The sequence below is a fragment of the Chryseobacterium oranimense genome (assembly GCF_900129755.1).
Taxonomy (GTDB): Bacteria; Bacteroidota; Bacteroidia; order Flavobacteriales; family Weeksellaceae; genus Chryseobacterium; species Chryseobacterium oranimense.
Genome location: NZ_FQWT01000001.1, coordinates 288,357 through 403,699 on the forward strand (window position 1 = coordinate 288,357; position 115,343 = coordinate 403,699).

Annotated in this window: 93 protein-coding genes and 1 tRNA gene (1 of these 94 only partly in view); 25 read left to right on the forward strand and 69 right to left on the reverse strand. The window is 39.0% G+C overall.

Features of this window, described 5'->3' with window-relative positions; all coding sequences use genetic code 11:
- Position 1 precedes the first annotated feature (1 nt).
- From BUB03_RS01385 to BUB03_RS01535, 31 genes are all read right to left on the reverse strand, one after another.
- Positions 2-1,729 (reverse strand): sodium:solute symporter family transporter, encoded by a 1,728-nt coding sequence (locus BUB03_RS01385; protein ID WP_073059721.1) that lies wholly within the window; start codon positions 1,727-1,729, stop codon positions 2-4.
- Positions 1,730-1,732: 3 nt separating this feature from the next.
- On the reverse strand, positions 1,733-2,890 hold the full coding sequence (locus BUB03_RS01390; protein WP_073059723.1) for an aldose epimerase family protein: 1,158 nt from the start codon (positions 2,888-2,890) through the stop codon (positions 1,733-1,735).
- Between the two features lie 27 nt (positions 2,891-2,917).
- On the reverse strand, positions 2,918-4,414 hold the full coding sequence (gene araA, locus BUB03_RS01395; RefSeq protein ID WP_073059724.1) for an L-arabinose isomerase: 1,497 nt from the start codon (positions 4,412-4,414) through the stop codon (positions 2,918-2,920).
- Between the two features lie 39 nt (positions 4,415-4,453).
- Complete coding sequence (locus tag BUB03_RS01400) at positions 4,454-5,164, reverse strand: L-ribulose-5-phosphate 4-epimerase (protein ID WP_073059726.1); 711 nt, start codon at positions 5,162-5,164, stop codon at positions 4,454-4,456.
- A gap of 33 nt (positions 5,165-5,197) precedes the next feature.
- The gene (locus tag BUB03_RS01405; RefSeq protein ID WP_073059728.1) at positions 5,198-6,898 is read right to left on the reverse strand and encodes a ribulokinase; all 1,701 of its coding nucleotides are present in this window, start codon (positions 6,896-6,898) and stop codon (positions 5,198-5,200) included.
- A gap of 128 nt (positions 6,899-7,026) precedes the next feature.
- On the reverse strand, positions 7,027-9,015 hold the full coding sequence (locus tag BUB03_RS01410; RefSeq protein ID WP_073059730.1) for an alpha-L-arabinofuranosidase C-terminal domain-containing protein: 1,989 nt from the start codon (positions 9,013-9,015) through the stop codon (positions 7,027-7,029).
- Positions 9,016-9,067: 52 nt separating this feature from the next.
- Entirely contained in the window at positions 9,068-11,701 is a 2,634-nt protein-coding gene (locus BUB03_RS01415; RefSeq protein ID WP_139258737.1) for a glycoside hydrolase family 3 C-terminal domain-containing protein, read from the reverse strand.
- 295 nt (positions 11,702-11,996) lie between these two features.
- On the reverse strand, positions 11,997-14,735 hold the full coding sequence (locus tag BUB03_RS01420) for a T9SS type A sorting domain-containing protein (protein ID WP_073059733.1): 2,739 nt from the start codon (positions 14,733-14,735) through the stop codon (positions 11,997-11,999).
- 268 nt (positions 14,736-15,003) lie between these two features.
- Positions 15,004-17,526 carry a glycosyl hydrolase 115 family protein gene (locus BUB03_RS01425; protein WP_073059735.1) on the reverse strand — a complete coding sequence of 841 codons (2,523 nt, stop codon included), beginning with the start codon at positions 17,524-17,526 and terminating at the stop codon, positions 15,004-15,006.
- Positions 17,527-17,543: 17 nt separating this feature from the next.
- Positions 17,544-18,764 carry an SGNH/GDSL hydrolase family protein gene (locus BUB03_RS01430; protein WP_073059737.1) on the reverse strand — a complete coding sequence of 407 codons (1,221 nt, stop codon included), beginning with the start codon at positions 18,762-18,764 and terminating at the stop codon, positions 17,544-17,546.
- Positions 18,765-18,792: 28 nt separating this feature from the next.
- Positions 18,793-20,730 (reverse strand): glycoside hydrolase family 97 protein, encoded by a 1,938-nt coding sequence (locus BUB03_RS01435; RefSeq protein ID WP_073059739.1) that lies wholly within the window; start codon positions 20,728-20,730, stop codon positions 18,793-18,795.
- The gene (locus BUB03_RS01440) at positions 20,727-22,109 is read right to left on the reverse strand and encodes a glycoside hydrolase family 43 protein (RefSeq protein WP_073059741.1); all 1,383 of its coding nucleotides are present in this window, start codon (positions 22,107-22,109) and stop codon (positions 20,727-20,729) included. Before BUB03_RS01440 ends, BUB03_RS01435 begins: the two co-directional genes overlap by 4 nt.
- Positions 22,110-22,267: 158 nt before the next feature.
- A complete protein-coding gene (locus BUB03_RS01445; protein WP_073059743.1) occupies positions 22,268-23,674 on the reverse strand; it encodes a glycoside hydrolase family 43 protein in 1,407 nt (468 codons plus the stop codon).
- A gap of 13 nt (positions 23,675-23,687) precedes the next feature.
- Entirely contained in the window at positions 23,688-25,712 is a 2,025-nt protein-coding gene (locus tag BUB03_RS01450) for an NPCBM/NEW2 domain-containing protein (protein ID WP_073059745.1), read from the reverse strand.
- 17 nt (positions 25,713-25,729) lie between these two features.
- Positions 25,730-27,097, reverse strand: a complete 1,368-nt coding sequence (locus BUB03_RS01455) for a glycoside hydrolase family 43 protein (RefSeq protein ID WP_073059747.1) — start codon at positions 27,095-27,097, stop codon at positions 25,730-25,732.
- A gap of 16 nt (positions 27,098-27,113) precedes the next feature.
- On the reverse strand, positions 27,114-29,561 hold the full coding sequence (locus tag BUB03_RS01460) for a glycoside hydrolase family 31 protein (protein WP_228417731.1): 2,448 nt from the start codon (positions 29,559-29,561) through the stop codon (positions 27,114-27,116).
- Between the two features lie 48 nt (positions 29,562-29,609).
- Positions 29,610-31,535, reverse strand: coding sequence for an alpha/beta hydrolase-fold protein (locus BUB03_RS01465; protein ID WP_073059751.1), 1,926 nt, complete (start codon positions 31,533-31,535; stop codon positions 29,610-29,612).
- 102 nt (positions 31,536-31,637) lie between these two features.
- Positions 31,638-33,245 (reverse strand): glycoside hydrolase family 43 protein, encoded by a 1,608-nt coding sequence (locus BUB03_RS01470; protein WP_083538850.1) that lies wholly within the window; start codon positions 33,243-33,245, stop codon positions 31,638-31,640.
- Positions 33,246-33,399: 154 nt separating this feature from the next.
- On the reverse strand, positions 33,400-35,118 hold the full coding sequence (locus BUB03_RS01475; RefSeq protein ID WP_073059753.1) for a glycoside hydrolase family 43 protein: 1,719 nt from the start codon (positions 35,116-35,118) through the stop codon (positions 33,400-33,402).
- 37 nt (positions 35,119-35,155) lie between these two features.
- Entirely contained in the window at positions 35,156-37,639 is a 2,484-nt protein-coding gene (locus BUB03_RS01480) for a glycoside hydrolase family 95 protein (protein ID WP_073059755.1), read from the reverse strand.
- Positions 37,640-37,675: 36 nt separating this feature from the next.
- The gene (locus BUB03_RS01485; RefSeq protein WP_073059757.1) at positions 37,676-38,950 is read right to left on the reverse strand and encodes an MFS transporter; all 1,275 of its coding nucleotides are present in this window, start codon (positions 38,948-38,950) and stop codon (positions 37,676-37,678) included.
- A complete protein-coding gene (locus tag BUB03_RS01490; RefSeq protein WP_073059759.1) occupies positions 38,951-39,586 on the reverse strand; it encodes a bifunctional 4-hydroxy-2-oxoglutarate aldolase/2-dehydro-3-deoxy-phosphogluconate aldolase in 636 nt (211 codons plus the stop codon).
- Positions 39,583-40,596, reverse strand: a complete 1,014-nt coding sequence (locus BUB03_RS01495) for a sugar kinase (RefSeq protein ID WP_228417733.1) — start codon at positions 40,594-40,596, stop codon at positions 39,583-39,585. The genes BUB03_RS01490 and BUB03_RS01495 overlap by 4 nt, the downstream gene beginning before the upstream one ends.
- Entirely contained in the window at positions 40,586-42,004 is a 1,419-nt protein-coding gene (uxaC, locus tag BUB03_RS01500) for a glucuronate isomerase (protein ID WP_073059763.1), read from the reverse strand. Before uxaC ends, BUB03_RS01495 begins: the two co-directional genes overlap by 11 nt.
- A 123-nt stretch (positions 42,005-42,127) precedes the next feature.
- Complete coding sequence (locus BUB03_RS01505; protein ID WP_073059765.1) at positions 42,128-42,943, reverse strand: SDR family oxidoreductase; 816 nt, start codon at positions 42,941-42,943, stop codon at positions 42,128-42,130.
- A 31-nt stretch (positions 42,944-42,974) separates the two neighbouring features.
- On the reverse strand, positions 42,975-44,150 hold the full coding sequence (gene uxuA / locus BUB03_RS01510) for a mannonate dehydratase (RefSeq protein WP_073059767.1): 1,176 nt from the start codon (positions 44,148-44,150) through the stop codon (positions 42,975-42,977).
- Positions 44,151-44,235: 85 nt separating this feature from the next.
- A complete protein-coding gene (locus BUB03_RS01515; protein WP_040994515.1) occupies positions 44,236-46,197 on the reverse strand; it encodes a RagB/SusD family nutrient uptake outer membrane protein in 1,962 nt (653 codons plus the stop codon).
- A gap of 12 nt (positions 46,198-46,209) precedes the next feature.
- A complete protein-coding gene (locus tag BUB03_RS01520) occupies positions 46,210-49,077 on the reverse strand; it encodes a SusC/RagA family TonB-linked outer membrane protein (RefSeq protein ID WP_073059769.1) in 2,868 nt (955 codons plus the stop codon).
- Positions 49,078-49,171: 94 nt separating this feature from the next.
- Positions 49,172-50,500 (reverse strand): xylose isomerase, encoded by a 1,329-nt coding sequence (xylA, locus tag BUB03_RS01525; RefSeq protein WP_073059770.1) that lies wholly within the window; start codon positions 50,498-50,500, stop codon positions 49,172-49,174.
- A 106-nt stretch (positions 50,501-50,606) separates the two neighbouring features.
- Complete coding sequence (locus tag BUB03_RS01530; RefSeq protein ID WP_073059772.1) at positions 50,607-52,091, reverse strand: xylulokinase; 1,485 nt, start codon at positions 52,089-52,091, stop codon at positions 50,607-50,609.
- A gap of 16 nt (positions 52,092-52,107) precedes the next feature.
- Positions 52,108-52,833 carry an NUDIX hydrolase gene (locus BUB03_RS01535; protein ID WP_040994509.1) on the reverse strand — a complete coding sequence of 242 codons (726 nt, stop codon included), beginning with the start codon at positions 52,831-52,833 and terminating at the stop codon, positions 52,108-52,110.
- A 533-nt stretch (positions 52,834-53,366) separates the two neighbouring features.
- Here BUB03_RS01535 and BUB03_RS01540 point away from each other — a divergent pair.
- From BUB03_RS01540 to BUB03_RS01555, 4 genes are all read left to right on the forward strand, one after another.
- Complete coding sequence (locus BUB03_RS01540) at positions 53,367-56,342, forward strand: sensor histidine kinase (RefSeq protein WP_139258739.1); 2,976 nt, start codon at positions 53,367-53,369, stop codon at positions 56,340-56,342.
- A 3-nt stretch (positions 56,343-56,345) separates the two neighbouring features.
- The gene (locus tag BUB03_RS01545) at positions 56,346-56,960 is read left to right on the forward strand and encodes a response regulator transcription factor (RefSeq protein ID WP_073059775.1); all 615 of its coding nucleotides are present in this window, start codon (positions 56,346-56,348) and stop codon (positions 56,958-56,960) included.
- 593 nt (positions 56,961-57,553) lie between these two features.
- Positions 57,554-58,576, forward strand: a complete 1,023-nt coding sequence (locus tag BUB03_RS01550) for a hypothetical protein (protein ID WP_073059776.1) — start codon at positions 57,554-57,556, stop codon at positions 58,574-58,576.
- Between the two features lie 46 nt (positions 58,577-58,622).
- Positions 58,623-59,654, forward strand: coding sequence for a hypothetical protein (locus tag BUB03_RS01555; RefSeq protein ID WP_073059778.1), 1,032 nt, complete (start codon positions 58,623-58,625; stop codon positions 59,652-59,654).
- Between the two features lie 163 nt (positions 59,655-59,817).
- Here the strand turns inward: BUB03_RS01555 and BUB03_RS01560 are convergent.
- From BUB03_RS01560 to BUB03_RS01570, 3 genes are all read right to left on the reverse strand, one after another.
- Positions 59,818-59,889 (reverse strand) — tRNA-Arg (locus BUB03_RS01560).
- A gap of 253 nt (positions 59,890-60,142) precedes the next feature.
- Entirely contained in the window at positions 60,143-61,912 is a 1,770-nt protein-coding gene (locus tag BUB03_RS01565; protein ID WP_073059780.1) for a TonB-dependent receptor, read from the reverse strand.
- 82 nt (positions 61,913-61,994) lie between these two features.
- A complete protein-coding gene (locus BUB03_RS01570; RefSeq protein WP_073059782.1) occupies positions 61,995-64,958 on the reverse strand; it encodes a tetratricopeptide repeat protein in 2,964 nt (987 codons plus the stop codon).
- Positions 64,959-65,197: 239 nt separating this feature from the next.
- Between BUB03_RS01570 and BUB03_RS01575 the strand changes: the two genes are divergently transcribed.
- The 4 genes from BUB03_RS01575 (at position 65,198) to BUB03_RS01590 (ending at position 70,610) form a co-directional block, all read left to right on the forward strand.
- Positions 65,198-67,438 (forward strand): CocE/NonD family hydrolase, encoded by a 2,241-nt coding sequence (locus BUB03_RS01575; protein WP_083538851.1) that lies wholly within the window; start codon positions 65,198-65,200, stop codon positions 67,436-67,438.
- 111 nt (positions 67,439-67,549) lie between these two features.
- Positions 67,550-69,226, forward strand: coding sequence for an APC family permease (locus BUB03_RS01580; protein ID WP_073059784.1), 1,677 nt, complete (start codon positions 67,550-67,552; stop codon positions 69,224-69,226).
- 125 nt (positions 69,227-69,351) lie between these two features.
- Positions 69,352-69,708: an Mpo1-like protein gene (locus tag BUB03_RS01585; RefSeq protein WP_073059786.1), complete on the forward strand. Its 357-nt coding sequence runs from the start codon at positions 69,352-69,354 to the stop codon at positions 69,706-69,708.
- Positions 69,709-70,262: 554 nt separating this feature from the next.
- Positions 70,263-70,610 carry a DUF4377 domain-containing protein gene (locus tag BUB03_RS01590; protein WP_073059788.1) on the forward strand — a complete coding sequence of 116 codons (348 nt, stop codon included), beginning with the start codon at positions 70,263-70,265 and terminating at the stop codon, positions 70,608-70,610.
- Between the two features lie 83 nt (positions 70,611-70,693).
- Here the strand turns inward: BUB03_RS01590 and BUB03_RS01595 are convergent, their stop codons facing one another.
- Positions 70,694-72,049: a deoxyguanosinetriphosphate triphosphohydrolase gene (locus tag BUB03_RS01595; RefSeq protein WP_073059790.1), complete on the reverse strand. Its 1,356-nt coding sequence runs from the start codon at positions 72,047-72,049 to the stop codon at positions 70,694-70,696.
- A gap of 70 nt (positions 72,050-72,119) precedes the next feature.
- Between BUB03_RS01595 and BUB03_RS01600 the strand changes: the two genes are divergently transcribed.
- The gene (locus BUB03_RS01600; protein WP_073061247.1) at positions 72,120-72,854 is read left to right on the forward strand and encodes a DNA-formamidopyrimidine glycosylase family protein; all 735 of its coding nucleotides are present in this window, start codon (positions 72,120-72,122) and stop codon (positions 72,852-72,854) included.
- 154 nt (positions 72,855-73,008) lie between these two features.
- Positions 73,009-73,635 carry a class I SAM-dependent methyltransferase gene (locus tag BUB03_RS01605; RefSeq protein WP_073061249.1) on the forward strand — a complete coding sequence of 209 codons (627 nt, stop codon included), beginning with the start codon at positions 73,009-73,011 and terminating at the stop codon, positions 73,633-73,635.
- Between the two features lies 1 nt (position 73,636).
- Here BUB03_RS01605 and BUB03_RS01610 read toward each other — a convergent pair whose 3' ends face one another.
- The gene (locus BUB03_RS01610; RefSeq protein WP_073059792.1) at positions 73,637-74,362 is read right to left on the reverse strand and encodes a LytR/AlgR family response regulator transcription factor; all 726 of its coding nucleotides are present in this window, start codon (positions 74,360-74,362) and stop codon (positions 73,637-73,639) included.
- The gene (locus BUB03_RS01615) at positions 74,359-75,435 is read right to left on the reverse strand and encodes a sensor histidine kinase (RefSeq protein ID WP_073059794.1); all 1,077 of its coding nucleotides are present in this window, start codon (positions 75,433-75,435) and stop codon (positions 74,359-74,361) included. The genes BUB03_RS01610 and BUB03_RS01615 overlap by 4 nt, the downstream gene beginning before the upstream one ends.
- Before the next feature lie 192 nt (positions 75,436-75,627).
- On the opposite strand from BUB03_RS01615, the gene BUB03_RS01620 reads away from it, so the two are divergent.
- Positions 75,628-76,056: a hypothetical protein gene (locus BUB03_RS01620; protein WP_040995378.1), complete on the forward strand. Its 429-nt coding sequence runs from the start codon at positions 75,628-75,630 to the stop codon at positions 76,054-76,056.
- Between the two features lie 49 nt (positions 76,057-76,105).
- Here the strand turns inward: BUB03_RS01620 and BUB03_RS01625 are convergent, their stop codons facing one another.
- Positions 76,106-76,441 (reverse strand): DMT family transporter, encoded by a 336-nt coding sequence (locus BUB03_RS01625; protein WP_040994484.1) that lies wholly within the window; start codon positions 76,439-76,441, stop codon positions 76,106-76,108.
- A gap of 1,183 nt (positions 76,442-77,624) precedes the next feature.
- Between BUB03_RS01625 and BUB03_RS01630 the strand changes: the two genes are divergently transcribed.
- A complete protein-coding gene (locus BUB03_RS01630; protein ID WP_073059795.1) occupies positions 77,625-78,344 on the forward strand; it encodes an AAA family ATPase in 720 nt (239 codons plus the stop codon).
- Positions 78,341-79,072: a YggS family pyridoxal phosphate-dependent enzyme gene (locus BUB03_RS01635; RefSeq protein ID WP_073059797.1), complete on the forward strand. Its 732-nt coding sequence runs from the start codon at positions 78,341-78,343 to the stop codon at positions 79,070-79,072. The genes BUB03_RS01630 and BUB03_RS01635 overlap by 4 nt, the downstream gene beginning before the upstream one ends.
- Positions 79,073-79,298: 226 nt before the next feature.
- Here BUB03_RS01635 and BUB03_RS01640 read toward each other — a convergent pair whose 3' ends face one another.
- Positions 79,299-79,487, reverse strand: coding sequence for a hypothetical protein (locus BUB03_RS01640; RefSeq protein WP_073059799.1), 189 nt, complete (start codon positions 79,485-79,487; stop codon positions 79,299-79,301).
- Between the two features lie 188 nt (positions 79,488-79,675).
- On the opposite strand from BUB03_RS01640, the gene BUB03_RS01645 reads away from it, so the two are divergent.
- Positions 79,676-79,855 carry a hypothetical protein gene (locus tag BUB03_RS01645; RefSeq protein ID WP_073059801.1) on the forward strand — a complete coding sequence of 60 codons (180 nt, stop codon included), beginning with the start codon at positions 79,676-79,678 and terminating at the stop codon, positions 79,853-79,855.
- 68 nt (positions 79,856-79,923) lie between these two features.
- Here the strand turns inward: BUB03_RS01645 and gcvP are convergent, their stop codons facing one another.
- From gcvP to tpx, 24 genes are all read right to left on the reverse strand, one after another.
- Positions 79,924-82,782, reverse strand: a complete 2,859-nt coding sequence (gcvP, locus tag BUB03_RS01650) for an aminomethyl-transferring glycine dehydrogenase (protein WP_040994475.1) — start codon at positions 82,780-82,782, stop codon at positions 79,924-79,926.
- A 576-nt stretch (positions 82,783-83,358) separates the two neighbouring features.
- Positions 83,359-84,006: a J domain-containing protein gene (locus BUB03_RS01655; protein WP_073059803.1), complete on the reverse strand. Its 648-nt coding sequence runs from the start codon at positions 84,004-84,006 to the stop codon at positions 83,359-83,361.
- A 314-nt stretch (positions 84,007-84,320) separates the two neighbouring features.
- Positions 84,321-84,584 carry a hypothetical protein gene (locus BUB03_RS01660; protein WP_073059805.1) on the reverse strand — a complete coding sequence of 88 codons (264 nt, stop codon included), beginning with the start codon at positions 84,582-84,584 and terminating at the stop codon, positions 84,321-84,323.
- A gap of 91 nt (positions 84,585-84,675) precedes the next feature.
- Positions 84,676-85,020, reverse strand: coding sequence for a hypothetical protein (locus tag BUB03_RS01665; RefSeq protein WP_040994469.1), 345 nt, complete (start codon positions 85,018-85,020; stop codon positions 84,676-84,678).
- A gap of 13 nt (positions 85,021-85,033) precedes the next feature.
- Positions 85,034-85,612: an RNA polymerase sigma factor gene (locus BUB03_RS01670; protein ID WP_040994467.1), complete on the reverse strand. Its 579-nt coding sequence runs from the start codon at positions 85,610-85,612 to the stop codon at positions 85,034-85,036.
- Positions 85,613-85,872: 260 nt separating this feature from the next.
- Positions 85,873-87,879, reverse strand: a complete 2,007-nt coding sequence (locus tag BUB03_RS01675) for a S9 family peptidase (RefSeq protein ID WP_073059807.1) — start codon at positions 87,877-87,879, stop codon at positions 85,873-85,875.
- A 139-nt stretch (positions 87,880-88,018) separates the two neighbouring features.
- Positions 88,019-88,477: a DoxX family protein gene (locus tag BUB03_RS01680; RefSeq protein WP_073059809.1), complete on the reverse strand. Its 459-nt coding sequence runs from the start codon at positions 88,475-88,477 to the stop codon at positions 88,019-88,021.
- Positions 88,478-88,596: 119 nt separating this feature from the next.
- A complete protein-coding gene (locus BUB03_RS01685; protein ID WP_073059811.1) occupies positions 88,597-89,040 on the reverse strand; it encodes an SRPBCC family protein in 444 nt (147 codons plus the stop codon).
- A 25-nt stretch (positions 89,041-89,065) separates the two neighbouring features.
- Positions 89,066-89,494: an SRPBCC family protein gene (locus BUB03_RS01690; protein ID WP_040994459.1), complete on the reverse strand. Its 429-nt coding sequence runs from the start codon at positions 89,492-89,494 to the stop codon at positions 89,066-89,068.
- Positions 89,495-89,599: 105 nt separating this feature from the next.
- Entirely contained in the window at positions 89,600-90,433 is an 834-nt protein-coding gene (locus BUB03_RS01695; protein WP_073059813.1) for an SDR family oxidoreductase, read from the reverse strand.
- Positions 90,434-90,529: 96 nt separating this feature from the next.
- Entirely contained in the window at positions 90,530-91,384 is an 855-nt protein-coding gene (locus BUB03_RS01700) for a VOC family protein (protein WP_073059814.1), read from the reverse strand.
- 89 nt (positions 91,385-91,473) lie between these two features.
- A complete protein-coding gene (locus tag BUB03_RS01705; RefSeq protein WP_073061252.1) occupies positions 91,474-92,340 on the reverse strand; it encodes a VOC family protein in 867 nt (288 codons plus the stop codon).
- 82 nt (positions 92,341-92,422) lie between these two features.
- A complete protein-coding gene (locus BUB03_RS01710) occupies positions 92,423-92,659 on the reverse strand; it encodes a DNA-directed RNA polymerase subunit alpha C-terminal domain-containing protein (protein WP_228417735.1) in 237 nt (78 codons plus the stop codon).
- Between the two features lie 35 nt (positions 92,660-92,694).
- Positions 92,695-93,108 carry an SRPBCC family protein gene (locus tag BUB03_RS01715; RefSeq protein WP_073059816.1) on the reverse strand — a complete coding sequence of 138 codons (414 nt, stop codon included), beginning with the start codon at positions 93,106-93,108 and terminating at the stop codon, positions 92,695-92,697.
- A 74-nt stretch (positions 93,109-93,182) separates the two neighbouring features.
- Positions 93,183-93,614, reverse strand: a complete 432-nt coding sequence (locus BUB03_RS01720; RefSeq protein ID WP_040994451.1) for a VOC family protein — start codon at positions 93,612-93,614, stop codon at positions 93,183-93,185.
- Between the two features lie 70 nt (positions 93,615-93,684).
- A complete protein-coding gene (locus BUB03_RS01725) occupies positions 93,685-94,464 on the reverse strand; it encodes an alpha/beta fold hydrolase (protein ID WP_073059818.1) in 780 nt (259 codons plus the stop codon).
- Between the two features lie 3 nt (positions 94,465-94,467).
- Positions 94,468-94,992: a hypothetical protein gene (locus BUB03_RS01730; protein ID WP_073059820.1), complete on the reverse strand. Its 525-nt coding sequence runs from the start codon at positions 94,990-94,992 to the stop codon at positions 94,468-94,470.
- A gap of 69 nt (positions 94,993-95,061) precedes the next feature.
- Positions 95,062-95,523, reverse strand: coding sequence for a hypothetical protein (locus BUB03_RS01735; RefSeq protein WP_073061257.1), 462 nt, complete (start codon positions 95,521-95,523; stop codon positions 95,062-95,064).
- 87 nt (positions 95,524-95,610) lie between these two features.
- Complete coding sequence (locus BUB03_RS01740; protein ID WP_040994448.1) at positions 95,611-96,024, reverse strand: VOC family protein; 414 nt, start codon at positions 96,022-96,024, stop codon at positions 95,611-95,613.
- A gap of 76 nt (positions 96,025-96,100) precedes the next feature.
- Positions 96,101-96,691, reverse strand: a complete 591-nt coding sequence (locus BUB03_RS01745; protein WP_073059822.1) for a Crp/Fnr family transcriptional regulator — start codon at positions 96,689-96,691, stop codon at positions 96,101-96,103.
- Between the two features lie 232 nt (positions 96,692-96,923).
- Positions 96,924-98,135: a DUF763 domain-containing protein gene (locus BUB03_RS01750; protein ID WP_073059824.1), complete on the reverse strand. Its 1,212-nt coding sequence runs from the start codon at positions 98,133-98,135 to the stop codon at positions 96,924-96,926.
- A gap of 131 nt (positions 98,136-98,266) precedes the next feature.
- Positions 98,267-98,671, reverse strand: a complete 405-nt coding sequence (locus BUB03_RS01755) for a glyoxalase superfamily protein (RefSeq protein WP_073059826.1) — start codon at positions 98,669-98,671, stop codon at positions 98,267-98,269.
- Positions 98,672-98,715: 44 nt separating this feature from the next.
- A complete protein-coding gene (locus BUB03_RS01760; protein ID WP_073059828.1) occupies positions 98,716-99,063 on the reverse strand; it encodes a glyoxalase superfamily protein in 348 nt (115 codons plus the stop codon).
- An 85-nt stretch (positions 99,064-99,148) separates the two neighbouring features.
- On the reverse strand, positions 99,149-99,649 hold the full coding sequence (gene tpx / locus BUB03_RS01765; RefSeq protein ID WP_040994440.1) for a thiol peroxidase: 501 nt from the start codon (positions 99,647-99,649) through the stop codon (positions 99,149-99,151).
- A 162-nt stretch (positions 99,650-99,811) separates the two neighbouring features.
- On the opposite strand from tpx, the gene BUB03_RS01770 reads away from it, so the two are divergent.
- The 3 genes from BUB03_RS01770 (at position 99,812) to BUB03_RS01780 (ending at position 103,716) form a co-directional block, all read left to right on the forward strand.
- Positions 99,812-100,264, forward strand: coding sequence for a T9SS type A sorting domain-containing protein (locus tag BUB03_RS01770; protein ID WP_073059830.1), 453 nt, complete (start codon positions 99,812-99,814; stop codon positions 100,262-100,264).
- 13 nt (positions 100,265-100,277) lie between these two features.
- Positions 100,278-101,390, forward strand: a complete 1,113-nt coding sequence (locus tag BUB03_RS01775; protein ID WP_073059831.1) for a cadherin repeat domain-containing protein — start codon at positions 100,278-100,280, stop codon at positions 101,388-101,390.
- A gap of 106 nt (positions 101,391-101,496) precedes the next feature.
- Positions 101,497-103,716, forward strand: a complete 2,220-nt coding sequence (locus BUB03_RS01780; RefSeq protein ID WP_073059833.1) for an NADP-dependent isocitrate dehydrogenase — start codon at positions 101,497-101,499, stop codon at positions 103,714-103,716.
- Between the two features lie 108 nt (positions 103,717-103,824).
- On the opposite strand, the gene BUB03_RS01785 is transcribed toward BUB03_RS01780, so the two are convergent.
- Positions 103,825-104,163 (reverse strand): winged helix-turn-helix transcriptional regulator, encoded by a 339-nt coding sequence (locus BUB03_RS01785; RefSeq protein ID WP_040994435.1) that lies wholly within the window; start codon positions 104,161-104,163, stop codon positions 103,825-103,827.
- Positions 104,164-104,266: 103 nt separating this feature from the next.
- On the opposite strand from BUB03_RS01785, the gene BUB03_RS01790 reads away from it, so the two are divergent.
- The 7 genes from BUB03_RS01790 to BUB03_RS01820 all read left to right on the forward strand — a co-directional run bounded on the left by BUB03_RS01790 (position 104,267) and on the right by BUB03_RS01820 (position 109,994).
- Positions 104,267-105,013: an SDR family oxidoreductase gene (locus tag BUB03_RS01790; protein ID WP_073059835.1), complete on the forward strand. Its 747-nt coding sequence runs from the start codon at positions 104,267-104,269 to the stop codon at positions 105,011-105,013.
- A 166-nt stretch (positions 105,014-105,179) separates the two neighbouring features.
- Positions 105,180-106,160, forward strand: a complete 981-nt coding sequence (locus BUB03_RS01795; protein WP_073059837.1) for a heme-binding domain-containing protein — start codon at positions 105,180-105,182, stop codon at positions 106,158-106,160.
- Complete coding sequence (locus BUB03_RS01800; RefSeq protein WP_073059839.1) at positions 106,160-106,600, forward strand: hypothetical protein; 441 nt, start codon at positions 106,160-106,162, stop codon at positions 106,598-106,600. The genes BUB03_RS01795 and BUB03_RS01800 overlap by 1 nt, the downstream gene beginning before the upstream one ends.
- A 190-nt stretch (positions 106,601-106,790) precedes the next feature.
- Positions 106,791-107,807, forward strand: a complete 1,017-nt coding sequence (locus BUB03_RS01805) for a sensor histidine kinase (RefSeq protein ID WP_040994427.1) — start codon at positions 106,791-106,793, stop codon at positions 107,805-107,807.
- A complete protein-coding gene (locus BUB03_RS01810) occupies positions 107,788-108,549 on the forward strand; it encodes a LytR/AlgR family response regulator transcription factor (RefSeq protein ID WP_073059840.1) in 762 nt (253 codons plus the stop codon). Before BUB03_RS01805 ends, BUB03_RS01810 begins: the two co-directional genes overlap by 20 nt.
- A 119-nt stretch (positions 108,550-108,668) precedes the next feature.
- Complete coding sequence (locus BUB03_RS01815) at positions 108,669-109,445, forward strand: DUF1223 domain-containing protein (RefSeq protein ID WP_073059842.1); 777 nt, start codon at positions 108,669-108,671, stop codon at positions 109,443-109,445.
- Between the two features lie 156 nt (positions 109,446-109,601).
- Positions 109,602-109,994: a DoxX family protein gene (locus tag BUB03_RS01820; RefSeq protein ID WP_073059844.1), complete on the forward strand. Its 393-nt coding sequence runs from the start codon at positions 109,602-109,604 to the stop codon at positions 109,992-109,994.
- A gap of 303 nt (positions 109,995-110,297) precedes the next feature.
- On the opposite strand, the gene BUB03_RS01825 is transcribed toward BUB03_RS01820, so the two are convergent.
- The 4 genes from BUB03_RS01825 to BUB03_RS01840 all read right to left on the reverse strand — a co-directional run bounded on the left by BUB03_RS01825 (position 110,298) and on the right by BUB03_RS01840 (position 113,903).
- A complete protein-coding gene (locus tag BUB03_RS01825) occupies positions 110,298-111,290 on the reverse strand; it encodes an MBL fold metallo-hydrolase (protein WP_073059846.1) in 993 nt (330 codons plus the stop codon).
- Positions 111,291-111,354: 64 nt separating this feature from the next.
- The gene (locus tag BUB03_RS01830; RefSeq protein ID WP_073059847.1) at positions 111,355-112,356 is read right to left on the reverse strand and encodes an aldo/keto reductase; all 1,002 of its coding nucleotides are present in this window, start codon (positions 112,354-112,356) and stop codon (positions 111,355-111,357) included.
- Positions 112,357-112,445: 89 nt separating this feature from the next.
- A complete protein-coding gene (locus tag BUB03_RS01835; protein WP_040994415.1) occupies positions 112,446-113,351 on the reverse strand; it encodes a helix-turn-helix domain-containing protein in 906 nt (301 codons plus the stop codon).
- A gap of 114 nt (positions 113,352-113,465) precedes the next feature.
- The gene (locus tag BUB03_RS01840; protein ID WP_040994413.1) at positions 113,466-113,903 is read right to left on the reverse strand and encodes a hypothetical protein; all 438 of its coding nucleotides are present in this window, start codon (positions 113,901-113,903) and stop codon (positions 113,466-113,468) included.
- Between the two features lie 429 nt (positions 113,904-114,332).
- On the opposite strand from BUB03_RS01840, the gene BUB03_RS01845 reads away from it, so the two are divergent.
- On the forward strand, positions 114,333-114,620 hold the full coding sequence (locus BUB03_RS01845; protein WP_073059849.1) for a GNAT family N-acetyltransferase: 288 nt from the start codon (positions 114,333-114,335) through the stop codon (positions 114,618-114,620).
- 1 nt (position 114,621) lies between these two features.
- Here BUB03_RS01845 and BUB03_RS01850 read toward each other — a convergent pair whose 3' ends face one another.
- Positions 114,622-115,343 carry the 3' portion of an MBL fold metallo-hydrolase gene (locus tag BUB03_RS01850; protein WP_073059851.1) on the reverse strand. 370 nt of this gene lie beyond the right edge of the window, so only the last 722 of its 1,092 coding nucleotides appear in the window; its start codon lies off the right edge, out of view; the stop codon is at positions 114,622-114,624.

Sequence of the window (115,343 nt, forward strand, 5' to 3'; positions counted from 1 at the left end):
TCTACCAAAACCTCACATACAAGGCAGTCAGTAAAAGCAGTGTCATCACAATCAAAACTAAAGTTCTGTTGTCCACTTTAAACATGGTCACATCAATGGCAAAGGCTTTAGGGTTTACTTTAGGACCTGCAAGACTGATCAGGATCATTACAACTATCGTGATAAAAAATGACCATCCCATATTGATCAGGAAAGGAATTTCGGTAATGGTATGCACTACTCCGTTCTCAAGCTTTTCATAAGTGAATGCGGTATACAACCACGTCTCTTTTCCGAAAATTTCTACAGCAAAACTGTTAAAGAAGATCGCCAGGACAAAACCTAAAATAACTCCTACCAAAGCTGCTGTACCTGTTGTCCTTTTCCAGAACATTCCCAGAAGGAACATCGCAAAAACTCCAGGACTGATAAAGCCTGTATATTTCTGGATGAATGTGAAACCTCCTTCACCACCAATTCCTAAAACGTCTGTCCAGGTAAAAGCCAATGCAACCATCATCGCAATAATAATGACCCAACGGCCTGTTCTCACCATCTGGATTTCGGTGGCATCTGTTTTAAGGTATTTTTTATAGATATCCAGCGTAAAAATAGTTGAAATACTGTTCACTTTTCCTGCCAGTGAAGCCACAATCGCTGCCGTCAAAGCGGCAATTGCCAATCCTTTAAGTCCTACGGGTAAGAATCCTAATATCGCAGAGTAGGCACCGTCTTTCACCCCGTTGAATCCTGGAAGGTGTCCTTTCGAGTACAATACATAAGCAGCGATTCCCGGAAGCATTACGATCACAGGCATGAATAGCTTCAGAAATCCTGCAAATAAAATTCCTGTTCTTGCCGTCTTCAGATCTGCCCCTAAAGCTCTCTGGGTGATGTACTGATTACAGCCCCAATAATTCAGGTTAACAATCCATTGACCTGCAAAATACATGGCCAGACCTGGTAACACGACATACTTCTGTACATCAAGGTTTTGAGGCATTGCCAAAGTAGTGGTAGTAGTTGTTGGTTTTTGTAGAATCAGCTTAAAGTGCTGGGGAGCCTCATTGATCAGGGTATTAAATCCTGCTAAAGCATTTCCTACAGCCGCTCCGTTGATTCTCTGGTCCACAATCTGCAAAGCCATATACACCGTTGCAAAACCGCCGATAATAAGCACTGCTACCTGTATAACGTCTGTATATCCTATCACTTTCATCCCTCCAAGACCGATCAGAAGAGCCATAAGCAAAAGACCGATCATAATGCCGTGAAGATGTTCTCCTCCCAATAAAGTATCGATGGCAAGAGCACCCAGATAAAGAATGGAGGTAAGATTCACAATAACATACAGAAACAGCCAGAATACGGCCATGATGAGTGAAACAGATTTGTTATACCTTCTTTCCAGAAACTGGGGCATGGTATAGATCTTATTTTTAAGATAGATTGGAATAAACCAGACCGCAATAATGATCAGCGCAAGAGCAGCGATCCATTCGTAAGCGGCAACAGCGATTCCTACAAAGAAACCTTCGCCACTCATTCCGATAAACTGTTCAGCGGAAATATTGGAAGCGATTAAGCTGGCTCCGATAGCCCACCAGGTCAAAGACCCTTCGGCAAGGAAATAATCCTTACTTCCTGTGGATTCAGATTTTTTCTTTTTATAGATCCATAATCCGTAGGAAGCTACCACTACAAAATAGATCAGGAATATGATAATATCAATAGTTGCTAATTTTCCCATAGTTTACTTTTTTACGGAGAATTTATAGATGGTTTTCGAGTGGTATTTCTGTCCGGGCTTCAATTCTGTAGAAGGAAAAGAAGGCTGGTTCGGTGAATCAGGGAAATGCTGGGTCTCTAAGCAGAATCCTGTTCTGAATTCATTTTTACCGCCAGTTTTGGTATCAAATTTTCCGTCAAGAAAATTTCCGGAATAAAACTGCACACCAGGCTCATCAGTGAAAACTTCCATCAGTCTTCCTGTTCCCTGATGATAAACTTTGGCGATGCTTCTTAATCCTTTTCCATTCAGAATCCAGTTATGGTCATATCCTTTTCCTTTTTTCAACTGATCGTCGTCTGCACCGATATCTTTACCGATGGGTTTTGACACCGTGAAATCAAAGGGAGTTCCTTTTACTGCTTTCTGCTTACCAGTAGGAATCAATGTTTCATTTACCGGAAGAAAATGATCTGCATTAATTTGTAGTTCATGATCGGTAATCGTTTTAGTGAAATTTCCTGACAGGTTAAAATAAGAATGTTGGGTAAGATTTACCACTGTTGGTTTATCGGATTCTGCTTCATAGGAGATTTCCAAAGCATTGTCGTCTGTAAGGGTATAGAAAACGGTTGTTGTCAGTTTTCCCGGATATCCTTCTTCACCGTCTGCGCTGGTATAGGATAACTTCAATGTCGGAAATTTTGCATTTTGTACTGCCTCAATATTCCAGAATCTGGTATGAAATCCTTCTTTTCCTCCGTGAAGGCTGTTGGGACCGTCATTTTTATCAATTTCGTATGCTTTTCCCTCCAGTGTGAATTTGGCATTAGCAATCCTATTGCCGTATCTTCCGATCAAAGCACCGAAATAATAAGGGTTGCCATCGAAATATCCTTCAGGTTTTGTAAAGCCGAGTACTACATCTTTGTATTTCCCGTTTCTGTCCGGAGCAGTTAAAGAAGTGATAATTCCTCCGAAGTTGATGACCTCAACTTTCATCCCGTTTTTATTGGTCAGCGTGTATTTTTTAATAGAATCGCCTTTTGGCGTAACTCCATAGTCTGAAGTGTGAACATTCTCCATTTTTCCTGAAATATCCTGTTTATTATTTTCTTTTTTACAGCCGAAAATAATTAAAAATAATAAAATAAAAATGCCGTTATATGTTGTTTTTTTCATAATTATTTACATATTTTTTAAAATTAATTAACGATAATACATTTCATTCCAACGAAGTGTATTTTTAAAGTCACGCATTCTGGTATCTTCATCAATGACTAATGATTCAATTCCTGCTATCTCAGCAAAATCTTCCAGCTGTTCTGCTGAAATATTTTCACTGTAACATGTATGGTGTGCCCCTCCTGCCAGTATCCAGGCTTCTGCGGCCGTATATAAATCAGGAAGAGGTTTCCATAAAACCCTTGCTACCGGGAGTTTTGGCAACTCTTCTGTAATTTCCAATGCTCTGGTTTTATTGATCAGCAGTCTGAAATGGTTTCCAAAATCCATCAGGGCAGCATTCAGAGAATCAATATTTCCTCTGGAGTTAAAAACAAGACGAACCGGATCTGCTTTTCCTCCGATTCCCAGCGGATGTATCTCACATGAAGGTTTTCCGGCAGCCAGCACAGGATCTACTTCCAGCATATGGGAGCCTAAAATAGAAGGATTGGAAGGGTCTAAATGATAGGTATAATCTTCCATAAAGGCATTTCCACCTTCAAGGCCCTGCCCCATTGTTTTCATGGCACGTACGAGCGCTGCTGTTTTCCAGTCTCCTTCGCCTGCAAATCCATATCCTTTCTGCATCAGTCGCTGTACAGCAATTCCCGGCAGCTGCTCCAGCCCGTGAAGGTCTTCAAAGGTATCTGAAAATCCTTTAAATCCTCCGTCTTTTAAAAATTTTTCAAGTCCTAATTCAATTTTTGCGGCGGTGTGAAGTGAGCTTCTGTTGGCTCCTCCTTCCAAAAGGGAAGCTGCCATATGATAAGAAGATTCATATTCTTCCATAAGGCTTTTTATTTCTCCCTCACTTACAGAATTGATAACGCCTACAAGATCACCGATTCCCCAGGTATTAACTGAAAAGCCGAATTGAGTTTCAGCTTCCACTTTATCTCCATCTGTAACGGCTACAAACCGCATATTATCTCCGAAACGTGCAAATTTAGCGCCCTGCCAGTCGTCCCATCCTGCTGCAACACGGCTCCAGTCACCGATCTGCTTCTGAACCCTTTCTTCCGACCAGTGCCCAACCACTACTTTTCTGTTCTTTCGGAGCCTGCTTACCATAAAACCAAATTCACGGTCCCCGTGAGCCGCCTGGTTAAGATTCATAAAATCCATATCCATCGTGGACCATGGAATATCTCTGTTGAACTGGGTATGCAGATGCAGAAGAGGCTTCTGTAAAATTTTTAATCCTCTGATCCACATTTTAGCGGGTGAAAAGGTATGCATCCAGGTGATAACTCCTATACAGTTTTCTGCATGATTGGCTGCTGCAATGGTTTCAAATATCTCTTCGGTAGTTTTTACCGTTGGCTTTACAATGACTTTTACCGGAATGAAAGAAGATTTTTCAAGTTCTGCCACCATTTTCTGAGAGTGTTCTGCCACCTGGGCAAGTGTTTCAGGTCCGTATAAATGCTGACTTCCTGTGATGAACCAGACTTCTTTGGTATTGAGAGGTGTTAACATAATTTTGTTGATCGTTAATAGTTGTTTATGTTGAAGTGTTTAGTGTTTAAACTCCTGTCCGTAGTAAGCGTTCTTGCCATGCTTACGTTCATAATGTTTTTTGATGAGTGATTCTTTCAGACGTTCTGCATCAGGATTGATCTGTCTGGTGAGATACGCCATTTCGGCAATGGTTTCCAGCACTTTGCTGTTGTAAACAGCCTTCTCTGCATTTTTACCCCAGGTAAACGGACCGTGATTACCGATCAGAACCATTTCTACTTCTTCCGGAGAGAGCTGTTTTTCTTTAAAGCATTCCAGAATCTGTATTCCTGTATTGTATTCGTAGTTTCCTTCAATCAGCTCATCCCGCATAGGTGGAGCGCAGGGAATATCTGTTGTTAAATGGTCTGCATGGGTGGTCCCGAAAACAGGAATATCCATTTGTGCCTGTGCCCAAGCCACGGAATAGATCGCATGAGTGTGGGAAATTCCACCGATGTTTTCCCAGTTTTTATACAGATAAGCATGGGTTTTGGTATCGGAAGAAGGTCTGAGACTGCCTTCAATGACATTGGCATCAAAATCCAGAATCACCATATCTTCAGGCTTTAAAATTTCATAAGGGACACCGCTTGGTTTAATGGCAAAAATGCCTTTATCACGGTCTACAGCGCTTACATTCCCGAAAGTATAGACCACCAGCTTCAGGGCATCCAGCTGCATATTCGCTTCATAACATTCTCTTTGGAGTTCTTTATAGGTATTCATTTTGAGTATCATTCAAAAGGTTAAAATGGAAAATCAGGAGTTCTGAAGTTCTTTCCTGTTGTTTTTCAGTTTGGTATTGTATTCTACAAAATCAGCGAGCTTCTGGTATTGCTGCATTAATTCTCTGTAGTGCTGTACTTCTTCCGCTTTCGGCTGATATTCCGCTTCAAATGCGGAGCCCATTTTCATGCTTGCTTCCTGTACGGTCGGATAAATTCCTGCTGATACAGCTGCATAAACAGCAGCCCCTAACGCGGGAGTCTGGTCCGAAGCGGCAACAACAATCGGCATATCCAGAACATTAGCGAGTGTCTGCATGATAAACGGCGATTTCCTTGCTACTCCTCCGATTCCGATCACTTTATTGATTTTCACACCTTCCTCTTCAAAACGGTCAACAATCTTCTTAGCTCCGAAACAAATAGCATTGACTAAAGCTTTGAAAATATGGGGTGCTTTTGTTCCCAGAGAAAGCTGGCTGATCGCTGCCTTAAGTTCCTGATCTGCGTCCGGCGTTCTTCTTCCGTTTACCCAGTCCAATGCAATCGGAACGGCATCCGAGAGAGGAATTTTTTCTGCTTCAAGGGTTAATTTTCTGATAAGCCCTGCCTCCATTTCATCTGCGAGTTTTATCTTCTGCTCGTCTGAAATATTTTCGGAATGCATCATCACCTGATGAACCGGCCACATCAGTATATCTTTATACCATGCCAGAACATCTCCAAAGGCAGACTGTCCTGCTTCAAGCCCTATCAATCCGGGAATTACGGAACCGTCAACCTGTCCGCAGATTCCTTTAACGGTTGTATTCCCGATAGCTTCCTGTGAGGCCACCATAATATCGCAGGTAGAAGTTCCCATAATCCTGATCAGGGTATTTTCTTCCACCTTTGCTCCCACAGCGCCTGAATGGGCATCAAAAGTTCCTACAGTAATAATAGTTTGGGTGGTAAGACCGGTTTTTGCGGCCCATTCTTCATTCAGATAGCCTGCAATTTCATCTGAAGTATAGGTTTCACGGTATAATCTTGCTCTGAGCGCTCCCAGAGAAGGGTCAAGCCTGTTGAGAAATTCTTCGGAAGGCAGGCCGTCCCATAATTCATGCCACATAGCTTTGTGGCCGGCAGCACAACGGCTTCTTTTAAAGGTGGCCAGGTCTTTATGATCTGATAAAAGGAAAGTCAGATAATCACAGTGCTCCATCCAGGTGTACGCAGCATTTTTTACCTCTGCGTCTGCTCTGCTGATATGCAGTATTTTGGCCCAAAACCATTCTGAAGAGTAAATACCGCCTTCATATTTTGTATAATCTTCACCACCCCAGGTTCTTGCAAGGGTATTGATTTCTTCAGCTTCCCGGATAGCGGTGTGGTCTTTCCATAAAACCATCATGGCATTGGGATTTTCTTCAAATCCCGGAACCAGTGCCAGGGCTATTCCATCATTGGTTACAGGAAGCGGTGAAGAACCTGTAGTATCAATACAAATACTAACGATCTGCTCTGCCGGTATCCCGCTTTCTCTTACAACTTCTGAAATAGTTTTCTCCAGACCTTCAATATGATCTGAAGGATGCTGTCTGAAACTATTAGCTGAGGGATTACAGAATTTACCTTCTTTCCATCTTTGATAATAGCTGACTGAAGAAGTTATTTCAGAACCGTTTTCAGTGTCAATAAGAACGGCCCGTACGGAATCTGTACCGTAGTCCAGTCCGATAACATATTTTTTCATGGTGGTGAAACGTTTTTGATTATTGAGATTTTAAATTCTCCTGATGAGATAAAAACAAATATAAGATTCTATTTTAAATAAATGTAAAAAACACACTTATTTTTCACAAAATACTGTATATCAAATAATTAATTTATTTTTACCTTTAAAACAACTAAAGAATTGGCAGGAATTTCCGTTGAAATTTCCCCATTTTTGGCTTCAGAAATCTCTTCTTTAGGTTTTATGGGTTCAGCATCGAAACTATTTTCAGTAGAAAGCTGTGGTGCGGATAGAAGGATTTTAGTTATTTTCTTACCTGTTTTCAAAGTTCCTGATTTGATATTTACCGTTTTAGCCTGAGTATCAGTATTGACCATTTTTATAATGATCTCATGAGTTTTTGCATCTTTTACTGCTGTAGCGTATAATTTTTCCTGGCCGGATACCGCTTTTCCGTTATGTTCTATTTTTAATACATCCGTTCCTTTATTGTTGGAAAATAATTTCTGAACATAATAATTCGGGGTCGCATAGGATTTCAGATTATTGAACCAGATGAGATCGGGTGTCCATTGCCAGCCGTCAGCATGGGCAAAAAGCGGTGCGTAGGAAGTCATATAAACCACATCTGCATTTCTTTCAAGACCGGTCATGAAAGCTGCTTCTGAAAGAGCTGTTAACCAGTTATTTTTGTTATCAGGTTTTACCACACCTACAGACTGGGCTGCATATTCTCCGGCAAAGACTTTTGGTCCGGAGCGGTCATACTTATCGTATCTGCCTGCATTTTGCATGAACCATTCGGGAGAATTGTAATAATGTTCATCTACAATCTGCGCATTAAGCTGCTTCAGTTCTTTCCAGCCATACTCGAAGAATTCGCCGTCAGGTGATGGTCCGCTTCCGGAGATGATCTTTATGTCAGGATATTTTGCATGAATGGCTTTTTCAAATACTTTATAGCGTTCAATATAATCTGCTCCCCACTGTTCATTTCCCACTCCGATAAATTTTAAATTAAAAGGCTTTGGGTGCCCCATTTCAGTACGGATTCTCCCCCATTTTGTTCCGGAATCTCCGTTGGCAAATTCAATCAGATCCAAGGCATCCTGAACGTAGGGATCAAGGTCTTCCATTTTCACCAGTTCTGCGGTATTGAACTGGCAAGCCATTCCGCAGCTCAGAATAGGAACAGGTTCTGCGCCCAGATCTTCGGACAGCTGGAAATATTCATAAAATCCCAGGCCGAAAGACTGTCCGTAATCCGGTGTAAGACGATGTGGAAATCCTGTACTCCATTTATTGATGAGATATTCACGGTCTGCTACATTTCCAATTGTTTTTTTCCACTGATACCGCTCAGCCAAAGTTCTTCCTTCTACAATACAGCCTCCCGGAAACCTCAAAAAACCGGGTTGTAAATCATATAATTTCTGAACGAGGTCTTTTCGCAAGCCTCCTTTTCTGTCTTTCCAGGTATCCTGCGGGAATAGTGAAATCATATCCATGTTCACGATGCCGTTTCCGGTAAATGTAATCCGCAGTTTTGCTTTTTCTACAGTTTGAGGTGCTTTGAAAACTGCTGTATACTTCTGCCATCCCTTTCCTTTTATGAGTGCGGAAACTGAAGAAATTTCCTTTCCATTTTCATCAACAAGACTTGCATTTACTGCAGCAATATTTCCTGAAACATTCTCCAGATCAAAACTGAAATCATATTGTTCTCCCTGATGAAGCCCTATTCCCCTGAATCCTTCATTCTCAAGAATATAATTTTTATCATTCAGAACAGTAATTCTCGCATAATTTTTATTGGTTTTGGCAGGGTCAGAATAAATGGTCAGAAATCCGGAATCAAGATTAGGAGAAAGTGTTTTTGTGTTAGGCTGTTTCCAGCCTGTAAATGGTTCGTCAAATTCAAAGCTGCGGTTTTTAATCAGTTCCGCATACAATCCGCCATCAGCTGCAAAATTGATGTCTTCAAAGAAAATCCCGTACATGGTGGGTTGTATTTTAACAGGTGCAGAGGTTTCTTTCAGATCCAGGTTATAGGTACGGACCGTATTATTCTGAGCTGAAAAAAAAGCAGCACTTAGGGAAATCGCGATGGAGAATATTTTATTTTTTGTTGTCATAGATCGTATATTTTGAAGCTAAAGCATGTCTCAATTTGTCCTGAATCAATTTTTATTTTACTTTTAGCGGAATACTTTTTAACCCTACATCATCGGAGGTTCCGCCATAAAAAATGGTATAGTCGCCGGGTTTTGAAACCAGATCATCTGCTTTTTCATCGTAGAATGCAAATGAGTCTTTAGAGAGAGTCAGCTGAATATTTTTTGTTTCTTTAGATTTGATTAAATCTCTTTCAAAAGCCCTTAACGTTTTTAGCGGTGCCTGTGCATCGTTATTTCTTTTGATATAGACCTGAACGACTTCTTCACCATCCCTTTCTGAAACATTGGTTACAGGAATTGTAATGGTCACATTTTCGTTGGTACTGATCGTATTTTTGCTCAGTTTTGAATCTCCGTAAACAAATTTGGAATAGCTCAGACCGTGCCCGAACGGATAAAGAGGCTTTTCTGTCATATAACGGTAAGTTCTCCCCTGCATATCATAATTTTCAAATCCTTCGTGCTTGCTTGTCTTTGAAAGAGCGTTATCCAGCTGTTCAATATTTTTATAAAAGGTAATGGGTAATTTTCCGGAAGGGTTATAATCTCCTGCCAAAACGTCTGCTACAGCCGTTCCTCCGGCCTGTCCGCCATACCAGGCGTTCAACAGGGCATCATAATTTTTCTCATCCTGCTCCAATCCCAGAGCGCTTCCGGTACAAAGAACAAAAACAACAGGTTTGCCGGTTTTTCTAAGCTCCGCCAACAGGTCCCTCTGGACTTTAGGAAGGGCAATAGAAGTTTTGTCACCGCCTTTGAAGCCTTCTGCATTCACCATCATCTCTTCGCCTTCCAGACTTGGAGAAAGTCCGCCTGCAAAGACAATGACGTCTGCATTTTTCACCTTTTCTCTCACCGAAGCAAAATTAACAGGGTCTTTTCTGTACGCTTCAAAAGTGATACTCACATATTTTCCTTTTTGTGTATGACGCAGTTCTATCTGGTATTCTTTTCCTTTTTCCATTTTTACAGGAAACTCCGAAGGATGTCTTGCATCAGGTCCTTTCCTTGTTGCGATTTCTTTTCCGTCCACGAAAAGTGTATAGATATCGGAAGTGGAAGCAGAAAACACGACCTCTCCTGTATAGGTACTTTTGAAAATCCCTGAAATGATCGCTGAGGTATTTTCTCTTCCTACATTGGGTGCAAGCTGGGTTCCTCCAAAACTGTTGTAACTGATAGCGGTTGAATTTACGGAAACATTGGCCGGCTGCCCTTTGAATTCATTGTTATTAAAAAACGTTACTTTCATTCCTTTCGAGCCGTTTTTCTGACTGATGAAATTCTGATAGAGTGACGTTCTGGACGAAGGATCTGTTACTTCGCTTCCTTTTTCATAGATAATTTCAGTATTTGGAAATTTGGTTTTGATTCCGTCTAAAATCGTTACAATGGAAGAAGGCGTTCCATTATAATTTCCCAGCTGCATCAATCCGTCATCAGCATTCGGTCCCACTACGGCAATTTTTTTAATACTTCTACTGAGAGGCAGAATATTCTTTTCGTTTTTCATCAACACAATTGATTTTTGTGCCATTTTCAATGCCTGCTTTTTATGTTCTTCAGAATCGACTACAGAATACGGAATGGTATTCCAGTGAACAGAAGATTTCGAATCGAGCATTCCCAGCTCAAACCAGCCTTTAAGGATTCTGCGCATCGACGTATCAATATCTTTTTCGGTAATCAGCCCGCTGGCCAGAGATTTGTTCAGATTGTTATAGGTATCTCCGCATTCCAGATCCGTGGAATGTTTCAGAGCATCTGCTGCGGTTGTTTTTTCGTCAGGATGGGTGCCATGGTATTTTTTCTGAAAAAAATCGGCCAGTGCCCAGCAATCTGAGACCACCATTCCGTCATACTTCCATTTTCCACGGAGAATTTCAGTAAGCAAAGTATTGTTTGCACAACATGGCTGCCCGTCAAAAGCATTGTAGGCACACATTACTTCTCTTACATTTCCTTCCTGAACCAATGCTTTGAAAGCGGGAAGATACGTCTCATACAGATCTCTTTTTGAGATTTCTGCGTTATAAGAGTGGCGGTTCCATTCCGGTCCGCTGTGTACCGCAAAATGTTTGGCGCAGGCGTGGGTTTTAAAATATTTCGGGTCGTTTCCCTGCAGGCCTTTTACTGCAGCAACCCCCAGAACAGAGGTAAGATAAGGGTCTTCACCATAGGTTTCCTGGCCTCTTCCCCATCTTGGATCACGAAAAATATTGATATTGGGTGTCCAGAAGGTCAGCCCTTCGTACCGCCCTGTTTTTTGAGCCTCATCAAAAGATCTGTTGTATTTTGCCCGTGCTTCATCAGAAATCATTTCAAAAGTTTTAAAATGCTCCGGAACATCCCATGTGGCCGCCATCCCGATTGCCTGAGGAAAAACAGTGGCTGTACCTGCTCTTGCCACTCCGTGAAGTGCTTCATTCCACCATCCGTAGGCAGGAATTTCCAGACGGGGAACTGCCTGGGAATTATCCATCATCATTCCTATCTTTTCTTCTGTTGTGAGTAAGCTGATAAGATTTTCTATTCTTTCATTAACCGGAAGCTCCGGGTTTCTGAATGGGTATTTATAATGTTTCTGAGCAAAAAATAACGGTGCTGCCAGTGTTGCACATAGGATTAATACAATTCTTTTCATAGGTAATATGGTTTCAATAAAGTCCGAAAAATGACAGTTGATTTTGTGATTAATCATTTTCAACCTACTGATTTCACAGATTTTTACGGATAATTATGTTTTCATTCTTATTTTACACAAATTGCCAGTATTATTCAGCAACAATGCAATGAAAAACAAATATAACGTTCTATTTTAAATAAATGTAAATAATACACTTAAATTAAGAATAAATCCTACTTACTTTGGTTTTCATCTACTAAATTGTGGAAATAAAGCCATCATAAGCAGTGCTCATGATGGCTTTGGATTCAATTTACTCTTTGATAAATTTTTGTTTCACTACTGTATTATTTTTTTGAGTAACCTCAATAAAGTAAATACCAGCCGGGAAATTCCCCACATTAATTTCGTTTTTCCCTGAATTTATTTTCAATCCGGATCTGATGACACTTCCCCTACCGTCAAAAATGGTGGCGGCAGCTTCTGACAAATCAGAATCAATGAAAAGGTCAGCTTTTACCGGATTAGGATATATTTTTACAACCTCTTTTTTCGTTTCAGCAGAAATATCTCTGGTGCTTAACGATCCGAAGTTTAAAGGAAGAACGTTGGCAGAATAAGTATTTTCTTCTGTAAGATATGCTTTGAAAGATCCTATTGCAGGCTCACTTCCGGCAGTTACTTTATAGAAGCCTGTTACTCCGTTTTCTGTTTTCAGCACATAAGCATTCGCCGGAACTTTGATGCCCTGGTAAACTCCGTTCATCTGATTGACCGTGATTGCTTTGGGTGTGGAAACATTTCCCGAACCACTGAAAGTAATATTCCCTGTCGCATTGACGATTACCGGAGTGTTTGCAGGAATGATTCCGTTTGAAATTGCGGTACAGCTGATATTATTGGCATTCGGAGACATCAGATAAGCAGTAACTCCGGAAGGTATATTAGCCTGGAATGGCAAGATCAGCACATCGTAACCATTAAATGTACGGCTGTAAGAAGCTGTATAGGCTGTGAAGTTAAACGGCACCTGAAAATCCATACCCTGACCGGAAAGGACAAGATTTGAGCATGTAGTACCAGAGATCACATTATTGGCAGATGAACTTACGTTTGAATTCACATAATAAATGCTGTTAGAGTTGGCACTCATAGGCTGCCAGTTATTGGAGGAAGTGACTCCCGCTGCATTTCTGAAGTCTACAGAAGTGTAGTAGCCGTTTTCCAGGGCATCCATCAGATAGCTGTCGCTTGCAGAATAGGTACCTCCGAATTTAGAAGCAATTTCATTACCTACATTGAAATAAACATCTCCCAGATTAATCGTAAGCACAGAGCTGTAATTGGAATTTCTCAATCCTAAAATTCCTTTGCATCCGTCTGTAAGCACCTGTCTTGAAATATCTAACGTAATATCGAAGTTTCCTCCCTGCGGAAAATTAATCTTGCCGTAATTATATGATTTCGTTACGCCCTGACTGTTGATGTAATATAAAGTCGTATTGTCTGAGTAACTTTGTCCCGCCGTTGTATAGCTGTTTACATGCAGAATCAGTTTATTGTACCGGTCATTAAGCTGAAGATATCCGTTAGCCGCAGTCATATTATTACTGATAAGAGGACTTGGATTGGAGAACGTCACTGTTGTATTGCTGATATTGAATCCTGTCCCAAAAGCTGTACTGGTAGCCGTTTGTGTTTCAATTTTATTATAATGAATATCACCGCCTGTCATGAGAGAAGCAGGTCTGTCACCACTTTTATTAAAAACGAAAGTCATAACACTGGAGGGACTGATATCAGCAGTAGGACGGAATGTTGCCGTACTCATAGTGATAGGTGTACTCACCATATTGGATTGCGTATTGGTCAGTACTTTTGTTCCTGAAGTCGTATAAAAAGGAAGGTCAACTTTCAAACTATACGTATTCTGAGAAGGATTGATGACCATAAGAACGACCTGATTTCCATCCTGGGAAATATAGGAAGAACCCTGTAAAACACCTGTTTTGTCATCCCATTTGGCTTCTATTCTCGTTTTTCCTGTTGTGTACTTGGCATAATGTGAAAGGATATAGCCTCTTTTGGTCATTACACCTGCAGGAGTTCCGTAAGTTCCGTCACCCATTAAGCCATAATAACGTTTGGCAGAGTAATGAATCCAGGCATTGACATTACCTAATAATGCATTGTTGACACTGCTGGCAAAGGTAAATGCATCTGTATTCCAGCTGAAGTCACGGGCCGGCTGGGTGGATGAAGAGTTCCAGTTGATCAGATATTCTGTCTGCCAGATTTCTTTGTTGTAATTCTGGAACTGTTTGTAGGTAGACTGCATAAGTCCGTATTGATGCCCGCCATACACTTCAAAATTGGCCATTGCCGCAGGATCCAGCAAAGCACTGGCAAAATTATCCGTAAATCCCACACTTTCCGGGGCAATCACTTTACAATTGATAAGCTGTCCGTAATTTTTGATGAAGGTGGTAATTTGCGCAGGAGTCCAGATACATCCCTGATACTGTGCCATTTCATCCGGTTCATTTTGAATGGAGATATAATCGAGCTCTACTCCGTTGTTCTGGAGATAGGTAACAAAGCTGTTAAGATAAAGGGCATAATCCTGATAATTTTCCGGCTTTAAATATCCAATCTGCTGTACTCCGTTAGCATCAGTATACACTGCATTGACATGGTTATTGGTTTTCCAGGCTGCGGGCATTGTCCAAGGCGAAGCAAAAATGGTAAGCCCCATAGATTTGGCGAGCTGTGCTGTAGCCAGTACAGAACTCCAGTTGCTGCTGTTTTCGGGAATATATAATCTCATAATATTATACCCGCCTTCACTGGAACCTCCCCAAAGCGTCTGAATCTCTGATGTAGACATATGATTATAGGCAAACTGGGGACTGCATACAAATCCACCGAACCCTTTTATTTTCTGATAAGATGTGTTCTTATCAATTTTTACAGTAGTAAGCTGGCCATACGCCAGACAACTGAAAAACAAACATATAGAATGAATGCTGAAAAGATTTAAAAGTTTTTTCATAATGGTTTAGTTTTAGATAGTCGTGATTTTGATCGTAAACAATTAAAGTAAGGGCAATAGATTCCCCATCAAGACGGTTCATTTTCAAAAAACGTCAGGAAAATACCCTGAATAGTATCAGGCAGCGATCTGTTAAATAAAGTTGCTTACAAAATCATTCGCTGTTCTTTCTCTTCATTCTCTGTGAGGGAACTGTATTTCAGATTGGAATGTGAATTAAGATTAGTGTTTCATAATTAAAGTGTTGTTTGTGATGAGTATTGGTCACTCAGTGAAGCATTTCGCTTTCCGGAGCGCCCAGGTAAGAGGGTTTTAATCCTCCGGTGTTGATCAGGAGCTTTTCAAGGACAATGCCGGGTTCCAGCACTCTGAAACGTAACGTGTGCTTTCCAGCCTGCTGAACCGAATGCTTTGTAACAGATTTAATAATATGTTCGGACTGCCATCTTCCCAATTCTCCTTTGTAATGGCCATTGAAGTTGACAATTTGTGGAGTTTCGTTGTCAAAAGAAATTTCGTAACGCAATCCTTTATTATGATTAAAATTTAAAGTCGGTGCTAATAATAACTGGACTTCAAACTCCCCTTTTGATTCAAAATTGACATCATATTCCAGCCAGATATTTTCATCAGCTTTTGGATAGGCATTCTGCGGAAAGGTTGTCACTCCCGACTTTGTTTTTCCAAAATCAGGAATCACTTCCCAATGGATCCGGTCAGAATTGCTCATTCTTGCAAAATTTTCTGCTTCAATGGAAACATAGCCGTTTTTCTCCTGAAATATTTTTTCTTTGGGAACCTCGGCTTCAGAAATATAGGTAACTTCAGGCATTATATTTTCTTTTCCGTCTGCCCAGCTTTTATATCCTATCCTCATCTGATCCATCATATGCTTCCATTTTCCTCCGGCAATCACATTATTGTATTGATTATCCAGATAAGCGTTTCTTTCAAAACATGTCTTCACTTTATCTGCGTAGAAATTGGCTCCCGGATCTTTTTTCGCTGCCAGTTCCCTGTTTTTTGCCACCGCATAATACATTTCATATAAATTACTGCATGCATCAATCGGGTACAAAACCAACTGATAATATGCATCCTGGTACTCAGCCGGAATCTGCTCTTTTAACCGTAAAGCTTCTACGGCCAATGCTCTGTAATCATTTAAAACCGTTTCAAATTCATGGTAATTTTCAAGGCTGTATGTTTTGCTGTCAAGGGTTTCAGGGGTTACTCTTCTGTTGTATTTGGCATACAGATTAATCATCCCGGCAATTTCTTTGGCGTGTTTTTCACCAAACTGCTGAGCAGCCCACTTCTCAGTATATTCCAAAAGATTTTTAGCATTAAACTGCTTCGGATTCCAGGCCATTTCCAGGAAAAAACTGATCGGAAACTCCATGGGTTTTAAATCTCCTACATTCACGACCCAAAGCTTATCTACTTTATGTTCATAGGAAAGGTTCATCTGTTCCCAGACTCTCTGGATGGGGCTTATGTTGATCCATTTGGAGTTTCTTGGTCCGCCTACATAATCAAAGTGGTAATAGATTCCATAGCCTCCTTTATGCAAAGGCTTTGAAAGGTCCGGAAGCTTTCTTACATTTCCCCAGTTATCATCACAGAACAGCAGGATCACATCATCCGGAACCCGCATTCCTTTATCATAATAGTCCTGAACTTCTTTATACAATGCCCAGACTTGAGGTGTTTTCTCCGCTTTCTTTCCGGTAACATCTGCGATGATTTTACGCTGATCTTTTACAATTTTCTCGAGCAGGGCAATATTGGTTCCCTCTCCCATTGCTTCGTCACCATCACCCCGCATTCCTACTGTTACGAGTTTTTCCCAGTTTTTGCTTCTCTCGAGTCCGGATTTCCAGAATTTCTGTAAAACTTCCGCATTTTTAGCATAATCCCAGACATTAGGGAGGTTATTTTTTTTGATATACCTGTGCCAGTCGGTTTGTGCCAAAGCCATAGGCTCATGGTGGGAAGTTCCCATGACAATACCCATTTCATTGGCTAACGGTCCGCTCAGAGGATCATCGTCATAGAATGCCTTCCCCCACATTGCCGGCCAGATATAGTTTCCTTTAAGACGTAGAATCAGTTCAAAAACTTTTTCGTAAAATTTAGAATTAACTCCGCCAAAAGTCGCTCTCGCCCAGCCTCCCAATGAAGGTTCTTCATCGTTAAGGAAAATACCGCGATACTCTACAGCAGGCTCACCATCAGTATATATTCCTTTTTTAAAGTATACATTATCTTTTTTCTCAACCGGAACATCTGCCCAATAATACCATGGTGAAACACCTATCTGCTGAGACATTTCATAAATTCCGTAAATCGTTCCTCTTTTATCACTTCCTGCAATCACAATGGCTTCAGAAACGCCCGGAAATGGATCACTGACATTCTGAATGATATATTTTTCCCTTTTCCCTGTTAATGCTTTTCCATCCAGCTTTTTTTGACGAATTAAATTATCAATGGTTTTGCTTTTACCTGCTTCACCAATAATGATGATCATGCCGTTCAGGCCAGAGTTTTGGGAAACCAGATTAGGCTGGACGCCGGTTACTTTTTGAAAATCGGATTGAAGATTCGCAACAGCGCGCAGAATTCCTTTATCCGAATCGCTGTCTGAAAACAGCATCAAACCTGAATTGCGCTCTTTCAACACCACCGAATTTTCTGTCTTGGCAAAAGAAATAAATGGTTCGGCTGCTTTTACAAAAAATATAAACAACAACGTAAGAAACAGCGAAATGCTTTTTGTAAAATTCATACTATATCTTTTTGATTTTAATTTTTAAATAAGTTCAGATCTACAAATTCTCCCATTCTTCTATAACCGGTTTCATTGGGATGAAGAAAATCATGGTCGTGCATATCGTTTAAGATGACTTCCGGATTTTCACTCTGCATATGTTGGGCAAAATCGATGACGGCATCAAACTTTCCGCTGTTCCTGATCCAGTCGTTTACTTTTTTCCAGGCCTCGATACGGAAAGGTTTGTCGTAGAACGACTTGGCAAAAGGAAGAATCGTTGCTCCGTACACTTTGATTCCGTTAGCATGTGCCTTATCGATCATCACCTGGTAAGCGGCAATCAGTTCTTCTGTTCTTTTGGAAGCGTCATCAGCATCTCTTGTTCCTCCCAGATCATTCACTCCTTCCAGAATGATCAGCCATTTTACGCCCTGCTGATTGAGGATGTTATAATCAAAACGGTCGAGTGCTGTAGGACCTAAACCGCCACGCACTACACAATTCCCACCAATTCCGAAATTAAGGACACTTACATTCCTGGTTGAAGGATTCGCCAGTAACCGCTGCGAAAAAATATCCGGCCAGCGATTCTGTCTATTGGTTCCCGATCCTCTTCCGTCGGTAATGGAATTTCCCATAATAGCCACCGCATACGAGGGTTCACCTGTCTTTACATCAATGTTAAAAAGCGAATACCAATGATCTGTTTTTACAGGATCTTTAAATACTGCTGAACTCGCCTGCTCACCTTTAACAATAAAAGAGGTTGTTCTTGAACCCGGATGCCCGGTGACAGATTGGGTTACTTTTGCATAGGAAATCGTAATGGCCAGCAATGAATTAGACTTCAGGTTAAAGTTCACTTCATCGGAATAAATATCAGATCCGGGAGCAATTTTAAAACTGTTTTTATTCTCAAACGTTAATGTCCTGATAGTGGCTGCATCCACATTGCTGCTATCGGATGGCACGGCAATAGAAACTGTTTTTACTGCAAGGCTGTCTGTAGAATACCTATTGGAAAAACGTAACCGCAATTTTTTCCCACCCACAGATACACGGACAATCTGACGCAGGGTATTCCCCGAAAGCCCCGGTTCGGGCGGAAGATTTTTGGGTTCCACCAATTGGGGAGCAGTTGCCCAGATAGTGAGCCACTGGTCTTTGGATGACTTTTTTTCCAGACTTCGAGAGGAAGAGCAGGAAACCAAAAATCCCGAAATGATAAAGATGTATAAGTTTTTGAAGCGCATTTTTTCTGTTTTTTCGTTTTATCAACCTTTAATTTCTTACTACAAATCCTCCGTTCGGCTGAATTTCAATCGTAAAGTCGCCTTTTGCATTTACTTTCACTTCTTTTTCTGATGAATTTCCCTTTGCATCATCATTAATGAATCTAACTGTTTTCCCTGCAAACATCGGAAGCTTTATTTTCAGTTTTTGGGATTGCTTTTCAGCATTTACACCAGCAACATACCATTGATCCGCATGTCTTCTCGCAACTACAGCATATTTCCCGGGATAGCCGTCTATGAAAACTGTTTCATCCCAAAGTGTCGGAACTTCTTTCATAAAGCTGAGCTGAAATTCCGGAGCATCGGTCAGGTTATTCGGCATGATGCCAAACATCTGAACAGGATTCTGAAACAATACTGCCGTAGCCAGCTGAAAGCCATCTGTGGTATGCCTTTTATTTTTATCCCTGTTGGATTTTGTTAAATATTTGTTGAGGAAAGTTCCGCCAAACTCCATACTTCCCACCGTATTCCTGATAAAAGGATGAAGCGTGGCAAAAAAAGCTTCCTGCCTGCGTACATCTTCTGAGAAATAGAGCATTTCTGAGGCAAGAACGGCCTCACTTCCTGCATAATTCGGGTACATTACTTCCCAGCCTCTCGGTAAAGTAGCTCCATGGAAAATAATGGTTAGTCCAAAATCGTTGGCATCCGACAGAATATCTTCATAAAGACGCATGGTTTCCTGTTTGTCTCCTCCGAAGAAATCCACTTTCAGTCCTTTTACGCCCGCTTCTTTCAGCCATTTCATTTCTTTTTTCCGTTCAATGGATGAGCTCATTTTGTTTCTCGGTCCCATCGGTGCGTCATTGGCTGCTCCGTTGGAGTTGTACCAAAGCAATACCCCGACATTTTTTGATTTTGCATATTGAATAAGCTCTCGCATGCGGTCTTTGCCTATATTTTTATCCCAAAGCGCATCCATGAGAATAAACTGATATTTCAGTGCAGCAGCAAGGTCTATGAATTTCACCTGATCATCGTAGTTCATACTGTTATCCTGCCAAAGAATCCAGCTCCAGGTAGATTTTCCGAACTGGTAATCCTGTGACGGCTCATACATCAGATCTACCACATCAAAAGGAATGGTAGTTTCTACGATGGGTTTCAGGGAGCTGCCTACTGTAATTGTTCTCCACGGTGTTTTTCCGGGAAGAGAAACAGCAGCTCCGGTACTTCCGAAGCCGTTATTTTCAGCAATGTTCGGATAAGCGACTTTGTAAAGGCTTTTTTCTGCTGTGGTTTCAAGGTGTGAAGCACAATACGAACTGTTCACTCCTGTCTCGGAAAGCAATATCCAGCCTTCATTTCCGATATGGAACAGACCAGGGAAAACGTAGCCGTAATCAGATGGTATTCCCAGCTCTGCATCGGCTTTATAACCACTTTCATAGCTTGGTGCGGTGCGTGCAAAACCTGTCATCGGCTTCATCATAGGTGAAAGAAAAGTAGTGGTTTGTGACGGGAATCTGTATCCTGTAGTTTCTGACTGTACCACAACACTCAACCGTTCTTTCATTGGTGGAATATTGTAGCGGAAAGCAATATTGTTGTTGCTCACCTGAAATTCAATGCCTATCTGATGCTGGTCTGCATTACTGAAGTTAACCAATAAAGTATTGGCCTTATAATCAATCTCAGATTTTTTGATTTTTTCGTTCGTATATTTCTTAGAAACAATATCCTTTTTGCTGTCCATAAATTTCAGATCCTTTGAAAAATCGGACTCGTTGGTTACCAGGCCCAGCGGGGATTTTTCAAGCATTGTTTTTCCCTGAAGGATAACATTATACGATGCTTTTCCCTCTTCTGAAAAAACCTGAAGCTTCAGATGTCCATCAGGACTTGAAATTTCGGCTACCTGCGCAAAGCTTTTGCTGATCAGAAACAGGCTGAATACGATATATAAAACTTTTTTTCTCATAACTCATTATTTTCAAGAAAGGTCCAGTAATCGAAATACATAATATCTGTTGAGGCTTTTCCATTGAATACAAAGTACAGATCATGAATGCCGGTAATTTTTTCAGTAAGCTGAACCTTTACGGTTTCCCAGCGGTCATCTCCACCCGTCATCGGAACCTTTACCGTTGCAGCAACCGGTCCGTTCACAGCATCCAGATGAACGGTCATTGTTACGTCACTGTTATGGGTAGTCCCTACTCTTGCAGAAAAAGAACTAGCTCCTTTTTTCCGGAAATCAACGTTCTTTACACTGGTATACGCTCCATTTTTCTTTGCTTTGATGAAAACACCAACCTCTTTATTCTGATAGGATTTTACATTTTCCGACCAGGCAATCATTTCTGCCTGATTGAATGAATAAGGATTAACTGTTGCGATAGCTTTTGTAATTCCGTTAGTCATTTTAAATGGTGAGATGGAACCGTCCTTATTGAATGTAAGCTCTTCCAGACTTACCGATCTTGTAAAACCGCTTCCGCCTGGCAATGCCCCATTGTGATAAAAGAAATACGTTTTCCCCCGGAAATCAATAACACCGGGATGATTGGTGAATGATTTCCCTTCAGTAGGCATTACAATTCCACCATATTTCCATGGTCCCTGTGCTGTTTTACCTGTAGAATATCCTATGAATTCAGGAAGCGGACCACCCGGCCAGAAAAGATAATACAGGTTTTTCCTTTTGTACAGCCATGGGCCTTCCTCGTATTTTGTGGGTCTTTCCAGATTGGGTTTCCCATCTCTTTTGCCAAATGATTCTTCGGTCATCGGAACTTCTGTAATATTCCCGGAATAGGAGATCATATCTTCATTCAGCTTTACGTATTTTAATTTAGGATTTCCCCAATACATATGAGCCTGTCCGTCATCATCCACAAAAACGGTGGGATCAATATCTCCCCATTCGCTCTGAACAAGAGGTTTTCCCAGCGGATCATGAAAAGGCCCAAACGGACTGTCGCCAACGGCAACTCCTATAGCGCCTTTGTTATTGGTTTTGGACCACATCGGAACGTATAAAAAAAACTTTCCGTTTCTTTCTACACATTGTGCGGCCCAAGCATCACGTTTTGCCCAGTCGAAATCTTTATACGAGAGAATTGTTCCGTGATCTGTCCAGTTGACCATATCATTGGTGGAATACACTTTCCAGTCGTTCATGGTAAACCAGGTGGAATTATCCTCATCGTGTGTCGTGTACACATACAGCCTGTCATTGTACACCATTGGTGCCGGGTCTGCAGTATAATTGGTCTGAATAATAGGGTTCTGAGAAAATAATATTCCCGAATATCCTGTTAAACAGAGATTAAGTATTGCCTTTATTGTTTTTTTCATATTTAACTTTTATTTGAGCACTAAGGGTCGCTATCGCCTGTAGGAGCTAAATGGTTGAATTATTAAGGTGGTTTCTCATATTGTTATAGCCATTTTAACCACCCCGTCAAAAAATCTTCGATTTTTTGCCACCCCTCCAAAGGAGGGGAATTTTTATCTTATTTTTTCTGAAAGCTCCAGTAATCGAAATTAAATAACTTTCTTCCTGCCGTAATATTTTTCCCCCGGAACACAAAATATACATCGTGAACACCGGAAACAGATTCTGAAATTTTTGAGGTCAGGGTTTTGAACTCTTCCCAGCCACCGGTTCTCGGAATTTCAATCTCGGCTATTTTTGGCCCTTTAACATCATCCAGATGAACTTCCAGAATTCCGCCATCAATTCCTGCGGCAACGGAAGCTGAAAATCCTGAAGTTCCCTTTTCAAAATCTACCGAACGGACCCTGATATACCCTCCTGCTCTGGCATCGGAGACATACACTCCGGTTTTCCTGTTTTCGGAAGTGCTGCATTTTTCCGACCATGCCATGGTTTCTGCTTCTGTTCTCTGATATGGATTTAAGGTTCCAGCCGGAGCTACACCTTCTTTGGTCATTGTGATCTTCGGAATAGTCCCGTCAGCATTATATCTGAATTCTTCTACAGCAGTTGAGCGTCCGTAGCTTCCTCCGGCCGGCAATAATCCGGTATGGTAAAACAGGTAGGACTTTCCTTTGAAATCGATAATTCCGCCATGGTTGGTAAAGCTGTTAGTAGGCTGGTCGGTCATTATTTTCCCCTGATATTTCCACGGCCCGGTTGGCGATGGACTGGTTGAATAGGATAAACATTCTGTTCTTCCGGTCATTCCAGCATACATCATATAATATTGATTGTTTCGCTTGTAAAGCCATGGTCCTTCTACATACACATCATCAAATTTTTCCTGCTTTTGCAGAACCTCATCACTTTTCCCGGGACGTCTCAGCCCGCCGAAAGCTTCCACCGATTGTGGAATTTCTGTGATTTTCCCCTGGTAAGAAGTCATGTCTTTATTGAGTTTCACATAAAATAATTTACTGTTTCCCCAGTACAGATAAGCCTGTCCGTCATCATCTGTAAAAACCGTAGGGTCAATATTATCCCAGGTTCCGGTTGAAATCAGAGGTTTTCCCAAAGCATCTCTGAAAGGCCCGGTAGGACTGTCAGACACCGCAACCCCAATAGCCATATTGTTGTCAACAGTCTGTACACAGATATACCAGTAGAATTTACCGTTTCTTTCAATACACTGTGCTGCCCAGGCTCTGTCCCGCGCCCAGCTGAAAGACTCTAAAGAAATAGGCGAACCATGGTCTGTATAATTGACCATATCTTCCGTGGAATACACCCGCCATTTGGTCATCGTATAAAAATCAAATCCCGGCTGATCATCCCCTGTATAAACATACATTTTCCCTTGATAGACCATGGGAGCAGGATCTGGTGTAAAATGGGTCTGAATAACCGGATTCTGCGCAGAAATACCAATCCCTGCCAACAGAAAAGAAAGTGTGATATATTTAAAGTTTCGTTGATTCATATCTTAATCTTATTTATTTGAGTGAAATGAATTTATAATAAGCAACACCATGTGCCGGAATATCCAATGGAAGACCTTTTTTGTCCGTATTGATTTCTGTAATATCCTTCTGTCTCCAAAGGTCACGAACCGTCTGAACTCCGGAAATCCCTATTTTTTTAAAATCTTTATACGGCAGCTTTACTTTTTCCCTTCCGAAATTGGCAAAAGCCACTGCTTTGTTTCCGTCTTCCAGTTCTTTGACATAAATCCTGAGTTCACCGATTGTCTGCAAACAAACACCCTGTTTTCCCAAAGCATCCTGATTGACGGTGATAACCTCATCATTTGTCAGAAGGTTTAAAGTGAAATCATCCAGTTTCTCAAGGTCGCAGCCAATCAGCAACGGGGCTGAAAAAATGCTCCACAGACTCATATGAAGATACTGTTCATCAGGCTTCAACCGGCTCTGATGTGGATTTCCCCAACCGACAACGCCAACAACCAGCATATCCGGATCGTTCCGGTTTCCGGGTTTCGCAAAAGGAGCTGCCTTGTCCTGAGCAAGGGCAATATTCTTTACGCTTGACCAGGTATCTGTAATATCGTTGGTGGTACGCCAGGATTGTGCATTGACCTCATCACCCCACTTCCATACATCACCCATTCCGTACTGGCATAGGTTATACACTATATCTCTTGGCTGCTGCTTCAAAAGGCTTCCCATCAGTTTGAATGGTTTCACGCCTTTATCCAAATCTCCGCCTCCTTGAAAGGCAAGAGAAGGAACTTTATCAGGATCATTATCCGGCAGCCCGTCAATTACTCCGCCATAGCTACACCAGTCGTATTTCAGGTAATCAACGCCCCATTTGGTATAGCTTTCAGCATCCTGTTTTTCGTAACCGTAGCTTCCGGCACATCCGCCACAGGTCCATGGACCGGGGGAAGAATAAATTCCCATTTTCAAGCCATTGTTATGGATGTAGTCTGCAAGACCTTTCATATCAGGAAATTTGGAATTGGTCAGGATATAACCGTTTTCATCACGCATTTTTCCCTGGAATGAAGGGTCTTTTCCATCTCTGTTATACTGCCAGGAATCATCGATATTGATATAATTCCATCCGTGATTGATCAGTCCTGACTTTATAAGGGCATCTGCTGCACGTTTCACTTTGTCGGCAGAAACTTCATGTCCGAAGCAGTTCCAGCTATTCCAGCCCATTGTAGGTGTGAGAGCGATTCTGTCCCCACATTCTATTTTTAATTTTTTTGAAGCTGAACCTTTCGTATTTTTAGCATTCAAAGTCACTTCATAACTTCCTTTAGAATCTATTTTTCCAGTGATGATTCCGGTCTCTGAATCTATTGTTAAACCTTTCGGAAGATTTTTTGCCGTAAAAGTCATTGGTCTGTCACCCGTTGCTGCAACCCTGAACAAAAAAGGTGAGCCAGGACGAACTCCGTAAACGCCTGCTGAATTAATTTTTGGAGTTGCCGCAGGTTTTGGCGTCAAAATATAAGGTACTGACGAAATCGGGTTAAATGTTGTCAGTTTTGCGCCGACTGCTGTTTCAAACTTAGCATCTGCCCAATCAGCGTGGTCATAATAAGGCCCGTTTCCACCGTCTGTTACGACTAATTCTAATTGTTTTACACCTTCCAGCGAAACAGAAACAGGCTTTGCTTTATCGCCTAATTTCATTACTCCGCTAGACCAAAGTTTTTTGTTGTCGCCGTAAATTTCAAATTCGGCAGCGGGATTCTGGCCTTTGATTTCATCATCCATTCCCACCATTGCTGAAAAGCTTTTTGCTTTGCCATTTAATTTAATCAACAAAGAACTTTCAGCGTGGGTTCCGAAGCCTCTTTTGAAAACTTCGCCGGCAATGGTTATAGGTTTTCCGTCCACCGAAGTATTGATGCCCGGTTTTCCGTGCCCCTGTGTTACAACGCTCAAATCCAACTGGTCTAACCAAACAGTTGACTGCGCCTTGAAAATATTTCCCGACAGCAAAAATGTTACAGCAATTAAAAGTATTTTCGTCTTCAACATTATTTAAAAATTTGGATTTATTTAAATTTCCACCAATCGAAATAGAAAAGGTCTTTTTCTCCTTTAAAAACAAAATATAAATCGTGGGTTCCTCTTACACTTTTCAGAGGTGTATTAATGGTTTTATATAAGTCGCCCTCACCTTTTCCTGTAACGTTAACAACACCAAGCACAGGTCCATTAAGAGCATCTGAATGTACTTCTATTTTTCCTCCATAGAGAGAAGCAACATTCACATCCAAAGATTTTACGCCTTTGGAAAAATCTACTCCTTGGATTTTAATATAATCACCATTGTTAATTGAAGTAACAATGATGCGGTCTGTGATTTTTTTGCCCCTGTTATAGGGTTGATTGCGTTCCCATTCTGTGACCATTTCTGTTTTCAGACCTTCGCTGTAAGCCATTGTTTCTGCTTCAACTTTTTTATAAGGATTCAGAGTACCCACTCTTTTTGCGCCATCCGCAGTCCAGAAAGGAAGCTTCTGAATGGTTCCATCTGCATTGTAGGTAATTTCTGTGACACTGACAGACCGGCGTTCGTAATGCTTGCTCATGGTCTGCATCCTAAGCATATGGTTGAATCCGAAAACATAAGATCTGCCTTTGAAATCTATAATACCGGGATGATTTCCGCTGGATCTCTGGTCGCCATCCATAATCACGCCTCCATAATTCCAGGGTCCTGTAGGTGATTTTGCCATGGCATAACCAATCCCTTCCGGGCAACATTTTGATGCGTAAGCCATATAATAATGGTTATTTCTTTTCCAAACCCAAGGTCCTTCCTGATATTTGAAAGGATCTGGCTGGTCTTTCACCTTCGCAAACGAAGGGTCTTTGGTGATTGGTCCGGCAAGAGATATCATATCTTCATTCAGTTTAGCATACCAAAGATTGGGATTTCCCCAGTACAGATAAGCCTGCCCGTCGTCGTCAATTAAAACTGTGGGATCGATGTCATCCAGAGAATTTTTGATCAAAGGCTTGCCAATAGGATCGGTGAAAGGACCGTATGGACTGTCCGCCACTAAAACACCAATTCCCATATTGTTCGGCATTGGACAATACATATAGAATTTTCCTTTTCTTTCGACAACCTGTGGTGCCCAGGCACCGTTGTCGGTATTTACCCATTTAAAGTCTTTAAGTGAAGCCACTACACCGTGGTCTGTCCAGTTGACCATATCTGTGGAAGTGTATAGTAACCAGTCTTTCATTTTGAATCCGAAAGCATCGTCCTCATCATGGCTCGTATAAAGATAAACCGTATCCTTATAAACCATCGGTGCCGGGTCGGCAGTATACTTGGTTTGGATAATCGGATTTTGGCCAAAACAAACCTGGAAAAACCCTAATGCTATTATTAAACTTAAATTTTTCATATTCAATATTTCAAGTTTATTTAAAATGAATATCTGTTTTTTGCCCTGAATAATTTACCGTTTTCTGTCGGCCATCAGGAAGAATCAGATTAAAACTCCTTGTCTCAATCATTCCTTTGTACTTCCCTTTCCGGGCAGCTATCGTCAATGTTTTTGATTTTTCGTTCCAGTGAAAAGGTATTTCTGTATAGAATCCTTTTTCGTAATTATAGTTATCGAATTCATCTTCGTATACAATGAAATCGGTATCGCTTCCCGGATAAACTTTTATGGTAAGATGATCCCATTTTTTTTCAGTGGCATATTGTACATCAGGTCCCAACGGAATGATGCTTCCTGCTTTTACATACAAAGGAATACTCTGAAGATTAACAGATTTCTGAATTTCCTTTCCTCCTCTGTGTTTTTCATTGGTCCAGAAGTCGAACCAATCTGTTCCTTCCGGGAGATAAACTTTAACGGTTTTATTTTGGCTAAAATCTATGTTGGTAACTGAATTATCCTTATTGCTGTCGGTTTTATTCCAGCCTTCATTTTCATCGGTTTTAACTGTCTTTTCAGGAGTATATTGGGCATTGAGAACCGGCGCCACCAACAATGATTTTCCAAAAAGATATTCGTTATTCATATCCCATGTTTTTTTGTCTGAAGGAAAGTCCATGGAAAGGGCTCTCATAAAGCTAGACCCATTTTTTGAAACATCATGGGAAACAGAATAGATATACGGTAACATGCTGTAACGCAGTCTGATGAATTTTTCTATCGCATCATACACAATGTCTCCTTTATTCCCAAACTGATAAATTTCCCTCGCAACATCGGTTCCATGCGAGCGCATCATTGGTGTAAAGGTTCCATACTGTAGCCACCGGACATACAGTTCCTGGAACATTGGATTTTTTGAACCTCCATTTCTTTTATAAACACCGGCAAAGAAACCGCCGATGTCAGAGTTGAAGTTCGGATTTCCTGTAAGACTGAAATTCAATCCTGCCGGTACCTGTTTGCGCAATGTTTCCCAGGAAGAATTGACATCGCCAGACCAGGTATTGGCTGCATATCGCTGCTGGCCTGCAAAAGCTGACCTTGTTAAAATAAAAACCCTTTTATCACCAGTGGTTTCACGCTGATGATCGTAAACACCACCTACTGTCATCAGCGGATAAGCATTTCTTACTTTTCTGAATGAGCCAAGGTAGGTTTTAGTGTCCAGATCTTCTGCTTTCTGGCTGAGATGATCGGGTTCTGTTGAGTCCATCCACCAGGAATCTACACCAAGGCTGAAAACGCCTTTGTTCAGGTATTTCCAATATATATTTCTGGCTTCAGGATTGTACGCATCATAAACACGAACACCGGAAGGATAATTCATATCCGGAGGCCAGACATCACGGCCTGATTCAGGCCACGTGCTGATATTGAAAAGCATTCCCTTTGAATCCATTTCACGGTACTGTTTGGTCATTGGCCCGAATGATGACCAGATGGAAACCGAAAGGTGGGCATTCATGCCATGGATATCCTGTACCATTTTTTTAGCATCCGGAAAATCGGGGCTGATGAAGTCCATGGCGTTCCACTGGTAATTGTTTCCCCAATATTGCCAATCCTGTATGATTCCGTCTAAAGGAACTTTCAGATCGCGGTATTTTTTAACCACCTCTGTCAGTTCATCCTGGCTTTTATAACGTTCTTTGCTTTGCCAGTAGCCATATGTCCATAAAGGAAGCATGGGTACATTTCCTGTGAGATCACGCATTCCGGCCACTACTCCATCTGCATTTTTACCGTAGATAAAGTAATAATCTATACCATCTCCAACTTCTGATGAAAAGGATGTTTTCTGAGGTGTATCCGTAAATTGTGTGGGTGAATAGTTATCCCAAAAAACACCATATCCTTTTAGAGACTGGAAAAAAGGCACAAAATCCCAGGTATTATTCTGAATCATTTTTACATCGGTATTCCGCTGGGACATTTTTTCATTTTGCAGAATTCCCAGACCGTAGATCGGCTCGTCCTTTTCAAGCTGAAAATCCTGTCTTACAGAATAAGTCTGCGTTCCGGCATCATTGAATGGTTTGAAGTCATTTGCGGTTTCTTTCAAAAGCTCTTTTCCGGATGGCAATGCATAAGTGATCACTCCATTTTTAGTATTAATGGAAAGCAGGAGGTCATTTGTTTTTAATGAAATAACATTATTTTTTTCTGAAACTGAGAATTTGATTTTCTGCTCCTGTTTAATGACCGACAAACTATTTTTGACAAATAATCTGCCTGCGGGATATTTAATAATCCTGATCGTATTTTCTCCATAAAATTTCACTTCAACATTCATATGATCAGCAGAAAACTTCAATCCTGAATCTGTTTTCTGATAAGACTGTGCACTGACATTTACCATTCCGGAAAACATGATGATCGTAATAATGGAAGTTTTGATGTTCATTTTTGTAAAGCTCATTTCATTTGAGATTTGAATTATTTTCTTTATGCCATTGACTTAAAATCATTATTTAAAAAGTACCTGGGCAAACTGATGCAGACTATTTCTCCAAACCGGCCATGTATGGCCTCCCGGATAATCTGTGTACCTATATTTAATGCCGGTTTTATCCAGTTCTTTCAGCATTTTCTGACCGTTTTCATAAGCAATATCATCTTTTCCACCCATTGAAATCCAGAAATTGCTGATGTTGGATGAAAAAGCAGATTTATTTTCATTTAAAAATTGGTACTGTTTATCGGCAACATCCTGAAGCATCGGCAACATATATCCTGAGCTGAAAACTCCCAAACCGGAAAACATATCAGAGTTCTTAATTCCGGCATACAGCGTATAAATTCCACCCATGGAAAGTCCTGCCAACGCACGGTTTTCTTTACCTTTTTTTATCCTGTAATTAGATTCGGCAAACGGAATGATGGATTCCTTCAGCTCTTTTTCAAACATCTGAAGATTGCGCTCTCCAAAGTTCCGGATTCCGCCTTGTCCGATATTGGCATCCGGCATAATGATGACCATTTTTTTTGCTTTTCCTTCTGCGATCAGATTATCCAGGATCAGATTGGTTTTGCCTTGGTTGGCCCAGCCGCTTTCATCTTCACCTCCGCCATGTAAAATATAAAGTGCGGGATAAGATTCAGCAGGATTCTGGTCGTAACCCGGCGGGGTGTAAATAAAAACTCTTCTCCATGAGTTAGTGACTTTGGAATAGAAATTTTTAATACGGATATCTCCATGAGGGACGTCTTTTAATGCATAGAAATCATCTCCTTCGAAAGGAATATCTATTCCACTGGCATACCTTCCCATTCCGTAGAATGTTTCGCTGGACGGGTCTGCAACCGCAACACCGTCAATCAGCAGGGAATAATAATGAAAGCTTCCGCTTTGCGGATCAGTTGTACCTTTCCAGAAGCCGTCAGCATCTTTTTTCAGATCGTATTTTTTTCCTAAATCGATCTGAACTTTTTGCGCTTCCGGTGCCTTCACTTTGAACATCACTCTTCCGTCGGGAAGGATCTGAGGATACTGGGCATTTCTGATATTGGTTGCTGCAGGAGTTCCGAAAACGGTAAATCCTTCAAACTTAGTTTTGTCAACAGGCTTGAACAACAGCTGTGAAAAGATGTACAAATCATTTTTCCAAACCTTAAAATCGTGGCCGCCTGGTTCTATATAAAAGATATGAGGGATTTTATTTTTTCTCAGATAATCGCTCGTTCTTTTGCTGAAAGGCATCAGCCCGTCTGCATCGCCACAGGAAATAAAGATCAGCTTCAGCTTTAATGCATCCTGTGGATTGGGTAAAAGCTTATTGGGCTCTTTTGTATTGGGTGCAGAAGAAAATGCTCCTAGCCAGGCAAACTTATCAATGTTTCCGAAAGCAAAATTCTGTGTCTGTCCGCCTCCCATTGACAATCCTGCCAAAGCACGGTTTTCACGGTCTTTTTTAACCGGATATTTTTTCTCTACAAACGGAATCAGGTCATTCAGTAAATCTTTTTCAAAAGTTGCGAAAGCCTCAACTTTATCCTGAGCCATTATATTTCCTGTCGCTCTGTCATCCTTCATCGCACGGCCGTTGGGAAGTACAACAATCATCGGCTGAAGTTTTCCCTGTGCGTACAGATTATCCAGAATAATATTGGGTTTTCCCTGATTGAACCACTCTTTTTCATCCCCGCCAATTCCGTGAAGAAGATAAAGAACAGGATATTTTTCATTTTTTTTGAAACCCGGCGGTGTGTAAATCAAAGCTTTTCTTGTTGTTCCAACAGTTTTTGACGGATATTGAATTGTGTCAATTTTTCCGTGGGAAACAGCAGCATTTTCCACATCGAAACCCTGCGGCGCCTGTTTATCAAGAGTTTGTGCGGAAACGAACATTCCCGACAAAACAAGTCCTAAAGCCCATATAACTGATTTATTCATGATTTTTATTTGTATTTTTTACACTTATTACTTGAGATAAAAAAATAATAGCGTATTATTTTACTTAACTGTTTACAGCAGACTTTTCTCTGCTTTTGATTCTTATTTTCCAGCTTCACTGACTCTGAAAAAATCTACATCTACAAAGCCTCCGGTATTTTTAGTGGCATAATTAAAAACTGCGAATTTCGAACCCATAAAGAATCTCCGGTAATCAAAGATCATTTTGTAGTCTTTTGCCATTTCCGTCCAGTTTTTCTGATCAGTACTGTAATAAAAGTCTGCAAGATCTTTCCCGAGGTTAAAATTGGCATCGATACGCAGAAAAACTTTATCAGAATTGAGAGGAACTCGTTTTTTTTCTTCTTTTTCAACCCCTGTAATGGCTTTTGTTTTATTGTCCAGGCTCACTTCGTTGGTTGAAAAAACAATGAATTTTTCTTCACCTTCCTTCACTACTGACAAAATCCCGGAGTCCCCGTTGAAGGCACTGAAACCCGCAACATCACCATCTTTCATTCCTTTAAGGTCCATTGCGACAACTGCTGAAGAAGTCGGACCTTCCATTCTCTGGGTCAAAGTGTTGGGTGCCGCGTATAGATTGTCTACCACCCTGCTGGTTTTCAGCCTCAGAAAGCCTTTTCTTTCGGATAAAGACCATGCTTCATTCCCAGGATTATGATTCCATTGCCATTGAATTTTCATTTTTTTGTCAGAGAACTCATCGCTTTCCACCAGGTGATTTTTCGGTTTGAATGGCGGAAGCGGAACTTCTCCTTTCAAAGGAACTTTTCCGTTATCCCCCAGTACTGGCCAGTCATTTTCCCATTGTACAGGCAGAAGCAGCGGAACTCGTCCCACTCCGTTTCTGTCCTGGAAAATAAGAGAATACCAGTTTCCGTTTTTATCATCTATCAAAGCGCCCTGACCTGCATAGGAAAATCCTAAAAAATTATCTTCCAGAATTACTTTTTTCTCGTAAGGACCTGTCACTTTATCTGCCCTGTAGACTACCTGACGGCGTTTTCCGTTTCTTGGCCATGATATCATCATCATATAATATTTTCCGTTTCTTTTGATGATCTGATTACCTTCCAGAAGTCCGGTTTCCGAAGCATCTTTCTGAAATACCTCAGTTCCATCCGGATTTCCGATCACTTCTTTAAAATCAGGACTCAGTTCAAAAACTTTGTTGGAAGTGAAAACATAGATCCTGTCATCATCATCGAAAAAAAGTGATGCATCGTGAAAATGCCGTGTTCTGGTGATGAGCTTCCATTTTCCTTTTTCGGGATCATCAGTCACATAGAAATAGGATTTGAAAGGTTCATCATTCGGAGAAAACAAAACATAATATTTCCCTTTATGGTAGCGGATTGATGAAGCCCATTGGCCTCTGCCGTAAACGGTTCCGTTCAATAAATCATATTTTGAATTATCATTCAAGGTATCAAAAACATACCCGGACATTTCCCAATGTACCAGATCTCTGGAATGCATTACCGGAGCTCCCGGCATCAGATGCATAGTGGTGCTGATCAGGTAAAAATCATTTCCGTTTCTGGTAATGGATAAATCCGGTGCATCTGCCCAGATGATGGGATTGGTAAATGCAGTACTCTGTTTTCCGGAAGGATTTACCTGGGCTGAAAGAAGATTCAGCCCGATAAACCCCAAAAAAGAAACTATATAAGATATTTTGATTTTCAAAATGTATTGTGATGTTTGGTTTTTACACTTAGTTTTTCAATTTAAAATACTTAATTGCTGTCACTAAAGTATTTTTTCTCTACTGTCAGTAAAAGAAGAGATTCTTCATTTCACTTCAGTCCATTCAGAATGACAGTTCTTTCATACTATTATACTATTGCGGTACAATATCATTGGAAGAGGTGCTGTACAGTCCGATAAGACTCCCCGTAAAACCTCCCGCTACATCAGTAGAAAGTATATCTCCTGAAACCGGTCCTCCCAGATTTTTGAAATTTTTGCCGTCCAAAGAATAATTGAAGCTGATTTCATCTTTTTCTCCTGTAGCCTGAAATTTGATACTCTTTGAAAGTGAAATTTTTTCGCTTGCAATCAATTTTGATTGGCCTTTTTCTGTTCTTTCCAATACGATGTAGAAATCTTTATCTTTTTTCGTTATTCCGAAAACATAATTGAATGTTTCGCTTTGGTAGAGGGTGATTCCAGCCAATTCTTTTTCCGATTTTGGTTTATAATCTAAGGTTACGGAAGTTTCAAAATCTTCGTGCTGTAATCTGTGGAATAATGCCGAAACTGGAGCCAACGCTTTGATATTAGTTTCCATAGGATTCACTTTTACGCCATTTTTCGTGGCGGTAATGAAATTCTCACGCGGTCCGCGCATCCCAATCCATCGGAAATCGAGATTTTTATCGGTTAATTTATCGTTATAGGTAAAGTTTCCGTTCGGAAAAAATCCATTTTGCCCAGTTTGATTCTGAACGCCCTGCGGCATTTTCAATTTTGGTTTCATTGGAACCAAGCCATTTTGGAACACAGGATACGTTCCGCTCCAGTCTACAGGAAGAATGAAAGTTTCACGGCCTTTGGTAACACGGTTGTTTACATTCGGACGAATTGCTAAAAATACGCCATACCATTGTCCGTCCGGGCCTTCCACCAAATCTGCGTGACCTGCCCAATCCACTTTTTCTTTTCGGTCTCTCGGAAAATATCTTTGCGTAAGAATCGGATTATTTTTAGCGGGAACAAATGGTCCTTTCGGAGAATCTGCCATAAAAATCACTTCGCTATGGTTGCCTCCGGTTCCTCCTTCTGCACACATCAGGTAATATTTCCCTTTGTATTTGTACAAATGCGGACCTTCAATCCAAATGGGTTTTTGAGAAAGGTCGACTCCACCGTTTACAATAATTCTGTCTGAACCTGCAACAACCTGGTCTTTTTCCAGATCGTAATCCCACATTTTGATAACGCGGTGACCTTGATACTGCTCGCTTCCTTTTGGTGGCGCGTCGTTGTGAACGATGTAAGCTTTTCCGTCATCATCAAAGAAAATGGCAGGATCAATACCGTCAAAATTCAATTTCTGAACTTCGCTCCACCCTTTTGCCGGATCTTTGGTTTTTACGACCATATTTCCGATACCGCCCGCAATCTGGGTAGTGATCATATAAAATGTATCGTTGTGTTTATTGTATTTGATATCAGGTGCATAAATCCCATGAGAAACACCTCCTTTTTCCACCTTAAGCTGAGAAGGCCTGTCGAGAACGTGCCCAACCTGTTTCCAATTGACCAAATCCTTGGAAGTGAAAATCGGAACGCCCGGAAACATTGAGAAAGAAGAGTTTACCAGGTAATAATCATCACCTTTTTTGGTAATGCTGGGGTCGGGATAGCAGCCCTGTAAAATCGGGGAATAGAACTCGTCCGGCTTAAGAGGGTTGTCATTATATATTTTATCGTTTCCATGGTAGTTGAAGTCGGAAAAAGTCTGTGCAGAGAGGTTACTGATGGAAAGTAAGGCAGCCACTGCGATGACATTGGTTTTATTTCTTAAAAAAACAGGATTCATTAGACTCTTTTTCATATATAGATTTTTTAGTTTTTATTGTAATTATTTAATTTTAAATTGTTCCTTCAGAGCTTTTATTACTCCATCTTAATGTATACACCTTCCCTGCTTCTGTCGGGAAATCATAGATAAGATCAGTTTTAATTTCAACAGGATTCAATTTTGCTTTGTCAGAAATTAGTGGTTTTGGAGTTTCCGGAATTTCAAAAAAAGAATTCGGGTTTTTACCTTCTGCTTTTTTCAGTTGTGTATTTCCGGAAAGCTGCATTTCATTCGGAAGCCTTATTCTGCAGTTTCCTCCCAATCCGGATTTTATAGTGATTTCTTTAGCTTTGTTGTTTTCCCAGATCACGCTGACTTCAAAGCCTCCATACGCCTTCAGCCCGGAAATGCTGCCGTTTTTCCACTCATCCGGAAGTGCGGGAAGAATGTCTATAAAACCATTTTGAGTCTGCAGAAGCATTTCGGTAATCCCGGAAGTACAGCCAAAATTTCCATCAATCTGGAATGGCGGATGTGCATCGAAAAGATTCGGATATGTTCCGCCTTTGCTGCCCCAACCGTCTTTTTCTACCAGTGTTAACTGATCTTTTATTAATTTATTGGCGTGATTTCCGTCTAATAACTTAGCCCAGAGATTGACTTTCCAGCCCATTGACCAGCCTGTAGATACATCACCACGATGAACGAGTACGGTTCTGGAAGCGTCCAGCAATTCCGGTGTGGTAAAGGGATTGATCTGGTTGGAAGGAAATAATCCGTATAGATGCGAAACATGTCTGTGGTTATCTTTAGGATCGTCCAGGTCTTCCATCCATTCCTGCAATTGTCCGTAGCTTCCGATTTTCATCGGCGGTAATTTTGAAATAATAGTGTTCCAGACCTGAATTTTCTCTGAATCTGTATTGAGAATCTGTGCCGCCTTTTTTGTTTTGGTGAACAAGTCGAACATCAATTGATTGTCCATTGTATTTCCCGCTGCCAGAGCACTTCTCTGGTGTTCCTGCGGAATATTTTCGGGGGACATTGACGGGCTTGCTACCAGCCAGTGATTCGCAGGCTCTTCAATCAGGAAATCTTCATAGAACTGTGCTGCAGATTTCAGAACAGGATAAATGGTTCGCAGATAGTTTTTGTCTCCGCTGTATAAATATTTTTCCCACAAATGCTGTGAAAGCCAGGCTCCACCCATCGGCCACATTCCGGCATTGGCAAAATCCACCACTCCTGTTATTCTCCAGATATCGGTATTATGATGTGCTACCCAGCCACGGCTGTTGTACATTGTTTTTGCAGTTTCTCTTCCTGTTTCGCTCAAATCTTTTATCATCCGGATCAATGGTTCATGCATTTCAGGAAGGTTGGTCTTTTCCGCCGGCCAGTAATTCATTTCCGTATTGATGTTAATCGTATACTTGCTGTCCCAGGCCGGTTTATTGGAATTGTTCCAGATCCCCTGCAAATTCGCGGGCTGGCCACCCGGCTGAGAGGAAGAAATCAGGAGATAACGCCCGAACTGATAATATAATGAAACAAGTTCCGGATCATAACCTTTTGCAAAATTTTTAATCCTGATATCCGTTGGATTTTTTGAAGCTTCAGAAGTTCCTAAATCCAGATCTACTCTTTTAAAATAGTTCTGATAAACACTCAGATGGTTTTGAACTAAAGTTTTGAAACTTTTATTTGCCGCTGTTTCAATATACTTTCTGGCTTTTGCAACTTCGTCTGTATTTAAATTTTTATAGTCTGTAAAATTAGTCGCAATGGAAATTAGAATCATGACCTCATGAGCATTGCTTACTGAAATTCCGCTCTCTAAGATCTGAGTTTTGCCACCTTTGGTCATGAGTTTTGCCAGTGCATTGAATTTCACCTGCCCCTGAATGCCATCTAATGTGGAAGAAATCCCATCCATCTGTAAAATATTGGCATCAATAGCTTTGACGTTCTTTTTAAGCTCGCTGTTGAATTTTGCTTTAAAATTCAGAGCATTTTTGTGATCTGAGCTTAATTTAATAACGATTACATGATCAGGAATTGAGGCAAAAACTTCTCTTTTAAAATTAATGCCACCAGAGGTAAATGTAGTGGTTGCGATTGCTTTTTCAATGTCCAGTTCTCTGTAATAATTTCTGATCTCTTTAAGGTTATTCAGATCCAGTGTAAAATCACCAATATTCTGAAATGCCGAACCGTGAACTGTTTTAGCTGTTAATCCCTTATCCGCAAGAATCTGGGCTCTTTTATAGTTTCCGTTAAATAAATAATACCGGATGGAATCGAGAACTTTTGGAGCATCCGGATTATCATTTCGGGAAGGACCTCCGGACCAGAATGTCCCTTCGTTCAGCTGAAGCTTTTCCTGATAAGGGTCTCCATAGACCATAGCTGCCATGTTTCCGTTTCCTATTGGTAGAGCTTCCACCCATTGTTTTGCGGGCTTATCATACCACAGCTTATACTTTCCTCCTTTCTGGGCAAAGGAAAATATACTGATCAGAAGACCTATGGTGATGTAAAGCCCGGATTTCATTTTACTTTTTAAATTTCAAACTGTATTACTTTTATATTAAGCTGTTTTCTTTCTGTTAATCAACGAAATGAGTCCCCAGGCTGCAACATATGAAATTCCTGCGATAAAGAAAATAATATTGTAACCGCCATTGACATTTCCTGCCTTTTTGAATGTGTCCAAAACGATCCCGATGAACAATGGAAAAATAATTCCTGCCGCTGAACCGAGCATTCCGCCAAAACCAATGACAGAGCTGACATAGCTGTTGGGTAACTGGTCTCCGACCGTGGTCATAAGATTGGCTCCCCAACCCTGGTGTGCGGCTGTTGCAAAAGCAATGATAACCGTGATCATCCACATATTATCTACATATTTTGAGAACATGACCGGAACCACCATCAAAGCAAATAATAACATCGTAATACTTCTGGCCCTTCCGATGGCCCATCCTTTTTTGATCAGAAATGATGAGAGATATCCTCCACCAATACTTCCGATCGTGGTTCCGCTGTAAATAATAATCAATGGAAGGGATGGTTTTGTTAAATCCATTTTGAATACATCCGAAAAATACGCGGGCAGCCAGAACATAAAGAAATACCAGATAGGATCGGTTAACATTTTACCGATGGCAAATGACCATGTTACTTTATATTTCAGTAATTCCGATAAAGGAATTTTGGTTTTCTCTTCTGTCTTTTCAGCCTGATCACTTTTTATGTATTGCAGTTCTTCTTTGTTGAGATTTTTTGTTTTCTCCGGTACGGCATAGAATTTCCACCAAAGGACAATCCAAACCATACCCAAAGCACCAATCCATACAAAAGTCTGTCTCCAGCCGTAATGTCCGAGAATGAACGGAACCAATAACGGTGCTAAAATAGCTCCCACCGTCGCTCCTGAGTTAAAAATTCCCGTTGCCAGTGCTCTTTCTTTTTTGGGAAACCATTCAGCCACTGATTTGATGGCGGCAGGGAAATTTCCTGCTTCACTGATGCCTAAGGTACTTCTCGCAATGATAAACCCGATGGTACTTTTTACAAAACCGTGTCCTATCGAGGCCAAACTCCATACAATAAGGGAAACCGCATACCCGATTTTGGTTCCTACCCTGTCTATAAACCTTCCCATCGCCATATAACCGATGGCATAAGTCGTGGTAAAAGCCATTACAATATAACTGTAATCTTTTTCATCCCAGCTGAATTCTTTTTCCAGCACAGGTTTCAGCAAACCCATTACCTGACGGTCAAGGTAATTGATCGTAGTGGCGAGGAAGACAAGAGACAGCATCCACCATCTTATATTGCGGTTTTGAGGAGCCTGCATTTAGTTATGATTAAGTTGTTGTAATAAATTTTTTGTTTTCAGAGTCAATTCTTCTTCATTATTATCTTTTCCGATGAGAGAGCTTCCCAACCCTGCTGCTATGGCACCTCCATTGAGCCATTCTCTGATATCTTCAGTTTCAGCATGGATTCCTCCGGTTGGCATAAAATTCATTCCCGGAAAAACAGGTTGCACCGATTTGATGTAGTTCTTCCCTAAAGCATCTGCCGGGAATATTTTAACCAGAGTTAATCCATTCTGAAATGCAATATTGATATCGGAAGGGGTAAAGCAACCCGGAATCAGTAGGATGTTTTTTTCGAGAGCATGGTTTACCAATGCTTCACTGATGACAGGTGTAATGATGAAATCTGCTTTTACACTGGCATAATCATCCATTTCTTTTATGTTTTTTACCGTCCCGATTCCTAACAGAAGACCTGGAAATTCGATATGTGAAATTTCTTTCAGCTTAGTGAAATTTTCCAGTGCCTGATGGCCGCGGTTTGTGTATTCTATCACACGGATTCCTGCTTCGTATAAAGCTTTTATGATATTTTTTGAGACTTCAAACGATTCGTTATAAAACAACGGAACGATTTTCTGGTCTTTTATTTTTTGTACTATTTCACTCATAATGTTTCGATATTAATGCTTTCATTAATGGTATCTCCTTTTACAAAAAGCTTTTTAAAAGCAACTTTTGTCGCATCTTCCAGAACCTGCTGTTCAGGATTTCCTTTTAAAATTCCATGAATCAAAGCGGCCATGAAAGAATCACCGCTTCCTACCCTTTCTTCAATGGTATCTGAATTATATTTTTCTGAAATCAAAAGCTGTTCATCAGTAAATAAGGTGGCAAAGTAATTCACCTGTTCTCCGTTTGTAAAACGGAAGGTATTCGCAATTTTTTCCACATCCGGAAATTGCTTCCTGATTTCCAACGCTGTTTTTTCGGCTTGTTTCAGAAGGTTTTCATCATCAAATTTTCCGTTAAGCTCGTACTCAACAGGAATTTCCAGGAACTGCTCCACAGACCAGATATTTCCCATGAGAACATTCACAAAAGGCATCAGCTCTTTAATTTTGTGAGGATTCTGGTTTTGCCAAAGCAACGCTCTGTAATTCAGATCAAGAGAAACCGCAATATTTCTTGTTCTGGCTTCTTTCATGATCTGTAAACATTTACGGAATGCATTGTCACTCAAAGCCGGCGTAATGGTACTGATATGCAGCCATTTTACCTCTGAAAATATCTCATCATCACTAAAAGTTTCAAAACCCGATTGGGTAAAAACAGACGGAAAACGATCGTACACCACTGAGGCATTCTGCATATCTCCATCGGAAGAAAGATAAAATGTTCCTATTCTCCCTTGAGTTTTTTCTGCAAGGACTTCTATTCCTTTATTTTTAAGCTGGGATTCCAGCTGGTTTCCTACGAAATTTTCCGGCAAAGCTGATAATAATTTCACAGAATTCTTCCACTGGGAAAGTGCTGCTGCCACATTATATTCAGCTCCACCTATGTACATCTTAAGAGACTGCTCATTGAGCCAGTTTCCTTCGGAATCCGGGGCAAAGTGGAAAAGCAGTTCCCCAAAACATAGTATTTTAGCCGAATTCTGCATGGTATTAGATTTCAAAATAGTTTTTTGTATTGTGATAACAGATATCCTGAATGATTTTTCCGACCCATTTTTCATCATCGGGAAGAAGTCCTCTTTCTATTTCACTTCCGAACAGGTTGCACAGAAGCCTTCTGAAATAATCATGTCTTGAGAATGACAGCAGGCTTCGGGAATCGGTAAGCATCCCTACAAAAGTGCTGATCAGACCGATATTGGAAAGTGTATTCATCTGTTTTGTCATCCCGTCGAGCTGATCGAGAAACCACCAGGCTGCTCCAAACTGTACCTTGGATTTGATTCCTCCTTCGTTGAAGTTTCCGGCAAGGGATGCCAGAACTTCATTAAATGCCGGATTCAGATTGTAAATAATAGTTTTGGTCAGCTTTCCTTCCGTATTCAGCTCATCAAGCAAAACGCTCAATCTCTGTGCGTAATACGGTTCTCCAATGGCATCATACCCTGCATTGGCACCCATTTTCCTGAACATTTCTGAATTATTGTTTCGGGTTGCCCCTACGTGAAACTGCTGTACCCAGCCTTTTTCTGCATACATTTTACAAAGCTCTTTCAGCATATAGCCGCATAAAGCTTCAGGATCGGAAAATGTTGAGAGGTTGCCCTTCAGGAATTCGGAAAATTCTTTTTCAAGGCTATGGTTCCATTTCGTGGTATCCGGGAAATATTCAAACCCATGATCGGCCACTTTTGCTCCTGCTTCCACAAAATAATTGATTCTGCCCTGAAGTGCGTCCAGAAGATCAGAAGCTGATGTGATTGAAAACCCACAGACTTTTTCAAGCTTTTTAATTCCTGAAAGATACTGTTCGGGATTAATCATATTGATATAGGCATCCGGGCGGAAAGCCGGAAGAACAGCTGTTTTAAACCCACTGTGTTTTAAAGCTTTATGATGAACCAGATCATCAGCAGGATCATCTGTAGTACATAAGGCTTCTACTTTAAAATTTTCAATAATGGATTGTGGTAAAAAACCAGGTGTCTGCAGACTTTCATTCATCTGATGATACACGGCATCTGCATTATTGGGTGATAAATATTCGTTGATACTAAAAGGATTTTTGAGCTCCAGATGGGTCCAGTGAAACAGCGGGTTACGAAGGGTATAAGGCACTACTTCTGCCCATTTCCTGAATTTTTCCTGATCTGAAGCATTTCCGGAAATAAACTGTTCATCAATGCCGAAATTTCTCATGGCTCTCCATTTGTAATGGTCACCATCCAGCCAGATAGCGTTTGGAGAACGGAAGTTTTGATTGGCAGAAATAACATCCGGCTCAAGATGATTGTGATAATCAATAACCGGCATGTCTTTGGCATACCCGAAATACAGATTCTCTGCTTTTGCTGATTCAAGCAAAAACAATTCTCCGAAAACGTCTTTATTTTTAATGGAATTACTCATTATTTACTTTTACAATACTGGATTTTACTCTCTTTAAATATTTAAGAAAGTCGACATTTTAAAAACAGGGCCATGAATGAAACCATTAAGGCCCTGCTCACTGCATATGAAGAAATTAGTCTTTTATACTCCACTGAATGCGCTGAAGCCTCCGTCAACAGGAATCAGTGCTCCTGTGATAAAACTGGCGGCTTCTGAACACAGAAACTGTACAACACCGCTCAGCTCTTCCACTTCTCCAAATCTCTGCATGGGTGTTTTAGCCATTACTTTTTTACTTCTCTCCGTTAAGCTTCCATCCGGATTCAGAAGGATTGCACGGTTCTGGTCTCCAATGAAAAATCCTGGTGCCACAGCATTGACACGTATTTTATCTCCAAATTTCAATGCCAGATCAGAGGCCAGCCATTGGGTAAAATTGGTGATTGCTGATTTGGCTGCAGAATATCCGGCTACTCTCGTAATTGCAGAATAAGCGGCCATGGAAGAAATATTAATAATGTTTCCACTCCCCTGCTCTGCCATTACTTTTCCGAAAACATAGCTCGGGTAAACAGTTCCGTTGATATTAAGATCGGTAACCTCTGCCCATCCCTTCATATTCATATCAAAAAATGACTGTTCGGGAGATAAGGTTGCCGTCGGAATATTTCCCCCGGCTATATTGAGCAGAATGTCAATGCTGCCATACTTTTCTTTTATTTTTACTACAGCAGCTTCAAGGCTTTCAATATTCATCACATTGGCTTCTACAGCGAGTGCCTCACCTCCTAAATCCGTAAGTTCTTTTACCCGGGCATCCAATGTTTCCTGGTTTCTTCCCAGTGCGACAACTTTTGCTCCAGCTTCTATAAAACTTTTGGCGAGGCTGCCTCCCAAAACGCCCGAAGCCCCTGTGATGACTGCTACTTTGTTTTTAATACTAAACAGGTCTTTCATTTTACTTTTTATTATTTATTACAAACGCAGTTTAATTTTTCTGTAATTCCGACTGTACTGCGGCCATTACTCCTTCAATTTGACCCAATGCCAGCATTCTTCCTAAAAATGAATAGCCTGGGTTATAACCTTTGTCAATATCTTCTGTTAAAAGTCTTCCGTGATCAATTCTCATCGGAAGATCAGGGTTTTCTTTTTCGAATACACGGATTACTTCAATGAGCTTTCCTCTTCCTCCCAGGTGATGAGCTTCGATAAAATCACCGTTTTCAAAGACATTTGTACTTCTCAGGTGAACGAATTTTGTCCGGTGGGCAAATTTCTGAGCCAGTTTAGGAACATCATTCTGAGGGTTGGCACTTAAAGAACCGGCACAGAACGTCAATCCGTTGTGAGGGTTATCAACAGCTTTCAGAAGCCAGTCGATATCTTCTTCATTGGTTACTATTCTTGGTAAGCCCAATAGTGAAAACGGAGGGTCATCAGGATGTACGCACATCTGAATATTCCATTTTTCACAGACAGGCATTATTTTTTCAAGGAAATATTTCATGTTCTGGCGTAATCTGTCTTTATCGATTCCATCATATAACGCCAATAAACTTTTGAATTTTTCTACAGGATTCAATTCACCTTCTTTGATATTTCCATTCACGAATCCCTGTGTTTTTACAATGACTGAATCTATCAGGTCATTGTTATCTTTTTCCGTTAAGGAATTTTTTAATTCTTCTACCTTCTGAAGGATTTCTGCATTATAATCGCTTTTGGCTCCTTCTCTTTGAAGAATATGAATTTCGAAGTACGCAAACTTGGCTTTGTTAAAATAAAGTGAGGACGAACCGTCTTCCCACTCGTGAAAGAGGTCGGTTCTTGCCCAGTCGAGAACAGGCATAAAGTTGTAGCAAACTGTTGTAACCCCTGCTTTACCCAGATTTTCAAGGCTTGTGATATAATTTTCTATTAAAGAGTCACGGTCTTCACCCCCGTATTTGATGGCTTCACTCACGGGAAGACTTTCCACAACAGACCAGCGAAGTCCGTGGCTTTCTATATAGTTCTTATAATCATTGATGACCTCCAGATTCCAGATTTCTCCGTTTGGGATATCATGCAGTGCGGAAACAATTCCTTCTACTCCGATCTGACGGAGCGTGTTGAGTTTTATTTTGTCTTTTTTGCCAAACCAACGCCAGGTTTTTTCCATAATTTTTAAAATTTAACTCAGTTAAACAAAGCAGGTGCTTTCACACCTACTCTGTTACTGATATGAATGTAGAATAAAATTTAAATTAGTATCCGGGATTCTGATATTTTGCCTTAATATCTGCAGATACTTCCATAGCATCCAGCTGTCCCTGAGGGATAGGTCTCAGATAATGGAAAGGTTGTATGGTCCTGGTAACTGTTTGTGGCGCATGATTTCCATAATTTGCTCCCCCAATGGAGTATGATGCAGCCTTATCTGCCCAGGTCTGGGTTCTTACCAAATCATACCATCTGTAGCCTTCGCCAAAATATTCTCTGGATCTTTCTGCCAAGATGTAATCAATCGTTATAGTTGATGGTGTCGCTGCGATCATAGCAGCGCTGTTATCCTGTATTTTTGTCACATTTCCGTTATTATCCCAACGCCATTTTCCTGCTCTTGCACGGATCACATTAATTAAATCTCTGGCAGATACTGCACCGGAAGCTCCTTTTACAGCCGCTTCTGCTGCAATGAAATACAGCTCGGAGAATTTTGCGGCATAGAAAGGACGTGTATGACTCGGATTCGGATAGCCTAACCCATTTCCGTTATCTGTTCTGTAAGGACCAATTTTCCAGATCCCAGGATATACGATTCTGCTGATTCCGCTAGGGGCAATTACCCAGTCGGCTCTTCCCGGCAGTGTACCGGCACCGATTCCGCTTTGGCCTGCATTGGTTGGATACGTCGGAGTTTGAGAATCATCATTTAAAAAGGTTAAAACCGGAGCATTAGGCTGTATCGGAAGGTTATTGGCATTATAAAGCGTCCCTACATTGGTAAGCCCGGTTCCTTCTTTATCCCAGTTACCACGGTATACTGTTGTAAATGTCCCGTCATATCTTGAATCATTGGTTTTATCTGAGAATGTATTTTTAATGACTTCGATGGTAGGAGCCATTCTTACCCAAGGTCTTCCGAGCGGCTGGAAAGCTGCACGCTGTACAGAGCTTGCCGGCGTCCATGTTGTTGCAGAGGTACTGCTTTTAAGATTGGTATAGTTCCATGTCATCATCCAGGATGCGAAATTATTGGGTGACCATCCATCTCCATAGCTTGCCTGAATTACCCCTTCATTGAAATAGGCACTGGTTTCTGTATGGTCTGCATACAGCATACATTCACTATTACGGTCATTTGATCCTAAATTAACGTCATAGTAAGTTGGCTGCAACGCGTAAGGTCCGGGATTATTAATGGCTGCTAAAGCAACGTCATAAGCCTGTTGAAAGTACCATTGTGCATTGTGGCCATCTGGATCCGTGCGAGGAGTGTCAGGGTATGTCGGGATGCTGTTAGGATTTTGCAGCCACCATCCATAAGTTAAGTAGGCTTTTGCCAAATATAAACGGGCTACATTTTTGGTCACTCCACCTTTTACCCGCGGGCTGGCAGGAAGATTTTCCACAGCTTTAACTAAATCCGGGAATATTGCCTTAGTATATACTTCCGTAACTGTATTTCTAACCGAAGTCGTTTTCGGATTGATATTGAAAGCCAATTCACCGGACCCAAGATCAAGAGGTACACCTCCGTAGGTCTGCACTAAGAGGAAATAATAGAATGAGCGGAAAAATCTTGCTTCCGAAATCAGTGATTCTGCTATACCTGCCCCGGATCCGTTCTGGATAATTCCATTTGCAGTATTAATCGATGGAAATACAGAACCCCATACCATACTTGTAGGAAAGGTGTTGGAATTGATGCTGCCTGCACCCCCCGTCATATCAAGATCCTTAAAATTACCGTCTGCACTCTGTCCCCAGGTAGCTTCATCTGTACCAGTCATATTGGCATTTAACCAGTAACCGTTTCCGTAAAGCAATCTCAACTGTCTGTATAAAGACGTAACCCCTTGTGATATTCCTCTTTCCGTTGTAAAGTCTTCCGGAGTATAAATTCCTCTTGGTTGTTCATCCAATATCTCATTACAACCTGTAGTTGTAAATGCTACTGAAGCTAGAAATAAAGCAGCAATGAATTTTTTATTTAGATTGATCATGATTTCTGATTTTTAAAAGGTTAGATTTAGCCCCATCATATAATTTCTCGTAGACGGGTTGTTTGTACCTATAATAAGCTGATTGGCCTTATATGAGTTCACAGCCTGATTTTCATTACCTCTTGAATTGGGTTCCGGATCCATGCCAGAATGTCTGTAATAAGGAGAGCCAAATACAAACGGATTCTGTACTGTCACATATAGCCTAAGATTACTAACTCCTAAATTTTCCAGAACATTTTTATTAAAATTATATCCCAGGGTAATCGTTCTGATCTTCACAAAAGATGCATCAAACAAAGCAAGAGTTGAGGCATATTTAGGATTATCCCCACTTAATAAACCACCTGGTTTCGGGTATCTTACATCAGGATTTTCCTCGGTCCAGTAATCTACATCGACGTTGTTTCCTCTACCTGTTAATCTGTTAAGGTAACCTGCTGAACCATAAATAGAACTGATCAGTACTCCACCTTTCTGGAAAGCCCCTACAATGCTTAAATCTATATTTTTATAAGCGAGTCTTGTATTGAAACCACCGATGAAATCAGGATTGGTGTTGATGATCTGTCTGTCGGCTTCATTGATTGCTCTCTTTGGTGAACCATCGGCATTGTATTCTCCGGTGTATAATACTTTGATCATTCCCGGTGCCGCACCAACCTGTGGCTCCAGAATATTCAAATACGGATCTCCCTGCTGCCAGAGGCCAATGTATTGATAATCGTACAAGGCATTAATGTTATACCCTACAAACCATAAATTGTTCACGTTTCTATCCATCCCGGAAGCAAGGGCTGTAATTTTATTTCTGTTGGCAGATAAGTTACCTCCTACTTCCCAGCTGAAACCATCAGGATTATCAATCACCACTGCATTAAGTGATATCTCTAAACCTTTATTCTGAGAGGCACCAACATTCTCGGTAACGGAACCTAATCCACTGGATGCAGGTAAGCCTTTGCTCAGCAATAATTTTTCTGTATTGGTCACATAATATTCTACCGTACCTGTTATTCTCTTGTTAAAAATCGAAAAATCTAAACCATAGTTCCAGGTTTTCGAAAATTCCCATCCTAAAGACGCATTTGGAGCCGAACTCACATAGTTACCTATAACATTAGTTCCTCCAAAATTGTATGGTGTAGTACTTAAACTACCAAAAGTGGTGTACGGAGCAATAGCCTGATTGGATGTTTGACCGAAGCCGGCACGTAACTTTAACATATTAATGTATTTCGAATCTCGCAGGAAGCTTTCATTGGCTACATTCCACCCTATCGAAACTGCCGGGTAAGTATGCCACTGATGCCCTTTTGCCAATACCGAAGCACCGTCTGATCTTACTGTTGCCGTCAACATGTAACGGTTATCGTATTGATACATTGCTCTTCCCATGAAAGACATCAGACCTCTTCTCCAATATCCCTGGTTGTTAGGATCTATGGTTATTTCACCTTGTGCATGGCCTAAATTGAAATACTGGAAAGCATCAATAGGCACATCGCGGGCAGCAATCGATGAGCTGTTAAATCTTGTCTGCTCAGCTGAATATAATGCTGTTGCACTAATTTTATGCTTACCAAAACTTCTGTCATAGGTTAAAAGGTTTTCCAAAACCCATTGTGTGGTCAGAGAATTGCTTATGCTTGCTGAAGATAAAGTAGCTGCCTGATAATTTAATGCCCCTGTTCCCAGATAGTAGCCACTGTTTGAGTTTCTGTAGGTTAAGCCAACGTTTAATCTGTATTTAAGACCTTCAACCCCTGGAATTTTAATTTCTCCATACAAGTTGTTATAAGAACTGAAAGCATTGGTACGGTCTGCATAAGCATCACCCAGCCCTTCCAGAATTGATCTTGTTTGCAGAGCCGTCTGGTCAACGTTTGCAAATGTTGTTCTTAATCTTGGTGATCCGTCTGCAAGATAGGGACTTACCAATGGTGAATACCCTAAAACAGGTGCCCCGCTTACTCCATTAAAATCATTCACCGAAAAATTGGAATTCGTTGAAAACCCAACTTTTAACCATGAATTAATTTCCTGGTCCAGAGCTCCTCGTATGGAAAGCCTTTTATATTTTTGCAAAGGAACCACACCATTTTGCTGAAAATAGGCAACACCGAAATTATACCCTCCTTTTTCCGTTCCGCCTGTAACTGCAACATCATGATTCATCATCAATCCAACACCATAATATTGATCCTGCCAATCGGTATCTGTTCCGTTAACCTCATCCGGACCGTTGGTAAAGAGGTTAGCATCCGCTCTTAGTTTTGCAAGCTTAGGACCATCCATTATCGGATATTTAGAAAACAAAGTCTGAAATCCTGTGTATGCATTATATGAAAATCTCGGTCTTTGGCCTTTTCCTCCCCTGTTGGTAGTAATGATAATAACTCCATTGGCACCACGGGAACCATAAATAGCAGTAGCGGAAGCATCTTTAAGAACATCCAAGGTTTTAATGTCTGACGGACTTATATCTCCTAAAGATCCAACGAACGGAATACCGTCCAGTACAATCAGAGGATCGTTGGACCCTGTTAAAGAACGTTCACCTCTGATACGAATCTGCTGCACAGCTCCCGGTTTTGTTGAAGTCCTTCCAATATCGACACCGGGAAGGCGGCCCTGAATGGCTTCTGTAATATTGGCGGAAGGTACTTCTTTTATAGCACTGCCGCTTAATGAAGCAACAGATCCTGTAACAGCTTCTTTTTTCTGCGTACCATATCCGATTACGACAACTTCTTCTATTTTATTTTCTTTAGCTACCGTATCTTTTTTAACCTGTGAATATGCTATGCCGGAAGGCAATAAAGTCATTGCAAAAAATAATGCCGCCCTATTGCTTTTATTGAAATAAAATCGGTTCATAATTATTATTTTTAGTTTAGTTGTTGAATAAAAGGCTGTTTAATAATTATAGAGTATAAAAATCCTTAGTGTTTATGAGCCTTTTATTTTTTTATTATATGTACATATTCACGATAGCTTCAAACAATTCCTGTTTTCCGCTTTTTGGCTGTGGTTCGCCGATTTCGTGAGCTATTCTCTGAAGATCTTCCAGGGTAAGCGTACCCTCCTCGAATGCTTTTCCGTTTCCGTTATCAAAAGAAGCGTAACGATCTGTTCTCAGTTTTTTGTAATCTGAATTTTCAAGAATATCCGCTGCTGCAAGAAGGCCTTTGGCGAATACATCCATTCCTGAAATGTGGGAAATAAATAAATCTTCAGCATCAATAGAATTTCTTCTGATCTTCGCATCGAAATTGACTCCGCCATTTCCTAATCCTCCTGCCGGAAGAAGCACCAACCAAGCCTGAACCATATCATAATAATCGATCGGTAACTGATCGGTATCCCAGCCATTCTGATAATCCCCTCTGTTGGCATCAATACTTCCTAAAAGCCCTGCATCTACCGCAGCCTGAAGTTCGTGCTCGAAGGTATGACCTGCCAATGTAGCGTGGTTAACCTCGATATTTAATTTAAAATCTTTATCCAATCCGTAATGTCTCAGGAAGCCAATCACTGTTTCTGAATCGTAATCGTACTGGTGCTTGGTAGGCTCCATCGGTTTTGGCTCGATCAGGAAAGTTCCTTTAAAACCTTGCTGACGTGCATAGTCTCTTGACATGGAAAGGAAACGGGCCAGATGATCTTTTTCACGCTTCATATCGGTATTTAAAAGGCTCATATATCCTTCTCTTCCACCCCAGAACACGTAATTTTCACCTCCCAATGCTATCGTAGCATCTATTGAGTTTTTCACCTGTGTTCCTGCGCAGGCTACCACATCAAAATTTGGGTTGGTAGAAGCACCGTTCATGTATCTTTCATGAGTAAAAACATTCGCTGTTCCCCATAAAAGCTTAATTCCTGTTTCCTGCTGCTTTTGTTTTGCATAGTCCACAATGGTCTGCAAATTCTTCTCATAGTCTTTCCAGTTATTGGCAGGGTCTACCAGGTCGATATCATGGAAGCAGTAATAATTGAAGCCCATTTTGGACATGAATTCAAAACCTGCATCCATTTTGTGCATTGCTCTGGTTACTGGATCATTTCCTATATCCCATGGGTGGTGGATGGTAGGTCCTCCGAACGGATCACTTCCGTTGGCACATAGGGTGTGCCACCATGCCATTGCAAATCTGGTCCAGTCTTTCATAGGTTTTCCCATCACGATCTTTTCCGCATCATAATAGCGGAATGCCAACGGGTTCTTGCTCTCCTTCCCCTCAAACTTAATTTTTTCAATACCCGTAAAAAACTCTTTTGTACCTGTTAAAGTGTTCATATTTATTTGATTATTTTTAATTTGTTTTTAATTTTTTGCGTAGAGATACCCTTCTCACTGATCCTTAAAAGTCAGTAAGAGGATGAAAAATACTGTTGTAATTGTCCTAGATTATTTCGTTAAGATGATGTTTCCATCTGGCATAAGCTTCTAAATATTGTTCTTGTTTTTCGTGTTCAGACTCTATCACCGCTATTTTTTCAAGTGAAGAAAATGCTTCTCCGGAATCCGAATAAAATCCTATTCCCATTCCGGCAGCTCTTGCCGCTCCTACCGCTCCGTCGGTATCATAAAGTTCAATAACCGCATTGCTGACACTGGATAGCGACTGGCGAAAAATTGAACTTAAAAACATATTGGCATTTCCTGCACGTATCACCTGGATATCCATTCCGATATTTCTCATGATATCCATTCCGTATTCGTAAGAGAATACAATACCTTCCTGCGCCGCACGCAGAATATCTCCCTTAGAATGTATATTGAAATTAATTCCGTGAATGGAACAGCTTGTATCTTTATTTTCCAGCACTCTTTCTGCTCCGTTTCCGAAAGGAATAATGCTTAATCCTTTTGAACCGATAGGCGAAAGTGAGGCCATATCATTCATATCTCCGTAAGAAGAAAGTGAGGTGGCAAAATTATGCTTCAGCCAGGAATTCAAAATACCGGTTCCGTTGATGCACAGTAAAACTCCCAGCCTGATCTGCTCCGGTGTATAATTGACATGGGCAAATGTATTGACTCTTGATAATTTATCATACTCTAACTGGTCCAAAACTCCGTATACTACTCCCGAAGTTCCCGCTGTAGAAGCAATTTCGCCCGGATTAAAGACATTCAGGGAAAGCGCATTGTTGGGCTGGTCACCTGCCCTGTATGAAATGGGAGTACCTTCTTTTAAGCCTAATTCTTCAGCTGCGATTCTGGAAACTGTTGCCTGAATACCAAATGTAGGGACGATTTCAGGGAAAAAGCTTTTCGGAATTCCATAGTAATTAATGATATCTTCCGAAATACAATTGTTTTTGAAATCCCAGAAGATCCCTTCTGACAATCCTTCAATGGTCATTCCTATCTGCCCCGAAAGCCTCATGGCAATATAGTCTCCCGGAAGCATAATTTTGTCTATCTTTTCAAAAATTTCAGGTTCATTTTCTTTTACCCATGCCAGCTTTGAAGCTGTAAAGTTTCCCGGTGAATTCAACAGATGAGAAAGACATTTTTCTTCTCCTATGGTTTTGAAAGCTTTTTCACCATAAGGCACAGCACGGCTGTCGCACCAGATAATGGACGGTCTTAATAGATTCTGATCCTTATCTACCAGAATCAAACCATGCATCTGCCAGGTAATTCCGATTCCTTTAATATCTTCAGCATGTACTCCGGATTCATGCATAACAGCTTCATGTGCCAACTTCAGATTGATCCACCAGTCGACCGGATTTTGCTCTGCCCATCCGGGATTGATAGCAGTGATTTTCATTTCTTTTTTGGGAGAAAATTCAGAAGCAATCACTTTTCCACTGGATGCCTCGATGAGACAAACTTTCACAGAAGAACTGCCAATGTCATAGCCTAGTAAGTACATAATTTTATGAAGGGGGTTATTTTATAAGTTTTGTATTGTTTTTCTTGTAAATCTTAGCGTCAAATCTGTAATATCTTGCCGCACGGTGTGATACATCTTTTTGAATTTCATCCAAGGGAACAATATAGGGGAATGAAGATATTTTTTTATGAAAATTCTTTATATCAATATTCTTTTCATTTAAGGCGCTGTAAAGCTGATAGAGCTGTCTTATGGTGAATCTTTTCGGCAGCAGCTCAAAAATAATAGAGAAATCGGATTCAATCCATTTTCTGATCTCCATTAATGATTCATTGATGATTTTGTTATGATCAAAAGGCAGTACCGGAACTTCATCTACAGGATACCAGTCTACGGTATCATATTTTGTACTGTTGATTTTGTGATCTATTTTACAAAGGGAAAGGTAGGCCACTGTAATGATCCTGTCTATATGATGTTTATATTCCTGATCCATCCATTTGATATCATGTGCATTGCTTGCCCTCATAGGATCTGCAAAGCATTTGAACTGTTTGAGAACCATTTTTTTAATCCCTGTAAGTTCATGAAGTACTCTTTGTGCGGCATCATCTACATCTTCATCACTGAAAATCAAGCTGCCTGGAAGTTTAATTTGTTTTTCCAATGGTACATCATCTACATGGCGCTGTACTAATAATATATTCAACCGGTTTTCATGGTCAAATCCAAAGACAACACAATCTACAGAGACATAGGTATGAATAAAGTTCTGATTCATTAGTTTGTTAACATTTTGGTAACATTACAAATATAAAAATTCATCTGAATAAAAAAAATAAATCTCCCATTATCTACTGCTTATCAATGCATTACATATCGATTTTTTATGATATCAATTGTATAAAAAATATGATAAGGTTATCATTAGTTTTACACTTACTTATTTCATAAGATATGAATTCACAATTAATTGCAATTTCCGGGCATCCAAAAATCGACGGATTTTTTTTGAATAAATATTATGATAAGAAGAATGATTTTTTTTTTCATTTTACTTGTAAAAAAAATGTAAAAAACACACTTTTCATTGCTAAAAAGTAAACAAAAAGCTAATTTATTTTACCAATTTTACTACTCTAACCTTAAAGTTTTATGAAACAATGAATTTCTGGATTAGGATTATCCTGTTAAAAAGTAACAAAAGTGAACAGTGATCATCTGCTTTATAGAGGCTCATAAATTCAGGTATGAAGACTAATAAATAAAAACTTATAATATCTTTGTTAAAGAATCAAAAAAACATTACCGTTTGTGAATTTATTCTACATTATCTTTATTTTCTTTCCTTTATTTTTTTCTGCTCAAGGTTATGCGTCCCGGTGGTACAATATGGACCAGGGACTTCCGCAAAACAGTATAAAGGATATCGTAAAAGATAAATACGGTTTTATATGGTTATCAACTGATGGGGGTATATTGAGATATGACGGAAACAATTTTCTACTGTACAATAACTTTAAAACAAGTAATCTAAGTTTCGGAAACTTCCTTGGTACTAAAAGTAAAGATTTAATATGTTTTAATAATAATGATGAAAATTGTGTCTTAATATCAGACCGGACTGTAAAAATGCTGCCCAATGGTAAGATTTCCAAAACTTATTCAATGGGGAACAATGTGCAGTATAAAAGGTATTACAAAAGCAGTTTTATTAATAATTTTTTCCCGGAAACCAATTGTTATTATATCATATCGAATTCGGGAACTTACTTTTTTAACAATCATCATATTATTTATAAGAAAGAAAAAAAACCGGAAAGAAAAATTCTGTCCGCATTTCTGATGAAAGGGCTTAGAAATGCTTTTGAACATGAAAATATCATTTTCCTGCCGGATCAAAAAAACCGGAAAACCATAATTTTAAAAGACGGGACTGTTTCTTACGATAGCAAACCATCCATATACAATGATCCTGAATCTAAAATATATTGGCATCAGGGGACGGGTCAGGTTTTTGTTATCAATAGCGGTAATATTTACCAGAGTAAAATATCCAATGGCATCCTCACCCTTACATTTCTTATGCAGTATAAAAAAATTGAAAAAGAGCTTTTATACTGTATGTTTTATGATGAAGAGTCCAATAAACTTTATCTCGGAAATGTTTTAAAAGGTTTGGAAATTATAAACTTATCTAATTTTTACACTTCTCAGAAAAACATTCCATTTTCCGGCGAATTTGTTTATGAGGCTTTGCCTTTTACCTGTAATTCAGTTATCTCAAAGCAAGGATTTGAATATTATAAAGACAAAGTAAATAAAATATATTCTGCTGATTTTAACTATGACAGACGCTATCTTGTGTATGATAACTCTCGTAACCTTCTATATGTAGAATTTAATAAAATACACCGGAGATACAGATCGTCAAACTATCAAACATACGATTCCATAAGTTTTCTAAGGAAAAATGTTGAAGGAATTTTTAAAATAAACAACAATTTTGCAGTAAACATGGCGGATAGCAGATATGAATATTATTATCTCAATATATTTGCCGACGACCAATTCAAAAAAGCAAAAAATATTTTTAGATTTAAAACTAATATTAACTTTGTTAAAGAGTTGAATAAAGATTCTGTTTATGTAGGAACAACTCATGGAATTTACCTTCTTTCTATTTCTGAAAACAAGATTCTAAAACATTTTGCAAAAGATTTACCGATAAAGGAAATCCAACAAACCAAAGATGGAAACTTTTGGTTTACCACCCACAACAGGGGATTCTATTTTCTGAAAAATGATAGTGTGATCCGAATGCCTGAAGACAAGAATGGCTATCTTTCCAGTGCGCATCATATCCTGGAAGATCATTATGGTTTTTTTTGGATTTCTTCCAATAACGGTTTATTCAAAACCCTTAAAAAATCACTTTTAGAATATGCAAAAAATAAAAAAACAAAAGTGACCTGGTATCGCTATACCAAAGAGGATGGTTTGCTGAATAATGAATTTAACGGAAGTGCAAATCCCAGTGGTAATATTCTGGAAAATGAAGAATTTGTATTTCCTTCCATGGAAGGTTTTGTCTTTTTTAAACCCGGGGAAACCAGAGTTTATTATCCTAAAAAAAATCAATTGTTTATCGAAAGAGCCCAGGTTGGAAAAGAAACTATTAACTTTACCGACACTCTTTACCTAAAAAGTGATTACAAAAATGCCGAAATCTTCCTGGATTTCCCTTACTATCATAACATCGAAAATATTTATATAGAAGCAAGACTTGAAGGAAGCCCAAACAGCAAATGGGAAAAAATAAAAAATGACAGAAAATTTATTTTAAATAATATTGAATCCGGAAACTACACGCTCAATATCAGGTTTTTAGGCACTGAGAATGGCCAGTTCAGTCATAAGCAGATCGCTATCAATATCATCCCTTTCTTTTATCAGACATTGTGGTTTAAATCTTTTCTGATCATCCTGGGAATTTTGCTTGTCGTACTGATTATACACGCGAGAACCAACTTACTAAGAAGAATGGTCAAAACTTTAAAACATACCTTGAACAGTAAAGATCAGGAATTGGAAATCACAGCAAACAAACTGAAGAATGAGACTGAATACCAGCAAAAAATTATGGAAAGCATCAGCCATGATATGACTACTCCGATAAGATTTCTGGTTTCTATCTCGCAACGTCTTAACAGTACAAAAGATAATGAACTTCAGAAAAAGTATTTTGACGAGATTTATCACACTTCCGAACAGCTGTTCAAGTTTACCTTAGACCTGAAAGAATATACCAACCTATTTAAAGAGGAAAACATTTTTGATCATGCCGAAAATCGTATACATGACCTGGCAGAAAGTAAAAAACTATTATTTGATCAGATTGCATTAGCCAATAATACTACCCTATCTAATCTTTGTGATTCCCATGTGACAACCAAAGTTAATCATAATATCCTTTCTGCCATTCTTCATAATCTGATAGATAATGCAGTAAAAAACACTCAAAACGGTACGATCCTGATAAAAACAGAACAAAAAGAAGAACAACAAACAGAAATTACCATATCGGATACCGGTAAAGGGATGTCACAAGATCAACTTGAATACTATTCCTTCGTTTTTGAAAATATAGAACGGGAAAGTTTTGTTTTTAAAAATTATGGACTGGGTTTACATATGGTTATCCAATTAACAAAAAAAATCAATGCCCAAATAACTTTTCATAAAAATACTCCCCAAGGAACTATTGTGAAAATCATTCTTAAAAATTGACGTATGGAAAAAAAAATATTAATTGCAGATGATCATTCTGTGGTAAGGCTGGGAACATCAGTAATATTGCAAGATGCATTAGAGAATGTTTCAATTGATTTTGCAATAAATTATCCTGAGCTGAAAAAGAAGCTCAGAACTGAAAAATTCGATCTGCTAATCCTTGATATTGAAATGGAAGGCAGCATCTATAAGCTTATGATTAAAGAATTAAAAGAAATCCAGGAAGATCTTTTGATCATGATTTTTTCATCCTCCATGGAAAACGTTGCCATCGAATACATCATGGAGGGCGCAGAAGGCTACGTAAGCAAGCTAAGTAATGATGAAACTCTGGCTAAGGCCGTAAAATATATTCTTGAAAACGGACATTATTATCCTCCTGCCCTGGTAAAACAACTCACACTGCAACCGGACAAAAATGATCCGGTAAAAAAATTATCTAAAAGAGAGTTTGAGGTTTTCAGACTTTTAGGCGAAGGAAACGGCAATCTGGAAATTGCCAATGAACTTAAAATCCAAGCCGGAACAATGAGTACTTATAAAAAAAGAATCTATAGCAAATTAGGCATAAATAATCTCATTGACCTTTTCAAAATCTACAAAAACTTAGACTAGAGATATAAGGTTTGTCTTATTTTTAATACAAATCCTGTCTTTATTTTCATACACCAATGTCATAATCTTCCTACAAGCTGAATTCCTCAAAAAAACAATTAATCGATACTTTTGAACAGGTTAAAATGACTTAGTTGAAAAAAAATTTATTGCCTTAAGTTGCTGATAGGATTTGCATCTATTTAACTGTTCCTAGATACAATAGGTGCAGATCTTTAGCAACAATTATGGGTAATACAGCTTAAAATCAGCAGAACTTCATCGGATAAAATTTCAAAGAAAATTAAAGGAAACTATATCCTTTGACAGTAATTTCCTTTGATAAATAATTTTTCCTGAAACGTCTTGATTTTTCAATAATAATTTTCAACCGAATGATTCATGCAACAGAATTTACTGTTGCAGTAATCGGTGTCATTCCCACCAAAAAATGTAGTGGAAACTGCATTTAAGAATAATTGTAATAACTAGAATATGAAAAGGCAGCACTGTTTCATATGCATAACGCAAAAGACAATCTCATTATACCACTGAACAACAAGCAAATGACGTGGTGGTAATAACCATTTATTGAAATTTATAAATTCCATATTATGAAAAAAGCAACATTACTTTCTTTTATTTTTGGCACACAGTTTTTGTTTTCACAAGTTGGTATCAATACGAGCAGTCCCAATGCGACGCTTGATGTAGTGGCAAAGGCTACCAATGGGAGCAGCCCGGAGGGGATACTTACCCCGAGGCTTACAGGAAATCAAATACAGTCGGCTGATAATCAATACACCACAGCGCAAAGGGGAATATTAATATACGCCACAGCACCTGTCACTTCCGCAAGCCCCAAAACCGTCAACATTACTTCCGAGGGATATTATTATTTTGATGGAAACATCTGGCAGAAAGTACTTAATCAGAACACCAATCTATACAATTCCAATGGTATTCTTACAGCCAACCGTACGGTAACGATGGAGGATAAAACCCTTTCTTTTACTTCTACAGCTACTACCGGAACAAGCCACTTTCAGGTAGATGGAAATACTTTAAATGTAGATGCGGTAAACAACAGGATCGGCCTGGGTACCAATACCCCATCAACAAAGCTACATATTGACAATGGTACAACTCCCGGAGCCATAAGGATTGTAGACGGAACACAAGGAGAAGGGAAGATTTTGGTGTCAGATGCCAATGGTCTGGGAACCTGGAGGGAAAGCAGCGGTGCAGCTACTGTTATAACATCCAATGCAGGACCCGTCACCAGCCTTTTGCCTGCAGGAACTATGATATATACAGGAGCCAATGCTACGGTTACTGTACCGGGATATTATATGATATCTACCCGCCTTATTACGGATAAAACCCCTTCAGGATGTGGAGGATTCCTGGCTATTAATTTCAGCCAAAGCCCAACAGCTGCATTGAACAATGCATTCCCGGTTCAGGATGTACACGTAACAGGATCTGCAAGTTTTGATTTTATTTACACATCGAATATCGCTTTCCTACAGGCTGGAACTTATTATATGCGGGTACGTACTGCCGCAGGATGTACTTCCAATAATACAAGAGGAGATCTTTCACAAAATAGTTTCACGCTTACTCTGCTAAAATAGAAAGTTCATAACCAACTGATATTCAAACATAAATTACATTAATATTATGCAAAGAATCATTTTTTTTATCAGCATATTGAGCTCTCAAGTATTTTTTTCGCAAATAGGCCTCAATACCACATCTCCCAATGCGACATTGGATATAGTTTCGAAAACAACAGACGGAAGCAGACCGGAAGGACTCAATGCTCCCAGACTCACAGGAGATCAGATAAGAACAGCAGATGCACAATACGGTGCACAGCATACAGGAATGCTAATCTATGCCACCACACCCGTTACTTCTGCCAGTACTAAAACTGCCAATATCACTACTGAAGGATATTACTACTTTGATGGAAACATCTGGCAGAAGATTATTAATCGGAATGTAAATATGTATAATTCTGACGGTATAATCCTGACGGATCGAACGGTAAACATGGAAAATAAAACTTTAAATTTTGCATCAAATGCCACAACAGGAACAACCCATTTTCAGGTTGATGGAAATACATTCAATATAGATGCAGTCAACAACAGAATCGGGTCCGGAACCTCAGCACCAACGTCAAGACTGCACATCAGCAATGGCACCACTCCTGGTGCAATAAGAATTGTAGACGGCACACAGGCTGAAGGAAAAATTATGGTTTCAAATGCAGACGGAACAGGAACCTGGCGTGAAAATGCCGGACTGGGAGCCGCAGTAGTTATAGATTCGAATGTAGGTTCTGCTACAAGCCTTTTACCGGCGAGTACGATGAGATACATTGGAGCAAACGCTACTGTTACTATACCCGGTTATTATGTCATTACAGCCCGTTTAATTACAGATAAGTCACCTTTAAATTGCGGTGAATTTATTGCCTTCAATTTAAGTCAAAGTCCTACTGCAGCTCTTAACAACGCTTTTCCTACACAGGATATTCATCTTGCGGCGGGATATATTGGATTCGATTTTATATACACTTCAAACATAGCTTATTTACAGGCCGGAACCTACTATATGCGTGTGCGGATCGCTCCAGGATGTACTTCCAATGTAACCAGGGCTAATTTTGGCGAAAATAGTTTTACCCTGACTTTGCTTAAATAATCAATCTTAGGCAATAATATACTTAAAATGTACAGGCTAAACCATCATCTATAATATTCTAATGAATTAATCACAGAGTAATCTTGGTGATAATAAATTATATGTTTTACGGGTGTAAGATCTGGGTGTATATTAAAAAAAGCCCCTGAACAGGGGCTAAAAGTGACCGCAGAAGGATTCGAACCCTCACTGTCGGAGCCGAAATCCGAAGTTCTATCCATTAAACTATGCAGCCATATTCATTCGCAATAATTAATGAGCAATCTCAATACCATTGCTATGATTCCGAGTGCGAAAATACTGATTTTTTTACAATTTATAAAGTCTGGTGAAAGATAATTAGTACTCATTCTTTAACGTCTTGAAAACGTTCTTATTAATACTCTTAACAATTGACCGCATCTTAATGATTCAAAATAAGAGTTTATATAAAAAAGCCTTACATCGAATAATGTAAGGCTTCTATTTTGTTGGAATATCTTAAAAGTTTAGAAAGTAATTTTCACCCCTCCCAGAATCTGTGCTCCTAAGACTTTATAGCCTTTGTACGTCTGGTAATTCGAGTTCAGAAGGTTATTTCCGATGGCGAAAACACTGAAGTTTTTATGAAATTTATATTCTGCAGAAAGGTTTAAATCCGCATACCCTCCTACTTTATCGTTTCTGTTTTCCGTAGACTGGTACATCATATCAGGATTGGCAACTCCTTCTATGGCAAAAGAATTGGTTGTTCTGTCGCTCGCAAAGATCCCTTTGAACCCTAACAGTAGTTTTTTATCCAGCATGGTATATTTCGCGCCGATACTTGCATTAAATAGAGGAACGTTATAAATATCCTTGTAATTTTTAAGATCGTATTTTGTAAACTTTAACTCTGCATCCAGAATCAGGTTTTCAAGAGGGAAATACTGTACGCTCCCTTTGATATCGCTCACATTTCCGTCATCGTATACCGCGGAGAACGTATTGGCAAAATTATAGGCAGAACGGTTAAGAGTGTAGTTATTATCAAACAGGTTATTTGCCTGGAAGAACATTATATTGTTAATCTTTCCATATCCCGCAGAGAAGTCGTATTTGAAAGTTTCATCAATGTCCCCTCTCAAACCTGCATAAAAATGATATTTAGTCTCTGTAGGAGTTAAAAACTGGTCAGAAACGATGAATGGATTCATCTGCAAAAGATCTCCGTACGTATTAAGCTTTAAACCGCCGTCTACCCCTCCGTAGAATTTGAATTCTTTGGCTGCGGCAAACTGGAATTCAGCCTGTGGGAACCAATAGGTTTTATTATTTTTCACTTCTCCCCCGATGACATCATTGGAATTTTTAGCATTCAGGAAAGAAAATGTAGATCCCAGCATTAAATAAGAATCCCCTTTTCTGAAAGTCACTTTCGGGTCTAAAGTCGTATTGAAGAAGTTGGATGAGTTTTTATCCCTGATGGCAAACTCCGATTTCACGGCTTCTATTCCTACTCCAAGATCTGCATTTAAATTGATGCCTGATTTCCCGATCTCCACAGCATGTTTTGAAAGGTTTGCCAAAATGGAAACCTGGTTTTCCTGAGCATCAAAATGATCTTTCAGGAACGATGATTTTACCCTTACATCATTTAAAATTTCATTGGAGTAAAAATCATAATATCCGTTTACCTTAAACTGATTCACTCTCTGCTTCAGATCTACGTCTGCGGCAGGTTCTAAGGCATAAATTCCGTAGTATCTGTTATTATCCAGTCCGTATTGAGCATTCAGGTTGAATTTCCCTTTTTCTCCATATGAATTTAAATAAGCCCCGATCGCCGTAGAGCTCTGCTTGGAATCCCATGCATACTCCTTTTTCAGGCCCAAAGTGGAAAGGAAATGGAAATCGGCACCTACTTCCAGCTTATTTTCAAGTGTTTTGGAAATGTTGGCATCTGCAAGGATTTTTCCGAAGTTTCCCATTCCAAACTGCAGATAATTATTTTGAGCTGTACCTTCAAATTTAGGAGTTACATCCTGCCCCTGAATGGTGGAAGTCTTAAAATCCGAAACCGCAGGCACATCTGTAATGGTATATTTTACAGGGTTCTGGGATTTCTCTTCCGGCGGATAGTTTTTGATAGTCTCCACGGAGGTTTTCTTCTTCTCTATCTTCTTCACTTCCGGTTCCCGCTTCTTGTTAAGAATCAGTTTCTCCTCCTTGATCTGGGCAAACGCAAACTGCGAAACCCCTAAAAATAATATGGATAAAAATTGAATTTTTCTGTTCATTATTTTTTGTATTTAAGTATTTAAGTAAAACGTATTAATGATTTCTGCATAAATACATTTGTACATGAATACAGTAGTACATTTACTTTTTAATCTGCTTTTTAACCTCTTTTGCTTCTGCTACAATTTCCGGGAAATCTTTATAGTTCTCGATGATCTGGTCGCAGGTGTAACTGGCCTGGTAATTATCCTTTAGCCCAACATAGTTCTTAGCCATCAGTACCAGCGCTTTTGCTCCCCAGTAATCTTCGGAAGCATAATTGTTGGCCAGTTTAAAGATGGTCTCATTCGAGGATTTGAATGCCTTTCCTTTGTTCTGATAATAAGCTTTGGCATACAATGCTTCTGCCGCAACCGATGTGTTGGATGATTTTTCGAGAGAAGTATAGGCTGACTGAGCGTCTTTATCTTTTCCTGAATTCATCAAACTTCTCGCTTTGATCACTTTCGCTGTTTCAATGACTGCTGCTGAGTTTTTAGAGTTGGCAATTACTGCATTGGCTAATTTTTCAGCCTCAGAGAAGTTTTTCTCACCGGCATATATTTTCATCAGTTCAACATTAGCATAGTTTTTAATGTTGACATCAGAAGAGTTTTTGATACCTTCCAGGTACTTTTTGGCTTCAGCTGTATTGCCCTGGGCCAGAGATATCTGTGCCAGACGGGTCTGTGCATCATCCTGGTAATCATTCTGTACCGCTGCCACTTCCTGCAGTACAAGAAGTGCTTTTGTTGCATTATTCGTTTGGTAGTAGCTTTCTCCCAGCTCGTATTTAGCCTGATAAAGACCTTCTCCGGTAGGATTCTGCGTCAGGTATTTTTCGTAATAGGAAATAGCATTTTTGTAGTCTTTCTTGGTGAAATACTGCTTTCCTGTCGAAAGATTGATCTCATCAATTTCAGAGGCATCTACATTCACTCCAATATTTTTCGCAAAGCTTTCATATCCTGAAACATCACCGTTTTTCGTAAAGATAGGTTTAGCAGCCTGAACAATTTTCTCGGCGTAAGCCGTATTTTTATACTGCTCTCCTAAAGATCTTAGCTCAGAAAGCGCTTTGTCATTCTGATTCTGGTCAATATAATTCTGTGCTCTGTAAATAGATGCATTCGCAATAAGGTCTTTATCCGAGGAAGTTTTGATCACTTTGGCAAAAGCATCATTGGAATTCGCAAAATCATCCTGGGCCGCATATGCCGTTCCCATTTCGTACTGGGCATCGTCATAATATTCGGAATCAGGATATTTGGATAAAAGGTTTTTCAGATTATTGATTTTCGCCTGTGTATCTCCTTTAAACCCTAAAGCCATTGCTTTCTGGTATAAAGTATAATCTGTGGCATCTTCATTTTTATCATAGATCGCAATTGCCTCGTTCAGGTCATTATTTGCGTAATGAATATCTGCCAGACGAAGTTCTGCGTCATTTTTAAATTCAGGTTTCGGATTGTTCAGGTACTGCTTGAAATAAGTCTGCGCCTGATCGAATTTTTTAGATTTAAAATAAGCGTAGCCCAGATCATAAGGCAACTGCTGTTTTTCAGGGAAGTTTTCATTAAGCAGTTTTTCGTAACGGGCAATGGCAGACGGATAATTTCCTTTCTGATAATACACCTGACCTAACCAATACAGTGCCCTGTTATAAAATTCTTTATTGATATTGAACCCTAAACTTCTCAGGAAGTAGGTTTCCGCTTCGTCATAATTTCCTTTGTTGAATTCCTCTGTTCCCAGTAAGTAGGAAACCTCCTGATCTACTTTATTGATTTCAGGAGTAGAATCTTTAAGCCTGTCGATGGCGTTAAGCGTTTCTTTATAGTTTCCGGAATATAAATAAGATTTCACCAGAAGCGATCTCATTTCCGGTCCATTTGCATCATTCGGATTGTTGTTGATATAGCTCTGGATTACCGCCGAAGGACTTTCAAACGGGTTCCCGATATCATAACTCAGCTTTGCATACTGCTCGTGAGCCAGTTTTTTAACTTTGGCATCATAATCCATCTGATAGGAAGAACGGAATGCCGAAAGGGCTTCCTGCTTTTTATCTACCGCCAGATAGGCATTCCCCAACTGATAGTAAGCATTCTGTGCCAGCGCCGAATTACTGTTGATAAGCTGGTTATAATAAGAAACCGCTTCATCATATTTTTTCAGCTGAGCAGCTACAAATCCCATTTCGTAAAGGTCATTTTCAGAAGGATTCTGCTGTACATTCAGGTAATCTTTCAAATGAGGATACGCTGAATTGTAATCATTCTTCATGAAATAACTTTCCCCGATGATCTTATGAACTTCCGCTTTATAGGCATCTGAAATATCTTCGTTCAGAAGTGCTGTTCCTTCGGTAATGGCCTGATCATAGTTCTTATCATTATAGTACATCTGTACATAATAAGGACGCACCAGCTTTGAGAATTTCGGCTGGTCTTTCACAGAGTCAAAATACTGGAAAGCTTTATCGCTCTGTCTGTTTGAATAATAAAGATGTCCCAGCATATAGGCAATATCTCCTTTCTGGGATTCATCAGCAGTTTTGTAGGCTTCTTCCAGTGCATCAGTTGCACCTTTGGTATCTCCCATCATGAATTTGGCATAGCCTAGTTTCAGGATATACTGTGTATTTTCTTCTTTGGAAAGCTGATACTGATTTACTTTTTTCAGCGTCTCCAAAGCTTTTTCGAAATCTTTTTTAGCCAGATAATAATCTGCCAAAGGAAGATTGGCCTGGGCAAAATAGGCTGAATTCGGATACTCTTTCATGAAGGCCGTTAACCCTTCCTCTGCATGGTTTTTCTGCAGAATCACCCCGATCACATTATCAAAAAACTGCGCCGCTTCTTTTCTCGATTTAGACAAATTCTGGTTATAGAAATACTGTCTGGCATATTCGAACTGGGAAGCATTGTATATTTTAGTCTGATAAAGATTTTCGGCGAGATTGAACCTATAATTTTCTTTCTGTGTAAAGTACTGTGACTGTTGCGCTTCGGAAATTCCGAAATAGAGCACTGCAGCTGAGAGAAGGATTTTTTTTGAATTCATTCTTTTCTGAATAAAAAGATTAGTCTATATAAGTTAACGAAAATATTAAAAACTTATTGTTTAAGCAAGTTTTAAAAGGTTTTAATACCTCAAAACACCAATTGAACACATTTCACTATCCGATGACAAAAAATGATTACTTTAGTATCGTAATATGAGAATTGATATCAATATAGAATTTATCAAAAAAACATTTTGATTAAATCCTCATTCTACAGCAGCTAAAAACATACCATTACATGAAAATTAGAATACTTTTAGCATTAATTTTTGTCAACCTGATGCAGGCACAAAAATTTTACTTCCCAAAAACAGCGGTAACTGATTCTGCTATTCTGGACAAACAAATGCCTCTGCTCGCAACAAAACTGATGACGCAGCCGCCATTGCTGAAGTTAAAAAAAACAAGCAATCTTGCGTTTTCGGATAATCTTTTCCGTCTGCAGATTTTAACCAAAGAGTATAAAAAGTCCATTTCTACTCTAGCAGATTACCGGAATGAATTTGCCGATAACAATATGGCAGGAAACAGATTTATCATCTATGAATTTTACAGTCTGGCAAAACTGGCTGAAGAAAAAGAAAAGATATCTTTTCATGACGCTCTTCAAAAAGCATTCAATAAAAAATATGAAAGCCTTTCGGATAAGCTGATCACCAAACTTGGCACTGCGGTGGACGGGGACGTCCAGAACAGCCGGAAAGTTTTAAATGAAGCCCTCAGCAAACAAAAGGACAAGGACAGTATAGATTACAGCTCTGCTTTATCCTTATGTAAAAGCTATCTGAATTATAAAACCTTCTCAAGCCTTAAACCTCAGATCATACAGCTGGTGGAAGCAAAAGACCGGGAAAAGTTCATTATTGAAACAAAAGATTTAAAAACAAAAAACGGAAATACCCTGACCATTACCATTGTGAGAAAAAAGGAAAATACATCTCCTATTCCTGTCATTCTTACCAATAACATCTATGCAGGGCCTTTCGATACTTATTTCGGGAAAAGGGCTGCCGTATACAATTACGTTGGCGCTGTTGTGAATACCCGTGGAAAAAGAAACAGCAATGATGAAAATAATCCTTTTGAACATGAATCACAGGATATTTATGAGGTAATCGACTGGGTAAGCCAACAACCCTGGAGTAATGGTAAAGTCGGAATGATTGGCGGAAGCTACTTAGGTTTCAGCCAATGGGCTGCGGTGAAAAAACTGCATCCAGCATTAAAAACCATTGTTCCGCAGGTTGCCGTGGGAATCGGGATAGATTACCCTGCCCAAAACAATATTTTCATGAGCTATATGCTGCAGTGGATCAATTATGTGACGAACAATAAGCTTACCGACGAAGCGGATTTTAATAATTTTACCAAATGGGACTCTATTAACACTGCCTGGTACAAAAGCGGAAAATCATTCAGAGCTTTGGACACGATAAGCGGAAAGCCCAGCAAGATATTTCAAAGGTGGCTGGATCACCCCGGATATGATGAATACTGGCAGAAAATGGTTCCTTATAAGGAGGATTTTGCCAAAATCAATATTCCTATCCTAACGACTACGGGATATTATGACGATGATCAGATCGGGGCACTCTCCTATTTTAAGGCCCATCATCAGTATAATAAAAATGCCAATCATTATCTCGTGATAGGCCCCTATGATCATGGTGGAGCTCAAAGTTACGGATTCAGTTATGTTGGAGGCAGGAAGATAGACCCGGCTGCCAGAATAAGCATTGATGATCTTGCCTTTTCATGGTTCGATTATATCCTGAAAAATGGTAAAAAGCCTGAGCTTTTAAAAGACAGGATCAACTTTCAGGTAATGAATACCAACACATGGAAACATGTTCCAGCTTTAGAAAATATGCATACTTCAACGGTTAAATTTTACCTTCAGGACCGTAAAAATATGTCATCGGTTTTTAATCAGCCCAGCCAGAAAAGCTTCATTAAACAGATTGTTGATTTAAAAAACAGAGATCAGAAAGACACCTATCATTCCGTAAGCAAAACAGACAGTGTAAAGGTGACCAATTCTATTTATTTTGAAAGTGAGGTTTTAGACAAAGATCTCATTATCAGTGGAAATCCGGGCGGATTCTTCAATGTTTCAATTAACAAGAAAGATTTTGATACGGATATGTATCTGTACCAGGTACAGCCTGATGGAAAAACATTTTTACTATCCACCCATATTGTAAGAGCAAGTTATGCAAAAGATAATGCTCTAAGGCAGCTCCTTGAACCGGGAAAGATAGAGCAGATTCCTATCAAAAATTCAATATTTATCAGTAAAAAGATAGAAAAAGGAAGCAAACTGGTCTTACTGGTCGGTGTAAATAAATCCCCTGCCTGGCAGATCAATTACGGAACCGGCAAAGATGTAAGTAACGAAACGATAAAGGATTCCGGTGAACCACTGGAAATAAAATGGTACAATGACAGTTATGTTGAAATACCTATTTATCAAGAATAAAGGCATTTAACTTATAAAGTTCCGCATTTTTAACTAAATATTAAGACGACGGATAACATCAAAATAAAAAATCATTACATTTGCTTTTTTTCAAACTCAAATAAATATTGAATGAATCAACTTTTCAGAAGGAAAAACTATTCAGAAACAGATACATCTACCAGCCTTCTAAGGGTTTTAGGTGTTTGGGATATCGTTTTTTTTGGTATTGCGGCCATTATTGGAGCAGGAAGTTTCAGCAGCTTAGGTGAAGCAGTTTTCAGGGGTGGGCCCGGAGTTATTCTATTGTATTTAATTTGTGGTTTTGCCTGCGGTTTTACGGCGTTATGCTATGCTGAATTTGCCAGCAGGATTCCTACAGCAGGTTCTGCATACACTTATGCCTATGCCAGTTTCGGGGAACTGATTGCCTGGGTAATCGGATGGGCCCTGATCATGGAGTATTCTTTCGGGAATATTTACGTGGCTTTTTCCTGGTCCGACTATTTTACCAGCTTTTTAGGCCGTCTGGGCATGCATATCCCCGACTATCTTACGTGCAGCTATACAGAAGCCAAAAAAGCTTTCCAATACGGCTCTGAGAATAAGGAACTTTTAAACGCATGGAAAACAGCACCTTTGATTGGCAGTTTAAAATTTATCGTTGACGTTCCCGCGCTGGTAATCAACGGTTTAATTACATGGCTTTGTTATGTAGGGGTAAAAGAGAGTAAAAACTTCAATAACTCTTTGGTGATCTTAAAACTGGCGGTTATTGTTTTAGTAATCCTCGTAGGTTTTGCTTATATCAATACAGATAACTGGACACCGGTAAACCCGGAGACACAGGTTGCTTCATTTATGCCCAACGGCTTTGCCGGAGTAATGAGTGCTGTTTCAGGAGTTTTCTTTGCCTACATCGGTTTTGATGCATTAAGTGTACTTTCCGAAGAAACCAAGGATCCTCAGAAGACCCTTCCGAAAGGAATGATCATTTCCCTGGTGCTTTGTACGGTCATTTATATTGCTTTAACGCTTGTTTTAACCGGAATGGTAGATTACAGGAAGTTTGACGGTATCGGAGATCCGCTTTCGTTTATATTCGAAAAATCGAATGCCAATGTAGCCTGGATGGAACTTGTCGTTTCTTTTGTAGCTATTGTTGCTATTACTACCGTATTGCTGGTATTCCAGATGGGACAGCCAAGAATCTGGTATGCCATGAGCCGTGACGGACTAATGCCTGAAAAATTCAAGACAGTACACCCTAAATACAAAACCCCTTCATTTGCAACAATCATTACAGGTATTGCGGTAGGGGTCCCTATTCTTTTCACAGATAAAACATTTATTCTCGATTTCACAAGTATAGGAACCATTTTCGCTTTCGTACTGGTTTGTGCAGGCGTTTTAATGCTTCCTGCAAAAGAGAAGATCAAAGGCAGGTTCCACCTTCCTTATGTTAACGGTAAAATTATATTCCCGGTTATTTTTATCGGCGGATTAATTGGTTTCTACTTATGGCAGCCTCAATTCTTTACCAATCTAATGGACTGGAAAGATCCTAAAGAGGGTGAATTCAGAGCTTCTATTTCCGTTTTTATTGTGGTAAATTTAATTCTGTGCATTTTTGCCTTCATTAAAAATTTCTCTTTAATTCCTTTGATCGGGCTAAGTTCATGTTTATATCTCCTTACGGGAATGAGCCATGAAAACTGGTTCTGGTTCGGACTTTGGTTTGCTTTAGGACTGATAATTTATTTCTGCTACGGCTATAAAAACAGTAAGCTGAGAAAAGAAGCAGTGTAACAATATCTGCTTCCGCACTATATAACAAAGGCAAACTTGCAACCCGGCAAGTTTGCCTTTTTCATTTGCATTAAATCGGCAGAATTATTGCATATCTTCCAACAGAACTATTAACTAATATTGCCATGTCAGAAAGAATTAAAACATATAGCGAGTTCTATCAGTTCTATCTTACCGAACACAGTAAAATAGGAACCAGAATCTTTCATTTTATAGGAACTCTTTTGGTATTTGTGGTCATCTGGTACGTCATCAGCTCAGGAAAAGAACGTTTCCTATGGTATATTCCGATATTCGGATATGGTTTCGCGTGGTTCAGCCATGCCATCATTGAAAAAAACAAACCTGCGACCTTTAAATACCCACTCTGGTCATTAATCTCAGACTTCAGACTGTTCTTTGAGCTGCTGACCGGTAAACAAAAATTCAAGGGAGCAGCTCCAAAACCAAAAGAAGCTGAAGATGCCGAGAGGTTAATTTAATATCTGTTTTGACTACAAAATTTTGACACTTAAGTTTTCTAAGCATAATTTTTTACTGTTTGGAGTACACTTTTAGTTTTCTAAAAATCAAAGATTTTTATGAATGACTTGTGGTATTTAAATGGGAAAGAGTTTAAATGGCATCACTTTTCGGCGGCCTCCGGCCGCCGAAAAGTGATGCCTAATTTCAAAACATTATACTTAAACTAAAATCTAAATAAAAATATAAAAACACTGATTTTCAAACACATTAAAAACATAAATTTAAAGTTAAACTTAATATATAGTCAGCAATAACTTTTTCCTTACAAATACATTCTTTTTGAAAACTTAACTCTAATTTCATTAAACCTCCGATCACTAACACCAATCTTTTTTTCAATTTCATAATTTCCAATTTAAGTTAGATTTCCCATGTTGTATTTTTAGTATTTATATACTGGGGTTACATTTTCAGAAACGCATAAATTAAATAATTAAGAACTCAAAAATGATAGAAAAGCTGTGTTGAAAACTTCGGCATAGTAATTGGACCTAAGCATTAAAATAAGTTTATGAAAATTATCGCAACCATTTTGAAAAGCGCTGTTCCTGCAGTAGCCCTATTCGCAATGACACAATGTACAACAACGGCCAACACTGCCGGAGCTGATGAAAAAACATTCATCGTAGGACCTGAAACCGCAGACTGTACAGGAGTAGCTCCTATGAAATGCCTGCAGGTAAAAGAAAAGGCTTCAGATAACTGGACGAATTTCTATACGAATATCGAAGGCTTTACTTACGAACCGGGATATGAATATGTTTTAAAGGTAAAAACAGAAAAAATTGCCAATCCGCCTGCTGACGGATCTTCTATAAAATATACATTAATAAAAGAGGTTTCTAAAACGAAGAAATAAAAATAAAAAGCTCCCGGAAATTCCGGGAGCTTTTTATTTTATGTTGAATCATTAAGGTATATAGTAACTTTAACTTTGAAAATTTAAACCGTCATTCCAATATCAATTCCTTTAATTTTCCTGTAAAGATCGGTTGCAAAATTATCTGTCATTCCTGAAACAAAATCTATAACGCCAAGCACTTTCTGATAATCCGTCCCCTCTTCATAAACGAATTGCCTTGGAAGCAGTTTCAGAGCTTTTTTATCGTAAGATTTCCTTTCATCCTCAGGTTTCAGAATCGATGGAATAAAATGGTCGAGAAGCTCATACATTACATTATAACCCGCATTTTCAATTTCCACAACAGCTTTATGGTTGTAAATCTTTTCAATGGAGAATGATTCGATATCCTGGAGGGCACGGTTTTCAGACTTATAAATATCCAAAAGCCCATTGTTCAGATTACCCTCAAGGATGGTTTCAAAATTATGCTTGTAAATTTCAAGGGATTTATTGATCAGGGCATTGATTGCTTTTGCCCGCAGATAGGAGATCTTTTCATTTTCATTGGAAATGGAAGCCAGCTTATTTTTCACTTTTTCCGTATCGCTGCTTTCAGATTTTATCAGTTCAAAAAACAGGTTTTCACAGTCTGAAGTGGAGACAATTCCCAATCTGTGGGCATCTTCCATATCAATAATGTTATAGCAGATATCATCTGCTGCTTCTACCAGCCATACAAAAGGATGTCTTTTGAAGATATAGGGTTCTTCATTTTCCAGGATCAGATTAGTTGACTTTGCTATTTCCAGGAAAATATCTTTCTCGTTCTGGAAAAACCCGAATTTTTTTCTGTGAATAATCCCTTTTTTCTTGGCCACCGCTTCACAAGGGTATTTGGCAATGCTTGCAAGCGTAGAAAATGTAAGCTGAATTCCGCCATCATCTTTTCCCTGCTGACGTTGTGCCAGAACTCTGATAGCATTGGCATTTCCTTCAAAATTCACAAGATCCGCCCACTCCTTTTCATTAAATTTGACTTTGAGATCTTTCTCATTCCTCTCAAAGTAACTAGCAATAGCATCTTCTCCCGAATGTCCGAAAGCCGGATTTCCTACATCATGACACAAGCATGCTGCGGCAATTACATTTCCTAAATTATGAAGATAAAAGTTTTTGGAATCTTCTGTGAGATCATTTTTATAGGTATCAAAGATAAATTCTCCGATAATACTTCCCAAACTTCGCCCTACTGACGAAACTTCCAGCGAGTGGGTCAGCCTGTTGTGTACGAAAACGCTTCCGGGAAGGGGGAAAACCTGGGTTTTATTCTGCAGCCTTCTGAATGCGGAAGAGAAGATAATCCTGTCGAAATCTCTCTGAAAATCAGTTCTTGATGCTTTGGTATGCGGATTATTTCCTGTACGCTGATTCGTGAAAATCTGGTTTAAATTCATCATTTTTCAAAATTACTCCAAATTTTATTTTTACGGAATAGTATTTGAACTTTTGTTGAAAAGTAAAGCCATGCCTGAAGGACCATCCATAATTTTAATGAAAGAAAGCCTGCAGCCGTTTGTCGGAAAACAAGTGACGGAAGCTTCAGGCAATGCCAAATTCGATAAAGATCCTCTGACCGGACAAACCCTTCATGAAATCCGGACGTTTGGAAAGCAAACGTATCTTGTCCTGGATCAACAGGCGATCCGTATTCACCTGCTTATGTTTGGGTCTTACAGTGTTGATGAACAGACAAAGCCCGATAAAAGCCTTCGCTTGTCTCTGATTTTTAAAACCGGCAGCTTATATTTTTACACCTGCTCCGTCAAATCGGTAGATCTTGAATTTTTATCTTCAATAGACTGGGAAGCAGATATAATGAGCGATGCCTGGAACCCGCAAAAAGCAGAAAAGAAACTGAAATCCAAACCGCAGATGATGGTTTGTGATGCCTTAATGGACCAGGATATCTTTTCCGGAGTGGGAAATATTATCAAAAATGAAGTCCTGTTCAGAATAGGTGTCCAGCCTGAAAGCCTGATTGGAAATCTCCCACCTAAAAAACTGAAAGAACTGATTGCCGAAGCCCGCAATTACAGTTTTGACTTCCTGGAATGGAAACGGGAATTTGTTTTAAAGAAACACTGGCTGGTTCATACCAAAACAACATGTCCTAAATGTGGGCAAAAGCTAGTAAAAAAACAAACCGGTTTGGGGAAAAGACGAAGCTTTTACTGTGAAAAGGATCAGAAGCTTTATTAAATAAGCTGTTATAATTTTTGTCTTCACTTATTTACAGAATCTATTTTGGCCAATGTTTTTTCCATTCGCAGAAACAACCGGAATCGCCTTATATTTGGTTCTTTAAAGCAACTGCTTGATGCATGATTGCAATCACCACCCTAAACTTACAAAAATGACAGAAAACCTATGGCTTGACAGATGGAATGACAGGTACAGCAGTGAAGAATTCGCTTACGGAACAGAACCCAATAATTATTTAAAAGAACAGTTAGAAAAATTAAAGCCCGGTACTATCCTGTTTCCTGCAGAAGGCGAAGGGCGGAATGCTGTTTTTGCAGCAACAAAAGGATGGGAAGTTTTCGCCTTTGATATCAGCAATGAGGGTAAGAATAAAGCCTTACAGCTTGCTGCTAATCATAATATCGCGATTGATTATCAGGTTGGTGAGCTTCAGACTTTAAATTTTCAGGCTGAACAGTTTGACGTCATTGCTCTTATTTATGCACACTTCCCTGCAGAGATCAAGTCTTCTATCCATCGGATGCTGGATCAGTATCTTCGTAAAGGAGGAGTTATTATTTTTGAGGCATTCAGCAAAAATCATCTTGATTATATAGCCAAAAATGAGAGAGTTGGCGGCCCTAAAGACATCGGATCTTTATTTTCAATAGATGAGATTAAAGCAGACTTTCCCAATTACAGCATCATAGAGCTGGAAGAAAAAGAAATAGAGCTCCATGAAGGTTTATTTCATAACGGAACAGGTTCTGTAATCCGCTTTGTAGGTCAAAAGCTGTAATCTATCCTTCCGAATTCAGAGTTCCGCCGGCATAATTTGTAAAAAAATCGGATCTGTAAACTTCACCTATAGGAATTTCGAATTCATCGATATAAATATTATGATTGTCAAATGAATCAATAAAATCGAGATTAACCACATACGATTTACTTACCCGGAGAAAGGTATTCCAGGAAATTTTCTGGTGGATGGTTTTGAGATTCATGGCTGTGATAAGTTTTTGCTGCCGGGTATGGATAACGACATAGTCTTTCAGGCCTTCTATAAATTTAATGTCTGAAAAACTGATTTTATAGAATCTCCGGTCCGCTTTGATGAATAAAAAATCTGCCGTATTGGACTCTACCGTATTTTTCACTGTATCCTTAGACAAAAGTTCCGTGTAGAGAATAGCTTTTTCTATGGCTTTTTCAAGTCTTTTGGCATCTATCGGCTTCAACAGGTAATCTACAGCTTCCAGTTCATAGCTTTTTAAGGCATATTGGGAATAGGCCGTGGTAAAAATAATCAGTGATTTTTTGGGCAGCATTTCGGCAAATTCCAATCCGGTTACCATCGGCATCTCGATATCCAGAAAAATAAGATCTACCTCATTGGTTTTCAGAAAATCCAGTGCTGAAGGAGCATTGGAAAATTCGCCCAGGATTTCGACCTTTGAGGTTTCATTGATCAGTGAACGCATTTCTGCTCTTGCAAGCGGCTCATCATCTACTATAATACAGTTCATACAGGAATTTTTAAATTAACGGTATATTCTTTTTCTCCGGAGGTAATTTCAAGGCTGAAAGTATGTCCATAGAGAAGCTCGAGTCTTCTTTTAATATTGGCAAGTCCCAGTCCGCTGTAGTTGGCGTTGGAAACGGTCAGACTCGGATTCATTGAATTGGTACAGGTGAAATAAAGGATTTTATTTTCGACACTTATATTTATTTTCACATAGCACATCTTGCTGCTGATATCAAGACTGTGTTTTACTGCGTTTTCAACAAAAGTGGTAAATAAATTCGGCGGGATAAAAGTACTTTTTATCGTTCTGTTTTCTGTTTCTGCATTAATGGTGAACGAGAAATTTTCTCTTCGTATTTTTTCAAGGTTCAGGAAATTGGATAAAAAATCAATCTCTGAAATAAGCAGAGTTTTCTCTTCTCCGTTTTCATACAGCTGATATCTCAAAAATTCTGAAAGCTTAACGATAACTGCTGATGCTTTTTCAGGATCTGTTCTTGTAAGCGCCTTCACATTGTTCAGCATATTGAAAAGAAAATGCGGATTGATCTGGTTACGGAGCTCATTCAGCTCCATTTGTAAGGTAAGATTATTGAGTTCCGTTAGTCTTTTGGTATCGGTGATCCATTTTTGCAGGAGTTTTACGGTAGTTGTTGTCATAATAATCGGGATGCACATCAATATACCTTCATACAGATTTGCTTTTTCACTCTCCTTTTTAATATTTTCTACCCTGAAGTCCCCGAAGAAAAATTTAAAGCCATAGCTTATCATGTTCAGTCCGGCAACTCCCATTATTAACAGCAGAATGAGATAGGTAATATATCTTGTTTTAAAGAAAAACTTTGGCACCAGGACATATATATTGATGTATACCATGGTAATCAGGACAACATATACAAAAAGCAAAACATAATACTGATAAAGCCCGGAATACCAATGCCAGAACCTCGCACTGTACATCAGAAAGAAGAAGAAAATCAGGAATAACAGATGCCTGCGGACTTTGAACCGGTCTTCAACCAGAAAATCCATGACAAGTGTCTCCTTAAATTTTAATGACCCGTATTTCATAATATTCCGTAAGTCTTAATCAGAAACAAAAATAGAGAATAACGCAGGAAATCTTTATAATATTATACCAACCCTGTCATTTTTTATACCAATTTTAACGGATGGGATTTCGTATAAAATAAAAGCGGTTTCGTATAAAAAAAATTTCATACAATGGTATTATTTCTTTCTTTGCCCTGAATTTTAATGCTTATGGAATTAGCCGTTTTTCAGGAACTTACAAAAGAAATAACTTCAGAATGTTTTTATATGACAGAATCCCAGCAAGAAGAAAAGGTGATACAGATGATTGATCTGCACCATTTTGTGGAGTGTTATCAGTCACCGATCAGTATTTTAAATTATATTCAGCACCCTATTAACATTGTGGAAGAAAATGGTGTTAAAAAAGGGATTTTATTCTATAACCTTAGCCACCACACTCCCTACGACTGGAATGTTTTTGAAGAATTTAAAAGACAGAAACAGCTTAAAGAAGTCTGGTTTGTTTTTGTGGAAGAAAACATGGTTAGCAATACGTTCCGTCATAAAGACTTTATTACCGAGAACAGTATCGAGATATTTTATGACAGGATATTTCTGTTTAATTTCTTCCAATCCACTATCCATATTTTAAAGTAGATATAAAACATAAAAAATTGGAGCTGTTTTGATCTTTTTAACTAAAAAATCAATGCGTTCCCATTTTCGAAAACACATTAATAACAATTACCCCAATAACGATCAAAAGAATTCCTATGATGGCCGGAAGATCCGGAACCTGCTTAAAAGCAACGATTCCAATCATCGTTATGAAAACAATACCTACCCCGGACCATATGGCGTATGTTATTCCTACAGGAATATGGCGAAGGGTAAGGCTCAGAAAATAAAAGGCGGAAGCATATCCTATCACGGTAACCACAGATGGCCAAAGCTTTGAAAATTCTTCAGATTTCTTAAGAAAAGTGGTTGCTATGATCTCGAATATAATTGCTAAGGCAAGAAATATATAACTGCGTCCCATAAAGCGTATTTTCTACAAAAATAATGAAAGCCATTTTTTCCTTATAAAAACTGACTGCCAAATCGGTAGCGTTTTCTATTTTTCATTGGGATTTAATCATTAAATTCTTATAGTATCCGGATTCCTACCTGAGTATATGAATATGAAATATAAATCCTGCAAAATGAACCTCTTAATATCCCCCATAGGTGAAAATATTCAAAGTAGTTGTCATCAATCATTTATAAAAGAAAAAAATTGCATCGTTAAAAAATGTGTGACAATATATGTTTCAAGTATGTCAGTATTTCTATATGATGTGACAAAATTCTCAAATTCGTGTCACCAATCCGTTCGGGGTTGAAAAATTTCAGGATAAAATCAGGCTTCGAAAAATAAGTTTTCTTAACATAATAATTCTTTCATTTCCCAAAATCTGACGTTCAGTTACCAAGTTGAAAGCAGATACTATGCATTGCATTTTTGATTTTTTGTTTTATCAAGTCCAATATAGAAGTATTGAAACAGTTATCAACTTTTTAAAATTTTACAGATAAGACAATAAAGATATCAATAATTTCATAAAAACACATTAATTATTTATAAACAAAAGGGTCGTAAAAATTAACAAATTAAGAACATAACACACTGATATACATCATAATTATTTGCTTTGGCACGTGATTTGAAAATAGTAATATTGCAATTAGAAAATTGATAAAATAAAGTCAAATAATTAAATAAAACAAAAAATGGTAACTTACATCGGTATCGCAACATGTGTAGTAGTATTCGCTTCTTATTTTGCAACAGTAAAAAGAGAACAAAGAAACTAGTTCTATTTAAAGGAAAGCTTATAGAACATCTATATTAATTGTATTGTTTATGTTTTTAATCTGAAAATGTCAGATGACGCTCTTTTACTCATTAGAGTAAAAGGGCCGGAAAACATAACTTTTTATCTGAATTTCATAGCAAATTTTATATATCCCAATAGTCAAGCCGAACCATAGTTCGGCTTTTCTTGTTGATTAACGGTAATTTAAAGGTTTTGGCTAAAGCCAGATGAGGATTTGTTTTTTATAAACGGGCTAAAGCCCGTTCCTATCGAATATTATTTGATATAGTCTATTGGTTTATCCGGAACTTCAATCAATAAAGCCTTATCTTTGTTCGGATAAGAATCACTTTTTAGTTTTTTAACATGAATCTGTATAATCTCATCATTCAGGACAAGGAGGAAGTAAGCCTTAACGATGTATTTCTCGACAGCCATAACAGAGACCAGCTGGTACAACTTATCAAAGAGCATACTTATGTGAAGGAGCTGCAGGAATATGGGCTTCCGGTCAATAATAAGATCCTTTTGCAGGGAAATTCCGGATGTGGAAAAACCATGACCGCCAAAGCTGTAGCGAATGCGCTAGGTAAAAATATCCTGATCCTTAATCTCAGTAATATTGTGTCTTCGCGTATCGGAGAGACTTCACAAAATATCAAAATGATCTTCGACAAAGCTGCAAGGGAAAGATCTGTTCTTTTCCTGGACGAACTGGACCAGATCGGGAAAGCGAGAGGCAGCGACGACAAGGACGTGGGCGAAATGAGAAGACTTGTGAATACCCTGATCCAGCTTATTGATTATTATCCCGAGAACGCTCTTCTGATGTGTGCCACCAATCATGCAGAGATTATCGATACTGCCCTGCTGAGACGTTTTCAGTTAAAGATCAGCTACGAACTGCCCTCAAGGGAGTTTTTAGATACTTATTATGACAGTCTTGTTTCCGGCTTTCCGGAAGAACTGCAAAAAGTAGAAAGAAAATACAACATTTCTTTTGCTGAAGCGAAAGATCACACTTTAACCTCAATAAAATCTGCTTTAATCAAAAAACTGGAAGCCGAGAAAATCATACAGCCATGAAAGAAGATATCCTCCACAATCTTGAAATCATAAATGACAGAATCAGGAAAGCATGCGAAAAAGCAGGAAGGAGCCGGGATGAAGTAAGATTACTGCTGGCTACAAAAACGGTTTCCGCAGAACGCATTAAAACTGCCTTAGAAAACGGGTATACCCTGATTGCAGAAAATAAAGTTCAGGAACTAAAAGAAAAATATGAAGGACTGAAAGATACACCTCATGAAAATCATTTCATCGGGCATCTCCAGACCAATAAGATCAAAGATATTCTAAAGTATGACGTGGTTTGTGTACAGTCTCTGGACCGTCCGGATCTTGCAGAAAAACTCCACCAGCGGCTTTTATCCGAAGGAAAAACAATAGACGTCCTGATCCAGGTGAATACTTCCGGTGAGGAAAGTAAATTTGGCGTACATCCTGAAGAAGCTGTTGAACTGACCAGAAAAGTTGCTGAATTCACGACATTAAAGATCAAAGGATTAATGACGATCGGTCTTTTCAGTGCAGAAACGGAAAAGGTAAGAAAATGCTTTAAGATCCTTAAAGATTTACAGCAGGAGATCATCAGCCAGAATATTCCCAACGTAGAAATGAAGGAGCTTTCCATGGGAATGAGCGGTGACCTGGAAACAGCCATTGAAGAAGGCGCTACAATTGTGAGAGTGGGAACTGCAGTATTTGTTGCTAGAGTATATCCGGATTCTTATTACTGGAATGAAAAAGTTTAGGAGTATGAGAGTATAAGGGTGAGAGAGTATGAGGATGTGGGAGTTTTGAGATTGTTTAAAGTTTAAATTTTTAAATCCTGATGACTATTTGATTGATCTTTTATTTCACAAAAAAGACAATTACGATTTTAAAATCAGCTGTGCTATGGCAAAATCATAAAAAATTTTACGTTAAAAAAGTTAATCTTTTCATTTATAACTATTTAGATCAGTTTTTATTATAGATTTACGGCACACAAATACCATCTATGATGAAAACAAATATTTTGCTCTCTTTCCGGAATTCTCTCGGAATATTTTGCTGTCTTTTCACTGCTGCCCTGATGCTTGCTGACTGCTCTGGAAATGGACCAAGGAATGAAAATGATATGATAAAAGCTACTTTTTTAATAACCTGTATAACGATCGCCAGCATTTTTGCGACTTTATATATTTCAAAAAAAATTAAGCGGAAAGGTTAACGGTAAGTGATAAATTGAGTAGAGTTAATTTTCACAAAAAAAGCTCATCCAATTCTATTTACTGCATATAGAATTTCTATTCCGGCAGAGTATACGGCATCTTTTTTGCTCATAAATTATTAATAACCAAACAAATACATTTATGATTAAAAAATTACTTTTGGGCTGCCTATTCATGGCAGCAGTACTGTCTTCATGTACTAAAGATCAAAATTCAACATCTTCAAAAGACAGTGAAGCATCTATTCAAATAGTTTCAATGGTAACATGTGCAACTATGGCTGTGGCACTTCTTGTAGCATACAGCTATAAAAGAAGGTAATAGAAAATAAACTTAAAAAAAACACCCGTTTAGAATCTAAACGGGTGTTTTATATTGGTTATAAATTATTACATATAAGCTTCAATCGGCTCACAAGTACATACTAAGTTTCTGTCTCCGTAAGCTTCATCCACTCTTGAAACAGAAGCAAAGAATTTGTGGTCTCTTACCCACTCCAGCGGATAAGCTGCCTTTTCTCTGCTGTATGGTTTATCCCATGAATCAGAGATTACCAGCTGTTCTGTGTGAGGAGCGTTTTTAAGGACGTTGTTGGCCTGATCTGCTTCTCCGTTAGCAATCTCTTCAATTTCTTTCTTGATGGAGATTAAAGCTTCTGCGAAACGGTCGATTTCAGCCTTGCTTTCAGATTCCGTAGGCTCTATCATTAATGTTCCTGCTACAGGGAAAGAAACAGTAGGAGCATGGAATCCATAATCCATTAATCTCTTCGCCACATCAGCCACTTCAATTCCTAAAGACTTGAACTGACGGAAATCTACGATACATTCGTGAGCCACTCTTCCATTCTTGTTTGAATATAAGATCGGGAAATGCTCTGCTAAAATTTCTTTCAGATAATTTGCATTCATGATCGCATGTCCGGTAGCTTTTTTCAATCCTTCTGTCCCTAACATCTTGATGTAAGAGTAAGAAATATTCAGGATCAATCCTGAACCGTAAGGTGCTGCAGAAATACCGTCGATTGCATCTTTAGAACCGATTTTGATATTGGCATTGGAAGGAAGGAAAGGAACCAGGTGCTTAGCCACACAGATCGGGCCTACTCCAGGACCTCCGCCACCGTGAGGAATCGCAAAAGTTTTGTGTAAATTCAGGTGGCAAACGTCTGCCCCGATGTTTCCAGGACTTGTGAATCCTACCTGAGCATTCATATTGGCACCATCCATATATACCTGGCCGCCGTGCTCGTGGATCAGGCTTGTAATTTCTTTAATATTGGCATCGAAGAATCCGTAAGTAGACGGATAAGTGATCATTACACAAGACAGGTTCTCAGAATGCTGCTCTGTTTTAGCTTTTAAATCTTCGAAATCGATTTCCCCGCTTTCAAGGTTTTTAACGACAACAATTTTCATTCCTGCCATGGCTGCAGAAGCCGGGTTGGTTCCGTGTGCAGACTGAGGGATCAGTACTACATTTCTGTGGCCTTCACCTCTTGAAATGTGATATTCCCTGATTACCATTAATCCTGCATATTCTCCCTGAGCTCCTGAATTCGGCTGCAGAGAAGTTCCTGCAAAACCAGTGATCTCAGCAAGGTCTTTTTCAAGTTCTTTGATCATTTCCTGATAACCTCCTGCCTGATCTACTGGTACAAACGGATGAACAGCTCCCCAATTATCCCATGAAAGTGGCAACATCTGAGTAGCAGCATTCAGCTTCATTGTACAAGATCCAAGAGAAATCATTGAGTGCGTTAATGACAAGTCTTTTCTTTCAAGACGCTTGATGTAACGCATCAATTCTGTTTCCGTATGGTATTTGTTGAATACCTGCTCGGTAAGAATTTCGTCTTTTCTTAAATTCTCTTCAGGGATGCTGTATCCTTCTTTGATTTCTAACTTGAAAGTCTGCTTATCTTTGAACTGAGCAAAAGAAGCCATCAGAATATTTAATTTATCCAATGTAGTACTTTCATTGATGGCAATGCTTACAACACCTTCTGTGAAATAATTCAGATTGATTTTATGATCAAGCATCATTCTTGACAATCTTCCTTTTTCATCTTCACTCATTGTAATTTTCACCGTATCGAAGATCGGCTCTTCAACAACCTGATATCCTAATGCTTTAAGACCGTTTTTCAAAGCGTTTGCCTTAAAGTGGATCTGATCAGCGATGTAGTTCAAACCTTTAGGACCGTGGTAAACGGCATACATTCCTGCCATTACAGCAAGAAGTACCTGTGCTGTACAGATATTGGAAGTAGCTCTTTCTCTTTTAATGTGCTGCTCTCTGGTCTGAAGCGCCATTCTCAATGCACGTTTTCCGTACATATCCTGAGAAACCCCGATGATTCTTCCCGGAATATCTCTTTTGTAATCTTCCCTGCAAGAGAAAAATGCTGCGTGAGGACCTCCGTAACCTAATGGAATACCGAATCTCTGTGAAGTTCCAACCGCACAGTCAGCCCCCATGGAAGCCGGTGATTTCAGTTTAACCAAAGCCATCGGATCGCAGGCAACAACTACCTGCAGGTCTAACTTTTTATATTCTACAATATCTTCTGTGTAATCCAGAACGATTCCGTTTTTACCCGGGTACTGTAATAAGACACCGTAATAAGTTTCGTCAAACTGGTGAGTTTTGTGATCACCTTCCACAATTTCGATAGCTAAACCTTCTGCTTTGGTTTTTAAAACAGCAACGGTTTGAGGCAAAACAAGATCGGAAACAAAGAATTTGTTTGCATTTGCTTTCTTCTGCTCTTTCGTTCTGTTGTTAAAGAACATGTGCATTGCTTCAGCCGCAGCTGTAGACTCATCAAGAAGAGAAGCATTCGCAAGCTCAAAGCCTGTAAGGTCGCACACTACAGTCTGGAAATTCAGAAGAGCTTCCAGTCTTCCCTGGGCGATTTCCGCCTGATAAGGAGTATACGCCGTGTACCAGCTTGGGTTTTCAAAGATATTTCTCTGAATAGCTGATGGTAAAAGGGTATTGTGATATCCAAAACCAATGTAGCTCGTATAATCAGTATTCTTCGATGCCAAATCTTTCGAATGGTTCAGCATTTCGTATTCTGAAAGCGGTGCCGAGATCTCAAGATCTTTCTCTAAACGGATAGAAGAAGGAATGGTCTGAGAAATTAGTTCTTCAATACTTGAAACGCCCAATTTTTCCAACATCGCCTGTTTATCGGCTTCATTAAGGGAAATGTGACGGCTCACAAACTGTTCTGTATTCATTTTTATTTATTAGATTTTGTTCGTAAAAAAGATTCGTAAAATTACAATTTTTTAAACGATTGTACAAGAGTGTGAAATTGCTGAAACGATGGGGGAAATTCCAGATCTGTTAAAAAAAGAAACGATATAAAAATTATTTATTGCATAAAATCTAAAAGCTTAACTTTTAATACAAGGTTTAAAAAACTTCTTCAAGCAAATATCACCACCAGCTTAAAACCTGCCTTCTAATTTTATTCAGTCTAAATTTTAGTTTATGTATTAGATTGATGATTGTTTTCAGGAAGAATTTATTACCAAAAAACAATCTTTCTATTCTAAAATCATGCAATGAACACCTGATAAACACACTGATAAACAGGGGTGATAAGATTCATTAAATTTTATTAATTATATTTATTCTAAATTAATATATTTGCAACATGAATATGATTACCCCATTTAAAGTACCGCCTTTATCACCAGTATACGCATTCAATAATGAAGACATGTTCTGCGAAAAAAAATCCTGCTGCAAGAAATTCAAGAAGGGAAAAAGATGCAAGAAATGTCCGGGAAGAAAAAAGATGGCTTAAACTAGCCGGAATTCCTGAATAAAAAATACAGTGCCAGTACTAAAATAATAATTCCCCAGATCAGCATCATCATTTTGGGCTGACCGTATCTATTGATCCGTGTCCTCGGCTGAGGCCTGAACATTTCTTCCACACTGCTTTTAAACTGGGCACCATCGTTCTCAAAGACTTCAGTAATAGTGATTCCCTGCACAGCGGTTTTATGAAGCAGAGAATTCGTTGCATGAAGCAATAACTGGAATTTCCCGTCCTTGAATTCCGTAATCTTAAATATTCTTTCTCCAAAAGGTTTTTCCAGCCCGAAAGGAAGTATTTTTACCACATCCGCATTGTTGGTCTGCCAGTTGATGATAATCTCCTCCCCTTTTTTTGCATGAATCTTATTCGCCGTAAACGTTTTAATAGAAGGCGGGATATTGTACCTGAAACTTTTCTGATGACTCTCTAAATTCTGATCATAAGTACGTCTCTTTCCCGGATCACTCAATATTTCATAGGCTTCCTGGATTTCACGGAACCGCCCTGCAAAGAAGTCATCGTTTTCATTCTTATCGGGATGATATTTTAAAGAGAGCTTTCTATAGGCTTTTTTGATGTCTTCTTCTGAAGCATCCGGAGAAATCCCAAGAAAATAGTAATAGTCTTTCATTGAACCTTACAAAAATAAGGATTTATTTTCTTTATCATTATTCTGCAGGATAAAATGTGGCCTTATTTGAAGATAAATTCTACTTCTTAGTTTTTCAGATCCGACAGCGGTAGCTTCGATAATCTCAGCCATCTTCTATATGTATTTCTCTATTTTTCATAAAGTTACGCCCTTGATGAATGGGGCTCTAGAAGCCATCATTATTTGAGATTGCTTCGTCGCTGGGGCTCCTCGCAATGACAGTAAAAAAATTCCGGCGCGGGAAGCAGAGCTTCCCGCGCCGGAATTAACAATTTCAATTTAGTTTCTACTACTTATGCTTCTGCAGTGTTGCTATGATTCTTTCTGCAACATCCTGAAGCAAATTCTTTTTTGAACTTCCCTTTCAGTTCCTGATATTGCTCATCATTCATTTCTCTGATCTTATCTGCAAGACCGAAAGGTGATTTTTCTTTGATTCCGTATTCGTTAAAAATACCTTTCATAAATCTTTTTCTCTGTGCTATTTTTTTAGCAGCCAATGCTACTCCTACAACAGCTAATGCTCCAAGAGCTCCTTTTAATGCTGAATTTTTCATTTTTTCAAAATTTTAAATTTTACTACTTCTTGTTTTTTATATAGACGAATGAATTTTCAATTTACTTTACTACTTCTTTAAAATTTTCAAATTATTCGTTTGTTTTATTAGGTCTGTTAAAGAATCCGCCTGCACATTTTTCTCTCCAGACTTCTTTAAATTTTTCTCTTTCTTCAGGAGACAGATGCTGCATTTTTTCTCTCATCTTTCTTTCCTTAAAATCTCTTACCCCTTTTCCGAAATGGAAGCCTCCGAAAAGAATTTTACTCAAAATCAATATTCCCATTGCCTGCCAGTATGTTATTGATTTTACTCCCAAAATATCGGGAAGCAGACAATTCCAAAGGGACATGACGATCCATGTAACTCCCAGTAAAATCAACGGTGGACATAGGAATAAAAAAATCCAGCCTTTTTTGTGTTTATTATGATTCATAACTTTCTTTTTACTAACTATTTAAATCTTCGTATAATTTTCTCAACCTGTTTCTTAAATGCTTCACAGCATAATTTTTTCTACTGATAATGGTTTTTATATTTTCTCCCTGTTCATCAGCAATTTGCTGAAGGGTTTTATCGTTCAGTTCATTTTCTACGTAAACCAGTCTCTGTTTTTCGGGAAGTTCATCCAGAGCTTCAAAAAGCTTCTTCCATATTTCATCCTGAAACATCTTAACTTCAGGCCCGGCACTCTCGTCCAGCAATAAAATATCTTTGATAGAAAAACTTCCGTCTTCATCTTCATAAACGAAATCTTCAAGATTTTCAGTTTTCTTTTTTCGGTAACGGTCTGTAATTTTATTTGCAGTTACCCTGTACAGCCAGCCGCCCACATTCACAATCTCGGAAAGATTGGTCAGACTGCTGAACTGAAACCACACTTCCTGCAGAATATCTTCCGCATCTTCAGTGTTTTTCACTTTCGGACGAATATAAGACATCAGCTTTCCTCCGTACTTTGAAACGGTTTGTGAGATGATACTTGCTTTCTCCTCTTGTGGCATTGTTATTTCTTCGACAACCTCCATATTGCTATGACGAACTGTCTTTTGGTTTTACTTTAATAAATTTAAAAAAAATTATTGATTGGTGGATTTTTGGTACGGGATGCGGGTTTCGGGATACGGGATACGAGATGCGGGCTTCGGGGTGTGGGATAAAAGTTTTGGAAGAATGTTTGTAGCTGGAAATACTGAGGGAATCCCTAATCCCTGATTTCTAATCCCTAAATATCTAATAAAAAACGGAAAGCATTACACTTCCCGTTCCTGTTTATTCTAAAGTTATTCTATTTTTTATTAAAATTCTCTGCGAAGAAGCCCAGCATGTATTTGTATAGTTCCAGCCTGTTCGGTTCTTTTCCGAATCCATGTCCTTCATCATATTTTACCAGATAAGGAACTTCAAAGCCTTTTGCACGCATTGCATTTACAATCTGATCGGATTCATTGATGTTAACCCTTGGATCATTGGCTCCCTGTACCACAAATAAAGGTTTCTTGATTTTATCAATCTGGAAAACCGGTGAAACTTCTTTGGCTATTTTTGCTTCTTCCGGATTATCCAGATCATACCAGATCTGCTTTACCATTTCTTTGTAAGGCTTCCAGTATTCCGGGAAGGAATCGAAGAAAGTAAAAATATTGGATACCCCTACATAATCCACCCCGCAAGCATAGAGATCAGGAGTCTTGATAAGCCCCATCAATGTGGCATAACCTCCATGGCTTCCTCCATAGATAGCGATCTTATCTTTGTCTACCCAGCCTTGTTCAATGGCATATTTTACGCCGTCTTCCACATCATCCATTGCTTTTCTTCCGATCTGCTTGTAACCTGATTTCTGGAATTCTTTTCCATAGCCTCCTGAGATTCTGAAATTCACCTGAAGGGTTGCATATCCTCTGCTGGCAAAAAGCTGGGTCTCAGGATTGAAACCCCATTGATCCCGGATTCCCTGCGGACCTCCGTGGGGATTAACAATAAGAGGTACTTTTTTGCCTTCAAGAGCTGCTTTGGGAAGGGTAATATAACCATGAATGGTGAGTCCATCCCTGCTTTTGAATTCAATAGGTCTCATTTCTGCCATATCTTCTTCTTTCAGCTGTGGCATCAGATTGTAAAGAAGGCTTGTTTTTTTACTTTTCGTATCATATTCGTAATAAGCACCATAAAGCTTATCACTGCCTACATAAACCAAAAGCTTATCGTTGTTGTCATCGGAAGAAACGATGGAAAACTGTTTGTCTTTAAATTCAGCTTTCAGTTGATCATCAATTTCTTTATAAAATTTACTTACCGGGACCGTTTCGCTCTTAATACCGTCATAGCTGATATAATCCAGTTCGTAATTCCTGTTTTTACCGGCAAGGCTTATAGAATTCACATCAAATACCGGATTGGAGTATACCTCTCTGATCAATGCATTTTTTTTCAGATCATAAAGTACAATCCTGGATTTATCACTGTCCAGATTGGTGACCACATAAGCTTCATCTTTATTTTTAGAATTATCATTAAGGCCTATGATGTAAAAGGTATCTTTCCAGTCTGTGGATTTCAGGAGGTTGAATTTCCCTGTCTGTAAGTCTTTATAGTAAGTTTTTGTCGTTAGCCCGTTCTCAAGAACAGTGTATCCTCTGAGGTTTCCATCCTTATCAAACATATAATCATCAATAGGGCTGTTCACGTCTTTATTTTCATACAGCTGGGTCATTTCACCTGTATTGAAATTGATCTTATAAGGCTCAAAGATCTGTTTGTTGTTTTTATTCATGGTAACCACAACAAAATCCGTATCTTTTATCAGCTTTACGGTTCCCAGGGTAATTCCGTCAAACGGAGTAAGGTCCTTGAGATTTTTCCCGTCAATATCCGCAGCATACAGGTGGATATTTTCGTTGCCTCCTTTGTCTTGGGTAAAGAATAGGCGTTTGTTGCCAAGCCAGCCATAACTTTTGATAAGATCATCTTTTTCAACGATTGCCTTGGATATTTTGCCTGTTTTCAGTTCTTTTACATAAACATGATTCTTCTTATCCTTATCTTTTTCCTTGTAGGACAGATACTGCCCGTCCGGGGAAATTTTAAACTGTGAAGCATTGGGTCTTGCAAAATAATCTTCCACCTTATATTTAAAGTTTCCTTTATCATAAGAAATCAGTTTTTCAAGATTTGCTTTGGTGGATGGGAGCGTAGGATCGCCCGGCAGCTTGGCCGTTGAAGTCTGTGCATTAATCATAATTGCTGACAGTACGATTTGAGCCGTACCAAAAAATTTAGTGTTAAAATTCATAATTCATATTTTGGATGGTTAGTTTATCTATTAAAGATCTTAAACAATTAAAAGCTTATATATAATAGGACAGCTTACCTACCCAAATGTTACATAAATTATAAAAGTTTATATAAATAATTCCAAATATTTAAAAAGCTTAATTTATATATATTCCGAAATACCATGTCCAGACTATTAAAATAATCTGCATGGGAATCCTTTCCCTGTAAAGATAACTCATACCGGGCCCCGTATAATCTGCTTTGAAGATATTGATATTTTTCCTGGATGAATTAATGTTGGCCATAAATACCAAAACATAAAATATAATCAGCAATATCGCTGTAATTTCTCTTATGGAAGGGATCATCAGACCTATTCCCGCCGCTATTTCAAGAAATCCTGTACAATATACCCAGAACATTTTGCCGGGAATAAAATCAGGAATCATCATTGCCATTCCTTTCTGAAATTTGAAATGGGAAAATCCCGTGAATACAATAAATACAGCCATACCCAGATTTCCTGAAAATAAAAAATCAGGCTTACCCTGAGCAATATAAGTTCCCACTAAAGCAAGAATAAACGTTGCGAAAAGGATCGTTAATAACTTCATGTTTTATTTATTTTACAGTATTGAAAGATAAAATAATTTTATCATACTTCTTCTCAATATACTAAAAAACCACACAGGTTTTGAAGGTCTATGTGGTTTATTATTATGCAAATAGCAACTTATTTATTTTCGGCAAGATCTTTCACTATTTCCAGCCCTTTTGTAAATCCAGTATTCATGTGTTCTTCCCATTCTTTTTCGGTCTGGACTTCTGCATGAAGCTTTGTTTTTCCCTCCAGGTCAATAAGAATATATTTTTCGAAACAGCCGCTCCATTCCATCACTTCCTTACTCCTTGTATCTTCGTTGCCTTCTTTGTCTACCATTCCCAGATGCTTAAAAATAATCTGGTGTGGTTCGTCAAGACTGTCAATGGTTGATACCATTCCTTCACCTTCTCCATTCAGGAAATAGGTCTTCCCGCCAACTTTCCAGTCGGATTTCATTACAGATCCTGCACCGAAGAATCGGGTCCATTCGGCATAGGTACCGCTATCCCAAAGAACATCCCAGACTTTCTGTGGTGATGCATTGATTTCTATTTCGTATGATAAGGTTTCCATATTTCAGATTTTGTGGTTGGTGCTTTTATAATTGGTTCTCCGAGAGGTTTTTTACAATCCCCAAAGCTGTCGGGAATTTTTCTTCAAAAAAGTCTTTAAACTCTTCAGTAGTATTGATTTCAATTTTCAACAGGGTTCCTGTAGGTATTTCCTCTAAAATATACGCTTCTGTCGCTTCACCCCAATCCTGCTCACTTTCTACTCCATTATAAATCTCTCCGAGGTGCAGGAATTTCATTTCCTGATTGGCTATATTTTTCTCAACACGGCTGTACATTCCATTATTGTTGGGGTCAAGAAATTTAATGATGCTTCCTTCTTCGAAACTGCCCATGTAAAAGGAGCCCTCCATAAATGCAGTAGTCCACTGCCTGTAGGTCATATCACTCCAAAGGACGTCCCATACTTTCTCGGGATCTGCATCAATTTGAATTTCAAAAAATATTTTCTGCATTGTTTTTTATTTAAATGTTAGATTTCAGACGTCAGATTTAGATGATAGATTCTAAAATTTAGTTAATGATTATCCTTGATTTCTATTTTAGTTCTAAGTTTTTACTTATCCGCCTACAAAATCTCCGCCATTAATATGGATCACTTCACCAGTAATGTAAGTAGCATCTTCAGAGGCAAGGAAAACATAGGCCGGTGCAACTTCTGAGGGCTGTCCCGCCCGTTTCAAAGGAGTATCTTTTCCGAAGGTTGAAAGATCATCAAAGGTCTCTTTCACAAGAGGTGTCCATATGGGGCCGGGAGCAATTCCATTGACCAGTATTTTTTTCTCAGCAAGATTAGCCGAAAGGGATCGGATAAAGGATAAAATAGCCCCTTTAGTAGCCGCATAATCAATGAGGTGATCACTTCCCCGGTAAGCTGTAACTGACGTTGTGCAAATAATCCGGCCTCCCTCACCTATCAGCGGTAAAAAGTCCCTTGTAAAAGAAATCATGGAAATAATATTGGTATTGAAAGTTTCCACAATCTGTTCATCAGAGATTTTTTCAAGACTGTTTTTAGAGGTATGAATTCCGGCGTTATTAACCAGAATATCCAGGTTATTCCAGGTCTTTTTTATCTTATCAATACATTTTGACCGGAATGTTTTCTTCGTGAGGTCGCCTTTGATGAGAATGCATTGCTGCCCTTCTTTCTCAACGAGTTTTTGGGTTTCTCTGGCATCGTCATCGCTTTCTTTATAAATTATTGCAACATCAGCTCCTTCTCTTGCAAAGTGAACGGCTACAGCCTGGCCTATCCCACTGTCACCACCTGAGATGACTGCTTTTTTCCCGGTGAGTTTCCCACTTCCAAGATAATTGTTCCGGATGATTTCAGGAAGGAGACCTTCCTTAGGCACTTTTGATTTGGATTGTGACTTGTTCTGTGTTTTCATAAGCAAATCTTTTATACATCACATCAAACAGCAAGCCGAAACAGGAGTAAAAACGGAAAAAAAGTGAAATAAAACAACTGAATTCACATTTTAACTTTATGAATTATAAGCCTCTTCCAAATCTTTGATGATAATATTCTTCATTTTCATAATAGCCTGAATCACTTTGTTTACTTTATCTTTATCAGGATCACTGATCAGTCTCATCGATTGTCTGGGGAAGATCTGCCAGCTTAGTCCGTACTGATCTTTTACCCAGCCGCAGACTTCCTCACTTCCTCCTTCACCGGAAAGACTGTTCCAGAAATAATCTGTTTCTTCCTGACTATCCGTCATGACTACCATTGAAATTCCTTCATTAAAATCGAACTGGTGATCATAGGAATTATCCATGCAGAACATGCTATAACCATTTATTGTGAAATGAGCATGCATTATATGTTCCGGATTTTCACCTGATTCTCCTCCGTCCATATATTTTGAGATATTTCCGATCGCTGAATTGGGGAAAATTCTGGTATAAAACTTCATGGCATCTGCAGCTTTTCCGTTATTCTCATGGATAAACATAAGGGTAGGCACCAACTTCTGGTCACTTGCTTTTTCACCAAGAAATAACTGCCAGGTTACTCCGTAACGATCGCGGATCCAGCCGTATTTCTTACTCCACGGATAGGTTCCGAGATCCATCAGGGCTGTCCCTCCGTCCTTCAGCTGATCCCAATACCGTTGCACTTCGTCTTCGGTATCACAGATCACCATAAAAGACACTGAAGGATTTTTCTCTTTCTCAGGACCATTCAACAGCATTATCGTTTGTCCGAAAAGTTCAATATTGATAACAATCTGTGTATCTGCAGTTATTTTGCCGCCGAATATCTTGCAATAAAAATCTGCTGATTTTCCGGCATCGCCATTGAATAAAATACATGGAAAGATATTGTTGTTCATCACTTTTAGATTTTGAAGTTATTATGAAAAGTAAATGAGTAAAACCGCAAAAAAGCGAAAAGGCTAAAAAGCAAATTTCCTTTTTGCCTTTAAGAATTATAAGCTTCCTCCAAATCCTTTATAACAATTTTCTGCATTTTCATCATTGCCTGAACTACTTTCTGACTTTTTTCCTGATCGGAATCATTCATGAGCTGAATAAGCCTTTTGGGAACAATCTGCCAGCTCAGCCCATATCTGTCTTTCAGCCAGCCGCACATACTTTCTCTTCCGCCTTCTGAAGTAAGGGTATTCCAAAGACGATCGGTTTTTTCCTGACTGTCCGTCATTACTACGATAGAAATTCCTTCATTAAAATCAAACGGGTGATCATAAGAATTATCCATGCAGAAGAAGCTGTAGCCATCAATGGTAAACTGGGCATGCTGTACATTTTCAGCAGGTTCCGGTATGGGATGGCCTTCACTTCCGTCACCATATCTCAAAATATTTCCAATGCCTGAATTCGGGAAGGTTTGGGTATACCATTCCATCGCTTCTTTTGCTTTTCCGTTATTCTGATGAATGAACATCAGCGTAGGAACAATTCTCTGCGATTCCGGCTTATCTCCCAGGAACAGCTGCCAGGTAACTCCGTACTTATCCTGAACCCATCCGTATTTTTTGCTCCACGAATAGGAATCCAAAGCCATAAGGGCAATGCCTCCTTCTATCAGTTTGTCCCAGTATTGCTGAACCTCATCTTCTGTTTTGCAGATTACCATAAAGGAAACTGACGGATTCTTTGTAAAATGGGGACCTCCGTTCAGGAGCATTACTTTCTGTCCGAAAAGGTCAATGTTCATGACAACGGGAGTGTCTGCCGTGATTTTCCCGTCAAAAACCTGACAATAGAACTCCGCGGCCTCTTTTGATTCTGTATCAAACCAGAGACAAGGGAAAATATCGTTATTCATACTATTCATTTTAAGGTGGTACATATAGTTTTATTGGTCATTGCTGATCCGGATGATGAAATTCTCCGATTATGTATTATCGTCAGCTTTTGAAAGAAACATGATGTTTTTCCATATGGTTTTTCAGTTTCTGCATGGTATTTCTTCCGAAACCATGAAGCTTCATGATTTCCTGTTCAGAATAATCCGAAAGTTTTTCAAGAGAGTCAATTTTCTCTCTTTCCAAAGCTCTTCTTGCCGGTACAGCAATAATGCCATACAGGAAATTATTTTTAGTGACATGATTAACAGCACAAATGGAGCTTAAACATTTTGCCATTATAACCAGATTTATCATGACCTGTCAATGCTTTTTTAATGGTTTTCAACGTATTTGTGAAAATTATTGAGGATAGCATACCAGCCATCCCGCTGCATTTCCACAGAATTCTGTTTTTCAGGATCAAAAATTTCGGTCACTTTTGTGGTGTTTTCGTCTATCTTCTCAAAGATAACTTCCACTTTCCGGCCGTCTTCCATATGGTATTTGATATTGGCATTCGGGATTACCTCATCGTAGAATCCTTCGAAATCAAAGCCAAAGCTTTTATCTTTTGCCTCCATTCTGGTCCTGAATTTCCCTCCTACCCGCAGATCATTTTCTGAACTTGGGCATTCCCAGGATTCATGGGCGAAATTCCATTTTGTAATATGTTTAGGATCGTTGAAATAATTCCAGACTTTTTCTACCGGGGCTAAAATTGTGATGTCTATCTTAATCGGGTCCATAGTTTCTATTTTTTTAATCGTTGTAAAAAGGCAGCCCGGACCGGACTGCCCTCATAATTTAGTTAAAGATAAGACTATTTTGTATATCCTTCGTTATAGTTCACCATCCAATGAACTCCGTATTTGTCCTGGAAACTTCCGAAATAATCGCCCCAGAACTGGTCTTCAATAGGCATTTCTATATTTCCTCCTTCAGAAAGACCTTTGAAAAGCCTGTCTGCCTCCTCCTTTGATTCCGGGAAGATGGATACATAGTTGTTATTTCCCACGTTAAGGGTTTGCCCGAATGCAGGAACAATATCTGAAGCCATCAGAAGATCACCTCCGATTGGTAACGCTATATGCATCACTCTGTTTTTATCTTCTTCCGATAAATTTTCGGTTCCGGGAGCATTTCCCATTTTATGAATCTCTCCAAGAAACTCTCCTCCGAAAACAGATTTGTAAAAATTGAAAGCTTCTTCTGCTTTTCCGTCAAAATTTAGGTATGGATTTAATTTAGCCATGATTTCTGATTTTTAAATGTTTTTATTAATTAGTTAGTTAGCTAGTTTATGTTTTAGTTTACTGAAGCGCCTAAGTATGTTTTAAAAATTTAATGGTTTCATTAACGGTCAGATTTATCAGATCAGCATCGGTATTTCCTTCAAAATCTGCCATCATGTATGAGCCGTGACCAGCCGGAAGAATCAAAAGCCGAGATCCGGGAACCAGCCGCCACATTTCTGCCACATGCTCCGGCTTCATCACATCTCTGTCTCCACTGATGAATAATGTCGGAGCTTTTATAGATGTTAATATCTTTTCGTCCCAGTCTTCAAACGTCTGCATTCTTTTGCTGTCTTTTTCAAACATGTTTTGCAGCTTTGAAAAATCCGGGTTCAGGTTAAGAAAATTGATTTTAAGGGGCTCCGGCATTGATTCCAAGGTAGCTTCTGCCATACTTTCAAAAAAACCGTCCATCATTCCGTTTTTTTTGTAGAATGCAGAGGCAATAATGATTTTTTCAGTTAGTGCAGGGTAAAGATGGGCAATCTGCATCACGGTATTTCCTCCGTTACTGAAACCCCAGAATGAAGCTTTATCAATAGAAAGTTCCTTTAGAAGGGCAGCAACATCGTGAGCATCCTGCTCAAAGGTTTCGGGAATATCGCGATGATCTGTCATTCCATGGTTCTGTAGGTCAATGCCAATCAACTGAAAGCTATTTTCAAGCCGGGAAATAATTTCTTTATAATCAAACAAAATAGAGGACCCTCCGCCATGAATAAGCACCAAAGGTTTTCCGGAGCCGTAAATTTCATAGTACATCCGGATTCCGTTGACCTGATGATAGCCTTTTTCTTTAGGTTCCATCCCTTAATATTTTAAATTTTCATCTACATCATACTTCATTCCCGGATAGTCCAGAATTTTTCTCATAAGGCCTATTTGTCCGCATAAATAATCTTCACGCCCTATACACATTCCTGCAAAATTGAGCTTGGTTTCCGGAACGAAAGGAATATTCATTCCGATTTGGAAAATTTCATCCAGTTCTTCATCGGTAGCCTCTAAGAGTTTCTGATATACTTTTGGCGAAATATCATGGAAGTTTTTCTCCAGCTCATCTAAACCGGGATACTTGAAGCTTTCGTCCAATGCCTTTCCCTGGAAGAAAAGCTCCCCATTGGGATCTTCATCTCTGAGTCCTAAAACCCAGCCCAGCCCATAACGCATGTTGACAAAGTTTCCTGCCATCCAGACAATATGATTGGTTTTTCCTTCAATCCTTTTCAGGGCATCTTCTTCCGAAATGCCTTCCAGAGCATTAAGAAAGCTTTGGGAGTGCATTCTGTACGCAGGAATGATAACCTCTAATTTTTTTGATTTTGGTGTGTCCATTGTTTGATTTTTTAGTTGTTTTAAAATGATATCTTTCCGGATACTTAAGGGATAAAGCCTATTCTGATGCTATTTGATGGCACCCGGTTTTCCTAAAATTCTTCTGAGGTAACCCAGCTGTCCGCTGTGATAAATTTCGTGAAGACAGAAAATAGCAATATCATTAATGGTTTCGGGATTAAAACTTTCCAGACTGATGAGTTTCTGTTCCAGTCTGTCTTGAGATTTTTGCAGGTAAGACTTTAATTCATCAAAAGCAATCAATTCGTCTTTTCTTTCCAACGGAATCTCTCCCCTGTTGTAGAATGAAAATTTCTCGTTGTCCCATACAGGTTCTTCGCCCAGGGTATTCAGGAATGCATTTCTTATGTAAATTAAATGACCAAGGATCCAGTTCAGGCAGTTAGCTTCACCGTTTGGAAAAACCATAGATTCTTCATGGGTAATGCCGTCAATATTCATTGAAATCACTTTGTAATTGCTGAATACCTGAACTTTTACTATTTCAATATCGTTTGATTTTGTTTCCATAGCAGTAGGTTTATTTGAGTCCATGACTTGCAGACAGGAAAATGGATTGGATATTCTTCCTGCTCAGGTCATGAATACATTCAGTTTTTAAGATTGAGCAGGGAATTGAGAAACATCTGTAAAGATAACATTCCATCCATGCCCGTTGATGTCCCAAAAGGAATTCTGATACATCCATCCCTCATCCTGAGGTTCTTCATGCTGATAAGCACCGTTTTCCAGAGCCGTATTTACTACCTGGTCCACTTCTTCGCGGCTGTTCAGGCCAATGGCAACAAGTACCTGGGTGGTATCACCTTTTGGAACAGGTCTTTCAGAAAATGACTGGAAATATTCTTCTGATAAAAACATAACGTAAATACTGTCGTCTTTCATGACAACACAGATGCCTTTTTCATTAGACATCTCCTCAGCAATAGAAAAACCCAGCTTGGTCCAAAATTCCCTTGTTTTCTGTACGTCCTTCACTGGAAGGTTGACGTAGATCTGATTGATTTTCATATTATATTGTTTAGTGTTAAACTTTTAACCAAAATTACCAAGCCTTTATGAAAATCAACTTGCCATAAGACAAGATTTAATTTTTCTTTGGATGAGATACGATTTCTTTGCGGATACGGCTTAAAGAAGTATCTGTGACGCCCAGATAGGAGGCCACCTGCTTAAGAGGTGCAAACTGTAAAACCTGAGGTTTCTGCTCCAAAAGATTAAGATAACGTCTGGTGGCGGAAAGGGTAAACATTTCTACAGATCGCTGCTTGTAAACAAAAAGTTCTTTTGACATCCATGCCCTTCCCCATTCTCTGAGATTCGGTATTTTATGGAACAGTTCCTGAAAGGTCTCATAATCAAACCTCCAGCATTCACAATCTGTAATGCAGATGATATTTTCCTGGGATGGAACCCTCTGAAAAAGCGATAAAACCTCAATAATGATCTCATTATCTGCAAAAAAGTGTGTGGTTACCTCATTCCCGTTAAAATCATTTACATAGGAACGGGCAAGGCCTTTTTCCAGGATATAGTATTCGTTGGCAGTTTTTCCTTCTTGCAGAATGATATCTCCCTTCTGAAAAAAAACTTTTTCATGAGCCTGGAATATTTCTTCAAGCTCTTCATGCAGAAAAAACGGAAAGTCGTAGCAGATCTCTAAGGCTTTGCTGGTCATTGAGTCGATGTCTTTTTAAGTTTTTAAAAATATCATTTTTAATTGAATCCGTAATAAATCGAATTAAACAAAATCGATAGACAACATAAATAAAGCTGCAATAACCGTTACTAACAGTAGTTTTTAATCTTTCTAAATAATTAAACACAGACTCACATATATGCAAATACAATGTTTATAAATTTATACCATTTGAGAAATTTAGAGAATAAAATTAAGCCTTCAAAGTATATTAGAATAAAGAAAGCTGGATCGGCTTAGGGTTTTCAGGAGGTTTTGCATCTCCGAAGACCGTTTTTCCGCCGAAGCGAAACGAATTCTGTCTTTCCTCTTCGATAACCTGCTGGATATCAAAATCAGGAGTAAAATCTTTTTCGGTAGCAGCTACAATCTGATGCAGCTTGTTTAAAGTATTCAGCTTATCGGAATTTCCGAGCTTTGATTTTTCGATTCCTTTCCTGAGGATATTGATGCTTTCATCATAGGTTTTGGTAGGAACCGGGAAAGGGTGCCCGTCTTTGCCGCCATGGGCAAACGAAAACCTGGCCGGATCCGTAAACCTTGAAGGTGCTCCATGAATCACTTCACTGACCAAAGCCAGGGATTGCATAGTTCTGGGACCTACTCCTTCCAGCATCAGAAGATCTTCAAAATTTTGAGGCTGCTGTTCACGGGTTACGTATAGAAGAGCTCCCAGGCGTTTCAGATCCACGTCTGAAGCCTGTACATCATGATGGGCGGGAAGAATTAACCTTGAAAAATCTTTCATCACATCAATGGAGTCGGTATGGGAAATATCCAGAATTCCTTTCCTGTTCTCTGAAGCATCCGCATCCGTAAGATTAAGAATTTTTCCTCTTGAAATACCGTTAATCCCTGTGTGAGGTTCTTCTATAAATGATTTTATGTTTTCTGAATGCCAGTGATAACGTCTTGCCGTACCATCGGACTCGTGCATACCCTGCTGCACTACACTCCAGCTTCCATTGTCTGTCAAAATAAAATTATGGAGATAGAGCTGGTAACCATCCTGAATGGCTGTATTATCTACTTTTGCAGAAAGTTTGCTGGCTTTTACCAGTTCATGACCGTTGAGCCCTGTTTGATCAGCAATCTGAAGGAGCTCTGAAGGAGTGTCTTTTGAAAATTTTCCTTTTCCTCCACAGATGTACAGTCCCAGCGATTTTGAATTCGGATTGATGGAACGTTTCAAAGCGCCCATCACAGATGTAGTAATCCCGGAGGAATGCCAGTCCATTCCCATGACAGCTCCAAAGCTCTGGAACCAAAACGGATCCGCAAGCCTTCTGAGAACTTCGTCTTTCCCATAATCCATCAGGATAACTTCTATAATGGAAAGTCCGAGCGCAGACATACGCTCGTAAAGCCACGGCGGGACTTTTCCGTAATGTAATGGCAGATCTGCTGTTCCTGAACGTTTCATTGTACAAAGGTAGTTATCGTATTGTTATTTTTTGATGATTGGGATCATCTGTTTTATTAAGTTTTGGCTAAAGCCGTAGGATGATTATTTTTTTGAGAACGGGCTGAAGCCCGTTTCTATTGATAGATTTATTAATGTATTGAAAAGAATTCAAGATTCTGATGCTTTTCTTCATCAAATTCTTCATTGAAGATGATTTTATTTCCAAAAGGGTCATCCACAGTAAAAGAAACTGCTCCATAAAACGTTTTTTCCAGCCCGGGACGGTTGCATTTATACTTTTTATCCAGCAGCTCTTTATGGTATTCAGCAACTCCCTGTCCCCAGATAAATACCCGGCTTCCCGGAGTTCCATCACCATGATGCTCACTTAAATGAAGGAGAATGTCTCCTTTTTTCACTTCCATATAAACGGGGGTATTTTCTTCAAAATGATGTTCCCATACGATCTCAAAACCCAGCCATTCTATATAAAACTCCAAGGCTTTCCTGTAATCAAAAATTCTCAGTACCGGAATAATCTTTTCTGCTTTCATGGTTAAATGTGTTTATTGCCTATTACCTATTACCTATTGCAAAACTAAGTATGCTGAAGTATATTAATCAGGTTTCCAAACGGATCTTTTACAAAAAATCTTCGTACGCCCCAGCTTTCATCTGCCATTCCATAAGTAATTTCAAAGCCTTCCTGCTTTATTTTTTTATAGAGTTCATCTACATTATCCACTTCTATTGAAAGTAAAGGCACTTCCGTATTATTTCCGCCCTGAGCGGCAAAACTGACCTGAACTTTAGCTTCCTGATCATTTCCGAGAGTTTTGATCCATCCGTGATCCATGAGGACTTCCAGCCCTAAAATATCCTGATAAAAAAGATCAGCTTTAGAAAGATCTTCTGCTTTTATATTGGCGACAATTCTTTTGATCATTTTACAATTATTTGGAAATTCCTAAGGCCTAAAAAGCCTTGCAAAACGTAGCGTCTGCAAGGCTTTCTGCAAAAATTATTGTTTTCTATTTATTCAGGGCATCAATTGCTGCGCTGTAGTCCGGCTCCTGGGCAATTTCTGAAACCTGTTCCGTATAAACAACTTTATTGTTCTCGTCCGTCACGATCACTGCACGACTTAACAGCCCTTTCATCGGGGAATCCGTAATGGTCACTTGATAATCGTCACCAAAACTGCTTCTGAAATCTGAAAGGGTTTCCACATTATTCAACCCCTCAGCTGCACAGAATCTTCCCAGTGCAAAAGGAAGGTCTTTGGAAACATTGATCACTACGGTATTATCAAGACTTGAAGCTTCTTCATTAAATTTTCTTGCAGAAGCGGCACAAATTCCTGTATCAATACTTGGAAAGATATTGAATACTTTCTTTTTGCCGTCAAAATCAGAAAGAAGTTTCACATTCAGATTGGAATCCACCAATGCAAAATCTTTTACCGTTGTTCCTACTGAGGGAAGAGTTCCTATTGTATTTACCGGATTTCCTTTAAGTGTAATCGCTGCCATAATTTTATTTTTTAGTTTTTCAAATTTACTTAAAATAGGAAGTTTTACAGGCCAATGAAAGGTTAAATAATTCTTAAAGTGGAAATAAAAAAACTTATTTATTACAGATCATTTACCCGAAACAAATTTTAATTATATTCGCAATCCAAAAAAATAATAACCATGCGAAAAAAAATTACTTTCCTGCTCTTTGGAGTACCGGTTTTTGGTTTCGCTCAGTCTGTGATCGGTAATATCAATTCCGGGGCAGTTTCTGATACCAATTTCACGCATTCCGTAGGGGAAATCTACGTAATTCCTACCGATCCCAATCAGGCCAGTTCAGGGACTATGGGTATGTTTTACCAGTCTGTTCTGCAGGTTCTGGGTGTTAAAGAACTTGAAAAAGACAATGTCAAGATTTATCCCAATCCTACTACCGATTTTGTTCACATTACTTTAAACTCCAGAACAAAAATTGAAGAGGCTGAAGTGTATGATACTTCGGGAAGACTTGTTTTAACAATAAAACCGGATAATGGAAAACTGGATCTGCGCAGCCTGAATTCCGGGATTTATATGATCTCTTTTAAAAATCCCGATATCAAACCTATTAAAATCATTAAAAAACCTTAAAAACTAATCAAACATGAAAAAACTTTATGCTACTATAGGATTATTTATTGCTGCACTTGTAAGTGCACAGGTTCCACAGGCTTTCAGCTACCAGACAATTGCTTTTAATGCTTCGGGAGCACCTATTGCCAACGGAAATATTTCTTTAAAAGTAAGTATTCTGGAAAACAGTACTACCGGAAATGTTATATATACAGAAACCCATAACAAAACAACCAACGCCAAAGGATTGGTTAATCTTAATATCGGTCAGGGAACTCCTTCTACAGGAAATTTTTCGGGGATCAACTGGGAAGCCGGCACAAAATTCGTGAAAGTGGAAATGGATCCTCAGGGAGGTTCAAACTATACCAATGTGGGAGTTAATCAGCTGATGAGTGTTCCATATGCACAGGTAAGTAAAACTATCGTTACTGGTCCTGGCCAGGGCATTACTCTGGTATCTCCAAACGGAACCAATTATACATTAAACGTAAACGACTCCGGTATATTAAGTCTGCCTACGAATACGAGTTCATCCGGTAATACTTTACCTTCTAACTTATATACGTATGGATCATATAACTCCTTTACTCCTTCCTCTGCTGAATTACTACGGGGAAACGGCACTACGAAAGTGGGTTATAAATACCTTCAGGCCAATACCCAGATTAAATTCATAGCTTCACCAAGTAATGGTGCACAGGTTTACGGTTCAGATTCCAACGGATTCGTTACTGCTAATGGAAGTAATTATAATGTTGCGTCCAACGGATACTACCAGATTCTGATCGCTCCTAACGGCCCACAAATGAGGGCAGGTTTCTTCAACTTTGTTCCTAAAATTAAGTTTACTGCTATTTCAGGTACTACGCCTGTAACTTCTGTCACATATAATACTACTACAGGAAAATTTACGGCCCTTATCAACGGAGTTACCACCAGCACTGGAGGTTCATTTTATATCCAGCTTGCTTCAGATAGTCCAGAGTTTGAAGATTTAGGAGATAACTTAAATGATGGTTCTTTCGATATTGATGGTTCTGCCATTACTTTTCCAAATCTTTCTTCTACTCCTAAAAACTATAAACTTGAATTCGGTCTCAATTTTAACGGGACAGGAACTTATACAATTACACAATTATAAACTTAAGAGGCCAAGGCCTCTTTTTTTATTTAAAATACCTTCATAAAACAATCATATTTAGTAAATTTGTGATTCTTAAAAATCAAATAATAAATACACAAGTATAATGTCAGACAAATCAAAAATCTATTACACTCTTACGGATGAGGCTCCAATGTTGGCAACACACTCGTTTTTACCTATTGTAAAAGCTTTTACAAAATCGGCAAACATTGAAATTGCTGTCCCGGATATTTCTTTGGCAGGAAGAATTTTAGCCAACTTCCCTGAGTTTTTGAAAGATGACCAGAAGATTGGTGATGCATTGGCAGAATTGGGCCAATTGGCAACTCAACCTGATGCAAACATTATCAAATTACCAAATATTTCAGCTTCAGCTCCTCAGCTTGACGAAGCTATTGCTGAATTACAATCTAAAGGTTTCGCAGTTCCTAACTACCCTGCAGAGCCTAAGAATGATGAAGAGAAAGCAATTAAAGCTAAATACGCCAAAGTTTTAGGAAGCGCTGTAAATCCTGTGTTAAGAGAAGGAAATTCTGACAGACGTGCTCCAAAAGCAGTTAAAAACTATGCAAAAGCCAATCCTCACAGAATGGGTGACTGGGCTTCCGACAGCAAAACAGACGTTGCTCATATGGATGGAGGGGATTTCTACGGAACTGAAACTTCAACAACTGTAGAAAGCGCTACAAAATTCAAAATTATATTCAAAGGTAACGACGGTGCTGAAACTTTACTGAAAGATTTCGCAGCGCTGCAGGCCGGAGAAGTAATTGATTCTTCTGTAATGAACCTAAACTCGTTGAAAGCATTTGTTCAAAAAGCAATTGATGAGGCTAAAAGCAGAAACGTACTTCTTTCCGCTCACCTGAAAGCTACGATGATGAAGATCTCTGATCCGATTATTTTCGGTGCTATTGTAGAAACTTATTTCAAAGATGTTTTCACTAAATATGCTGAAACCTTCAAGTCTTTAGATGTTAACCCAAATAACGGTCTTGCTGATCTTTTCGAAAAAATTAAAGGAAATGCTCAGGAAGCTGAAATCAAGGCTGATATTGAAGCGGCTTTAGCAAACGGACCAAGAGTAGCAATGGTAAACTCTGACAAAGGAATTACCAACTTCCACGTTCCTTCTGATATTATCGTTGATGCCTCTATGGCCGCTCTGGTAAGAGGTGGAGGTAAAATGTGGAACAAAGACGGAAACGAAGAAGATACGGTTTGTATTATCCCGGACCGTTCTTATGCAGGTTTCTACCAGTCTGTAATTGATGATATGAAAGCGCACGGAAAACTGGACCCTACTACGATGGGTTCTGTTCCGAACGTAGGATTGATGGCTCAGAAGGCTGAAGAATATGGTTCTCACGATAAAACTTTCCAGGCATCTGCAGACGGAACTATTGAAGTTCAGGATGAAGCCGGAAACGTACTTCTTTCTCAGAAAGTAGAAAAAGGAGATATCTTCAGAATGTGCCAGACTAAAGATGCTCCAATCCAGGACTGGGTAAAACTGGCTGTTAACAGATCCAGATTATCCGATACACCTGCTATTTTCTGGTTAGATAAAGGAAGAGCACACGACAGAGAGATCATCAAGAAAGTAGAAAAATACCTTAAAGATCATGATACAACAGGTCTTGACATCAGAATTCTTGATGTAAAAGATGCCATGACCGAAACTCTTAAAAGAGCAAGAGAAGGAAAAGATACGATTTCTGTTTCAGGAAACGTGCTGAGAGATTACCTTACTGACCTTTTCCCAATCCTTGAGCTGGGTACTTCTGCGAAAATGCTTTCTATTGTTCCATTGATGAACGGAGGAGGTTTATTTGAAACAGGTGCCGGAGGTTCAGCTCCAAAACACGTTGAACAGTTCCTGGAAGAAGGTTATCTGAGATGGGATTCTCTGGGAGAATTCCTTGCACTTCAGGCTTCTTTGGAACACTTGGCTCAAACACAGGGAAATACTAAATCTCAGGTTTTAGCTGATGCACTGGATGAAGCTAATGCTAAATTCTTAGCTACCGATAAATCTCCTGCAAGAAAAGTGGGACAGATCGATAACAGAGGTTCTCATTTCTACCTAGCCATGTACTGGGCAGAAGCTCTGGCCAACCAGACTGCGGATGCTGAACTGGCAGCTCATTTTGCTCCGGTTGCAACAGCATTGAAGGAAAGCGAAGCCGTTATCAACGAAGAACTGATAAGCGCTCAGGGTAAACCTCAAAACATTGACGGTTACTACAAAACTGACACATACAAAACGTATGCGGCAATGAGACCAAGCACAGTTTTAAATGAAATTATTGACGGAATTTAATTTCAGAATTAATATATTATATAAAAAAGCTCCTTTTTTAAGGAGCTTTTTTATATTAAATACTTTCAATGCGGAGAGAATTTTTTAAGATTATGGAATATCTATTTTTTAAATTTTATCTTCCACAATCACCCTTCTGTGCTCTCTCCCCCAATTGATCATCTCTGCAATGATTTTCCCGAATGTCCTGCAGTATTCCGTAGGTTCATATTCTATTAAAACCGGAGTATCGGGGTAAACATTACGTTTGACCAGTTTATTCAGCTCCATATCTTTTAACTCTTTTGAAAGCATTCTTGTGGTAATTCCCGGTATACTACGTTCGATCTCGCGAAAACGTCTGTGTCCGTTACAGATTGAATTGATCACAGGAATTCTCCATTTTCCTCCAATAAAATAAAGGGTATCCTGTAAGGCTCTTAGTTCTTCGGTTTGGTCTCTTTCCATAAATGCAAAGTTAAATGATATCATTAATGATACTGATATACTCTATGATACTGATTACAAAAGTATACCAATTTGAAATAACTTTGTCAAAAAATTTTAGAAAATGAATACATTTAAGAACAAATTAGCCATTGTGACCGGAGGAAACAGCGGAATTGGCTATGCAGCTGCAAAGGAATTAATAACAGAAGGGGCAACGGTGATTATTACCGGAAGAAGAAAAGAAGCTATTGAAAAAGCAGCTGAAGAATTGGGAGCCATCCCGTTTGTAGCAGATCAGGGTAAATTAGAAGATATTGAATCTTTAAAATCAAAGGTCGAAAATCAGTTTGAAAAAGTTGATATCTTGTTTATTAACGCAGGAATCACAGGAACATTAGGCTCAATTGAAAATATGAGCTCAGAGAATTTCGATCAGGTAATGGATATCAATTTCCGGGGAGCTTATTTCACATTAAGCAAATTCATTCCTTTATTAAATAATGGTGCTTCAGTTGTTTTTTTATCATCGGTTGTCGCATCCACTTACAAACCCAACAGTTCGGTTTACCAGGCAAGTAAAGCCGCTTTAAATTCAATTGCCAAAACAGCTGCTGCAGAATTAGCACCAAGAAAGATCCGTGTCAATATGGTAAGCCCCGGACCTACGAAAACAAACATCATGACTAAGGCAGGTCTGGATAAAAAGACGTTGGAAGGACTTGATGAATGGCTGATTGATCAAATTCCTTTGAAAAAAATGGGAACTGTGGAAGATGTTGCAAAAGCAGTACTGTATTTATCAGACAATAATTTGGCAAGCTTTATAACAGGTACGGAAATTATCATTGACGGAGGAATGGCGCTGTAGTTGGAAGTAAGGAGGCTGGAGGTTTTATAAGAACATAATTAACCTCCAGCTTTCTTTTTACCCTTAAAAATTCCATTTTCACCTTTTGATTTGTCTGGTTCGCCCAATTTTATATTTCACAATCTTCCTTGAGCCAATACTTTTGAGCCATAAAAATAATATCGTTATGGACTCAGCAAATAAAAAAAGAACAGTAAAACCAATAGCCATTGTATTTTTGGCGACAATAGCCGTATTTGCCATTTTACAGCTTTTCAATCCTCCTATCGAAGGAAAACCTGTTGCAAAAAAAATTGAAGCTCCCCGTGAAGTTCTTGCCATTCTGGAAAATTCATGTTTTAACTGTCATTCCAATGAGCAGAATTTAAGCTGGTATGATAAAATAGCTCCCCTTTCATGGGCTGTGAGCAAAGACGTGAAAAGAGCGAAAGAAGTTTTAAACTTTTCAGAATGGAATTATTCACCAGCCGAACATCAGGGAAAAATGTATGCTATTTTAAATATGATGCAGAGCGGAAAAATGCCGCTTCATGAATACACTTTACTCCACCCTTCAGCCAAAATCACAACAAAAGAGATTGAAACGGTCAGAAAATACACCCTTTCATTATCCAGCCTTAATTCAGGAAAAAAAGAAAAAGATTCACACCAACAAATTGAAACCAGCCAAAGTTCTGCTCCGGTACAATTTCCGGTTTCTCCTAATGGAGTAAAGTATACGGATGATTTTAAAAACTGGAAGGTAATCAGCATGAGTACCCTTTTCGATCATTCCATCAGGGTTATTTATGGAAATGATATTGCTGTAAAAGCAGTTGAAACAGAAAATTTCCACCCATGGCCTGATGGAAGTATCATCGTAAAATCGGTCTGGAAACAGCAACAGATGGCAGATGGAGAAGTGAGAGCCGGAGAATTTATCAATGCCCAGTTTATGGTAAAAGATGCTGACAAATACAAAGATACAGAAGGCTGGGGATTTGCCAAGTTTTCAGGGAATGATCTTCATCCCACCGGAAAAACCGCTTCATTTGCAAAAGAATCGTGTATCGCCTGCCATCGTCAGCTGGCTGAGAAAACCGGCTATTTATTTGACGTTCCGATGAAAATCAACACTGAAAGATTAATTAAAAACCTTGAGAAATAATGAAAAAGCTACTATTCATCGCTCTGTCAATCTTTGCTTTATTCACTGCCTGCAAAATTGATGAACCGGATAAAGACTTAAAACGTATAGTTTTCGATCCCGGAGATTTAAAATTTATTTCCACTTCATTAAATACTAAAAAGGAAACTTCGTCCGCACTGTATGGTAACCCACAGGCCCTGGCATCATTATCAGGTGAAAAACCTCAGTTGGAAAAAGGTTCTGTCATAAAATTAGTCACGTGGAAATACCATGACAATCCTCAATATATCGGAGGAACCATCACCGGTGAATTACTGAGTGTAGAAACACTTCGGACTACTAATGAGGGAAAAGTTTCTTATCAGGTCCAGAATACATCGGCTGCAGAACCTGTGCCATATGATAAAAGTGAACGGATCCGGTATATCATGAGCTATAAACCTGTTGTGAGACCTTAAAAGAATCTCCTGAAGCTGAGTTTTCAGCTTCAGGAGATTTTGTTCAATTTTTGCTAAAGCAAGTCAATGGTCAATTTCCTTTCCGGCGAATAAAATTCACAAACAAAGCCAATTCACCATTGACTATTCACATTTACCACTTCTTTTACAAATAAAAAACATAATTTCACCTTTTAAAACCCACTGTTCTATGCAGCAGCAAAAAATAAAAATTTCACCGGCCGTTATCTGGACAAGTTCCCTTTTCCTGGGAATTTTATCTTCAGTACCTCAGCTGGCTTCCCATGCATTCAACTGGAAGGAAGCGGCAGTAAATTCAGCCATAACTGCAGCGTTTTCTATTATTATGTGGTACCTCAATATCTATCTGTTAAACCGAAGTAAAGGCAAACGGAAACAGAATATTTCGTATTCAAGCTTACTGACCGCTCTGGCATCCGGAATGGTGATCATGTTTGGTCTGGCCTGGATCCAGCAGCTTATTCTGTCGCATATTAATTTTGGCCCTGTCATGCTGATGGTTGAAGTTAGAGGAATACTGATCAATCTTGTATGTTATATGTTCCTCACATTACTTCAGAATAATTATGCAGGTCAGCAAATACAGCTGGAACTGGAAAAAGTGAAAAGTGACAATCTGGGTGCCCAATATGAATTACTGAAACAGCAGGTGAATCCGCATTTCCTTTTCAACAGCCTGAATACATTAAAATCGATGGCAGAAACCCATGATTCCGAGACGGTGGATTTCATTATTAAACTTTCTGATTTTTACAGATTTACTCTTGAAAGCAGAAAACTCGACCTTATCACAGTTCAGGAAGAGATGAAAATCGTAGAAGCTTATCTTTTTCTTCAAAAAGCACGTTTTGGTGAAGGAATTTTATTTACAGACGAACTTAAAAACGAGGATTTAAAAACCCTCATCCCTCCTTTTACCCTGCAGCTTCTGGTAGAAAACTGTATCAAGCACAATATTGTCTCTCAAAGCAAGCCATTACACATTAAAATATATAGTTCCGAGAACAGCATTATTATTGAAAATCCTATTCAGAGGAAAATCGCAGCAGAAGATTCATTAGGAGTTGGCCTTGACAATATAAAAATGCGCTTCACTCATCTGCTGGAACAGAAAATAGAAATCTATTCAGACGAAAAAACTTTTCAAATAAAATTACCTTTGATCCATGAATATCATCATCATTGAAGACGAATTTAGGGCAGCAAAGTCTCTCCAGAATCTCATTTTAGATCTAAAGCCTGAATTCAGAATCCTGGGAGTGTATGACAGTATTGAGACCAGCGTTGAAGCTTTATCAAAAAATATACAGCCGGATCTTATCTTTATGGACATCCAGCTTTCTGACGGACTTTCATTTGAAATCCTGAAAGCAGTGAAGATCACATGCCCGATTATCTTCTGTACCGCTTTTGATCAGTATATGCTGGATGCCTTCAAAAGTAAAGGGGTGGATTATGTCCTGAAACCTTTTTCGCGCGAAGATATTTCCGAAGCATTGAAAAAAGTTGATGAACTTAAAAAATTCTTTCAGAAGAATGAACTTCCTGATATTGAATCTCTTTTACAGAAAATCACCCAGCCCGAAGGCAAAAGCAGCTTCCTTGTTTTTAAGAATCAAAAATATACTACGATTGCTACTGAAAACATTGCCTATTTCTACATTCACAATGAAATTACCCACCTTGTTACATTTGATAAAGAACAGTTCCAGCTTTCGCAGCCACTCGGACAGGTAGCCGGGCAGGTCTCGGAAAAGCAGTTTTTCAGGATCAACCGTCAGTATCTGGTGAACTTTAAAGCGATCAAAGAAATGGAGCATTACTTTCAGCGTAAAATCCTGGTTAAGCTTGTTATTGAAACCCCTGAGAAACTCCTGATCAATAAAGAGAAGTCACATAGTTTCTTCACCTGGCTGGAAGACCGTTAATATTTATAAATTTTTAAACCTTTATATTTTCCGGGTTCGCCTTGCTTTTTGTCCGGCTGACCCTTTTTCATCTTCTTTTGCTGTTAAAAGGAATCTACTTTTGAATCAAATTAAAAGACATGATTCTAAAAAATCTATTCGCAGTAGGTGCTTTTACCACTTTAATGTTTGCAGCTTCTGCATTTGTACAGAAAGAGAAGATTAGAGAAACACACCCGGGGTTTTCTTCTGAAAACAATGGCTTTGCTGTCCTGGAACTTTTTACTTCTGAAGGCTGTTCAAGCTGCCCTCCCGCTGATGAGCTGATGGGACAGATTGAAAAGGAATACATCAACCGGCCTGTTTATATTCTCTCCTATCACGTAGACTACTGGAACCGTATGGGATGGAAAGACCGGTTCAGCAGTGCCGAAAATTCACAACGCCAGCAGTGGTACACCCGTCTTCTTCAGTCACAGACTTACACTCCGCAGCTGGTTGTGAACGGAAGAGAAGAATTTGTAGGTTCTGAAAGAAATTCTATAGAAACCGCTCTGCAAAATGTGCTTTTTGACACTAAAAATACTTCCATAGACCTTTCTGCAAAAATTTCGCAGACAACGGTCACCGTTAATTATAAAACTGCTGCAACTGACTCTCAAAACAAGTTGCTGGTCAGCCTGGTTGAAAAGAAATCATCCACTCAGGTTGAAGGAGGTGAAAATGAAGGTCATCGTCTGCAGCATTGGCAGATTGTTCATCAGCAAAACAGCATCTCACTGAAAGATGCCTCTGAAGGAATGACAATCTTCAAACTTCCTGATCATTTTTCTCACGAAAACTGGGAAGTCATCGGCTTTATTCAAAATCTGAAAACCGGAAGAATTTCAGGTGCTGCGAAAACAGCAGTTCAATAAAATCTGTTTGAAAACAAAGGGGCACTGGAAAATCTGAGATTGCTTCTCGCAATGACGGTGAAATACTGCCATATAGCTTTATTGAAGAAAACTGTGTCTCAGCATTTCTAACACTAATATTCAGTAAAAATCAACAAAATTTTAAATAATAAAACAATGAAAACAAAAACAACAAAAATCATCTACTGGTCAGGAGCAATTTTTATGTCATTATGGTTTGGAGCAAGCGGCTTTTTTGAGCTTACTAAAAACCCTGTCGTATGGGATATTACTCAACAGCTTGGGTACCCGGCTCATTTTATCTATATCCTTGGAGTATTTAAACTGTCGGGAATTCTGGTACTTCTTCTTCCCAACCGTTTACTAAGACTGAAAGAATGGGTTTTCGCCGGAATGTTTTTCGACATCATTTTCGCATTTTTCTCTAAGATTGCAGTACTTGGGTTTGCTGCCACTATAGATGCAGTAATCGCATTTACCGTTCTTTCTGTAACGTACATCATGTTCAGAAAGTTGTATTCTCCTGAACTTATTTTTGGAGAAGCATAGCAGAAGATTGTCTTGGAACGCTTAATCGAAGGTTAGAAATTCCGAATCCCTTACATCCTCTGTTTCCAAGTCAGTAAAAATGTAGCCACATTTGCAAAGAAAAATTCAGACGATCAATTTTCCAGAACTGATCATAATAAAATTCTATTTATGTTTTCCCCAATCAGGTAATATTACTTTTCATTTTCTACAGATATATTCCTTTGATTGGGGATTTTCAATCAATAAATCCTCCCGGAAATGAGAGGATTTATTATTAAAACTATGTCGTAGAAAATTTAAGTTGAATCCGTTAGTGAACCGTTAATTCATAAAAATCTCCGGAACCCATTCATAAGCAGTATCTTTTTTCTTTGTAAAGCCAAGACCCGGCCATGGAAGATGATAAGCAAAAGCTTTAGTCCTGGTTTCTGCCAGCTGATTAAGGAGTTTCTTACGGGAATCTGCAGCAATATCCAGATCTGTATCCCCTGAAAATCCCCATTCAGGATGTGGGAAAAGAATAACGTCGGAATGGGTCAGGTCTGCAATATACATGAGCTTCTCAGTACCCGAAGAAATAGTCATGACCGTAAGGCCGGGTGTATGCCCCGGAGCCAGCTGAAAACTGAAATGATCAAACAGAGGCTTTTTAAAATCATAGAATTTCAGTTTCGGGCGGATTGTCTTCAGAATATTCTGAATAGGCGGAATGATCTGATTAAGGAATTCAGGCTGATGCTTTAAAAAACTGTTTTTAAAGTCTTTGATGGAAGCCTGAAGCCAGAAATCATATTCAATTTTTGAGATATGAAAGTCAGCATTGGGAAAAACCAGATTATTCTGCTTATCTACTACCCCACCAATATGATCCGGATGGGCATGGGAAATAAAAACATCTGTAATATCTTTTGGAGAAAATCCGGCTTTCTGTAAGCTTTTCAGAATAAATCCTGTTCTTTCATCCGCAAAAATCCCCATTCCCGCATCAAGTAAAACAAGTCTGTCCTTTGTTTTAACAAGCATCAGGTTCATGGCCATATCTACAGAATTGTCGGAGCGGAAATGATCTCTTAAAATTGCTTTTAACTGGGAAATATCTGCTCTTGGAGCAAATGTATCGATACTTTTCTCGTGGATATATCCGTCCGTAAGAATAAAAAGTTCCAGTTCACCGAATTTTATTTTTTTAAATGCCGAAAGATCTTCCTCAAAACTGAGCGGGGAAATTTTAGTACCTGCTAAAACACCAGAAAAAGGGACAAAGCTTAATGCTCCGGCCATCAATCCGCCTTTTAAAAGTTCTCTTCTGTTCATAATCAAATGTGTATGTTTTAAAAATACAGACTCCTGTTTGTATTCAGGAGTCTGTAGGTCTTTTTTAGTTATTCACCAATTTCATAGAACCTTCTGTATATCTTTCTCCCACATTAGGGTATTTTTTCAGAAGTGCATCAATTGTTTCCAGATCCGATGGTGAAAGCCCGATATTTACAGCTTCAATATTCTCCTGAAGGTACTTGATGCGCTTGGTTCCCGGAATCGGAATGATATCTTCTCCCTGGTTCAGAACCCAGGCTAAGGCCAGCTGAGTACCTTTTATTCCTTTGGATGCTGCAAATTCATTGATTTCCCTTGCAAGGTTCTTGTTATTTTCCAGATATTCTGCCTGATATCTCGGCAATGTTTTTCTAAAATCTTCATCGCCGAAATTCTGAACTTCATTGATGTTGGCAAAAAGCCCTCTTGCCAGAGGAGAATAAGGAACCAATGTAATGCCCAATTCCCTGATGGTAGGAAGTATTTCTTTTTCTACATCTTTGGTAAGGATAGAATACTCTGACTGCAGTGCTGTAATCGGGTGAATTTTATTTGCCTTTCTGATAGATTCTGCAGAAGCTTCTGACAAGCCAAGGTATTTCACTTTTCCTTCTTTAACAAGTTCTGCCATCGCGCCTACTGTTTCTTCCACAGGAACATTCGGGTCTACCCTATGGGCATAGTAAAGATCAATGGTATCGATTTTAAGTCTCTGAAGGCTTAAGTCTACTGCCTGTCTGATCCATTCCGGTGAACCATCGAAATAGGTTCCGGGAGCTCCGCTGTGGCTTGGTTTCCCATCTTTAAACCTGAATCCGAATTTGGTGGCAATAAAGATCTTATCGCGGTTCGGAACCAGAACTTTTGAAATTAATTTCTCGTTTTCTCCTGCAGCATACATATCTGCAGTGTCCCAGAAGTTTACTCCTAAATCCAATGCTTTATGCAGGGTATTGATGCTTTCCTGCTCATCTGCCGGTCCATAGGCAAAGCTCATTCCCATACATCCCAAACCTATTGCAGATAGCTGCTCTCCTGTGTTTCCTAATTTTCTGAATTTCATAATTGCTGTGATTTTTAAATTTGATAAAACAAAATTAGAACAAGAATTGAGTGAATGGAATATAGAATTCAAACTAAGAATTATAAAATTCAAACAACTATTGTTCTGGCTTCATTGGGAGTCAATCCTGTCTGTTTTTTAAAGAAATTGGTAAAATAGGCAGGTTCCTCAAATCCCAGCCCGTAGGCAATCTCAGAAATATTCCAATCCGTATGTTTCAGCAAAGCATTGGCTTCCTGAATAATCCTGGAAGCAATCTGCTGGCTTGTTGTTTTTCCGGTCATCTCTTTAACTGCACGGTTTAAAGAATTGACATGGATAGAAAGGTTCTGTGCATAGTCATTGGGCGTTTTTAGTTTCAGAAATGCTTCGGGGCTATCGATCGGAAACTGCCTTTCCAACAGCTCCATAAAGAGGGATACTACTCTGTGAGAAGCATTCTGATAAGGCTCAAAGCTTTCTGCAGGCTGCATTTTCATGGTTTCATGAATCATAAGATGAAGACAGGCACGAAGCATATCATATTTATGCATGTACTCAGTCTGAATCTCAGTCATCATCTTGGTGAAAAGACCGGAGATAATGGCTTGCTGGTCTTCATCAACAAAGAAAACGGGCGTCCCCCCTATTTTAAAAAGCTGTGAATCCATGAGATTTCCGAGGCGTGTCCCATTCTGCAGAAACTGGTCTGTAAACAGGCAGAACCAGCCTTTCTGATCCTCATCATCCGCTTCCCATGAGTAAGGAACCATAGGATTGGAAAATAAAAGTGCCGGACGGTCTACATGGATCCATTTATCTGCATAATGGAGCTTACCTTTTCCTATGATGAGCGAAATTTTATAATAGTCTCTCCTGCTGTAAGGTGATACTAATGAACAGCTTTCGCGCGAAAAGACATTAAAATGTCCTATTCCGGATGCTGCTGCGACATCTATGCTTTCATTAGGAGCATACCGCAAATAAAATTCTTTTATTGTTTCTTTAGATTCCATAACACTAAGTTATAAAATTCAAACAAATAAATATATACTTTCTAATCCATAAAATAAAAATGACCGGCAAATGCCGGCCATTAAATTGAATATATAGTTGATATTGGAGACTACTTAATGATGTTTCTTTTTGTGGTCTTTATATTCTTTTTTATACTCCTTTCTGTACTCTTTGTACTGTTTGGAATTATATTTCTTGTAATTGTTTTTGTTGCGGTTGTAAACTGCTACCGGATTCTGACCTTTATAATATTTGGTTTTAAACTTGGTGTACTTTTCTCTTCCAAGAATTCTCTCAATTTCATAGTAACGGTCTTCTCTCCAACGGTCGGGATTGCTTACATATACTCTGTTCCATGAATCGTAGTCACGATATCTGTTGTTTAAAGCGTTCAGCTGATTGGTTTGTGTTGCAGAAAGCAAAAGATCGGCAGCTACTGTCTGCCAGTTGATATCTGCTATACTTCTTCTGTAATCATTATAATAGTCTGATTGTGCATAGGTGAGGCCAAATGTGCCTGCAAGCATTAATGCGATTAATAATTTTTTCATCTTTTTTAAATTGTTTTAAAGTTAAACTGTTTTAGCATAGTCAATTAAAATGCCAAGTCTTTTTTTACATTCCCAATTTTTGTTAAACAAAATGTAACTATTTGAAAATCTGCACATAATAATACTGACAATTTTCTTTCATGATACATTAAGTATCATTTTAAAATTATGCAATGGTATAAATTATTACTTTTTTTTTTATAAATAAGAATGTTTTAATTCCATTTACTATTTAGTTTATCACTTGTTTAAAGCTGAAAAGAGCTTAAAATTTGTTAAGTTCCGGGAAAAGCCCTGTTTTGTATTATTTTAATTTGTAATTTTAAAAGAAGAATTTCAATCCGTAAGGATTATAATGTTGCCAGATCAGTAAATGCTTTATTAAATGAAGTGAAGCAAGTCATTTAACTCAACTAAATCTTAATTATTATGGAAAATATAAAATTTGAAATATCACCATATCAAGATGAACTGCAGCTGTTAATTGATGGAGAAAAAGCTGGATATATGTCAATAAAAATAGACGGCAGGCTGCTGATTGTTTATTACACTAAAATTAACGAGGAACGTGAAGGTCACGGATATGCTAAGATGCTTCTTGACGAGCTGGTCTGTTATTCTGAGGAGAAAGACCTGCTGGTAGATCCCGAATGTGATTTTGTGCGTCAACAGTTTGAAAATCACCCTGCAAGATATAAAGACATCTGGCATGCCTGAATTATTCTTCCCACCATTCTCTGAACTGATGGTGTGTGCTTTTCATATCTAAAACTTCCCCAATCGCCGGGGTAAGTATACGAAGCCCTTTTTCTTTTCCTAAAGCGGTTATTTTCTGAAGCGGTTCATTCCACGGATGGAGTGCCAGTGCAAATTTTGAAGAGTGAACAGGAATAATATTTTCTGTTTTAAGGTCAATGGCAGCCTGAATTACATCTTCGGGAAATGCATGGATATAACGCCAGGCCTCACCATATTGCCCGTTCTCCAGAACAGCATAGTCAAAAGGTCCAAATTCATCGCCTATTGTTTTGAAATGGGAATCGTAACCGCTGTCGCCGCCCAGAAATATCTTTTTTGTAGGAGTTTCCAAAACATAGGATGTCCAAAGCGTGTTGTTCTGTTTTATTTTTCTTCCCGAAAAATGCCTTGCCGGTGTAAAAGTAATTTTCAGATTATTTTTCAAAAGAACCTGTGCTCCCCACTCTTCTTCAATTAAGTTTTCTTCACAGTAACCCCATCTTTCCAGATGAGCTCCTACACCCAGAGGTACTATAGCCATTTCCGTCCGGTCTCTGATTGACTTCACGGTAGGATAATCCAGATGATCAAAATGGTCATGGGTAATCATGAGGTAATCCAGATTGGGAATATCTTCCGGTTTAAATATATCCGAGCCTTTGAAAGCTTTGTTAAAATACTTAAACGGAGAACCATATGTAC

Excerpts from the sequence above, each read along its gene's own strand:
- tpx (WP_040994440.1), bottom strand. The coding sequence starts at position 99,649 with ATGGCAGCGATTACACTTAAAGGAAATCCGGTAAATACAATAGGAACT.
- BUB03_RS01435 (WP_073059739.1), bottom strand. The coding sequence starts at position 20,730 with ATGAGAAAAAAAGTTTTATATATCGTATTCAGCCTGTTTCTGATCAGC.
- BUB03_RS01775 (WP_073059831.1), top strand. The coding sequence starts at position 100,278 with ATGAAAAAACTTTATGCTACTATAGGATTATTTATTGCTGCACTTGTA.
- BUB03_RS01830 (WP_073059847.1), bottom strand. The coding sequence starts at position 112,356 with ATGAAATTCAGAAAATTAGGAAACACAGGAGAGCAGCTATCTGCAATA.
- BUB03_RS01675 (WP_073059807.1), bottom strand. The coding sequence starts at position 87,879 with ATGAATTTTAACACTAAATTTTTTGGTACGGCTCAAATCGTACTGTCA.
- BUB03_RS01685 (WP_073059811.1), bottom strand. The coding sequence starts at position 89,040 with ATGGAAACCTTATCATACGAAATAGAAATCAATGCATCACCACAGAAA.
- uxaC (WP_073059763.1), bottom strand. The coding sequence starts at position 42,004 with ATGAGTAATTCCATTAAAAATAAAGACGTTTTCGGAGAATTGTTTTTG.
- BUB03_RS01535 (WP_040994509.1), bottom strand. The coding sequence starts at position 52,833 with ATGAATCAGAACTTTATTCATACCTATGTCTCTGTAGATTGTGTTGTC.
- BUB03_RS01690 (WP_040994459.1), bottom strand. The coding sequence starts at position 89,494 with ATGCAGAAAATATTTTTTGAAATTCAAATTGATGCAGATCCCGAGAAA.
- BUB03_RS01680 (WP_073059809.1), bottom strand. The coding sequence starts at position 88,477 with ATGAAGTTATTAACGATCCTTTTCGCAACGTTTATTCTTGCTTTAGTG.
- BUB03_RS01640 (WP_073059799.1), bottom strand. The coding sequence starts at position 79,487 with ATGCTGGCGATCGTTATACAGGTTATTAAAAAAGTAGCTTTTATCATA.
- BUB03_RS01390 (WP_073059723.1), bottom strand. The coding sequence starts at position 2,890 with ATGAAAAAAACAACATATAACGGCATTTTTATTTTATTATTTTTAATT.
- BUB03_RS01805 (WP_040994427.1), top strand. The coding sequence starts at position 106,791 with ATGCAGCAGCAAAAAATAAAAATTTCACCGGCCGTTATCTGGACAAGT.
- BUB03_RS01795 (WP_073059837.1), top strand. The coding sequence starts at position 105,180 with ATGGACTCAGCAAATAAAAAAAGAACAGTAAAACCAATAGCCATTGTA.
- BUB03_RS01590 (WP_073059788.1), top strand. The coding sequence starts at position 70,263 with ATGAAAATTATCGCAACCATTTTGAAAAGCGCTGTTCCTGCAGTAGCC.
- BUB03_RS01425 (WP_073059735.1), bottom strand. The coding sequence starts at position 17,526 with ATGAATTTTACAAAAAGCATTTCGCTGTTTCTTACGTTGTTGTTTATA.
- BUB03_RS01400 (WP_073059726.1), bottom strand. The coding sequence starts at position 5,164 with ATGAATACCTATAAAGAACTCCAAAGAGAATGTTATGAAGCGAATATG.
- BUB03_RS01730 (WP_073059820.1), bottom strand. The coding sequence starts at position 94,992 with ATGGACACACCAAAATCAAAAAAATTAGAGGTTATCATTCCTGCGTAC.
- BUB03_RS01670 (WP_040994467.1), bottom strand. The coding sequence starts at position 85,612 with ATGGAGGTTGTCGAAGAAATAACAATGCCACAAGAGGAGAAAGCAAGT.
- BUB03_RS01750 (WP_073059824.1), bottom strand. The coding sequence starts at position 98,135 with ATGAAACGTTCAGGAACAGCAGATCTGCCATTACATTACGGAAAAGTC.
- BUB03_RS01815 (WP_073059842.1), top strand. The coding sequence starts at position 108,669 with ATGATTCTAAAAAATCTATTCGCAGTAGGTGCTTTTACCACTTTAATG.
- uxuA (WP_073059767.1), bottom strand. The coding sequence starts at position 44,150 with ATGGAAAAAACCTGGCGTTGGTTTGGCAAAAAAGACAAAATAAAACTC.
- BUB03_RS01770 (WP_073059830.1), top strand. The coding sequence starts at position 99,812 with ATGCGAAAAAAAATTACTTTCCTGCTCTTTGGAGTACCGGTTTTTGGT.
- BUB03_RS01445 (WP_073059743.1), bottom strand. The coding sequence starts at position 23,674 with ATGAATCAACGAAACTTTAAATATATCACACTTTCTTTTCTGTTGGCA.
- BUB03_RS01705 (WP_073061252.1), bottom strand. The coding sequence starts at position 92,340 with ATGAATAACGATATTTTCCCTTGTCTCTGGTTTGATACAGAATCAAAA.
- BUB03_RS01545 (WP_073059775.1), top strand. The coding sequence starts at position 56,346 with ATGGAAAAAAAAATATTAATTGCAGATGATCATTCTGTGGTAAGGCTG.
- BUB03_RS01410 (WP_073059730.1), bottom strand. The coding sequence starts at position 9,015 with ATGACAACAAAAAATAAAATATTCTCCATCGCGATTTCCCTAAGTGCT.
- BUB03_RS01660 (WP_073059805.1), bottom strand. The coding sequence starts at position 84,584 with ATGAAAAATTCAGCATTAAAAGGAGCTCTTGGAGCATTAGCTGTTGTA.
- BUB03_RS01385 (WP_073059721.1), bottom strand. The coding sequence starts at position 1,729 with ATGGGAAAATTAGCAACTATTGATATTATCATATTCCTGATCTATTTT.
- BUB03_RS01755 (WP_073059826.1), bottom strand. The coding sequence starts at position 98,671 with ATGAAAGCAGAAAAGATTATTCCGGTACTGAGAATTTTTGATTACAGG.
- BUB03_RS01825 (WP_073059846.1), bottom strand. The coding sequence starts at position 111,290 with ATGAACAGAAGAGAACTTTTAAAAGGCGGATTGATGGCCGGAGCATTA.
- BUB03_RS01565 (WP_073059780.1), bottom strand. The coding sequence starts at position 61,912 with ATGAACAGAAAAATTCAATTTTTATCCATATTATTTTTAGGGGTTTCG.
- BUB03_RS01715 (WP_073059816.1), bottom strand. The coding sequence starts at position 93,108 with ATGGACCCGATTAAGATAGACATCACAATTTTAGCCCCGGTAGAAAAA.
- BUB03_RS01620 (WP_040995378.1), top strand. The coding sequence starts at position 75,628 with ATGGAATTAGCCGTTTTTCAGGAACTTACAAAAGAAATAACTTCAGAA.
- BUB03_RS01575 (WP_083538851.1), top strand. The coding sequence starts at position 65,198 with ATGAAAATTAGAATACTTTTAGCATTAATTTTTGTCAACCTGATGCAG.
- BUB03_RS01585 (WP_073059786.1), top strand. The coding sequence starts at position 69,352 with ATGTCAGAAAGAATTAAAACATATAGCGAGTTCTATCAGTTCTATCTT.
- BUB03_RS01735 (WP_073061257.1), bottom strand. The coding sequence starts at position 95,523 with ATGGAAACAAAATCAAACGATATTGAAATAGTAAAAGTTCAGGTATTC.
- BUB03_RS01645 (WP_073059801.1), top strand. The coding sequence starts at position 79,676 with ATGATTAAAAAATTACTTTTGGGCTGCCTATTCATGGCAGCAGTACTG.
- BUB03_RS01465 (WP_073059751.1), bottom strand. The coding sequence starts at position 31,535 with ATGAATAAATCAGTTATATGGGCTTTAGGACTTGTTTTGTCGGGAATG.
- BUB03_RS01580 (WP_073059784.1), top strand. The coding sequence starts at position 67,550 with ATGAATCAACTTTTCAGAAGGAAAAACTATTCAGAAACAGATACATCT.
- BUB03_RS01415 (WP_139258737.1), bottom strand. The coding sequence starts at position 11,701 with ATGAAAAGAATTGTATTAATCCTATGTGCAACACTGGCAGCACCGTTA.
- BUB03_RS01405 (WP_073059728.1), bottom strand. The coding sequence starts at position 6,898 with ATGAAAAAATATGTTATCGGACTGGACTACGGTACAGATTCCGTACGG.
- BUB03_RS01700 (WP_073059814.1), bottom strand. The coding sequence starts at position 91,384 with ATGAACAACAATATCTTTCCATGTATTTTATTCAATGGCGATGCCGGA.
- BUB03_RS01710 (WP_228417735.1), bottom strand. The coding sequence starts at position 92,659 with ATGGCAAAATGTTTAAGCTCCATTTGTGCTGTTAATCATGTCACTAAA.
- BUB03_RS01820 (WP_073059844.1), top strand. The coding sequence starts at position 109,602 with ATGAAAACAAAAACAACAAAAATCATCTACTGGTCAGGAGCAATTTTT.
- BUB03_RS01570 (WP_073059782.1), bottom strand. The coding sequence starts at position 64,958 with ATGAATTCAAAAAAAATCCTTCTCTCAGCTGCAGTGCTCTATTTCGGA.
- BUB03_RS01725 (WP_073059818.1), bottom strand. The coding sequence starts at position 94,464 with ATGGAACCTAAAGAAAAAGGCTATCATCAGGTCAACGGAATCCGGATG.
- BUB03_RS01505 (WP_073059765.1), bottom strand. The coding sequence starts at position 42,943 with ATGAAAGACCTGTTTAGTATTAAAAACAAAGTAGCAGTCATCACAGGG.
- BUB03_RS01635 (WP_073059797.1), top strand. The coding sequence starts at position 78,341 with ATGAAAGAAGATATCCTCCACAATCTTGAAATCATAAATGACAGAATC.
- BUB03_RS01745 (WP_073059822.1), bottom strand. The coding sequence starts at position 96,691 with ATGACCAGCAAAGCCTTAGAGATCTGCTACGACTTTCCGTTTTTTCTG.
- BUB03_RS01475 (WP_073059753.1), bottom strand. The coding sequence starts at position 35,118 with ATGAAAAAGAGTCTAATGAATCCTGTTTTTTTAAGAAATAAAACCAAT.
- xylA (WP_073059770.1), bottom strand. The coding sequence starts at position 50,500 with ATGAACACTTTAACAGGTACAAAAGAGTTTTTTACGGGTATTGAAAAA.
- BUB03_RS01555 (WP_073059778.1), top strand. The coding sequence starts at position 58,623 with ATGCAAAGAATCATTTTTTTTATCAGCATATTGAGCTCTCAAGTATTT.
- gcvP (WP_040994475.1), bottom strand. The coding sequence starts at position 82,782 with ATGAATACAGAACAGTTTGTGAGCCGTCACATTTCCCTTAATGAAGCC.
- BUB03_RS01610 (WP_073059792.1), bottom strand. The coding sequence starts at position 74,362 with ATGAACTGTATTATAGTAGATGATGAGCCGCTTGCAAGAGCAGAAATG.
- BUB03_RS01840 (WP_040994413.1), bottom strand. The coding sequence starts at position 113,903 with ATGAAAAAATTATTAATCGCATTAATGCTTGCAGGCACATTTGGCCTC.
- BUB03_RS01485 (WP_073059757.1), bottom strand. The coding sequence starts at position 38,950 with ATGCAGGCTCCTCAAAACCGCAATATAAGATGGTGGATGCTGTCTCTT.
- BUB03_RS01515 (WP_040994515.1), bottom strand. The coding sequence starts at position 46,197 with ATGATCAATCTAAATAAAAAATTCATTGCTGCTTTATTTCTAGCTTCA.
- BUB03_RS01740 (WP_040994448.1), bottom strand. The coding sequence starts at position 96,024 with ATGAAAATCAATCAGATCTACGTCAACCTTCCAGTGAAGGACGTACAG.
- BUB03_RS01800 (WP_073059839.1), top strand. The coding sequence starts at position 106,160 with ATGAAAAAGCTACTATTCATCGCTCTGTCAATCTTTGCTTTATTCACT.
- BUB03_RS01595 (WP_073059790.1), bottom strand. The coding sequence starts at position 72,049 with ATGAATTTAAACCAGATTTTCACGAATCAGCGTACAGGAAATAATCCG.
- araA (WP_073059724.1), bottom strand. The coding sequence starts at position 4,414 with ATGTTAACACCTCTCAATACCAAAGAAGTCTGGTTCATCACAGGAAGT.
- BUB03_RS01490 (WP_073059759.1), bottom strand. The coding sequence starts at position 39,586 with ATGAGTGAAATAGTACAAAAAATAAAAGACCAGAAAATCGTTCCGTTG.
- BUB03_RS01450 (WP_073059745.1), bottom strand. The coding sequence starts at position 25,712 with ATGTTGAAGACGAAAATACTTTTAATTGCTGTAACATTTTTGCTGTCG.
- BUB03_RS01835 (WP_040994415.1), bottom strand. The coding sequence starts at position 113,351 with ATGGAATCTAAAGAAACAATAAAAGAATTTTATTTGCGGTATGCTCCT.
- BUB03_RS01530 (WP_073059772.1), bottom strand. The coding sequence starts at position 52,091 with ATGTACTTACTAGGCTATGACATTGGCAGTTCTTCTGTGAAAGTTTGT.
- BUB03_RS01845 (WP_073059849.1), top strand. The coding sequence starts at position 114,333 with ATGGAAAATATAAAATTTGAAATATCACCATATCAAGATGAACTGCAG.
- BUB03_RS01440 (WP_073059741.1), bottom strand. The coding sequence starts at position 22,109 with ATGAAAAAAACAATAAAGGCAATACTTAATCTCTGTTTAACAGGATAT.
- BUB03_RS01430 (WP_073059737.1), bottom strand. The coding sequence starts at position 18,764 with ATGCGCTTCAAAAACTTATACATCTTTATCATTTCGGGATTTTTGGTT.
- BUB03_RS01615 (WP_073059794.1), bottom strand. The coding sequence starts at position 75,435 with ATGAAATACGGGTCATTAAAATTTAAGGAGACACTTGTCATGGATTTT.
- BUB03_RS01790 (WP_073059835.1), top strand. The coding sequence starts at position 104,267 with ATGAATACATTTAAGAACAAATTAGCCATTGTGACCGGAGGAAACAGC.
- BUB03_RS01720 (WP_040994451.1), bottom strand. The coding sequence starts at position 93,614 with ATGGCTAAATTAAATCCATACCTAAATTTTGACGGAAAAGCAGAAGAA.
- BUB03_RS01785 (WP_040994435.1), bottom strand. The coding sequence starts at position 104,163 with ATGGAAAGAGACCAAACCGAAGAACTAAGAGCCTTACAGGATACCCTT.
- BUB03_RS01810 (WP_073059840.1), top strand. The coding sequence starts at position 107,788 with ATGAATATCATCATCATTGAAGACGAATTTAGGGCAGCAAAGTCTCTC.
- BUB03_RS01455 (WP_073059747.1), bottom strand. The coding sequence starts at position 27,097 with ATGAAAAATTTAAGTTTAATAATAGCATTAGGGTTTTTCCAGGTTTGT.
- BUB03_RS01520 (WP_073059769.1), bottom strand. The coding sequence starts at position 49,077 with ATGAACCGATTTTATTTCAATAAAAGCAATAGGGCGGCATTATTTTTT.
- BUB03_RS01420 (WP_073059733.1), bottom strand. The coding sequence starts at position 14,735 with ATGAAAAAACTTTTAAATCTTTTCAGCATTCATTCTATATGTTTGTTT.
- BUB03_RS01655 (WP_073059803.1), bottom strand. The coding sequence starts at position 84,006 with ATGAAAGACTATTACTATTTTCTTGGGATTTCTCCGGATGCTTCAGAA.
- BUB03_RS01625 (WP_040994484.1), bottom strand. The coding sequence starts at position 76,441 with ATGGGACGCAGTTATATATTTCTTGCCTTAGCAATTATATTCGAGATC.
- BUB03_RS01695 (WP_073059813.1), bottom strand. The coding sequence starts at position 90,433 with ATGAAAACACAGAACAAGTCACAATCCAAATCAAAAGTGCCTAAGGAA.
- BUB03_RS01550 (WP_073059776.1), top strand. The coding sequence starts at position 57,554 with ATGAAAAAAGCAACATTACTTTCTTTTATTTTTGGCACACAGTTTTTG.
- BUB03_RS01480 (WP_073059755.1), bottom strand. The coding sequence starts at position 37,639 with ATGAAATCCGGGCTTTACATCACCATAGGTCTTCTGATCAGTATATTT.
- BUB03_RS01760 (WP_073059828.1), bottom strand. The coding sequence starts at position 99,063 with ATGATCAAAAGAATTGTCGCCAATATAAAAGCAGAAGATCTTTCTAAA.
- BUB03_RS01605 (WP_073061249.1), top strand. The coding sequence starts at position 73,009 with ATGACAGAAAACCTATGGCTTGACAGATGGAATGACAGGTACAGCAGT.
- BUB03_RS01460 (WP_228417731.1), bottom strand. The coding sequence starts at position 29,561 with ATGAGCTTTACAAAAATGAACATCAAAACTTCCATTATTACGATCATC.
- BUB03_RS01780 (WP_073059833.1), top strand. The coding sequence starts at position 101,497 with ATGTCAGACAAATCAAAAATCTATTACACTCTTACGGATGAGGCTCCA.
- BUB03_RS01665 (WP_040994469.1), bottom strand. The coding sequence starts at position 85,020 with ATGAATCATAATAAACACAAAAAAGGCTGGATTTTTTTATTCCTATGT.
- BUB03_RS01600 (WP_073061247.1), top strand. The coding sequence starts at position 72,120 with ATGCCTGAAGGACCATCCATAATTTTAATGAAAGAAAGCCTGCAGCCG.
- BUB03_RS01630 (WP_073059795.1), top strand. The coding sequence starts at position 77,625 with ATGAATCTGTATAATCTCATCATTCAGGACAAGGAGGAAGTAAGCCTT.